The organism is Telluria sp. PB2R4 (assembly GCF_059685695.1).
On sequence record NZ_JCASIC010000003.1, the window covers coordinates 56,163 to 170,219 of the forward strand.

Below are 114,057 nucleotides of genomic sequence, written 5' to 3' on the forward strand. Positions count from 1 at the left end.
ACCGTTTCCGCCTTGATATTGTTTATCGTGTGAAGACTTAAGTTTGGGCTCAGCCATACGTGTATCGGGCATAAAACGGCTGCTTTATAATGAGGCGGTTCAACCAAGCGAAAGCCAGCATGAAAGAGAAACAAGCGTCCAAGGCGGGCGCATCGAAATACAGTCCAAAGCGCCTGATCCTGATGGCGCTCGGCGCCCTCAGCGGCCTGGCGGTCATCGGCGTCCTGGTGCTGGTGTTCGCGCTCGCGATGGCCTATCCGAACCTGCCCGCGCTCGACACCATTACCGACTACCGGCCGAAGATGCCGCTGCGGATCTTCACCGCCGATAACGTCCTGATCGGCGAATTCGGCGAGGAACGCCGCACCCTCGTGCGCTTCAAGGACATCCCGGACGTCATGAAGAAGGCGGTGCTGTCGATCGAGGACGACCGCTTCTATGAGCACAGCGGCATCGACTACTGGGGCATCCTGCGCGCGGCGTTCCGCAACGCCACTACCAGCACGCGCCAGGGCGCCTCGACCATTACCCAGCAGGTGGCGCGCAACTTCTTCCTGTCGTCCGAGCAGACCATGAAGCGCAAGGCCTATGAAGCGCTGCTGGCCTGGAAGATCGAGAAGAACCTGAGCAAGGACCAGATCCTCGAGCTCTACATGAACCAGATCTACCTGGGCCAGCGCGCCTTCGGCTTCCAGTCGGCGGCCCAGATCTACTTCGGCAAGGACCTGCGCGACATCAGCGTGGCCGAAGCCGCGATGCTGGCCGGCCTGCCGAAAGCGCCGTCCGCCTACAACCCGGTGGTCAACCCGACCCGCGCCAGGACCCGCCAGCAATACATCCTGCAGCGCATGCATTCGCTCGGCTACATCACCGACGCCCAGTACGCGCAGGCCAAGGACGAGCCGCTCAAGATCAAGACCGACAGCACCGCCTTCGGCGTGCACGCCGAGTACGTGGCCGAGATGGCGCGCCAGCTGGTCTACGAGCAGTTCAAGGAAGACACCTACACGCGCGGCCTGAACGTGTTCACCACCATCACCAAGGCCGACCAGGACGCGGCCTACCTGGCGGTGCGCCGCGGCGTGATGGACTACGAGCGGCGCCAGGCCTATCGCGGGCCGGAGTCGTATATCGACATACCGAAGAACAAGACCGAAGCGGATGAAGCCATCGAGGCCGAGCTGGCCGAACATCCCGACAGCGACAATCTTATTGCAGCCATTGTGCTGCAGGCCTCGCCGTCGAAGGTGACCGCCACCATCGCCTCGGGCGAGACCATCGAGATCAGCGGTCCGGGCCTGTCCTTCGCCAAGTCCTGGCTGTCCGAGAAGGCGGCGCCGAACCGCCGCCTGCGCCGGGGCGCCGTGATCCGCGCGATGCAGGACGACGAATCGAAATGGGTCATCACCCAGATGCCGGAAGTGGAATCGGCCTTCGTTGCGGCCAGCACCGAGGACGGCGCGATCCGTGCGCTGGTCGGCGGCTTCGACTTCAACCGCAACAAGTTCAACCACGTGACGCAAGCGTGGCGCCAGCCGGGCTCCTCGTTCAAGCCCTTCATCTATTCGGCGTCGCTCGAGCGCGGCCTGTCGCCGGCGACGGTCATCAACGACGCCCCGATCAGTTTTGACGCCGGCCAGACCGGCGGCCAGGCCTGGGAACCGAAGAACTACGACAACAAGTACGAAGGCCCGATGACCATGCGGCGCGGCCTGACGCAGTCGAAGAACATGGTCTCGATCCGCATCCTGAACAAGATCGGCGCCCGCTACGGCCAGGAATTCGCAACCCGCTTCGGCTTCGACGCCGACCGCAACCCTGCCTACCTGACGCTGGCCCTGGGCGCCGGCGCGACCACACCGCTGCAGATGGCCGGCGCCTACGCCGTGTTCGCGAACGGCGGCTACCGCATCAGCCCCTACATCATCTCGAAGGTGACCGACAGCGACGGCAAGGTGCTGTCGGAAGCGCGTCCGGAGCGCGCCGGGATCGAGGCCAACCGCGTGATCGACGCGCGCAACGCCTTCCTGGTCGACAGCATGCTCAAGGACGTGGTGCGCTACGGCACCGCGACCAAGGCGATGTCGCTGAAGCGCACCGACCTCGCTGGCAAGACCGGCACCACCAACGATTCCGTCGACGCCTGGTTTGCCGGCTACCAGCCGAAGCTGGTGGGCATCGCCTGGATCGGCTACGACCAGCCGAAGAACCTCGGCAACCGCGAGACCGGCGGCGGCCTGGCCCTCCCGATCTGGATCGGCTACATGGGCAAGGCGCTCAAGGGCGAAGAAATGGTCGAACGCGAAGTGCCGCCGGGACTGGTGCTGGCTAATGGCGAGTACTACTACGCCGAGACGCCGCCGGGCACCGGAGTGCATTCGCTCGACGTCGGCCCGCCGCCCGCGCCGGCCGAGCAGAAGCAGCGCGACGCGGTGAGGAACGAGTTGTTCTGATTGTTGACCATTTGGTAAAAACCGGATGCCGTTCAGGCTAGCCTGAACGGCATCGTCGTTTGTGGGTCGATGCCGGACGATCTCGATGACCGCGCTGCCTGCCATGACCCGGGATGCAGCACCACCTTAGGAGGCGTGCTCCGCCACGTGTTCGCGCACTGGCATCAGGCACGTGTCCGATATAAACCGGAACTTAGCTCGCCGCCCCCCGTCCTACGGATTACTGACGTCTTCAAACGCACGGGGACACGGCATGGAAGCATGAGTCGCGGGCACAAGCGTCCCGCAATTTGAACTGAAAGAATTGGCTAACTAGGAAGGACACGTCATGAAACGCATGATTGCAGTGTTAACGATGTCGCTTGTTCCCCTCTGGATTGGCGTCGCATCGGCACAGGCGCCGGCGCAGTCGGGCGCGCAGCCCCCCGCCGCTCCGGTCGCCGGCACGACGCCTCTCGGCGTCACCGTGGTGGAGATGGAAGCGGCTGTCGTCGGCTGGAGCGCCAAGCGAGACTTGCTCGGCAAGACCGTGGTCAACGACAAGAACGACAAGATCGGCAAGGTCGACGACCTGATCATTTCTCCAAGCAAGGATGGCAAGTCGCCCGCAGCCTCGTATGCCATTATCGGCGTGGGTGGCTTCCTGGGCATCGGCAAACGGGACGTTGCCATCCCGGCGGCGCAGTTGAAGGTCCAGGATAAAAAACTGAGCTTGCCTGGTGCGACGAAGGATGCACTGAAGGCCTTGCCGCCATTTGAGTACCAGGGCAGGTAAGCCTGCCCTGGGGGGGAAGCATGGCGGAGCTCGGTGTGCTCTTCCCGATCGAGGCGTTCAGCGGCAACCAGCATTTTGTCCTGCGGTTTCTCGAGACGGTACGCTCGATCGGTGTCAACCACGTCGGCCACCCAACCCTGAGCCATACTGGGGTTCCTGCACGATCAAGTACCTTGATAAAACTCAAACTCACGACCGGGTATCGGACTACGGTGGTAAGTTCCTTGCGCCGGCGGTACCGGTGCGAATGAGCAAGATGCAGAGGCAAACATCATGGCTACGACGAAACTCGATAAAGTGGCATGGCAGAAAACCTTCGACCAGATGTCGACATCGCAGCTGGTCGGCAAGGAGGTCGACATCGAAGTGATCGGGCTACAAATCGGCGCCCAGATCGAGCAGGAGTGGATTCAGTTGCTGGGCATTACCTACGACCCCAAGAACGATCTCATCGAAATTCTCGTCGAGGGCCTCGATCACCTGATCCGCAAGCCGCGCGAAGTCTGGGTCGATCATGGCGCCGCCGGACTGGGGAGCATCGAAGTGATCGACGCCGACGACGTGCGTCAGATTATCCGGCTGCGCGAGCCGCTGATGCTACCCTTCTCCGGCACGGCGTGATGCAGCTACGGATCAATCAGGAGCAAGCAGGAGTTCATCATGGCACGCAAATATATCGATTGCCGCGCCGTCCCCAGCACGACCAATTGCAGCGTGACGATCGCGGCCGATAGCGAACAGGAGTTGCTGGATGTGGCGGTCCAGCACGCCGTGGCACAGCACGGCCACCCGGACACGCCGGAACTCCGCAACCAGTTGAAGCAGGCAATGCACGAAGGTATCCCGCCTCCCTAGAAAGGGCAGCCACTCAGAACTGCTCCGCCGTCACCGGTCTCCCGAACAGGAAGCCCTGAAACGCACGACATCCGTGCATGGCGAGAAAGTTCCGCTGGTCCGCCGTTTCCACGCCTTCCGCGATCGCTTCCAGTCCCAGCGTGTGGCTTAGCCCAAGGATCGTGCGCGCGGTCGCGGCGTCGTTCGGGTCGGTGAGCACGTCGCGCTCGGTGGTAAAGGTGGCGAGGCCTTCCTCCGTGGGGAAGATGCGCACGTCCTTCCATGCCTGCAGCGGGGAATAGTATTCCTCGAACGCAGTCGGCTGCCTGCGCTCCATCGCCGACTCGTACTGCGCCCCGAAATCCGTCCCCGCCAGCTCCGGATGCGCATCCCACAGTACCTTGCCGAGCAACTCGTGGCGCGGGCGCCTCAGCAGCCGCTCGGCCGCTTTGTTCAGGTACGTGAACCGCCATTGCCTGTCCAGCGTGTAGAACGCATCGGCCATGGCTTCCAGCGTCCCCAGGAGCGTGCGCGACATCGCCTGCAACGTTTCGATCGATTGCCGTATCTCCGTGATGTCCTGTAGTGTCTCTGCGAGGCTCAGCTTGCCGGTATCGTCGCGGCACGGCACCCCATGGAAGCGCACATGGCGTACCGTACCGTCTGGCTGGCTAGTGTCGGCTCGCCGGCACGCTACGCGAAGGAGCTGGTGATTTGTTATGCTGTCCTCAGTTTCAGGCACCAGAAAGTCCCTCCCGCGCGTCACGACCATCCGCGCAACAAGGCTATCGCAGGAGAGCAGCCATGAGCGGCACAGTGAGATGGACGTGGGACCTGCAGCAGCTGTGGAGGCTCAAACATGACAGGAACAATCATGCGCAACACGCAACTTCCTTCCGGAGAGCAGGTGCCGGTGCTCGGCCTGGGGACCTGGCACATGGGCGAGCATCCCGAACGCCGCCAGGACGAACTCGATGCGATACGGTTCGCCATCGACAACGGGATGAAACTCATCGACACCGCGGAAATGTACGGCGACGGCGCCGCCGAGGAACTGGTCGGCGAGGCGCTCGGCGGCCGCAGGGCCGATGCCTTCATCGTCAGCAAGGTGCTGCCCCACCATGCGTCGCGGCGTGGAACGGTCGCCGCCTGCGAGAACAGCCTGCGCCGGCTGGCCACCGATTACCTTGACATGTACCTGCTGCACTGGCCTGGCGCGATTCCGCTCGAAGAGACGCTGGAGGCCTTCGATGCACTGCTGCGCACGGGGAAAATCCGTTACTGGGGCGTCAGCAATTTCGACACGCCGGACATGGAGGAACTGGCCGCCCTGCCTGGAGGGAATGGGGTGGCGACCAACCAGGTGCTGTATAACCTGATGCGGCGCGGCGTCGAGTTCGACCTGATGCCCTGGTGCGGGCAGCGGAGACTTCCCATCATGGCGTATTCTCCGCTCGAGCAGGGACGCCTGCTCGGCAATCCCGAGCTGCTGCGTCTTGCGCAAGACTATTCCGCCACGCCCGCACAGATCGCTTTGCGATGGGTATTGCGCAACGACTCGACGATCGCGGTGCCGAAGGCCGGCACACCTCGGCACGTCAGGCAGCTTCGCAGCGCGCTCGACATACCGCTGTCGCCGCAGGACATCGCGGCACTGGATCGTGCCTTCCCGCCCCCAAGACGGAAAATGCCGCTGGAAATGATCTGACGCTTAGCGCGACGGCGCGAACACCGCGCGCACGCAGCCGTCTTTCGTATGCCTGAACATGTCGTAGGCAGCCTGCAGGCTGCCATGTCGAGAGCTCCGGCTCAGCCCAGCGCCACCGGCGCCCCGCCCTGCTCCGTCACATACTGCGACAGCGAGGCGAACAGTTCGGTATCGTCACGCGTGTTGCGCCACTGGTCGCCCACGCGCTTGTAGTGGAAGCCGCCCGAGCGCGCCGCCACCCACATTTCCTGCAGCGGGGCCTGGCTGTTGATGATGATCTTCGACGCGTTGTCGAGGAATTCGACTTCCAGAACATTGCCGCTGCGCTTGCACTCGACGTCGATCACGTCATCGTCATTGAGCTTGTCGAGGCAGGCCTCGATGCGGTCGAGGGTGCTTTCGGCCAGCGCCAAAAATTCGGATTCGGTCATGCTACACTCCAAAGTCTGCTAATCAAACCACCATTCTAATCGTGAAGTCCACCATCGCACTTCTTTCCAGCGCGGCCGTGTTTGCCGCCCTGGCCGGCTGTGGCCAGACGGGGCCGCTCTACATGCCGAATCCGCCCGCCAAGCCGGATCCCGCTGCCACTGCCGCCGCCAATCCACTGCCTGCCCAGCCAGTTCCATCCAACAACGCCTCCGTCCCGGCCCCGACCAAATAAAGCTCGTCTCCATGTCGCATTTCCAGTACCAGAACGGCGTCCTGCACGCCGACAGCGTTTCCCTGTCCGCCATCGCCGACGAGTTCGGCACGCCGACCTACGTCTATTCGAAAACCGCGCTGCTGGAAAACTTCGGCGCCTATGCCGATGCCTGCCGCGGCCGCGATGCGCTCGTGTGCTATGCGATGAAGGCCAATTCGAACCTGGCCATCCTCGACCTGCTGGCGCGTGCCGGCGCCGGCTTCGACATCGTCTCGGGCGGCGAACTGCTGCGCGTGATCGCGGCCGGCGGCGACCCGGGCAAGACCATCTTCTCGGGCGTCGGCAAGACCGTCGACGAGATGCGGCTGGCGCTGGAAAAAGGCATCCTGTGCTTCAACGTCGAATCGATCCCCGAGCTGCATCGCCTCAACGACGTGGCCGGCAGCATGGGCAAGCGCGCACCGGTCTCGCTGCGCGTGAATCCGAACGTGGACGCCAAGACCCACCCCTACATCGCCACCGGCCTGAAGGCCAACAAGTTCGGCGTGGCCTTCGACGACGCGCTGGAGACCTACCGCGCAGCAAGCGCGCTGCCGAACCTGGACGTGGTCGGCATCGACTGCCATATCGGCTCGCAGCTGCTGGACGATGCGCCGCTGCTGGAAGCGCTGGACAAGCTGATCGAGCTGATCGACACCCTGGCGGGCGAAGGCATTGTGCTGCACCACTTGGACATCGGCGGCGGCCTGGGCGTGAACTACGGCGCCGAAGGCGACAAGCCGCCAGTGCCGGTGGGCGACTACCTGGGCCGCCTGTTCGCCCGCATCGACGCCTGGCGCGCCGAAAAACATGAGGGCAGGCCGATCAAGGTGATCTTCGAACCGGGCCGCTCGATCGTGGCCGATACCGGCGTGCTGCTCACCAGGATCGAATTCCTGAAGCCGGGCGTGGAAAAGAACTTCGCCATCGTCGACGCGGCCATGAACGACCTGATGCGCCCGACCCTGTACCAGGCCTGGATGGGCGTGCAGCCGGTCAGCCCGCGCGAAGGCGACAAGCTGAGCTACGACGTGGTGGGCCCGGTGTGCGAATCGGGCGACTGGCTGGCGCGCGAGCGCGCGCTGAACGTCGAGCCGGGCGACCTGCTGGCGATCATGACCGCCGGCGCCTACGGCATGACCATGGCCTCGAACTACAACACCCGCGGCCGCGCGGCCGAGGTGATCGTCGATGGCGACACGGTGCATGTGATTCGCCAGCGCGAGAATCCGGCGGATTTGTTTGCCCTCGAGTCCATGTTGAAGTAACCCGTAGGGTGGGCGGGTTTCCCGCCCACGCGTTCAAATCTCGGCAGCACTGTGGTAACGCGTTCTTTAGTTGAACGCGTGGGCGGCATAGCCGCCCACCCTACGCGATCGCGGTCTTCTTTGCGTACTTCCAATACACGCGCATCCCCAGCAGCACCGCCACGATCACCCCAAAAATGATCGGCTCCTGGAAATCGTTCTTCCCCGCCTTCATCCACCAGAAATGCAGGATGCCCAGCGGCGCGATCAGGTAGATCAGCCGGTGCAGCCATTGCCAGCGCTTGCCGCCCAGGCGCCTGACCATGGCATTGGTGCTGGTCGCCGCCAGCGGAATCAGCAAGACAAACGCGATGAAGCCCACCGTGATGAAGGGCCGCTTGAGCACATCCTTCAGCATCCCTGCGATGTCGAAGAAATGGTCGAACCAGAAGAAGCAGGTGAAGTGCAGCAGCGCGTAGAAGAAGGCGAACAGCCCCAGCATGCGGCGCAGCTTGATGATCCAGTTCCAGCCGCTCAGGCGCCGCAGCGGCGTCACCGCCAGGCCGATGCACAGGAAGTACAGGGTCCAGTCGCCGGTACCGCGCGTGAGGTATTCGAGCGGCTCGACCGGCACCTGCCGCACCACCAGCCAGGCCATGCGCAGGAACGGCAGCAAGGCCAGCGCGAACACGGCCACCTTGATCGCCGTGAGCTGTTTCGGCGAGGGCGTGAAGGCCATCAGAAGAACTTCTTCAGGTCCATGCCGCCGTACAGCGACGCGACCTGGTCATAGCCGTTGAACATCAGGGTCTTGCGCTTGGCCTTGAAGAAGCCATCCTCGCCGATGCGGCGTTCGCTGGCCTGCGACCAGCGCGGGTGGTCGACATTCGGGTTCACGTTCGAATAGAAGCCGTATTCGTTCGGCGCCGAGTCGTTCCAGGCGGTGCGCGGCTGGCGGCTCACCAGGCGAATCCTGACGATCGACTTGGCCGACTTGAAACCGTACTTCCACGGCACGACCAGGCGCACCGGCGCGCCGTTCTGGTTGGGCAGCACCTGGCCGTACATGCCGACCGTGAGCAAGGTGAGCGGGTGCATGGCCTCGTCCATGCGCAGGCCTTCGACATACGGCCAGTCGAGCACCGGGCTGCGCAGCCCCGGCATTTGGCGGCGATCGGCCAGGGTGGTGAATTCGACGAACTTCGCATTGCCCGTCGGCTCGACCTGCTTCAGGATGGTCGAGAGCGAATAGCCGACCCAGGGAATCACCATCGACCAGCCCTCGACGCAGCGCAGGCGGTAGATGCGCTCCTCCAGCGGCGCGAGTTTCAGGATGCGGTCGATGTCGAGCGTAACGGGCTTCTTCACCTCGCCCTCGATCGTCACCGTCCATGGACGGGTGCGCAGCGTGTGCGCGTTCTCGGCCGGGTCGCCCTTGTCCAGGCCAAACTCGTAGAAGTTGTTGTACGAGCTGGCGTCCTTGAAGGAAGTCTGCTGTTCCTGGGTGGACAGGGCCGCGTTGCGCGCGGCGGGGAGTTTCACGCCTTGCGCGAAGGCTTCGCGGTTGGCCATCTCCCACATGCCGCTGCCCACCGCGGCGGTGGCGGCGATGCGGGCGATGAACTGCCGGCGGCCTTCATAGACCTCGCGCGGCGTGATCTCGGACGGATACGGGAGGTCGATCCCGTTCGGACTGCGTTTGAAAAGCATGGTGGACTCCGCTGCAGTAGAGACATCAGATTACACCAGGTGGCTTAAGTGCACGTTAGCACCCCAACCAGCCCGGCAAGGAGGCGGCCCGGCGCCTGGACAAAAGTGCGTCAGGCCGCCTGCTCGCCTACCCGCAAGGAAAGGCAAGCGTGAAACGGGTTTCGGGACCATCGGCGCCTACACTTGCCTTACCGCCGTGCAGGGTCATGATGGCGTTGACGATGGATAGACCCAGGCCGGTCGAGCCCTCGGCGTCGCTGCGCGCGCTGTCGACCCGGTAGAAGCGTTCGAACAGGTGTACCAAGTGTGCGCGCGGGATGGGTGCGCCGCGGTTGGTCACGCTCAGCTCCATCATGCCGCCACGCTCCTGCGCCTGCAGCGTGATCACGCTGCCCTCGTCGGCATGGCGCACCGCATTCGACACCAGGTTGGCCAGCGCCCTGCGCACCAGCGCGGGGTCCGCCGGGAAACTACCTTCTCCGGCACAGTGCAGGCGCAGGCCCCGCTCCTCGGCCATGCCCTCGTAAAAATTCGCCACCCGCTGCAGTTCGTCCAGCGCCACCAGCGGCCTGCGCACCAGGATGACTTCGTCCTGGCCCGCGCGCGCCAGGAACAGCATGCTGTCGATCATGCGGGCAAGCCGCTCCAGTTCCTCGATGTTCGATCCGACCAGGGCTTCGTATTCCGCCGTACTGCGCGCCTGCGCCAGCATCACCTGGCTCTGGCCGATCATGTTGGCGACCGGCGTGCGGAATTCGTGCGCCAGGTCGGCGGAAAAACCCGACAGCCTTGCATACCCCTCCTCCAGCCTGCCCAGCATGGCATTGAAGGCGTCGATCAGCGGACGCAGTTCCGCCGGCGCCGCGGCGATGTCGAGCCGCTGCGCCAGCTTGCCGGGTGCGACCTGCGCGGCATGCTCGGCCACCTTGCGCAGGGGACGCAGGCCGCGGTGCAGCATCAGGGCCGCCAGCACGGCGGCGGCCAAGGCGCCGACGGCGCCTGCGGCGACGATCCGTTCGCGGTAGCGGGCAAACATGGCCGTGCGCTCGCCGTAGACGCGCGCCACCACCACGGTCACCGGCAGTGCACCCAGGCGCGCCTTGCCCGCCACGACGCTGCCGGGAATACTGCCGCGCGCCGTCCATCGGCTCAGCACTGTGGGTTCCGGAGAAGGCAAGGGGAAGCGTTCTCCGGACGGGTTGATGTCGGCCAGTACCGCATTGCCGGGCGCAAGGATGCGCACCAGGGAGTTTTCCTGGCCGCTCATGGTGTCGCGGAAGAAGTCGGGCTGCGAGCGCACCAGCTCGGCCGCGCCCGGCCTGCCCAGCAGGATCTGGATCTGGCGCAGCTTGCCCAGCAGCTGGAGATCGTCGCGCCGCGTGATCTCGGCCACGAAAGCGTGGTACAGGTAGGCGCCCAGGCCGGCCGTGGTCAGCGCTACGAGCAGCACGAACATGGCAGTGACCTGCAGGGTGAGCGAGTGCCGCAGGGCGCCTGTCATGGCTGGGCCTGCGCTTCGCAGACATAGCCCATGCCACGCCGCGTGTGGATCAGCTTTTGCGGGAAGGGATCGTCGATCTTGCGCCGCAGGCGGCGCACGGCGGCATCGATGACGTTGGTATCGCTGTCGAAGTTCATGTCCCATACCTGGGAAGCGATCAGCGCGCGCGACAAGACCTGCCCCTGGCGCCGCGCCAGCAGGTGCAGCAGGGCGAATTCCTGGGCGGTCAGGGCAATGGTGTCGCTTCCACGGCGCACCCGGCGCCGCAGCACGTCGATCTCGAGGTCGGCGATCCGGATCAGTTCCTCCTCGCGTACCGGACCGCGCCGCAGCAGCGTACGGATGCGCGCCACCAGTTCGACGAAGGCGAAGGGCTTCACCAGGTAGTCGTCGGCTCCGAGCTCGAGCCCGCGCACGCGGTCCTGCACTTCGTCGCGCGCCGTCAGGAACAATACCGGCACTTGCTCGGTTGCCGGATCGGCCCGCAGGGCCTCCAGCACTTGCCAACCGTCCATGCGCGGCAGCATGACGTCCAGCACCACCAGCTCCAGCTCCTCTTCGCGCGCAATCGCCAGGCCATCGCGGCCGTTGCGCGCCAGCCGGACGCCAAAGCCCGACTCGGCCAGGCCGCGCAGCAGGTAGTCGCCGGTTTTCGGCTCGTCTTCGATCACGAGGATGGTCATGGCGCTGGATGGAAACAAAACCCCATTCTAGGCCGATCCCGCCTGGCCAAACATGACAACTTTGTCATCCGGCAGTCATGCGGGCGTCGGGGCCGCCCTGCGACCATGTGCTTCGTTTCCACATCGACAGACCACCATGCCCAAGAACACCTTCCTCCTACTCGCCCTGCTGGCCACCTTGCCGGCCCACGCCGGGCTGGACCAGCATCCGGACCTGGACCTGAAAGCGGCCAGGCGCCTGGCCGACGGCGCCCAACAAGCCTGCCGCAGCCAGGGACGGGCAATTGCCGTCGCGGTGCTCGACCGTGGCGCGCACGTGCTGGTGCTGCAGCGCGAGAGCAGCGTCGGTCCGCACAATGCCGAAGCGAGCCGGCGCAAGGCCTATACGGCCCTGTCGACCCGCAAGCCTACCCTGGCGCTGGCGCGCGATGCCCAGTCCACACCGGATGCGCGCAACCTGGCCAACCTGCCCGAATTGCTGCTGCTCGGCGGCGGCGTCCCCCTGCTGGTGCAGGGCAAGCCGGTCGGCGCGATCGGCGTCGCCGGCGGCGGCGGGGCTGTGAACGACCATGCCTGCGCGCTCGCCGCCCTCAAGGCCGTGCCCGAACTCGATCAAGTCCAATGATGCATTTATCCAAGGAGAACACCATGCGCACCATCCAGCACCTCGCCCTCGCCGCCACCCTCGCCTGCTCTGCCCTGACGGCGAGCGCCGCCGCGCAGAATCCGCTGAGCGTCCACGTCCTCGATCTGCAAAGCGGAAAACCGACCGCCGGCATCGCGGTCACGCTGGAGCGGCAGGTGGATGGAAAATGGCGCGAACTGGCCAGCGGCGTCACCAATGCGCAGGGCCGGGTTGCCGCCCTCTATCCGGAAGGCCAGGCGATGCCGGCCGCGCAGTACCGGATCGTGTTCAAGACCGGCGAGCACTACGCCCGCCAGGGGCAGCCGACCTTCTTCCCGCGCATCCCGGTCGAATTCACCGTGGATGCGCCGGCGCAGCACTATCACATCCCCTTGTTGCTAAGCCCCTTCGGCTACTCGACCTACCGAGGCAACTGAGGCGTTTACAGTTCGCCGTAGGAGTGCAGCCCCGACAGGAACATGTTCACGCCCAGGAAGGCGAAGGTCGTCACCAGCAGGCCCACCACCGACCACCACGCCGCCACGCGGCCGCGCAGGCCCGACATGAGGCGCATGTGCAGCCAGGCCGCGTAGTTGAGCCAGACGATCAGGGCCCAGGTTTCTTTCGGGTCCCAGGACCAGTAGCCGCCCCAGGCTTCGGCTGCCCACAGCGCGCCCAGGATGGTGGCGACGGTGAAGAACGCGAAGCCGACCGAGATCGACTTGTACATGACGTCGTCCAGCACCTCCAGGCTTGGCAGGCGGTCGGCCAGGATGCCGTGCGATTTCAGCAGGTAGGCGGTGCCGACCATGGCGGCCAGCGCGAAGGTGCCGTAGCCGATGAAGTTGGCCGGCACGTGGATCTTCATCCACCAGCTCTGCAGCGCCGGCACCAGCGGCTGGATCTGGGCGGCGTCGCGCGACACCGTGTACCACAGCAGGAAGCCCACCGCGGCCGCGATGATCAGGAGCACGAAGGCGCCCAGCTGGCGGGTGGCGTAGCGCTGCTCGTAGTACAGGTAGAACATCGCGGTGATGATGGCGAACAGGATGAACACTTCGTACAGGTTCGACACCGGAATGTGGCCGACGTCGGGGCCCATCAGGTAGGACTCGTACCAGCGCACCATCATGCCGACCGAGCCCAGCACCACGCCCGCCCAGCACAGCTTGCTGCCGATCGCGCCGCCGAATTCCGAGCGGCTGAGCAGGCCCAGCCAGTAGAACACGGTCGAGAACACGAACAGCGCGCTCATCCACAGGATGGCGGACTGGCTCGACAGCATGTATTTCAGGAAGAATTTCTGGTTGGCGGCATCGATGGCGCCGCCGTACAACGAGATCGCCCACAGCGACAGCACGGCCACCAGCGGCATCAGCCAGCGCATCGGCTTCCAGTGCCAGCCCAGCAGCGCGAAGGTGGGCGCGCTGAGCACCAGGATCACCTGCTCATAGATGTCCATGTGGTGCGCGTAGCGGTTCAGCGCGAACAGCGCAGCAGCCAACAGGCCGGCGCCGTACAGCCAGTCGATCGCGTTCAGGCCGCGGAAGAAACCCGGCTGCTGGACATAGGCTTGCGTCTGGCCCGCTTGATTTTGCGACAGTTCCATCATGGTCTCCAATACCGCGGCATCAGGCCCGCTGCGGCAGTTTGTCTTTCAAATCGTCGAATTCGCGCTCGAAATCGAGCGTCTTGCGCTGGGTGCTCATGGCCATCAGCGCATGTGCGCCCTGTTCGGTATCACGGACCCACACCCAGATGCGCCGTTCACGAATATAAAACATTGCGAACACGCCGGCTACCAGCAATATGCAGCCGAGGTAGACGATGTTCTTGCCCGGCGAACGGGTCAACTGCAGCACCGACGCCTTCACCTCGACAAATTCGTCCAGCTGCAGGTAGACCGGGGCGCCGTAGAACACGCTGTCCGACAGCGCATTGGTGGCCAGCTGCAGGAAGCGGCCATTGGCTTCGGTCGCCTCGACCGGCGCCAGGCCGGCGCGTGCATTGGCGGCCTGCCACAGCTCCCACAGGGCGCCGTTGAGCATCTTCATGAAGATGGCGGCGGCCTTTTCCTGTTCCGCCGGCGGGATCTTCTCGAGGAATTGCGACACGCCGATGAAACCACCGCGGCCGCCCTCGCCCGAAAAGATCGCCAGGGTCCGGGCGGCGGATTCTTCCAGCTGGCTGCTCAAGCCGCCTTGCGCCCGCTGCTCCGGCGCCAGCGCGCGCGCCGCATAACGCCTGGCCGCTTCAACCCGCAGTTCGGGATCGGCCAGCGCGGCGCGCAGGCGCATCCAGCTGCGCACGCTGTACTCGGCGTCGGCCGGAATACGCAGGAAGCTGAAGTTCTCCGACGGGCTTGAACGCACGCCGGCCAGGTAGACCTGGGCGCCGTCGAGCGTCAGGGGCTGCATGTAGTTCATGAACTCGCGCGCCTGGCCGGTCTTGTCGCGCAGCTTGTACTGCACGCTGGGGCCCACGTTCTTCATGTCCTTCGCGTTATCGTTGCGGGCCGCCGAGCCCGAAGCCTTGCCGAGGGTCGACGTCAGCTGCTCGTTGAACGTGGTGTTCTTCGCCACCGCGCGCGCATCCTGGCTGGCGGCGATGTTCTCGACGTTGAACGGACGGAAGCCGGACCACTCCACCGACCAGGTCTCGTTCCCCTGCTTCAGTTCGGTGGCCGAGCCGACCGTGCCCTCGATCTGGAAGGCTTTGTCGGCGGTGCCGCTCATCGGGAAGCCGGTGAGCTTGAGCTTGCTGCCGCCGTCGTCGAAGCTCGACTGGTAGACGGCGATGCCCTTGTAGATCAGCGGATGGTTCACCTTGATCGTGGCCGGGAAGGTCTTGCCGGTGTCGGGGTCATGCACCACGACATCGCTGGCGAACAGCTTGGGCATGCCGGTCGAGTAGAAATCGATGTGGAATTTTTGCAGCTTGATCGAGAACGGCAGTTCCTGCACCAGCACGCCCGAGGCTTGCGGCAGCAAGGCGGTGTTCGAGGTCTGGCCTTCGGCGATCAGGGTGTTGCCGCGAAAGCTCGGGTTGTTCAGGCCGAGGCGGTGCTGGGCCGGAATGTCGGCGATCACGCCGCTGCCGCCGAACGGCGTCTTCCCGAGGAACCACTGCTGGAACTTGACCGGCAGTTCCGAGTCAAGCATGCCGCCCAGCAGGATCACGATGATGGACGTATGCGCGAAGATGTAGCCGAACTTGTTGCCGGCGCCCTTCTTGGCCGCCACCAGCATGCCACCCTCTTTCTCGACCAGCTTGACCGCGTAGCCGGCATGGCGCAGGCGTTCGGCGGTCTGGGTTGCAAGTTCGGTGCGGGCCAGCGGCGCGGTCCATTCGAGCTTGTGGTGGAAATTGCGCAGCGATTCTTCGCGCACTCCCTCGCGCCAGCTGCGCATGTCGCGCACCATCTTCGGTGCATTGCGCACCACGCACAGGCCGGTGGAGACGATCAGGAAGACCAGGATCAGCAGGAACCACCAGCTCGAGTACACGCTGTACAGGCCGACCTTGTTGAATACCTCGAACCAGAAGGGCCCAAACTGGTTGACGTAGTTCGGCATCGGCTCGTTCTGCTTGAGCACGGTGCCGATCACCGAGGCGATGGAGACGATGCTCAAGAGGCTGATGGCGAAGCGCATCGACGACACCAGCTCGACCGCTTCGGCGAACCCGCGGCGGCGGGTGTTCAGTTCAATTCCGGTGGTACTCATTTTTACGTCCCTACAGCCTCGTGAAGCTCAGCAAATCTGGCAGAGCATACCGCAGTTGTAGGGTGGGCGGGTCCCCCGCCCACGCGGTGATCGTTACAAGGGGAAACGTCGCGAATGTGCCGAGGGTGGTTGGACGCGTGGGCGTTCGTAATTTCGGGCATTGCCCGAAGTTACCCCGCCCACCCTACGAGAAACGCAGCGCCGGTTATTTCAGGCCCGCGATATAGTCCGACACCGCCTTCATTTCTTCCGGCGACATGCGCTGCGCGAGCGTGCTCATCTGCACACTGTTCTTGCGGGTGCCGTTCTTGAATGCGTCCAGCTGGGCGTAGGTGTAGTCCTGGTGCTGGCCCGACAGGCGCGGATACTGGACCGGGATGCCGTTGCCGGTGGCGCCGTGGCAGCTGGCGCAGGCGGCGACGCCCTTCTCGGCGATGCCGCCCCGGTAGATCTTGCGGCCCAGCTCGACGGTGTCCTTGTTCTTGGCGGCGCCCGGCTTGACTTTCTGGGTGGCGAGGTAGGCGGCGATGTGGCGCTTCTCGTCCTCGGTCAGCATCTTGGCGTAGGTCGTCATGACCGGGTTCTGGCGGTTCGGGGTGGTGAAGTCGACCAGCTGCTTGTGGGTGTAGGCTTCGAACTGGCCCGACAGCTTCGGGTTGGCGACGATGGTCGAGTTGCCGGCGGCGCCGTGGCAGGACATGCAGGCCGGCAGGCCGCGCGCGGCATCGCCCGCGTCGTACAGGGTTCCGCCCTTGGCCGGGTCGGCCTTGGCGACAGCGGCAGGTGCTGCAGGTGCGGCGGCTGCGGCGCTACCTGCGCCCAGGGCCAGGGATGCAACCAATAAGGACTTCAAAAGCGGAAACGTCAAACGATTCATTCAAGCACCCTGAAAAAGTCAAAAACAAATTTTGGATTTACAGTGGAACAGTGCAACGGCCTTACTGGTTCAACCCCTTATTGTACAATAGCTTTGTTTCCCCATCGCCATTTCGTTGTCATTCAAACCTTTCCCTATGTCCAAACTTTGGCAAGCCCGGTTCTTCACGACCGTTAATCAGCTGCGCGATCTCCCGGGCACCACCGTGCCGGAAATCGCCTTCGCCGGGCGCTCGAACGCGGGCAAATCCACGGCGATCAATATTCTGACGAACCAGAAGGGCCTGGCGTTCGCCTCCAAGACCCCTGGCCGCACGCAGCACATCAATTACTTCTCGATCGGCGGCGCCCATGTGGGCCAGCACCGCAAGGACCCGACCATCGTCGACGAGATCCGCGCCCTGCTGGTCGACCTGCCGGGCTACGGCTATGCCGAGGTGTCGGGCACGGCCAAGCTGCACTGGCAGAAGCTGCTGGGCGACTACGTCCAGCGCCGCGACCAGCTGGCCGCCCTGGTCCTCATCATGGATTCGCGCCGTCCGTTCACCGACCTCGACGTGCAGATGCTCGAATGGTTCGCCCCGACCGGCAAGCCGATCCACTGCATCCTGACCAAGGCGGACAAGCTCAACCAGAACGAGAAGGCCAACGTGCTGCGCCAGGCACGCCAGATCCTCGACAGCTATGTCGACGAAGACGGCGAAGGCTTCCCGTTCACGGTGCAGCTGTTCTCGGCGCTCAAGCGCATCGGCATCGAAGAGGCGGACGCCAAGATCCAGGAGCTGCTGGGGCTGGACGTCGAGGACGAAGTCGGCGAGGACGTGGCCGACTCCGCACCGGAAGCCGGCGACGCGCAATAATCCATTATCAGGGCAAAGCTCATGACCATCATCGTTCCCGCCACCTACCCCGCCGCCCGCATGCGCCGCATGCGCCGCGACCCGTTCTCGCGCGCCCTGATGCGCGAGAACGTGGTCACCAGCGCGGACCTGATCTACCCGGTCTTCATCCTCGACGGCGAGAACCAGCGCCAGCAGGTGGCCTCGATGCCGGGGGTGGAACGGGTGTCGGTCGACCTGCTGCTGAAGGTGGCCGAGGAAGCCGTGGCGCTGGGCATCCCGATGCTGGCGCTGTTCCCGGTGGTCGATGCCTCCCTGAAAACCTACGACGGTGTCGAGGCGACCAATCCGGAAGGCCTGGTGCCGCGCGCCGTGCGCGAACTGAAGAAGAACTTCCCGCAACTGGGCATCATGACCGACGTGGCGCTCGACCCTTACACGACCCACGGCCAGGACGGCCTGCCGGACGAGAACGGCTATATCGTCAACGACAAGACCATCGAGATGCTGATTCGCCAGTCGCTGGCGCAGGCGGAAGCCGGCGTCGACGTGGTGGCGCCGTCGGACATGATGGACGGCCGGATCGGCGCCATTCGCAATGCGCTCGAAGCGAACGGCCACATCCATACCCGCATCATGGCCTACTCGGCCAAGTATGCCTCCAGCTTCTACGGCCCCTTCCGCGACGCGGTCGGATCAAGCGCCAACCTGGGCAAGGCGGATAAAAACACCTACCAGATGGACCCGGCCAACAGCGACGAAGCCCTGCGCGAAGTGGCGCTCGACCTGGCCGAAGGCGCCGACATGGTGATGGTCAAGCCGGGCATGCCCTACCTGGACGTGGTGCGCCGGGTAAAAGACGAGTTCAAGGTGCCGACCTTCGCCTACCAGGTCAGCGGCGAGTACGCGATGCTGAAGGCGGCGGCGCAGAACGGCTGGCTCGATCACGACAAGGTCATGATGGAGTCGATGATGGCCTTCAAGCGGGCTGGTGCCGACGGCGTGCTGACCTATTTTGCGCTGGAGATTGGGCGCAAGCTGAAAGCGCTGGGCTGACTCACCTGTTGTACGTATGAAAAACGGTGCTTGAAGCACCGTTTTTTGTTTGCCCTGTTAAAGCCATGTGTCCTCAACGCCACTGCGGTGGCGGCTTATATTCCGGGAACATTTCCTTGAACAGGAAAGTCATGAGCTGGTCGGTATCCTGCGGCCGCGCGCTCAGCTTGACGATGCGCCCCAGGCGGTGCGAATCCCACTCGAAGTCGCCGGTCTTCTCGCGACGGATCAGCTCGATCATCTTCTTGACCACGGCGATCTCGATGTCCGGCTCGCTGCCCTGCTCCACCGTCACCTGCGTCAGCCAGCGGCGCTGGAAGTTCGGGTTCCAGCCGCGGAACTTCAGGTCCATGCTGTGGAAGGTCTTGTTCGATACCGAGAACACGCCGCCGGACTCGTTGCGGTCTTCGCGGCCACGGCCGTTGATGGCGGCGATGTTGGCCAGCGCATTGCGCATTCCCTTGGCCGATTCGCTCTCTTCGGCCGCCGGCTGCTCGCTGCCGCTGGCGGCGCCGCGCTGGCGGCGGCGTGCCTCGATGAAGGCCTGCATGTCGACCGGTTGTTCCTGGTCGAACTTTTGCTGCGGCTTGGTTTCCTTGACCGGCTCTTCCGGCGGGGTGGTGATGGTGTCCGGCAGGCGCGCGATCTCGATGCGTTCCTGGCGCGGCACCGGAACCGGTTTGCTCGGCTTCGGCACCGGCTTGGGTGCTTCCTCGCGCGGCGCCGCCTTGGGCTTCTGTTGCAGCGGCGCGACGTAGACCACCTGGCCCTCGTCGCCCGAGGCGGGTTTCGCCTGCTTCGCATCCTTGTCGTTGTCGGGCTGGAACAGCCAGACCAGCACCAGCAGCAGGTGCAGCAGGATGGTGCCGACCAGCGCCGGCCGGTTCAGTCCCTCGCGGCCATACGTAGGCGCGGCACGTCCCGGCAACGGCTGGCCGCAGTGCGCGCACACGTCGCTGTGCTCGTCGTAGATGTGGGAGTGGTCACGCAAGGTCGAACGGATTCCTGGGTCGGCGTCTATCAATACTGCACGAGAGCCGCAGTCTAACCCTTTTACGGGAGCGGCGCACCGTCGGGAAACTTAAACGGTCCGCCGCCTGACGGCTCAGTGTGCTGCCTCGAGCTTGGCCAGTTGCCGGTCGGTCATCGGGCCGGTGCCGCTGTACTTGTCGAGGTACAGGTAGATCACCGGGGTAATGTACAGGGTGATCACCTGCGAGAAGATCAGGCCGCCCACCACCGCCAGGCCGAGCGGCTGGCGCAGTTCGGCGCCGGCGCCGATACCCAGCGCGATCGGCAGCGCGCCCATCATCGCCGCCAGCGTGGTCATCAGGATCGGGCGGAAGCGCAGGATACAGGCCTCGCGGATCGCGTCTTGCGGGCTCATGCCCTGGGTACGCTGGGCGTCGAGCGCGAAGTCGATCATCATGATCGCGTTCTTCTTCACGATACCGATCAGCATCAGGATGCCGATCATCGCGATCAGGGTCAGGTCCATGTCGAAGATCCACAGCGTCAGCAGCGCCCCCACCGCCGCCGACGGCAGGCCGGCCAGGATAGTGAGCGGGTGGATATAGCTCTCGTACAACACGCCCAGCAGCACGTAGATCACGCCGATCGCGGCGATGATCAGGATGAGCTGGCTCGACTGGGTGTCCTTGAACACCGCCGCGTCGCCGCCGTAGTTGGTGATGATCGAGGCCGGCAGCTTCATCTCGGTGCCCATCTGTTCGATCGCGGCGGTGGCGTCGCCTAGCGGCACGCCGGGCGCCAGGTTGAAGGACAGGGTGATTGCCTGCAGCTGGCCCTGGTGGTTCACCGCCAGCGGGCCGACCGTACGCCGCACGGTGGCAAAGCTCGACAGCTTGACCAGGTCGCCGTTCTTGCTGCGCACCGAGACCCGCGAAAGCGCTTCGTCGTAGTAGCGGTCGACGGCCGCCGCTTCCAGGATCACGTAGTAGCTGGCCGCGGTCGAGTAGATGGTCGAGACCTGGCGCTCGCCGAACGAGGCATACAGCACGGTGCGGATGTCGGCCATCTCGACGCCCAGCAGCGCGGCCTTGTCGCGGTCGATGTCGATGGTGGCCTGCAGCGCCTTGTTCTGCGAGTCGCTGGTGACGTCGCGGAAGCGCTGGTCGGCGCGCATGCGCTCGAGGAACTGGTCGGCCCAACCGCCGATCTCGCCGCCCGACACGCTCTGCAGCGTGTACTGGTAGCGGCTCTTGCTCGGGCGGCCGCCCAGCTGCAGGTTCTGCACCGGCGACAGGAACACCTGCACGCCGGCAACACTGCGCGTCGCCTTGCGCAGCTCGTCCACCACCTGCGCCATCGGCGGGCGCTCGCTGCGGGGTTTGAGCACCAGGAACATGCGGCCGGTGTTGCCGCCGCCGCTGAAGGACGTGGTGTCCTGCACATATGGGTTGGCGCGCACGATGTCGACCACCTTCGATTGCAGCTCCATCAGCTTCAGGGACGAGGTGTCTTCCGCGGCTTCGACCGTCACGCGGAGCTGGCCGATGTCTTCTTCTGGGAAGAAACCCTTCGGCATGGTTGTGTACAGCACGGCGGTCAGCACCACGGTGCCAAGCGCCAGCATCAGGACCAGGAAGCGGTGGCGCAGCGCGATGTCCAGGGTGCGGGCGTAGCCGTCGCGCACGTTGGTGAACATCGCTTCGAACCGGCGGCCGACCCAGGACATTTCTTTCGCATCGACGTGGCCGCCGTGCTTGATCAGGCGCGAGCACATCATCGGCACCAGGGTCAGCGAGACCACGGCCGACACCAGCACCGCCAGGCCGACGATCACGGCGAATTCGCGGAACAGCAGGCCGATCACGCCCGGCATGAAGAAGATCGGGATGAACACCGCCACCAGCGAAATCGAGATCGAGATGATGGTGAAGCCCATCTCGCGCGAACCGACCAGCGCGGCCTGCATCGGCTTCTTGCCCATTTCCATGTGGCGCACGATGTTTTCCAGCACCACGATGGCGTCGTCGACCACCAGGCCGACCGCCAGCGTGATACCGAGCAGCGAGATGTTGTCGAGGCTGTAGCCAAAGGCATACAGCAGCGACAGCGCACCCAGCAGCGAGATCGGCACGGTGACGGCCGGGATCAGGGTAGCGGTCAGGCGGTGCAGGAACAGGAAGATCACCAGGATGACCAGGATCACGGTGCCGGCCAGGGTCAGGTTGACGTCGTGGATCGCCTCGCGGATCGAGGTCGAGCGATCATTGACCAGGTGCAGCGTGATCGACTTCGGCAGTTGATCTTCAAAGCGCGGCATCAGATCGCGCACTGCGTCGACCACCTCCACCGTATTGGCGTCCGGCTGGCGCTGGACCATCAGCGAAATCGAGCGTTCACCGTTCAGGCTGCCGACCGCCTTGACCGACTGGTAGCTGTCCTCGACCTGGGCGATGTCGCGCAGGCGCACCGGCAGGCCGTCGCGGGTGGCGACGATCAGGCCGGCGAAGTCGGCGGCGCGCATCAGCTGGCCGCCGCCCTGGATGGTCAGGGTCTGGGTCGGGCCGTCCAGGATGCCGAGCGGGGTGATCGAATTGGCCGAGCGCAGGGCCGTGGCCAGCTCCGACATCGAGATGTTGCGCGCGTTCATCAGGTCATGCTGGGCACGCACCCGCACCGCGAAGCGCTTGCCGCCGTTGACCGTCACCTGGGCGATGCCCGGCAGGGTCGAGATTGCCGGCGAAACCAGGTTCTCCGCGTAATCATTCAGCTCGGCCATGTCCATCGATGGCGAGGTCATGTGCATGAACAGGATCGGGGAGTCGGCCGGATTGATCTTGCGGTACGACGGCATCTCCGTCATTTCTTGCGGCAGGCGACGCTGCGCCAGGAGAAGTGCCGCCTGGACATCGATGGCGGCCTGGTTGACGTCGATCGATTCGTCGAACTCCAGGGTGATGTTGGTGTCGCCCTGGGTGTTGGTCGAGCTGATCATCTTGATGCCGGGGATGGTCGCGAACTGCTTTTCCAGCGGCAACGCAACCGACGACGCCATGGTTTCCGGACTGGCGCCCGGCAGGTCGGCCCGGACGTTGATGACCGGCGTGTCATAGCTCGGCAATGCCGCGACCGGGATGTGCATGTAGGCCAGGACACCGACCAGCACCAGGCTGATCGACATCAGGACCACCATCACCGGGCGGCGGATACACAGTTCGGACAGGTTCATGCCTTGTCATCCTTCTTCGCGACAACCGTCGCCGCCGGATCGCCGGACCGCGGGCCCTGCGCCTTGGCGCCGGCCAGACGGATCTTGCCACCCGGGCGCAGGTTCTGCTTGCCTTCGGTGATGACCTTCTCGGTGCCTGCCAGGCCGGTCACGGCAGCATACTCGCCGAAGCCGTGCAGGCGCGCCACCTTGACCTGGCGCGCTTCATTGCCCTCGCCCACCACGTAGACGAAGGTGCCCTGGGTGCCGGTGATGATCGCATTCTGCGGGATCACGACGGCGTCGCGGATGGTCTGCACCGTGACCTTGGTGGTCACGTACTGGCCCGGCCACAGGCTTGACTGGGAGTTGGCGAACTGGGCTTTCACGCGGATGGTGCCGGCGGCCGGGTCGACGGCGTTGTCGACGAACTTCAGCTCGCCGGTGACCGGCTTGCCTTCCGCGCCGGCGACAGCTTGCACTTCCACCTTGCCGGCGCGCTGGGCGGCCAGTACCGAGGCGAGCGCCGATTCCGGCAGGTTGAAGGAGACGTCGATCGGATCGAGCTGGGTGATGGTGGTCAGCGAGGTGGCCGGCTGCACCAGCGCGCCCGGGTGGATGTCGATGGCGCCCACGCGGCCCGACATCGGCGCGCGGATGGTGGTGTAGCTGGCGCTGACCTGGCTGGCGCGCGTGGCCGCAACATTGCTCTGTACCAGGGCCTTGGCCGCATCGACCTGGCTCTTGAGGGAGTCGACGGCGCTCTGGGACAGGAAATTCTGCGAAGCCAGTTCCTGGCTACGCTTGTACTGGCGCTCGAGGTCGGCCAGGGTCGCGCGGTTCTGCGCCACCTGGGCTTCGGCGCGGGCGACATTGGCGCGGTCGGCGCGGTCGTCCAGCGAGAACATGACCTGGCCTTCCTTGACGAACTGGCCTTCGCGGATGTGCACCTGGCGGATGGTGGCGGTGGTCTGGGGGCGCAGGTCGACGGTGCGCACCGGGGTGACGGTGCCGTTCGCGGAAAGTTCCACGCCGACGTCCTGGCGCTGCGGCGCCACCGCGTTCACCGTGGTCGGCGGCATGCCGCCGCCGGCGCCCGGGCCCTTGCCCTGGCCGTTTTCAGCGTGGGCGCCATCGCCCTTGTTCATGTACCAGGCGCCGGCCACGGCCAGCGCCACGACACCTGCGATCCATCCCGCGTTCTTCTTTTTCATGTTCGTCCCTTGCCGCCAGGTCCTGCGGCTCTTTCTCTTGTGTTGTCCGGTCCGCGCCACCAGCGCAGACAAGGCGGCGCTGCATTCTCGCACGGCCGTGTTTCAGGATGATGTCTTCGCTATGATCGATTACTTGTTCGGGTAGTACTCCGGGAGCACGAGCGTCACTTCCAGGCCGCCTTCCGGGTGGTTGGCCAGCGCAATGCTGCCGCCATGCTGTTCGGCGATGTTGCGGGCGATGGTAAGGCCCAGGCCGGTGCCACCCGACTCGCGCGAGCGCGAAGTCTCGACCCGGTAGAACGGGTCGAACACCCGCGCCAGCTCGCTCGCGGGAATGCCGGGGCCGCTGTCGCGGATGCGTATCCGCGCCGCGCCGTTGATGCGCTCGACGCAGACGCGCGCATCGCGGCCGTACTTCACCGCGTTGTCGATCAGGTTGCCGAGGCAGCGGCGCAGGTCGAGCGGCCGGCCCAGCAACGCAATGCCGGCCTGCCCCTTCAGTTTCACTTGCTGGCCGGCATCGACGGCGTCGGCGCATACGGCCTCGAGCAGCGAATCGAGGTCCAGCGCCGTCATGTTTTCGGTCGTGTCCATGCTGCGCGCCAGCACCAGGCCTTCGCGCACCATGGCCTGCATGGCCGACAGGTCGCCGATCAGGCGCTCCTGCAGCTCTGCGTCCGACACCTTCTCCAGGCGCAGGCGCATGCGGGTCAGCGGCGTCTGCAGGTCGTGCGTGATCGCCGCCAGCATCTGGGTACGCTGGAAGATGTACTGGCGGATCCGTGCCTGCATCGCATTGAACGCGGCGCTGGCCTGCCGGATCTCGCTGGCGCCGGTCAGTTCGAGCGGCGCGCGGTTGATGTCGTGGCCCAGGTCCTGGGCGGCCCGCGCCAGCACTTTCAGCGGGCGGGTGGTCATGCGCGCCACCACGTAAGCGAGCGCGGCGATGCTGAGCAGGAACAGGCCGATGGTGGTGCGGTAATCGGTTTCGGGGCCGGTAAAGGCGGTTCGCGGCGGCAGTACCGACAGGCGCAGTTCCTCGCCGTCGCGCAGGCGCACGTTGAGCATCTCGCAGGCGCCGCGCCACTGTACGCTCGCCAGGCCGTACAGCACCGGCAGCTGGTGCGGCATGTCGCACGACGCCGGGCGGCTGGCCGCCGAGCTGATGCCGTAGCCGTCGCCCAGGCGCGCCGCCAGCGAGCGCGCAAAGCCGGTCGGCGCGCCGGCCAGCGGCTGGAGGGCGCCGACTTCCAGCCGCAGGCCCGGACGGTTGGCCACCGACAGGTAGACCGAGCGCGCCGAGGTCGGCACGATTTCGGTCGCCATCACCAGTTGTTCGGCCCGCTCGAGCAGGTGCTGGTCGCGCTGTTGCTGAATGACGCGCTGGCGTTCGAGGTCGGCCGCCAGCTGGGTCAGCGTGGCGGAGATCAGGGTACCGAGCAGCAGCGTGATGAACACGCGCCCGGTCATCGAGCCGAAGAAGGCTTTCACGCCGGCGGCTCCACCGTGACCTGGCCGGCCAGCACGTAGCCGCCGTTGCGCACCGTCTTGATGATCTGGGGCATGCGCGCATCCTCGCCCAGCTTCTGGCGCAGGCGGCTAATCTGGATGTCGATCGAGCGGTCGAACGGATCGGCGTCGCGGCCCTGGGTCAGGTTGAGCAGCTGGTCGCGGTTCAGCACGCGGTTCGGGTGTTCCAGGAACACGCGCAGCAGGCGGAATTCTGCGCCCGACAACATGATCACCACGCCCTGCGGGTTGACCAGGTGGCGCGCGGTCAGGTCCAGGGTCCAGCCGGAGAAGCGCATCTGCTGCACGTTCTCGGACGGGACGTTGGATGGCATCGCGTGCGAACGCCGGAGTACACTGCGGATGCGGGCCAGCAGTTCGCGCGGCTCGAAGGGTTTCGGCAGGTAGTCGTCGGCGCCCATCTCGAGGCCGAGGATGCGGTCGAGCGGCTCGTTGCGGGCGGTCAGCATGATGACCGGCAGGCTCGAGGTGGCGCGCAGCTTGCGGCACAGGGTCAGGCCGTCGTCGCCGGGCATGTTCAGGTCGAGCACGATCAGGTCGGGACGCGCGTCGTCGAGCGCCTTCCACATGCCGGTGCCGTCGGCGGCCGAAATCGTCCGGTAGCCGTTCGATTCCAGGTAGTCGGCGAGCAGGGTGCGGATGTCGCGGTCGTCGTCGACGATCAAAATCGTAGAGGGATTGTCCATAAACTCAATTATCCGCATTCAAGGCCAGCATGGACACCGTTTTTGTATCGGCTTGTATATGCTCTCAGGCGCGAAACATATTGATACAAAGTATCGGACAGGGGAAATCCCTCGGTTACACTTGTCCACCATGATGGGAACCGTGCAGCGAGCAGTCCGGATGCAAAGTGCACACCAAACTGACTCTCACCAAAGGAATACACAATGAACACCGTCCGCAAAAACGTCGTGAAGAATATTGTGACTGCGCTCGCCGCATTCGGTATCGCCGGCGCCTCGCTCGGCGTGCAGGCCCAGACGGGCGCTCCTGCCGAAGGCCGCCACGGCCACGCCATGAGCAAGGAAGAGCGCCAGGCCAAGCGCGCCGAGTTCCAGGCCCTGAGCCCGGAGCAGCGTCAGGCGAAAATGGCCGAGTTCCGTACCAAGCGCGCCGAAATGCGCGCCGAACGCCGCGCCGCCCGCCAGGCCAGGCTGGCCGACTCGCTGAAGCTGACCCCGGCGCAGCAGCCGGTGTGGCAGGCCTTCGTCGCCAGCATGACCCCGCCGCAAAAGGGCGAAGGTGCCGGCCAGCGCCTGAGCAAGGAACAGCGCGCCGCCCTCACCGCGCCGCAGCGCCTGGAACGCCGCATCGCCATGCAAAAAGCACGCACCGCGCGCATGGAAGCCCGCCTGTCGGCCCTGAACAGCCTGTACGCGGCCCTCACGCCGGAACAGCGCAAGGTGTTCGACGAGCAGAAGCAGGGTCGCCGCGGTGGCCGTCACCATGGCGGTCACGGCAAGATGATGCGCGGCTGATCATCTGCCTCGATGAAAAAAACGCCCGGAAGGGCGTTTTTTGTAGGGTGGTCGGCTCTGCCGACCACGCGTTCAACTCAAGGCAGCTTCGCCAGCGAATTCAAGAACTTCCCCGAATCCTGGTAGCCGATCACCCGGCTGTCCTCGATTTCCTTCCCATCCGCCCCGAACAGGATGATCCCCGGCGGCCCGAACAGTTTAAAGCGCTTGAGCATCGCCTTGTCCTCCGCATCGTTGGCGGTCACGTCCACCTGCAGCAGGATGGTGTTCGCCAGCTTCGCCTGTACTGCCGGATCGATGAAGGTCAGCTTCTCCATCTCCTTGCACGACACGCACCAGTCGGCATAAAAATCCAGCATCACGGTCTTGCCGCCGGCGTTTGCCAGTTCGCGGTCGAGGTCGCCCACGGTCTTGATGCGCTTGAACACCAGGCCCTGGTGCACCCCACCCGTCAGGTGCGCCAGCGGCGCCAGCGCATCGCGTCCGCCCGTAGCGGCCCCCACCAGCTGCACCGCGCCCAGGACGGCGAATGCGGCGCCGCCCGCCATTGCAGCCCAGTGGCGGTGGCGGCGCAGCAGGTAGAAGCCATAGCCGAACAGCAGCGCCGCCCAGCCCAGCATCTGCACCACGGGTGGCAGCACCGGCGACACCAGCCACAGGGCCATGGCCAGCATCAGCACACCGAACAGGCGCTTGACCGACTCCATCCAGGCGCCGGCGCGCGGCAGCAGCGAGCCGGCCGAGACGCCCACCAGCAGCAGCGGAATGCTCATGCCGACCGCCATCGCGAACAACGCGGCGCCGCCAATGAACACGTCGCGGGTCTGGCTGATGTAGACCAGGGCGCCCGCCAGCGGCGCGGCCACGCAAGGGCCGACGATCAGCGCCGAGATCGCGCCCATCGCGAACACCCCGAGCAGCTTGCCGCCGGACTGGCGGCTTGACGCGCCCGCGAGCCTGCTCTGCAGCGCGCTCGGCAGCTGCAATTCATAAAAGCCGAACATCGACATCGCCATCGCCACGATCAGCAGCGCAAACGCGCCCAGTACCCAAGGGTTCTGCAGCGCCGCGGCCAGGCCCTCCCCGGCCAGGCCGGCGGCTACGCCGAGTGCCGTGTACACGATCGCCATACCAAGCGAATAGGTCGCGGATAGGATGAAGCCGCGCGAGCGACGCACCTGCCCGCCCTCGCCGACGATGATCGAAGACAGGATCGGCACCATCGGCAGCACGCAGGGCGTGAAAGCCAGGCCCAGGCCAAGCAGGACGAAAGCGGGGACGATCGCGAGCAGGCGGCCGCCTTCGAGGAGGCCGGCAATGCCGGCCATCTCGGACGGTTGCGCAGCTGCAGCGGTTACCGGCGCCTGCACCGGCGTCGTCGGAGCCATATCCACTGCCGGAGGGGTCGACATCGCGGCTGCGCTGGCGCCGATCGGAAGCGCAGGCGCCGCAGCGCCGCTGCCTGCAGCGAGCTGCGCGCTGTGTTCCTGCGGCGGGTAGCACAGGCCGGCATCGGCGCAGCCCTGGCTTTGCGCCGTCAAGGTGAACGGTCCGCTGCCCTCGACCGGAATACGGATGACGAGTTCTCCCTTGTAGGTTTCGACATCCTTCTGGAAGGTCTCGTCGTACTTCACCTTCCCCGGCGGGATCTGCGGTGCACCGAGCTTGACGCCGTTCGCGCGGAAGGCGAAGCGCTCGCGGTACATGTAGTAGTCGTCGGCGATCCGGTAGCGCACCTCGGCCGTTTGCGCGTCGAGCATGCGCGCCTCGAAGCGGAAGGCGATCGCCGGGTCGAGGAACTCCTCGGCGGCGCGCACGCTGCCGGCGCCGGTCATCAGGATGGAGAACAGGGCCAGGGGAGCAAGGAGGACAAGCAGAAGCCGGGCAAAGCGGTGGAGCGAAGCGAACATGGTGTCGGAATAGGTTGTTTCAGCGCACCGGCATGGTACACCGGGCGGTCGCGGCCTGCTTGGGTCAAGATTTCACAGGCGAAAAAAAACCAGGCACGGGGCCTGGTTTCTTCGATCGTCGCGGAAAGCGATTACTCAGCGGTCGGTGCTTCATCAGCCGAGGTGACTTCCGGACGGTCCAGCAGTTCGACGTACGCCATTGGCGCGTTGTCGCCCACGCGGAAACCCATTTTCAGGATGCGCAGGTAGCCGCCGTTACGGTTGGCGTAACGTGGGCCGAGTTCAGCGAACAGCTTCTGCACCATTTCGCGGTCGCGCAGGCGAGCGAATGCCAGACGCTTGTTGGCCAGGGTGTCGGTCTTGCCCAGGGTCAGGATCGGTTCGATGACGCGACGCAGTTCCTTGGCTTTCGGGACGGTGGTCTTGATGGCTTCATGACGCAGCAGGGAGACGGTCATGTTGCGCAGCATTGCCAGGCGGTGGGACGAGGTACGGTTCAGCTTACGGAGGCCGTGACGGTGACGCATGGTACTTCCTTTCGAGTGTTTACATTCCAGTTCTTCGATCGTTCATGCCGGAGCATGACCGCGGACCGGTTTTAGTGGTTGAAAACTGCCCGGACAACATTGTCCGGGCAGGTGCTACGAATTACTTCTCCAGACCTGCCGGCGGCCAGTTCTCGAGCTTCATGCCGAGAGTGAGACCGCGGGAAGCCAGGACTTCCTTGATTTCGTTGAGCGACTTGCGGCCCAGGTTCGGCGTCTTGAGCAGTTCGTTTTCCGAACGCTGGATCAGGTCGCCGATGTAGTAGATGTTTTCTGCTTTCAGGCAGTTTGCCGAACGGACCGTCAGTTCCAGGTCGTCGACCGGACGCAGCAGGATCGGATCGACCAGCGGAGCGCGCGACGGTGCTTCGGCGGCGGCTTCGGTGCCTTCCAGGGCGGCGAACACGTTCAGCTGGTCCACCAGGACGCGGGCCGACTGGCGGATCGCTTCTTCCGGGGTGATGACGCCGTTGGTCTCGATGTTGATGATCAGCTTGTCCAGGTCGGTACGCTGTTCGACACGGGCCGATTCAACAGCGTAGGACACGCGGCGCACTGGCGAGAACGATGCGTCCAGGATGATGCGGCCGATGGTCTTGTTGGTGTCTTCCGACAGGCGGCGCACGTTGCCAGGAACGTAGCCACGGCCCTTCTCGACCTTGATCTGCATGTCCAGCTTGCCGCCGGCGGTCAGGTGAGCGATCACGTGATCCGGGTTGATCAGTTCGACGTCATGCGGCAGGTCGATGTCCGATGCCAGGACGGCGCCTTCGCCTTCCTTCTTCAGGGTCAGGGTGACGGAGTCACGGTTGTGGACCTTGAAGACCACGCCCTTCAGGTTCAGCAGCAGGTCGACGACGTCTTCCTGCACGCCATCCAGCGACGAGTATTCGTGCACGACACCGGCGATCGTCACTTCGGTCGGCGCGTAGCCGACCATCGACGACAGCAGCACGCGGCGCAGCGCGTTGCCCAGGGTGTGACCATAGCCACGCTCGAACGGCTCCATCACGACTTTGGCGTGACCGGCACCGAGCGCTTCGACATCGATGATACGTGGCTTCAACAGACTGTTTTGCATGAAATGTCCTTTTCAATACCCTCGGCTCGTTACACCGATAAGGCTGATGGCATTAATAGAAAGCGCCTGCTCGGTGAGCAGGCGGTGATACGAATTTGGATGCGATGGAGGGACAGGAACCGATGATCCGCTGCGGCGCCAAGCCTGGCTTGCTGCGCCCGCACTGCCCCGCCATCACCCCCGCACGAGCGGGGTTTGCGACGAGGGGACGGCATGCCGTCCCCGGTCGTCGATTAACGCGAGTACAGTTCGACGATCAGCGCTTCGTTGACGTCAGCAGCGATCTCGTTACGCTCAGGGAACGAACGGAAGGTGCCTTCCATCTTCTTGCTGTCGACCGACACCCAGGCCGGCATGCCGACTTGTTCAGCCAGCGACAGGGCTTCCTGGATACGCACTTGCTTCTTGGCCTTTTCGCGCACGGCGATGACGTCGCCGGTCTTGACCTGGTACGAAGCGATGTTCACGACGTTGCCGTTGACGGTGAAGGCCTTGTGGCTCACCAGCTGGCGTGCTTCGGCGCGGGTCGAGCCGAAGCCCATGCGGTAAGCGACGTTGTCGAGACGGGCTTCCAGCAGCTTCAGCAGGGTTTCGCCGGTATTGCCCTTCTTGCGCGATGCTTCAGCGAAGTAGCGGCGGAACTGGCGCTCGAGCACGCCGTACATGCGCTTGACCTTCTGCTTTTCACGCAGCTGGTTACCATAGTCCGAGGTGCGGGCACCCGACTTGACGCCGTGCTGGCCTGGCTTGATGTCCAGTTTGCACTTCGAATCGAGCGAGCGGCGTGCGCTCTTCAGGAACAGGTCAGTGCCTTCACGGCGCGACAGTTTTGCTTTTGGTCCGATATAACGTGCCACGTTAGAGTCCTTTTATGAATGAATCACGCCCCAGAGGCATCGCAAGCGATGCGGCAGGCGCTAGTCCACCGCTGCATTACGATGGACGTGGCTTAAAAAATCGCCGGCCGTACGAACGGCAGACGACAAGAGCCGGGCAGTATAACCCATTTCGGGCTGCTGCACCGGCCAATCTCGTAATACACAACGGGGCGCAAGGCCCCGTTGTTGGCTTTTCGCGACGCAAAGCGGTTCGAAAAAACCGCCCTACCCCGGCGTTAGCGGAGTCGTATTAGATACGACGACGCTTCGGCGGACGGCAGCCGTTGTGCGGAACTGGAGTGACGTCCTGGATCTCGGTGATCTTGATGCCCAGGTTGTTCAGTGCACGCACAGCCGATTCACGGCCTGGGCCTGGGCCCTTGATGCGCACTTCCAGGTTCTTCACGCCCGATTCCTGAGCGACTTTGCCTGCGGCTTCGGCAGCAACCTGCGCTGCGAACGGGGTCGATTTGCGCGAACCCTTGAAGCCGGCGCCGCCGGAGGTTGCCCACGACAGGGCGTTGCCCTGGCGGTCGGTGATCGTGATGATCGTGTTGTTGAAGGAAGCGTGGACGTGGGCGATGCCCTCGGCGACGTTCTTCTTGACTTTCTTGCGCACGCGGGCTGCTGCTGCGCTGCTCTGTTGCTTGGCCATGGTCGGTTCCTAGATTATTTCTTCAGCGATTGTGCGGCCTTGCGCGGGCCCTTGCGGGTACGTGCATTGGTACGGGTACGCTGGCCGCGCACTGGCAGGCCCTTACGGTGACGCATGCCGCGGTAGCAGCCCAGGTCCATCAGACGCTTGATGTTCATGGACAGTTCACGGCGCAGGTCGCCTTCCACGACAAACTTCGCGACTTCGTCACGCAGCTTCTCGAGTTCGTTGTCGTCCAGGTCCTTGACCTTCTTGTTGGTCGCGATACCGGTTGCGTCGCAGATCTTCTGCGAACGTGGACGGCCAACACCGTAGATCGCCGTCAGGCCGATAACAGTGTGCTGATGATTTGGGATGTTAACCCCTGCAATACGTGCCATTCGTTATTCCTCTTAACCTTGACGCTGCTTGTGACGCGGCTCGACGCAGATCACACGGACCACGCCCTTGCGCTTGATGATCTTGCAGTTGCGGCAGATCCGCTTGACTGAAGCGTTAACTTTCATTTTGCACTCTCTTCGGTTCGTTTACTTTAATGATTTTTACTTGGTGCGGAACACAATGCGAGCCCGGGACAGGTCGTACGGAGTCAACTCCACCGTCACCTTGTCACCCGGGAGAATGCGGATGTAATTCATGCGCATTTTACCCGAGATGTGCCCCAGAACCACGTGCCCGTTTTCCAGCTTCACGCGAAATGTTGCGTTTGGGAGATTCTCGAGAATCTCCCCTTGCATTTGGATGACGTCGTCTTTTGCCATTCGCTCTATGCCTTCCCGCTTAACGCGACGGAATACCGCCCTTGAAGTTCGCCTTGCGCAGCAAAGAATCGTACTGCTGCGACATGACGTAATTCTGCACTTGTGCCATGAAGTCCATCGTCACGACGACGACGATCAGGAGTGATGTGCCACCAAAGTAGAAAGGAACTTTCCACTGTGAGGTCATGAACTCCGGCACCAAGCACACCAGGGTGATGTAGACCGCACCGGCCAGGGTCAGGCGCATCAGGATCTTGTCGATGTAGCGTGCAGTCTGCTCGCCCGGACGGATGCCCGGAACGAAAGCGCCGCTCTTCTTCAAGTTGTCCGCCGTTTCCTTGCTGTTGAATACCAGCGCCGTGTAGAAGAAGCAGAAGAAGATGATCGCCACCGCATACAGCAACGCGTGGATCGGCTCACCGGTGGTCATCGAGGCGGCCAGGTCTTTCAGGAACCCGATGAACGGGCCGCTGGAGTCCTTGCCCCGCGTGTACCAGTCGACGATCGTCGCCGGGAACAGGATGATCGACGAGGCGAAGATCGGCGGGATCACGCCGGCCATGTTCAGCTTCAAGGGCAGGTGGCTGGTTTGGCCACCGTAGATCTTGTTGCCGACCTGGCGTTTGGCGTAATTGACCAGAATCTTGCGCTGCCCGCGTTCCACGAACACGACGGCATACGTCACCGCCGCCACCAATACGACGATGATGATCGCTGCGATACTGCTGATCGAACCGTTCGAGACCAGGGTGAACAGGCCACCCAGGGCCGACGGCAGACCTGCTGCGATACCGGCAAAAATGATGATCGAAATACCGTTGCCAATGCCGCGCTCGGTAATCTGCTCGCCCAGCCACATAAGGAACATGGTGCCGGTCAGGAGCGTCGTCACCGTGACGAAGCGGAAGCCCATGCCCGGATCGAGCACGAGGCCAGGCTGCGCTTCGAGCGCAACCGCGATACCGAACGCCTGGAACAGCGCCAGTGCCACCGTGAAGTAACGGGTGTACTGGGTGATCTTGCGGCGGCCGGCTTCGCCCTCTTTCTTCAGCGCCTCGAGTTGCGGCGAGACGATCGATGCAAGCTGCATGATGATCGAAGCCGAAATGTAAGGCATGATGCCGAGGGCGAACACGGTAAAGCGGGACAGGGCGCCACCCGAGAACATGTTGAACATGCCCAGGATGCCGCCTTCGTTCTGCTTGAACAGCGCTGCCAGCTGCACCGGGTCAATCCCGGGGACCGGGATATGAGCACCGATGCGGTACACGACCAATGCGCCAAGCAAAAACCACAGCCGACCCCAGGGGAAGCCGGAAGCGGCACTTTTACCAAGTTGTGAATTAGTCGCCAATTTTTGCTCCGATCAGGCAGGGCCGCAATTAAGCGACCGAACCGCCCGCTGCTTCGATCGCGGCGCGTGCGCCGGCAGTTGCCTTCAGGCCCTTGAGGTTCACCGCTTTGGTGATCTCGCCCGACAGGATGACGCGCACATCGCGTGCCACCACCGGCAGGACGCCTGCTGCCTTGAGCACCAGGATGTCGATATCGCCGACAGCCAGGTTGTTCAGGTCCGACAGGCGCACTTCCGCCTTGAAGGTTGCGTTCAGCGACTTGAAGCCACGCTTCGGCAGACGACGCTGCAGAGGCATCTGACCGCCTTCGAAGCCGACTTTGTGGAAGCCGCCCGAACGCGATTTCTGACCCTTGTGACCACGGCCGGCAGTCTTGCCCAGGCCGGAGCCGATACCGCGACCGACGCGGCGCTTGTAGTGCTTGGCGCCGTCAGCTGGTTGAATGGTATTGAGTTCCATTGATTTCTCCGTACGTAAGCCCGAAGGCTTACGAGACTACTTTAACGAGGTACGCGACTTTGTTGATCATGCCACGCACGGATGGGGTGTCCTGCAGCTCGGAGACCGAGTTGACACGACGCAGGCCCAGACCGCGGACGGTAGCACGGTGATCCTGACGGGTACCGATCAAGCCCTTGACGAGCTGAACTTTGACAGTGTTTGCCATGTGTGTTTCCCTTAACCCAGGATGTCTTCAACCGACTTGCCGCGCTTGGCAGCGATATCGGAAGCAGTGCTCATTTTCGACAGGCCGTCGAGGGTAGCGCGAACCAGGTTGTACGGGTTCGACGAACCGGTCGACTTGGCGACCACGTCGGTCACGCCCATCACCTCGAAGATAGCGCGCATTGCGCCACCAGCGATCACGCCGGTACCCGGCTTGGCCGGCATCATCATGACGCGCGAGGCGCCGTGACGACCGGAAACGGTGTGGTGCAGCGTACCGTTCTTGAGGGGCACCTTGATCAGGTTGCGGCGGGCTTCTTCCATCGCTTTTTGCACGCCGACTGGAACTTCCTTCGACTTGCCTTTACCCATGCCGATGCGGCCATCGCCGTCACCAACCACGGTCAGCGCTGCAAAACCCATGATACGACCACCCTTGACCACTTTGGTCACGCGGTTGATCGCGATCATTTTTTCGCGCATGCCATCATCCGGCTTGTCGCTTTGCATTTTCGCTTGCATTTTTGCCATGACGATTCTTCCTTAGAACTTCAGACCGGCTTCACGCGCGGCTTCCGCCAGCGCCTTCACACGGCCGTGGTAACGGAAACCCGAGCGATCGAACGCGACTTCGGTGATTCCTGCTTTCAGTGCTTTTTCAGCGACGCGCTTGCCAACCAGGGCAGCTGCTGCAGCGTTGCCGCCGCCACCAGTTTTGCCGGCCAGTTCAGCGCGCACTTCTGCTTCCAGCGTCGAAGCCGACGCCAGCACCTTTGCGTCCGGGCTGATCAGGTTCGCATAGATGTGCAGGTTGGTGCGGTGAACCGACAGACGGTTCACGCCCAACTGGGCAATCTTGATGCGGGTTTGACGTCCGCGACGCAGACGCGATTGTTTCTTGTCCATGTCAGCTCCGATTATTTCTTCTTGGTTTCTTTAAGCTTCACCACTTCGTCCGAATAACGGACACCCTTGCCCTTGTAAGGCTCAGGCGAGCGGTAAGCGCGCACTTCTGCAGCCGTCTGGCCGACTTTCTGGCGATCGATACCCTTGATCACGATTTCGGTCGGGGTCGGGGTGGTTGCAGTGACGCCTTCCGGCATCGCGTGCAGCACCGGGTGCGAGAAGCCCAGGGACAGGTTCAGCGCGTTGCCCTGCACTGCTGCCTTGTAGCCCACGCCCACCAGGTTCAGCTTGCGCTCGAAACCTTTGGTGACGCCGGTAACCATGTTGTTGACCAGGGCGCGCAGGGTACCCGACATGGCGTTCGATTCACGGGAATCGTCCACCACGTCGAAGGTCAGCGTGCCGTTGTTGTTTTCCACTTTGACCAGGCCGTTCAGGGACTGGGTCAGGGTGCCGAGCGGGCCCTTGACGGTGATCGACGACGCGTTGATCGCGACATCGGTACCTGCCGGGACGGCGATTGGCATCTTAGCTACTCGAGACATGTCTACTCCTTAAGCCACGTAGCACAGCACTTCGCCACCGACGCCGGTAGCACGTGCTTTACGGTCGGTCATCACGCCTTGCGGGGTCGAGACGATCGCCACGCCCAGGCCGTTCATGACCGACGGGATTTCGCTCTTGCCCTTGTAGACGCGCAGGCCAGGACGGGACACGCGCTCGATGCGCTCGATGACCGGACGGCCGGTGTAATACTTCAAACCGATTTTCAGTTCAGCCTTGCCACCTTCGGTGGTCACGGCGAAATCTTCGATGTAACCCTCGTCCTTCAGGACGTTGGCGATCGCAACTTTGACTTTCGACGACGGCATTGCGACCGTGGTTTTCTGGACAGTTTGTGCGTTGCGAATGCGGGTCAGCATATCGGCGATAGGATCGCTCATACTCATTGCTTATTCTCCTATTACCAGCTAGCTTTGGTCATACCCGGGATTTCGCCTTTCATGGCGAATTCGCGGACTTTGGTACGGGCCAGACCGAATTTACGGAAGGTGCCACGTGGACGGCCGGTGATGGCGCAGCGGTTACGCTGGCGAGTCGGCGCCGAGTTACGCGGCAGTGCCTGCAGCTTCAGGCGCGCTTCGTAACGTTCTTCTTCCGACTTCGACTGGTCGTCGATGATTGCTTTCAGAGCGGCACGCTTCGGGGCGAATTTCGCCACCAGGTCTGCACGCTTCTGTTCGCGGTTAATCAGTGCAAGTTTTGCCATGCTCTTAGTTCCTGAACGGGAATTTGAAGGCGGCGAGCAGCGCTTTGGCTTCTTCGTCGGTCTTAGCGGTGGTGGTGATCGAGATGTTCATGCCACGCAGCGCATCGATCTTGTCGTAGTCGATTTCAGGGAAGATGATCTGTTCCTTGACACCGATGTTGTAGTTGCCACGACCATCGAACGATTTGCCATTCACACCGCGGAAGTCACGCACGCGCGGCAGGGCCACGGTGATGAAGCGGTCCAGGAATTCGTACATGCGGTTGCCGCGCAGGGTCACCATCGCACCGATCGGGTAGCCTTCGCGGATCTTGAAACCTGCGATTGCCTTGCGAGCTTTGGTCACGACCGGCTTCTGGCCGGCGATCTTGGTCAGGTCGCCAGTTGCGTGCTCGATGATCTTCTTGTCGGCGACTGCTTCCGACAGACCCATGTTCAGGGTGATCTTGGTCAGGCGCGGGACTTCCATGATCGACTTGTAACCGAATTTCTCGGTCAGTTCGGCGACGACTTTTTCTTTGTAAATTGCTTGGAGACGGGTCATTTATCTTACCCCTTCACTACTTCGCCGCTCGACTTGAAGACGCGGACTTTTTTGCCGTCCTGGTCTTTGAAGCCAACGCGATCTGCCTTGCCGGTCGCAGCATTGAACAGCGCGACGTTCGACACGTGAATCGGCATAGTCTTGTCGACGATACCACCAGTAACACCGGTCATCGGGTTCGGCTTGGTCGCTTTCTTAGCGACGTTGACGCCTTCAACGATGACGTGTTCAGCGTCTACACGCTTCTGAACGACGCCACGCTTGCCCTTGTCCTTACCGGCCAGAACGATGACTTCGTCGTTTTTACGAATTTTATCCATGTCGATTCCTTACAGAACTTCAGGTGCCAGCGACACGATCTTCATGAACTTCTCGGTACGCAGTTCGCGCGTGACCGGTCCGAAGATACGGGTGCCGATCGGCTCCAGCTTGGCGTTCAGCAGGACGGCGGCGTTGCCGTCGAACTTGACCAGGGAACCGTCCTGGCGGCGCACACCTTTAGCGGTACGCACAACCACGGCGTTGTAAATTTCGCCCTTCTTGACGCGACCACGCGGCGCAGCCACCTTGACGGTGACCTTGATGATGTCGCCAATGCTCGCATAACGGCGCTTCGAGCCGCCCAACACCTTGATGCACAGAACTTCCTTGGCACCGGTGTTGTCGGCTACTTCGAGCCGGCTTTCGGTTTGAATCATAGTATTTTCTTTCCCAACTTAAGCCGTAGAAAACCCCACGGTAACCGTGGGCCTGCGGTCAGTCTTGGTCCCGCCGTGCCGCCCCTGCTGGAGCGATACGTTTGGGTGATGGACTTTCCATTCGTTACAGGCCGCAGAACCGCGGAGGAATACTGCGGCGACACATGAACGAAGCCCGCTAGTATCACAGATACCAGCGGGCCACGCAAGACAAATTTTCAGGCTTTAGATGACCTGTGCTTGCTGCACAACACGGGTCACGGTCCAGGCCTTCGTCTTCGAGATCGGGCGACCTTCCGTGATCTCGACCGTGTCACCGGCTTTGACTTGGTTGGTCTCGTCGTGCGCGTGATACTTGTTCGAACGCACGATGATCTTGCCGTACAGCGGGTGCTTCACGTGACGCTCGATCAGGACGGTAACCGTCTTGTCCATTTTGTCGGACACGACCTTGCCGACCAGCGTACGCTTCAGCGCCGTTTTAGTGGTGTCGTTCATTTGGCTTCCTTCGAGTTCATCACAGTCTTCACACGCGCGATGTCGCGACGTACTTTCTTGAGCTGCGCGGTGTTGCCCAGCTGCTGGGTAGCGATTTGCATGCGCAGGCCGAACTGGGCCTTCAGCAGCTCATTCAGCTCCTTTTGCAGCGCTTCCTGGTCCTTGCCGCGGAGTTCCGATGCTTTCATATTCAACTCCTGTTATTGGCCGACTTGACGGACCACGAACGTGGTCGCCAGCGGCAGTTTGGCAGCGGCCAGGCGGAACGCTTCGCGCGCCAGTTCTTCTGCGACGCCGTCCATCTCGTACAGGACTTTGCCTGGCTGGATTTCAGCGACGTAGTACTCCGGGTTACCCTTACCGTTACCCATACGGACTTCGGCCGGCTTGTTCGAAATCGGCTTATCCGGGAAGATACGGATCCAGATACGGCCGCCACGCTTGATGTGACGGGTCATGGCACGACGTGCCGCTTCGATCTGGCGTGCGGTGATACGGCCGCGGGCAACTGCCTTCAGGCCGAACTCGCCGAACGAGACCGCGGTGCCGCGGGTGTGCGAAATGCCGGTGTTACGGCCTTTCTGCTCTTTACGATACTTCCTGCGCGATGGTTGCAGCATGCTTATTCTCCTGCTTTCTCAGCTGGCGCAGCGGCGGCCGGTGCAGCAGGCTTCACAGCCGGACGTGCACGGACGGTTGGTGCTGCAGTACCAGGACGGGCGCCGCCAGCCGGACGTGGGCCGCGCGACGGCTTGCCGTCGTCGCGACGCGGGCCGCGTGGCTTCTTCTCATCCGGCGGGGTGTCGATGACTGGGGCTTCGCCGGTGACCGAACGGTCGCCCTTGTAGACCCAGACCTTGACGCCGATGATGCCGTAGGTGGTCGATGCTTCGCTGGTGCCGTAGTCGATATCGGCGCGCAGGGTGTGCAGAGGCACACGGCCTTCGCGGTACCATTCGGTACGTGCGATTTCGATGCCGTTCAGGCGGCCCGACGACATGATCTTGATGCCGACAGCGCCCAGGCGCATGGCGTTCTGCATCGCACGCTTCATGGCGCGACGGAACATGATGCGCTTTTCGAGCTGCTGCGAGATCGAGTCGGCGATCAGCTGCGAATCGATTTCCGGCTTGCGGATTTCTTCGATATTGACGTGCACAGGCACGCCCATGATCTTCGCCAGCGAAGTCTTCAGGACTTCGATGTCTTCGCCTTTTTTACCGATCACGACACCAGGACGCGACGAGTAGATGGTGAAGCGCGCGTTCTTGGCAGGACGCTCGATGACGATGCGGCCGACCGAAGCGTTCTTCAGCTTCTTCTTCAGGAAAGCGCGTGCTTCCAGGTCTTCCTTCAGCATGTCGGCGAAGTTGCCGTTGCCAGCGTACCAGCGCGATGCCCAGTTACGGGTGACCGCCAGGCGGAAGCCGGTTGGGTGGATTTTCTGACCCATTCTGTGACCCCTTAGTTACCGACAGTCACGTAAATGTGACAGGATTGTTTCGAAATGCGATCACCGCGGCCTTTGGCGCGAGCCGTAAAGCGCTTCAGGATCGGGCCCTTTTCAACGTAGATCTGAACGACCTTCAGCTCGTCGATGTCCGCGCCATCGTTGTGTTCCGCGTTGGCGATTGCCGACTCGAGAACCTTCTTGATGATGGTCGCGCCCTTCTTCGGGCTGAATTGCAGGATGTTCAGCGCAGCGTCGACTTTCTTGCCGCGGATCAGGTCGGCAACGAGGCGACCTTTTTGTTCCGACAGGCGCACGCCTTTGAGGATTGCTTTAGTTTCCATTATTTTTTCGCCTTCTTGTCAGCGGCGTGGCCCTTGAACGTACGGGTCAGCGCGAATTCGCCGAGCTTGTGGCCGACCATGTTCTCCGAGACATACACCGGCACGTGCAGCTTGCCGTTGTGGACAGCGATCGTCAGACCGATGAAGTCAGGAGAGATCGTCGAGCGGCGCGACCAGGTTTTGACTGGCTTCTTGTCTTTGGTCGCTTGCGCGGTCTCGACTTTTTTCACCAGGTGGGCGTCAATGAACGGCCCTTTTTTCAATGAACGAGTCATTTCTTATCCCTTATTTCTTGCCGCGGCGCGAGACGATCATCGAAGAAGTACGCTTGTTCGAACGCGTCTTCTTGCCCTTCGTCTGTTGGCCCCAAGGCGACACTGGATGACGACCAGCTGCAGTCTTGCCCTCACCACCACCGTGCGGGTGATCGACCGGGTTCATGACCACACCGCGGACGGTCGGGCGGACACCGCGCCAACGCATCGCACCGGCTTTACCGATCTTGCGCAGGCTGTGCTCGGCATTGCCGACTTCGCCAACGGTTGCACGGCACTCGATGTGCACGCGACGGACTTCACCCGAGCGCAGGCGAACCTGGGCGTAGGTGCCTTCGCGGGCCATCAGCACGACGCCGGCGCCGGCGGTACGGGCCATCTGGGCACCCTTACCTGGCAGCATTTCGACGCAGTGCATCACGGTACCAACCGGGATGTTGCGGATCGGCAGGCAGTTACCGGCCTTGATCGGCGCTTCCGAACCGTTCATCAGGGTATCGCCGACAGCGACGCCCTTCGGAGCGATGATGTACGCACGTGCGCCGTCCGCGTAGCACAGCAGTGCGATGTGCGCGGTACGGTTCGGGTCGTATTCGATACGCTCGACCTTGGCAGGAATGCCGTCCTTCTGGCGCTTGAAGTCGACCAGACGGTAGTGCTGCTTGTGGCCACCGCCGATGTGGCGGGTGGTGATGTGACCGTTGTTGTTACGGCCAGCAGTCTTCGATTTCTTCTCAACCAGGGCTGCGAGCGGACGGCCTTTGTACAGGCCTTCGGTCACAACTTTCACCATGCCGCGACGGCCTGGGGAGGTTGGCTTCATCTTAACGAGTGCCATTATTTAGCCTCCTCGACAAAATTGATTTCCTGGCCCGGCTTCAGGGCCACGAAAGCGCGCTTGGTGTGGTTGCGACGACCGGTGAAACGGCCCGAACGCTTGACCTTGCCTTCGCGGTTGACGGTTTGCACCGATTCCACTTCGACCTTGAACAGCAGTTCAACGGCCGCCTTGATTTCTGGCTTGGTTGCATCCGGCAGAACCTTGAACACGATCTGTTCGTTCTTTTCAGCGACGAAGGTCGCCTTTTCGGAAATGACCGGAGCCAGCAGCACCTTCATCAGGCGCTCTTCGCTGAATTTGATTGCGGCGCTCATGCGTACATCTCCTCGATCTTGGCCAGTGCAGCTTTGGTGACCAGGACTTTTTTGTAGAACACCAGCGACATCGGGTCGGCTGCTTTCGGCTCGACGACGAGCACGTGCGGCAGGTTGCGCGATGCCAGTTCCAGGTTCTCTTCGATGGTGTCGGTGATCACCAGGACCGATTCCAGGCCCATGCCTTGCAGTTTTTGCTGCAGCAGCTTGGTCTTTGGAGCGTCGATCGACAGGTTTTCGATCACGACCAGACGGCCTTCACGGGCCAGCTGCGAGAAGATCGAGCAGATACCTGCACGGAACATCTTCTTGTTGACCTTGTGGGTGAAGTTCTCGTCAGGCGAGTTCGGGAAGATGCGACCACCGCCGCGCCACAGTGGCGACGACGACATACCAGCACGAGCGCGGCCGGTGCCTTTTTGGCGCCATGGCTTCTTGGTGGTGTGGCTGACTTCTTCACGGTCCTTCTGCTTGCGGTTACCGCTGCGCGCGTTGGCGGCATAGGCGACCACGACCTGGTGGATCAGGGCTTCGTTGTATTCACGGCCGAACACGGTGTCGGCAGCTGCAACGCCGGCGCCAGCTTGACCTTGCTCATTCAGGAGCTGGAGTTCCATACTTAGGCTCCTTTCTTGGCTTTGGTTTTGACAGCCGGCTTGACGATCACCTGGCCGTTTTTGGCGCCAGGAACGGCACCCTTCACGAGCAGCAGTTGACGGTCAGCGTCGATGCGGGCGATTTCCAGGTTCTGGGTGGTGACGGTAACGTCGCCCATGTGACCGGTCATGCGCTTGCCTGGGAACACGCGGCCCGGATCCTGCGCCATACCGATGGAGCCAGGAACGTTGTGCGAACGCGAGTTACCGTGGGTCTGACGACCCGAGGCGAAGTTGTGACGCTTGATGGTGCCGGCGTAGCCCTTACCGATCGAGGTGCCTTGCACGTCGATTTTCTGGCCCACTTCGAACATCGAAGCATTGATGGTGTCGCCGGCTTTGAGTTCAGCGGCTTTAGCGGAATCGATGAGGAATTCACGCAGCATCGTGCCAGCTTCCACGCCAGCTTTGGCGTAGTGGCCGGCAGCGGCCTTGTTCACGCGCGAGGCGCGACGTTGACCGAAGACGACCTGAACTGCAGTGTAACCGTCAGTTTCAGGGGTTTTGACTTGCGCAACACGGTTGTTGGACACGTCCAGCACAGTGACAGGGATCGAATCGCCGTCATCCGTGAAGATACGCATCATGCCAACCTTGCGACCGAGGAGGCCCAGGCTCATTTTTTCTCCATTCCCACCTACGATTGGGCGGGGCTAATTAAACTACTAGGAAAAGGTACGGGCAGAAAAAGAGATACCCATACCGAAGCCGGCTAGTATAGCGTGCAAAAAGGCTTGACGCAACAAGAGAATCGGGGGTATGTCGACCCTGTTGCGTATTCCGCAGTAGATGGAGAAAGAGAGAAATCTGGCCTGGCTGGCCAGCACAGAAAAGATGAAATTGCGCATCTTTTCTCTGCAGGCCGGAGCGGCCTGCGATCTGGAACTTCTGGAATTTGGTGGGCGGTGCAGGATTCGAACCTGCGACCCCTTGGATGTCGACCAAGTATTCTAACCAGCTGAACTAACCGCCCGGGGAGCCGCATTATACGTAGCGGCACAGCAGTTTTGCAATAGCTTTTTTTTCAGGCCCGTTCCGCCCTGCCGCCGGGCCTGGCGGATCGCCGGTTGTCGAAGGCGCCACAAAATGCTATTGTACAAATGCACTTTCCAGTTTCCCGCATGTCCCTTCGCCGCACATGCCGGTGCGTCCCGCGCACCGTGCCTGCACGCTCCTCGCATGTCTGCCTCCCGGCGACTCCCGCATGCCCGAACCCGGTCCGCCGCCCCTGCGCGCGGACGCCTCATAGAAAAGGATGATTCATGACCGTCATCGACTCGCAACGCTGGTCCCGCCCCCTCGATCCTGCCCGCCTGGTGCTCGCCACCGACCTCGACGGCACGCTGCTGGCAGGCACCCATGAGGCGCGGCGCCGCGTGCGCGACCTGTTTTCCGGCCTGGCAAGGATCCCGGCCAACTCCCGCCCTACCCTGGTCTTCGTCACCGGACGCGGCCTCGAGACCGTGATGCCGCTGCTGAGCGACCCGACCATCCCGCAGCCGGACTTCATCATCGCCGACGTCGGCGCCACCGTGGTCGACAGCGAGCTGCGCCCCGTCGAGCAGATCCAGCGCGAGCTCACCGCCCACTGGCCCGGCAGCCAGGCCGTGTTGCGGGCCCTGGCCGGCTTCCCTTTGCTGGTACGCCAGAGCGTGCCGCAGGAACGGCGCTGTTCCTTCCTGGCGCCGGAAGAGGCAGTGACGGAGGCGCTGCACGCGGCGGTGGCGGCGCTCGACTGCGAACTGCTGTTCTCGGCCGGGCGTTATCTCGACGTGCTGCCGCGCGGCGTCGGCAAGGGCGCGGCGCTGCGCCGCCTGGTCGACGTGGCCGGCTTCGATCCTGCCAGCGTGGTCGTGGCCGGCGATACCCTGAACGACCTGTCGATGTTCGAGACCGGTTTTCGCGGCGTGGTGGTCGGCGGCGCCGAGCCGGCCCTGGTCGAGCGCGTCCGCAAGAACGGGCGGGTCTACGTCGCAACGCAGGAAGGCTGCGGCGGCATCCTGGAAGCCCTGGCGCATTACGGCATGCCGCTCGACGGCGAATCCGGCACGCACCCGGCGCCGGCCTGCGGCGACGCCGAGCTGATAATGGTGTACCACCGCCTGCCGTATGACGAAATCGTCGTCGACGGCATCACGCTGCAGCGCCGCCCGAAGAGTCCGAACGGCATCATGCCGACGCTGCTGAGTTTTTTCGCGGGCGGTCGCAAGGGCGCGTGGGTAGCCTGGTCGCAGCAGGACAGCCGCGCACCGGAGGGGTTCGAACCGCACGTGGCGGTCGACGCGGCCCGCTATCCGCACCTGAAGGCGGCGCGCATCCCCTTGACGCCGGAAGACATCGACCTGTTCTACAAGAAATTTTCCAAGGAAGCCTTCTGGCCGATCATCTTCTCTTTCCCGGACAAGGCCGAATTCCACCAGGCCCACTGGGAGCGCTTCCTGGAAGTCAACCGCCTGTTCGCCGAACAGACCGCGCGCGAGGCCGCCCATGGCGCCACCGCCTGGATCCACGACTACAACCTGTGGATGGTACCGGCCTTCCTGCGTCCGCTGCGTCCCGACCTGACCATCGCTTTCTTCCATCACACGGCCTTCCCTTCGAGCGATGTGTTCAATATCCTGCCGTGGCGCCGCGACATCATCGGCAGCCTGCTGCAATGCGACTACGTGGGCTTCCACATCCCGCGCTATGTCGAAAACTTCGTCGATGCGGTGCGTTCGTTCGCACCGGTGGAAATCGCCGATGCCCAGCCGTGCGCGCCGCGCTTCCTGACCTACGGCTGCGCGTTGGGCGTGGACCGCATGACGACCGCGATCGAGGTCGGCGATCGCCGGGTGGCGCTGGGCGCCCATCCGGTCGGCACCGACGTCAAGCTGATCGCGCGCCTGGCTGCCGGCGATGAGGTGCAGCGCCAGCTGGCCGAGCTCGACGGCTACCTGGCCGGAAATGCCGACAAGCACCGCACCGGCATCGTATCGATCGAACGCCTCGACTACGTCAAGGGCTCGCTCGAGAAGCTGGAAGCGTACGAGCGCATGCTGGACCTGCATCCCGAGATGCTGGGCAAGGTGACCCTGCTGAACATCGTCACCCCGGCGGCCAGCGGCATGGAGATCTACGACAGCCTGCGCGAGGAACTCGACCGCACGGTGGGGCGCATCAACGGCCGCTTCTCGACGCTCGACTGGGTGCCGGTGCGCTATTTTTACCGCTCGCTGCCCTTCGAGGACGTGCTGGCCCATTATGCGGCGGCCGGCATCGCCTGGATCACGCCGCTACGTGACGGGCTGAACCTGGTCGCCAAGGAATACATCGCCACCCGGCACGCCCTGGGCCGGCCCGGCCTGCTGATCCTGTCCGAGTTCGCCGGCGCCGCCGTGGAGCTGCACGGCGCCCTGCTGGTCAATCCCTACGATGCCAACGACATGACCGAGACGCTGTACCAGGCCCTGACCATGGGCGCCGACGAAATCGCCTACCGCTCGGAGCGGCTGGCGATGATCGTGGAAGACCACGATGTGACGCGCTGGGGCGACGGCTTCCTGGCGGCCGCCCGGGCCGAGTCGCCCCAAGGCAGCCTCGAACAGCGTTCGGCCGCCTGACGGGATGCGCATGGATGCCATCCTGTTGGGGAACACGCTGGCCGACTGGCTGCTGGCCTTGATGGCTGCCGTGGTGGTGGTGGCCGGGCTGGATGCCGTCCGGGCCATCGCGCTGCGCCGCCTGCGCTCGGTGGTCGCGGTCAATCCCGGCGGCGCGCGCATGGCCGGCGCCGCCGTGGCCGCGCTGGCGGCGACGCGCCTGGCGCTGCTGGCCGTGATCGGCCTGTACGCCGGCGCCAGCCTGCTGGTGTTGCCGGAGCGGGTCCAGACCCTCATGGGCCGCGCCGTCATCGCGGCGGTGCTGCTGCAGTGCGCGCTGTGGGGCGACCATGCGGTCAAGTCCTGGCTGGCCGGCGCCCGCGCCCGGCAAGTGGCCGACCCCGACCGCGTGACTTCGTCGGTCGTGATCGCTTTCCTGCTGCGGGTGCTGCTGTGGGGCGTGGTTGCCCTGATGGTGCTCGATAACCTGGGCATCAACGTCACCACCCTGGTGGCCAGCCTGGGCATCGGCGGCATCGCCCTGGCACTGGCCGTGCAGAGCATCCTGGGCGACCTGTTCGCGTCCTTGTCCATCGTGCTCGACAAGCCGTTCGTGGTGGGCGACTTCATCATCGTCGACGGGGTGCTGGGCACCGTGGAGCACATCGGCCTGAAGACCATCCGCCTGCGCAGCCTGGACGGCGAACAGATCGTGTTCTCGAACGCCAGCCTGCTCAAGAGCCGCATCCACAACCTGCGCCGCATGGAAGCGCGGCGCGTGGCGTTCCGGCTCGCCGTCGCCTACGAGACCCAGGAACCGGCGCTGCGCGCCTTGCCGGGCCTGCTCGAAGAGATCGTCACGGCCCAGCCGCAAGTGCGCTTTGACCGTGCCCACCTGGCATCGCTGGCGGCGCCCGCCTATACCTTCGAGGTCGTGTTCTTCGTGGACAGCGCCGATTACCTGGTGTACATGAACGTGCAACAGGAAATTTACCTGCAAGTCGTGGCCATGCTCGATCGGCAAGGCATCCGCCTCGCGTTGCCGGCCCAGATCGTCCACCTGGACGGCGCCGCCACCCTGCCGGCCGCCGATGCCGCCTTCGTGGAGGCACGCGCCGCGGCCTGATGGGACAGCGCCGGCCCGGCGCGCAGCATGCCCGCGCGGCCGCACCATGACCCGAATGTCACGATGCGGCCGCTTCCGTATGGACAGCGCAATGGACAGCAATGTGAAATCCGGACCGTGTACAATCGATAATTAACCCTTCCACCCGACCACAAAAAGGAGCAAGTATGGCAATCAGTCTGCAGAAAGGCGGCAACGTCAACCTGAGCAAGGAAGCGCCCGGATTGACCAAGGTGATCATCGGCCTGGGATGGGATCCGCGCTCGACCGACGGCGCCGCGTTCGACCTCGACGGCAGCGCTTTCATGCTCAAGACGGATGCCAAGGTCCGCGGCGACTCGGACTTCATCTTCTACAACAACCTGAAATCCACCGACGGCTCGGTGGAGCACGCCGGCGACAACACCACCGGCCAGGGCGAGGGCGACGACGAAAAGATCGCCGTCGATCTGTCGCGGGTGCCGCCGGAAGTCGAGAAGGTGTCGTTCTGCGTCACCATCCACGACGCCGACGCGCGCCGCCAGAACTTCGGCATGGTCGCCAAGGCCTACATCCGCTGCCTGAACGCCGCTGGCGAAGCCGAGATCGCGCGCTACGACCTGTCCGAGGACAGCTCGACCGAGACCGCGATGATCTTCGGCGAACTGTACCGCCACGGCGGCGAATGGAAGTTCCGCGCCGTCGGCCAGGGCTTCAAGGGCGGCCTGGGACCGCTGGCGCGCTCGTTCGGCGTCAACGTGTAAGGGCTTTACATCGAGTGCGGCCCGAGCGCCGCCGGTTTCTGCGCGCCCGCCCTCCACGGCGGGCGCGCGCGTCTACCCTGTCTTGAAAGACTTCATGCGCGTTTGGTTCAACAGGACGTTTTCGTCCGTCTACACCGCTATCAAGCTGATCCGTGAAGCCGATACCGCCGGCCGTTTCACCCTCATCTACAGTAATCCCAGCCGCCGCACGCCTGCCGCCGGGCTGGCGCACGAATTCCATTACGAGCCGACCAAGATGGCGCCGGAAGCCTACGTGGAATGGTGTCTGGCATTCTGCCGCGAACAGCGCATCGACATTTTCATCCCGGGCCGCGAAGCGACCACGCTGGCGGCGCACGGGGAACGCTTCCTCGCGGCCGGCACGCGCGTGCTGAACACGGCCTCGCCCTCGCAGCTGCAACTCATCCACGACAAGGCCGGCTTCTACGCCGAGACCCACCTGCCGCAGGCGCCGGTGGCCGAGTTCCGCCGCTTCGAGAGCCTGGAGGGCTTCGATGCCGCCTGGGCCGAACTGCGCCCGCGCCACGCGCGGCTGTGTCTGAAGCCCGCGAACTCGATCTACGGCCTGGGCTTTGCCCTGATCGACGAAGCGCGCAGCGCCGCCGCGCTGCTGCTGGCAGGTATCCAGTACAGCATCGGCTACGACGACCTGCGCCGCGGCTTGGGCGAACTGGGCAGCTTCCGCACCATGCTGCTGATGGAATTCCTGCCTGGCGACGAGTTCAGCGTCGACTGCGTCGGCGACGCGGGCCGCCTGGTGACCGCGGTGGTGCGGCGCAAGCTGCCGGGGGCCGGCAGCGGCCAGCTGATCGACATGCAGCCCGATATCCTGGCGGCGACCGCCAAGCTGGCGGCCGACTACGGCCTGAACGGCATGTTCAACGTGCAGTTCCGCGAAGCGGATGGCAAGCCTCGCTTACTGGAAATCAACCCGCGCATGTCGGGCGGCATCGGCATGGCCTGCGCGGCCGGCCCCAACCTGCCCTGGATCGCGCTCAAGGGCTTCGCCGACGGCTTCGACACGGTCGAGGTGCCGGCAGTACGCAACGGCATGCGCGTGGCCGAGGTATCCGAAGCGCTGGAGCTGGAATGAACGCCAGCTCAAGTCCGAACGTCCTGCTGCGGCGCAGCGTGGCGCTGCCGACCGGCAGCCTGGAAGTGGCGCTGGCGGACGGCGCCGACGAGCTCGACGCGCTGCTCGGCTTCGCGGCGCGCGCCAACGCCAAGCGCGGCTTCCTGTTCCTGAGCAAGGTGCTGGGCAAGCACTGGCCGGTGCGGGCATCGAGCATGCTCGCCATCCACGACCGCCTGGCCGCCACGGTGCCCGCATCGGATGGGCCGGCGGCGGGCGCTCCCGTGGTGTTCATCGCCATGGCCGAAACCGCGATCGGCCTGGGCCAGGGCGTGTTCGAAGCCTGGCTGCGCGCCCATCCTGGCCGGCCCGCGCTGTTCATCCACACCACCCGCTACCGCGTGGGCAGCGGCGAACTGATCGAATTCGAGGAAGCGCACAGCCACGCGCCGCGCCAGTTCCTGCACCTGCCGGAGGACCCGGCGCTGCGCGCGCTGCTCTTGGGGGCTTCCACCCTGGTGCTGGTAGACGACGAAGCCAGCACCGGCAACACCTTCCTGAACCTGACCGATGCCTGCCGCCGCCTCAATCCGGGCATCGCACGCGTGCACCTGGCGACGATCACGAATTTCATGGGTGAGGCGGCGACAGGCGCCCTGTCGGCGCGTTTCGGCCTGCCGGTGAGCATGGGGGCGCTGCTCGGCGGCGAATACCGCTTCACGCCCGGCGACTACGTGGCCCCGAGCACGCCGGCGCAACGCTTCGACCCGGACGCGGACCGCGGCGCCAGCCCGCGCTTCGGCCGCCTGGGCCTGGACCGCGCCATGCGCGCGCCCGCCGCGCTGGCGGCCCGCCTGGCGGGCGAGTTCGCCCCGGGTGCGACAGTGGCGGTGCTGGGTACCGGCGAATTCATGCACGCCGCCATGCTGCTGGGCAGGGAGCTGGAGGCGCGCGGCGTCGATGCCATCGTGCAGTCGACCACCCGCTCGCCGATCCTGACCTGGGGCGCCGTGGGCCATGCCTTGGGCTTCCCCGACAACTACGGCGAAGGCATCGCCAATTTCGTCTATAACATCGCGCCCGGCCAGTACGACCACGTGCTGGTGTGCCACGAAACCGCGCCAAGCGCCGCGCTGCGCGAGCTCGCCGGCAAGCTGGACGCGCGCCTGTTCCACTTCCTGTCCGAGGCTGAAGTTGAAGAAATTCCTGTTCGCTGACCTGGACGACACGCTGTTCCAGACCTTCGAGAAGTGCGGCCCGCTCGCCGGCGCCGACGCGCTCGAGCCGGCCGCCTATTACAAGGATGGCAGCATCTGCTCGTACACCACGCGTGCCCAGCGTGCTTTCTTCAGCTTCGTGCAGGACGGCACCACCGTGATCCCCACCACGGCGCGCGACCATGACGGCCTGCGCCGGGTGCAGCTGCCGTTCGACAGCTACGCCATCATCAACTACGGCGGCGTGGTGCTGTGCCCCGACGGCAGCGCCGATAAGCCCTGGCTGGAAGCGGTGCGCCAGGCCATGCATGCGGCCCTGCCCGGCCTGCAGGAGCTGGCCCGGCACATCGACGCCTACGCCGCACGGACCGGCTTCGGCGGCCGCGCGCGCACCATCGAGGATTTCGCCACGCCCTTCTTCCTGGTCGTGAAAGACCCGGACAAGCGCCACGAGCGCCTGGCGCCAATCGAGGCGGAGGTGGTGCGCCCCTGGATCGCGGACGGCAACCCGGACTATGTCGTGCACCGCAACGGCAACAACCTGGCGATCCTGCCGAAGGTGCTCGACAAGGCCAATGCGGTCGCCCACGTGACGGCGCTGCTGCGCGCCGAGCACGGCGACATCGTCACCCTGGGCATGGGCGACAGCCGTTCGGACGCGCGCTTCATGGCGGCCTGCGACTACGCGATCGTCCCGCGCGCCACCCAGCTGGCGCGCCTGACCGTGGAGACCCTGTGAGCTTCGCGGGCAGCTACCGCGAAGGCGAGGTGCGCTTCCTGCTCACGCGCCTGCCGGCCCAGGAATTCACGGCCGTCGCCGAAAAAGAGCGCCTGATCCAGTCGGGCCGGCGCCACTACAGCCAGATGCTGTCGCCGGAATCGGTGCCGTCGGCGCGCTACATGGCCGTGTTCGAAGATGCCTGCCGCGCCAACAACGCGCGCATGGCGGCCGATTGCCTGCGGCTGGCGCGCCTGATCGCCGACCGGCGCGCAGGCGTCGCCGAGATCGCCGTGGTGTCGCTGGCGCGCGCCGGCACGCCGGTGGGCGTGGTCGTTGCGCGCCTGCTGCGCGAGGTGTTCGGGCGCCAGGCAGTGCACTATTCGGTGTCGATCGTGCGCGACCGAGGCATCGACGCGGCCGCCCTGCGCCACATCCTGGCCAATGGCGACCCGCCCGCGGCGATCGCGTTCGTCGACGGCTGGACCGGCAAGGGCGTGATCGCGCGCGAGCTGGCGCTGTCGGTGTCGGCCTTCAATGCGGCGCAGGGCACGGACATCGACAACGGCCTGTACGTGCTGTCGGACCTGGCCGGTGCGGCCGCCTGCGCGGCCTCCGAAGACGACTACCTGATCCCGTCGAGCATCCTGAACGCCACGGTGTCGGGGCTGGTCAGCCGCACGGTGCTGGACGAGCGCATCGGACCGGACGATTTCCACGGCTGCGTCTATTACGGCCAATTCGCCGAGCACGACCAGTCGCAGCGCTTCGCCGACGCGCTGGTGGCGCTGGCCCTCGGCCAGGCCGGCGACACCGGTTTGCCATCCCGGCCGCAAGCGGCGCCGCTCGACGCGCAATCTGCGGCTGAACGCTCGCGCGCCTACCTGGCCGGCGCCATGGCGCGCTACGGCATCCAGGATGTCAATCTCATCAAGCCCGGCATCGGCGAAGCCACGCGCGTGCTGCTGCGCCGCGTGCCGCGCCTGCTGGTGCTGCGCCAGCCAGGCAACCCGGATGTGGCCCACCTCGAAGTGCTGGCCGAAGAAAAACAGGTGCCGGTCGCGATCGACCCGGACCTGCCTTATCATGCAGTTTCCCTGATCAGGAGTGCATCAGATGGTTAAGTCAATTGGCGCCTCGCTGTACGTGCCCGCCAATCACAAGGACCTGGCGGACATCGCCGACGGCGACAAGCTGCCGGGGGCGCGCTCGCTGATCTTCTGCCTCGAAGACGCCATCGCCGACCGCGAGCTGAGCTGGTCGCTGTTCAACCTTTCGGTGGTGCTGGCGAACATGCGCGACGGGGTCGCGGCCGAGCGCTTCGTCCGGGTGCGCAACCCGGAGGTGATGGCGCGCGTGTTGGCCATGCCTGGCGCCGAGAAGCTGACCGGCTTCGTGCTGCCCAAGATCACGCGCCACAATTTCGAGACCTATTTCCGCCTGGTGCGCGATACCACGCACGTGCTGATGCCTACGCTGGAGACGGCGGAAGTGTTCAGCGACAGCGAAATGCTGCAGCTGCGCGCCGTGTTCGAAGCGCCGGGCGTGCGCCACCGCATCCTGGCCTTGCGCATCGGCGGCAACGACCTGCTCGCCCTGCTGGGCCTGCGCCGTCCGCGCAGCATGACCATCTACCGCACGCCGCTGGGCCCCGTCATCGCGCGCCTGGTGACCACCTTCCGCCCCTGGGGCTTCGCCCTGACGGCGCCGGTGTTCGAATATCTCGACCTGCCGGAACTGCTCGACCAGGAAGTTCTGGAAGACCTGGCTCACGGCATGGTGGGCAAGACCGCGATCCACCCGACCCAGATCGGCCCGATCGAACAACATTACCAGGTGCGCCCGCAAGACCTCGCGGTGGCGCGCGCCATCCTCGACGATGCCAGCCCCGCCGTGTTCCGCATGGACGATGCGATGTGCGAAGTCGCCACTCACCGCGCCTGGGCCGAACGCCTGGTGGAGCAGTCGCACCGCTTCGGCTCGCGCTCGATGGAAGGAGAACCCTCATGAACCTGTTTTCGCGTGGCCAGAAAGGCAAGCTGGCAGACCTCGGCGCCGGCAGCGCCTTCACCGTCGAGCTGGACATCCAGGCGCCCGGCATGTCGGTCGATGTGTCCTGCTTCGGCCTGGATGCGGCCGACCGCATGTCGGACGACCGCTACATGGTGTTCTATAACCAGCTGGCCAGCCCGGAAGGCGCGGTGCGGCTGGAGCTGGCAGGGTCCCTGGCCCGTTTTGCCGTCAATCTCGACGCGCTGCCGGCATCGATTGCAAAGCTGGTATTCGTGGCCGCGATCGACGGCGCGCAGACCATGCGCGCACTCGGCGCCTGCGCCCTGAATCTCGGCGGCGTGCTGCGCTTCCCGTGGTCGGGCGCGGATTTTGGTGACGAGAAGGCGGTCATCGTGGCGGAGCTGTACCGGCGCGACGGTTCGTGGCGCTTCGGCGCCGTCGGCCAGGGTTTCAACGGCGGGCTGGCGGCGCTGCTGGCGCATTTCGGCGGCACCGAGGCGACGCCTGCGGCTGCCCCTGTCTCCACGCCTGCTCCTGCCGCTCCTGCTGCCCCGGCGGCGCCCAAGGTATCGCTGTCGAAGGTCACGCTGGAAAAGCGCGGCGACAAGGTCTCGCTCGACAAGCGTGCCGGCCGCGGCTTTGGCCGCATCCACGTGAACCTGAACTGGAACCAGTCGGCGACAGCAAAGGAGGCGCCACCGCCGCCTGCCAAGACGGGCTTCTTCGACAAGCTGATCGGCGGCGCGGCTGCTGCCGGCCGCAAGGGACGCGGCGGCATCGACCTCGACCTCGGCTGCATGTACGAACTGGCCGATGGCCGGCGCGGCCTGGTGCAGGCGCTCGGCAACGCCTGGGGCGACTTGGAGCGCGAGCCCTTCATCCGCCTCGATGCCGACGACCGCACCGGTTCCGTGGCCGGCGGCGAGAACCTGTACATCAACGGCGAGCGCTTCGACGGGATCCGCCGGGCGCTGATCTTTTCCTTCATCTACGAGGGCGTGCCCAACTGGGCCGCGACCGACGCGGTGGTGACCATCGCCGCGCCCGAGCAGGCCCCGATCGAGGTGCGCCTGGACGGCGGCGGCAACCAGATGATGTGCGCCATCGCGCTGATCGAGAACCGGGGCGGCAGTCTGCAGGTGACCAAGCTGGCGGAGTACTTCCAGCAGCAGGGCGGCACCAGCGCGCACGAGCTGATGGACCGCCATTTCGGCTTCGGCATGCGCTGGAAGACCGGGTCGAAGGGCTGACGAAAGCTCGCCCTTCGACGCCTTGACGAGTACTTAACCGCAGGTCTCGACGTAGCCCACCGCCGGCTGGAGCCCGGCGCGCATTTTGCTCACCTTGCCGCCCGACGCTTCCATGATGATGGCGGTTCGTCCGTCCGCGCCGGGGAAGCTGAGGTAATGGCCGTTCGTATCGTATTTGTGCGGGCTGATCTCGGCTTCGGGATGCGCGGCGCGGACCTGCTCCAGCGGTTCGCCGATCGCGCCCACGACACTGGCGATGCCCGCTTCGGCATCGGCGCGCGTGACGACGCCGTTCTCGACCATGAAACGCACCCCCGGCAAGGCGGAGAAGCGCACCATGCTGCAGGCCGGGTCGAAAGGCGTGGGCAGCTCCGCCTTGCCGCCGAGCGCCTCTTCCGCTTGCGCCAGCGTCATACCGAATCGGAGCGCGCCGATGCCGTCGGCGCGCAGCATGCCTGGTGCTGCCGCGGTGCTGGCGGGGGCGCTCGAGGCAGGAGCGCTTGCCGGTGCGGCAGCAGGTTTATCCTGTGCCGCAGGCGGCGCCGCCTTGTCCGAACAGGCGCTGACGAGCGCGATCATCGCAAGCAATAGGTGTTTTCTCAGCATCGATCTTCCTCGCGTGTTTTCCAGGCGCGACTATACGGGGAAGCGCGGGTGCGCGACGCACGCTGCTCATCGCTGCAGGCAAGTGCATGCAGGCAGTATGCGACAGCACAAAGTGCGCGATAAAAGCGCGCTCGACAATGGACTTTTGCCCGGAGGTCCCATGTCGAACTTCGATCATCTTCCCGACGATGCCACGCGCTTGAGCGCCGCCAGCCTGCGGGTGCATTTCACAGGCCATCCGACGCTGGTCGGCTGGATCGGCCGCTGTGCGCTGCTGGTGGTGCTGCTCGGCGCCGGGACCGTCATCGGCGGCCTGGCGGCCCCGGTCGTCTACGCCCTGTTGAACTAGGCGCCAAAATAACAAGGGCCGGGAACCCTGTCGGATTCCCGGCCCTGCTACCGCGGCGCATGCTTGCGCCCCGGTGGATGCGATTACTGCAGCTTGATTTCGACGTCGACGCCAGCTGGCAGGTCGAGCTTCATCAGTGCGTCAACGGTCTTGTCGGTCGGATCCACGATGTCCATCAGACGCTGGTGCGTACGGATTTCGAACTGGTCGCGCGAGGTCTTGTTGACGTGCGGGGAACGCAGGATGTCGAAGCGCTGGATGCGGGTCGGCAGCGGGACCGGGCCCTTGACGACTGCGCCGGTGCGCTTGGCGGTGTCGACGATTTCCAGGGCCGACTGGTCGATCAGCTTGTAGTCGAACGCTTTCAGGCGGATACGGATCTTTTGATTGGACATGGCTATTCCTTAAAGAGCGAACCACACACGGGGTGTGGCAATAAAAAACGCATACGGAAATCCGGATGCGCAACAGGGTCGGTATCTTAACACACTCGCCTACCGGCGTATACGGTGGAAGAGAAGTGTTGCGTGTCAGCGGATGGCTGGCACGGATAAACAAATGTCGGCCTAGGCCGACATTTGTTTAGTCTACAGGCGGCTTGCGCCGCCCTTCGAACAGATCTCGCTATTAGGCGATGATCTTGGCAACCACGCCGGCGCCGACGGTACGGCCGCCTTCGCGGATTGCGAAGCGCAGGCCTTCTTCCATCGCGATCGGGTTGATCAGCTTGACGGTGATCGACACGTTGTCGCCTGGCATGACCATTTCTTTGTCCGCTGGCAGCTCGATCGAACCGGTCACGTCAGTCGTACGGAAGTAGAACTGAGGACGGTAGTTGTTGAAGAACGGGGTGTGACGGCCGCCTTCGTCTTTCGACAGGACGTAGATCTCACCGGTGAAGTGGTTGTGCGGCTTGATCGAGCCCGGCTTGGCCAGAACCTGGCCACGCTGGACGTCTTCACGCTTGGTACCGCGCAGCAGCAGGCCGACGTTGTCGCCAGCTTGACCCTGGTCCAGCAGCTTGCGGAACATTTCCACGCCGGTGCAGGTGGTCTTCACGGTGTCGATGATACCGACGATTTCGATCTCTTCGCCGACCTTGATGATGCCGCGCTCGACACGACCGGTCACCACGGTACCGCGACCCGAGATCGAGAACACGTCTTCAACCGGCATCAGGAAGGCGCCGTCGACGGCACGTTCCGGGGTCGGGATGTAGGTGTCCAGGGCTTCAGCCAGCTTGACGATGCACTCTTCGCCCATTTCGCCTGGCTGGCCTTCCAGCGCCATACGTGCCGAACCCTTGATGATTGGCAGGTCGTCGCCTGGGAACTCGTACTTCGAGAGGAGCTCGCGGACTTCCATTTCGACCAGTTCCAGCAGTTCTGCGTCGTCGACCAGGTCGCACTTGTTCAGGAACACGATGATGTACGGAACGCCAACCTGACGCGCCAGCAGGATGTGCTCGCGGGTCTGTGGCATTGGGCCGTCAGCGGCCGAGCACACCAGGATCGCGCCGTCCATCTGCGCAGCACCGGTAATCATGTTCTTGATGTAGTCGGCGTGGCCTGGGCAGTCGACGTGCGCGTAGTGACGGTTCGCGGTTTCGTATTCGACGTGCGCGGTGTTGATGGTGATGCCGCGTGCTTTTTCTTCCGGAGCCGCGTCGATCTGGTCGTATGCCTTGGCTTCGCCGCCGAACTTCTTCGACAGGACGGTTGCGATTGCTGCCGTCAGGGTGGTTTTGCCGTGGTCAACGTGACCGATGGTGCCGACGTTGACGTGCGGCTTGGTCCGTTCGAATTTACCTTTTGCCATTTCGATCTTCCTTTAAATGAACTGTTTCGCTATTTTTTTGGAGGGGCAGGCCTTGCGTCCTGCCCCTGTATTGCTGAATTACTTGGACTTCGCGGTCACGATTGCGTCGATCACGTGCTTCGGCGCTTCCGAATAGTGCTTGAACTCCATCGTGTAGGTCGCGCGGCCCTGGGTCGCCGAACGCAGCGAGGTCGAGTAACCGAACATTTCCGACAGCGGGACTTCGGCCTTGATGATCTTGCCGCCGCCGCCCGGGATTTCGTCCATGCCCTGGACCATGCCGCGGCGGGACGACAGGTCGCCCATCACCGAACCAGCGTAGTCTTCCGGCGTTTCCACTTCCACGGCCATCATCGGCTCGAGGATGACCGGCGATGCTTTACGGCAGCCGTCCTTGAATGCCATCGAACCTGCCATACGGAACGCGTTCTCGTTCGAGTCGACGTCGTGGTACGAACCGAAGGTCAGGGTGACTTTCACGTCAACGACCGGGTAACCAGCCAGCACGCCGGCGGTCAGGGTTTCGCGAACACCCTTCTCGACTGCAGGGATGTATTCGCGTGGAACCACACCGCCCTTGATGGCGTCGACGAACTCGAAGCCCTTGCCCGGCTCTTGCGGCTCGATCGACAGGACAGCGTGACCGTACTGGCCGCGACCGCCCGACTGCTTGACGAACTTGCCTTCGACGTCGGTGACTGCCTTGCGGATGGTCTCGCGGTAGGCAACCTGTGGCTTGCCGACGGTTGCTTCCACGTTGAATTCGCGCTTCATGCGGTCAACGATAATTTCCAGGTGCAGCTCGCCCATACCACCGATGATGGTCTGGCCCGATTCTTCGTCGGTACGCACGCGGAACGACGGATCTTCTTGTGCCAGACGGTTCAGCGCCAGGCCCATCTTTTCCTGGTCGGCCTTGGTCTTCGGCTCGACTGCCTGCTGAATGACCGGCTCCGGGAACACCATCTTTTCCAGGGTGATGACGGCCGAAGGATCGCACAGGGTTTCGCCCGTGGTCGCTTCTTTCAGGCCGACTGCGGCGGCGATATCGCCGGCGCGGACTTCCTTGATTTCTTCGCGCTGGTTTGCGTGCATCTGCAGAATACGACCCAGGCGTTCCTTCTTGCCCTTGACCGGGTTGTAGACGGTATCGCCCGAATTGACCATGCCCGAGTAGACGCGGAAGAAGATCAGCTGGCCGACGAACGGGTCGGTCATGATCTTGAATGCCAGCGCAGCGAACTTCTCGTTGTCGTCGGCCTTACGGGTGACCGGCTGGTCGTCCTCGTCGGTACCGGCGACTGGTGGAATGTCGATCGGCGACGGCAGGTATTCGACGACGGCGTCGAGCATTGCCTGCACGCCCTTGTTCTTGAACGCGGTACCGCACATCATCGGGACGATTTCCGACGCGATGGTGCGCTGGCGCAGGGCGGCCTTGATCTCTTCTTCAGAGAGTTCGCCTTCTTCCAGGTACTTGTTCATCAGCTCTTCCGACGCTTCAGCGGCGGTTTCGACCAGCTTCTCGCGCCATTCGTTGGCTTGATCAACCAGTTCGGCCGGGATGTCGCGGTAGTCGAACTTCATGCCTTGCGAGGCTTCGTCCCAGATGATTGCTTTCATCTTGACCAGGTCGACCACGCCCAGGAAGTTCTCTTCCGCGCCGATCGGGATCTGCAGAGGGATCGGGTTCGCCTTCAGGCGAGCGCGCATCTGCTCGTAGACCTTGAAGAAGTTCGCACCGGTACGGTCCATCTTGTTGACGAAGGCCAGACGCGGGACTTTGTACTTGTTAGCCTGACGCCACACGGTTTCCGACTGTGGCTGCACGCCGCCGACTGCGCAGTAAACCATGCAGGCGCCGTCCAGGACGCGCATCGAGCGCTCGACTTCAATGGTGAAGTCGACGTGGCCCGGGGTGTCGATGATGTTGATGTGGTGCGGCTCGAAGTTGCCGGCCATACCCTTCCAGAAGCAGGTCGTCGCTGCCGAGGTAATGGTAATGCCGCGTTCCTGCTCCTGCTCCATCCAGTCCATGGTCGCGGCGCCGTCGTGCACTTCGCCGATCTTGTGGTTCACGCCGGTGTAGAACAGGACGCGTTCGGTGGTGGTGGTTTTACCAGCATCGATGTGAGCGGAAATACCGATATTGCGGTAGCGCTCAATGGGGGTCTTGCGTGCCATAATTTTTCCTAAATCTTTGAATGGACAAAACCGGGCGGCATCTTGGAGTCAAAATGTGCCCGGCCTGAACAACAGATACTGCTAGGCCGCGCCCCCGAGAGGGTCTGGCCACGTGCTTAGAAGCGGAAGTGCGAGAACGCCTTGTTCGCTTCAGCCATGCGGTGAACTTCGTCACGACGCTTCATCGCGCCGCCGCGCATTTCCGCGGCTTCCATCAGTTCACCACCCAGGCGTTGTGGCATGGATTTTTCGCTGCGCTTGTTTGCGGCTTCGCGCAACCAACGCATGGACAGCGCCATACGACGAACCGGACGAACTTCAACTGGCACCTGGTAGTTGGCGCCGCCGACACGGCGGGACTTGACTTCCACCATTGGCTTGGCGTTGTTGATCGCGGCGACGAAGACTTCCAGCGGGTCCTTGCCCGATTTCGACTGGATGTATTCGAACGCACCGTAGATGATGTTTTCTGCGACCGACTTTTTACCGGACAGCATCAGAACGTTGACGAACTTGGCGACATCGGTGTTGCCGAATTTTGGATCCGGCAGGATTTCGCGCTTGGGTACTTCACGACGACGTGGCATTTCAATTCCTTCCTATCTTCAGTTGAGTGCGGAATCCGCACTCGCGAAAGACCCTCATGATCTTTCACTTACTCGGCCTGACGGCCGGCTCAACTTAACTTTTCAATGTGACCTGTCGATGACAGGGCCGCAGGATTACTTCTTGGCGCCGGCCTTGGCACGCTTCGCACCGTACTTCGAGCGAGCTTGCTTACGGTCTTTCACGCCCTGGGTATCCAGTGCGCCGCGGACCATGTGGTAACGCACACCCGGCAAGTCTTTCACACGGCCGCCGCGAATCAGGACGACGCTGTGCTCTTGCAGGTTGTGGCCTTCACCGCCGATGTACGAAATGACTTCGAAACCGTTGGTCAGGCGAACCTTGGCGACCTTACGCAGTGCCGAGTTCGGCTTCTTCGGGGTCGTGGTGTAGACACGGGTGCAAACGCCGCGCTTTTGCGGGCAGTTTTCCAGTGCCGGCGACTTGCTCTTCACAACCGCGGCTTCACGCGGCTTGCGAATCAGTTGATTGATGGTTGGCATCGTTCAAAAATCCAACAAAATTACTACGTTGATGACCCAGACAATTGTTGCGCTTGTCCGGGGACTGAAACCTAGTCCCGAGTCGGGCACTGGTAGCAGAGGCGACGAAAGCCACTCACCGAAGGAGCGGCTGCGAATGCGTATACCACGTGCAGAATAAATCGAGAACCTGCGAGTATAGACCCGATATGGAGGTGGGTCAACCGCTTTGGCTGGCGCAAGCGCCTGCGGCGCGGGTAAACGCCGGTTTACCGTGATGGATGTGGCAAGCCAGCGACAAAGCCCTTCTGAAGCTTGTTAGCTGGAAAGAGCCTGGGGCTCGGCCAAGCGATTACTCAACCAGTCCGCAACCTCGGCCGCCCTGCCCTCGATCCGCGCGCCGAAGCCCTGCGTCGCCAGCAGCGCGATCCCGTTCGGCTTGCGCAGCACGCCAGGCGTCAAGACCGGACGCCCGCCCGTGGTATCGATGCGCAAGGGTGCGAGCTTGCCGTCCAGGATGCGCGCCAGCACCAGGTTGTGCGAGGACACCAGCACCATGTCGCCTTCGCACAGGCTTTCCAGCACCGCGCATGCTGCCGACACCGATTCCAGGTGGTTGGTGCCGCGGAAGACCTCGTCGATCAGGCAGATGCCGGCCGGTAGGCCGCTGGCATCGAGCAGTGCGCGCGCCCGGCGCAGCTCCGACATATACAGGCTCTCGCCGCCCAGCAGCGAGTCCTCGTTCTGCATGCTGGCGCGCACCGGCACGGCCGGCAGGCGCGCCGCCTGCGCGTAGCAGAAGCCGAAGGCGCGCGCCGCCACCAGGTTCAGGCCCACCATGCGGAGAAAAGTGCTTTTTCCCGAAGCGTTCTGGCCCGAGATGAAGGCGCCCTGCCCGTGCAGGCTGACCGACAGCGGGGCCGGCGCCTCCATCAGCGGATGCACGCCGCCGTGCAGCTCGAGCGTGCGCGCACCGCTGCGTTCGGCCCAGCACCAGGCTTCCTGCCGGCGCAGGTGGCGGGCCAGCGCCACGTCGGCTTCCAGTTCGGCGCTGCGCAGGTAGCAGGCGCGCAGGAAGGCGCGTGCGCCCGCCACGGCGCGGACGGTTTTCCAGTAGCGGCCGACGTTATAGGCGCCAAACCATGTGGCGTAAGCCTCGCCGCCCGGGATCATCCGCAGCGCCAATGAGCGCCCAAGCCGCTTGTGCAGGCGCGCCGCTTCGGCACGCGTTTCGACAAACGCGTCCAGCAGCGGGCCGCCCAGTTCGGCCAGCGCATGGCTGCCGGCCAGCAGCGCGTTGAGGCTGGCCAGCGTGTTTTTCCACAGTTCGAGGCGGCGGTGGTAGTGGATCTGCAGCGCCATCAAGGGCGCCACGGCGGCCAGGGTGGCCATCCAGCCCAGCGGCTGGGTGATCAACAGGCCCAGCGACAGCAGCAGGCAGAGCGGCAGCGCCCAGAGGAAGCGGCTCCAGGCCGGCGCCTGCGGCAATGCGTCGGTAAACAGCAGGCCGGCGATCTCGGTCTCGGCGTAGCGCAGCGGACGCAGCGCCGTGGTCAACGCGTCGATGCGGACAGGTTGGTCCAGCAGGCCGCGCAGGCGTTCCCCCAAACCGGCGCAGTCGGCGTCGCCCAGCCCGGCGCGCAGGCGGCGGTGCAGCAGTTGTCGGCCGAAGATGCTGCTGTCCTGCGCCAGCCGCTCCTCCCAGGATTCCAGCAGCAGGTCGTGCCAGGTCTGGTCGTCGAGCGCGCTGCGCGGGTCCGCGTCGGCCCGGTGCAGGCGGCCGATTTCCTCGGGCATGAAGAAGGTCGACGGCGGCGTGCGGTCGGCGGCGGGTGTGAACAGGTCGAGGACGGGGCGAAGCAGCTGCCTGAATGCGTTCTGGCTCATGCGGGCATGCTAGCAGCTGGTCAGCCCCCAATCCTCACGCTTTGTCACCGGTCCGCGCAAGCGGTGTCCGGGCGGCCGTCCTTGTCCGCACACTGTCCGTCCGTGTCTTTACGGACACCCCGGACACCGGACACGGCATTAACATTTCGCGCAAAATCAAGCACTTGCCTGATTGGCACGGATCGTGCATTGACAAGGCCATCCAACGTTGTCAATGAAAAAAACATGATCCGCGATACCTCATCACAAGACGCCGTCCTCGCCCCCGCCCCGGTCCACAAGCTCAAGCGCCGCGCGCTGTGGGTGGGCGGCGCCGTCGCCGTCCTCGCCGTCAGCGCCGCCGTGCTGGGCGCCTGGAGCAGTAGCGAGCACTCGGTCAGCGAAGCGCGCCTGCGCATCGCCGAAGTCACACGCGGCACCCTGGTGCGCGACGCCTCGGTCAATGGCCGCATCGTGGCCGCCGTCAGCCCCACCCTGTACTCGACCTCCCCGGCCACCGTCAACCTGAAGGTCGCGGCCGGCGACACCGTCAAGAAGGGCGACGTGCTGGCCGTGCTCGAGTCGCCCGACCTGAGCGATGAACTCAAGCGCGAGACGTCGAGCTACGAGCAGCTCAAGGCCGAAGTGGCGCGCCAGCAGATCCTGGCGCGCAAGCAGAAGCTGCTGGCCAAGCGCGAGGCCGACACCGCCGAGATCGAACGCCTGTCGGCCCAGCGCACCTTGGAGCGCTACGAGAGCGTGGCCCAGGTCGGCGTCATCGCCAAGATCGATTACCAGAAAGCCAAGGACGCACTGAACTCGGCCGAGATCCGCGCCCGCCACGCCTCGCAGGCCGCCGCCCTCGAAGGCGACGACGTGCAGTTGGCGCTGCAGACCAAGACCAGCGAGCTGGAACGCCAGCGCCTGTCGCAAGCCAACGCCCAGCGCCGCGTCGACGAGCTGACCGTGCGCGCGCCGGTGGACGGCTTCATCGGCACGCTCAACGTGCAGAACCGCATGGTGGTGGCGGCAAACGCGCCCCTGATGACCCTGGTCGACCTGTCCAAGCTCGAGGTCGAGCTCGAAGTGCCGGAATCCTATATGGCCGACATCGGCTTGGGGCTCAACGCCGAGATCACCCTGCCGGGCGGAAAAGCCACCGGCAAGCTGTCGGCGCTGTCGCCCGAGGTCGTGAAGAACCAGGTGCTGGCGCGCGTGCGCTTCGACGGCGAGCAGCCCAGGGGCCTGCGCCAGAGCCAGCGCGTCACCGCCCGCCTGCTGATCGAAGAAAAACCGAACGTGGTGATGCTGCCGCGCGGTCCCTTCGTCGAAAGCGAAGGCGGCCGCCATGCCTATGTGGTGCGGGACGGGATCGCCGTGCGCACCCCGGTCCAGCTGGGCGCCACCAGCATTTCCGCCGTCGAGATCCTGTCGGGCCTGAAGCCCGGCGACAAGGTGGTCATCGCCGGCACCGATACCTTCAATAACGCCGCCCGCGTTTCGATCAACCGCTGAACAAGATAAACAAAAGGAGAATTCCATGCTGCGCATGACCAACCTGAGCAAGGTGTACCGCACCCACATGATCGAAACCCACGCGCTGCGCGGCTTCGAGATCGACGTCAAGCAGGGCGAGTTCGTCACCGTTACCGGTCCGTCCGGTTCCGGCAAGACCAGCTTCCTGAACATCGCCGGCCTGCTGGAAGAATTCACCTCGGGCGAGTACATCCTCGACGGCGTCAACGTGAAAGGCCTGGACGATTCGTCCCGCTCGCGCCTGCGCAACGAGAAGCTGGGCTTCATCTTCCAGGGCTTCAACCTGATCCCCGACCTGAACCTGTTCGACAACGTCGACGTCCCGCTGCGCTACCGCGGCTTCAACAAGACCGAGCGCAAGGAGCGCATCGAGGACGCCTTGGCCAAGGTCGGCCTGGCTTCGCGCATGAAGCACTACCCGGCCGAGCTGTCCGGCGGCCAGCAGCAGCGCGTGGCGATCGCGCGCGCGCTGGCCGGTTCGCCGAAGCTGCTGCTGGCCGACGAACCGACCGGTAACCTCGATACGCAGATGGCGCGCGGCGTGATGGAACTGCTGGAAGAGATCAACGCGGCCGGCACTACCATCCTGATGGTGACCCACGACCCGGAACTGGCGGTGCGCACCCACCGCAACGTGCACATCATCGACGGCCAGGTCTCGGACCTGGTACGCAAGGGCCCGACCCTGGTCGACAAGACCGCTGCCAGCGCTTAAGGACGACACGACCATGTTCTCCTATTACCTCAAGCTCGGCGTGCGCAGCCTGCGCCGCAACCCGGCCCTGACCGCCCTGATGGTGCTGACCCTGGCCGTCGGCGTGGCCGCCAGCGTCTCGACGCTGACCATCCTGCACATGATGTCGGGCGACCCGATCCCCGAGAAGAGCGAGCGCCTGTTCGTGCCGCACGTGGACAATGGCCCGGTCGAAGGCTGGGCCCCGAGCGACGGACCGAACGACGACCAGCTGAGCTACATCGATGCGGCCAACTTCCTCAAGAGCGGCCAGGGCGAGCGCCGTTCCGCCATGTACGGCGTCCAGCGTCCGATCGAGCCGCCGCGCACCGACATCCCGGCCTTCAGTGCCTATGGCCTGGCGCCCAGCCGCGACTTCTTCGCCATGTTCAAGGTGCCCTTCCTGCATGGCCAGGCCTGGAGCGAAGGCGACGACACCCGCGGCGCCGATGTCATCGTGCTGGGCCGCGCCACCGCCGAGAAGCTGTTCGGCGAAGCCAGCCCGGTCGGCAAGCAGCTGCGCATGGGCGGCTTCCCCTACACCGTGGTCGGCGTGATCGACACCTGGAACCCGCTGCCGCGCTACTACAAGCTGATCGGCGGCAGCCGCTTCGGCGACGGCGAGGAATTCTTCATTCCCTTCTCGAACGCGATCCGCCACGAAATGAACCACAGCGGCAGCATGAACTGCAGCGCCAACCGCGACCCGGGTTTCGCCAACCTCCTGACCTCGGAGTGCACCTGGATCCAGTTCTGGTTCGAGACCCGCACGGCGGGCGAGCGCGCCGAGCTCCAGTCCTGGCTCGACAACTATGCAAGCGACCAGCGCAAGCTGGGCCGCCTGAAGCGCAATGCGCCCAACAAGCTGTACAACGTGATGGAATGGATGGAGCAGATGGAAGTCGTCGGCAAGGACAGCAAGCTGTCGGCCTGGCTGGCCTTCGGTTTCCTGGTCCTGTGCCTGGTGAACACCATCGGCCTCCTGCTGGCGAAATTCTCGGTGCGCGCCTCCGAGATCGGCGTGCGCCGCGCCCTGGGCGCCTCGCGCCGCGACGTCTTCAACCAGTTCCTGATCGAGACCGGCGTGGTCGGCCTGGTCGGCGGCGTGCTGGGCCTGGTGCTGGCCTTCGGCGCCCTGGCCCTGATCGGCATGCAAAGCAAGGGCATGGCGGCGGTCGCGCGCATGGACTGGCAGATGCTGGGCCTGACCTTCGTGATGTCGGTGCTGGCCGCCCTCATCGCCGGCCTGCTGCCGACCTGGCGCGCCTGCCAGGTGACGCCGGCCATCCAACTGAAATCGCAATAAGAAGACCGGAGAACACATCATGGAAATCCGTCCCATCCTGTCCGCCCTGCTGCGGAACAAAACCGGCCCGGTCCTGGTGGCGCTGCAGGTGGCGCTGAGCCTCGGCATCCTGGCCAACGCCCTGCACATCGTCGACGAACGGCGCGAAGTGGCGGCCCGCCCTTCCGGCCTGGCCGACGAAGCGTCCACCTTCTACTTCCAGGTCCGCAACCTGAACACGGACGGCCCCGAGCAGCAGCTGGCCACCATCAAGCGCGAGACCGACGTGCTGCGCGCCGTCCCGGGCGTGCTGTCGGTGGCGCAGGTGACCCAGATGCCGCTGTCGGGCAGCGGCAGCACCAACAGCGTGGCGCTCGACCGGCGCCAGGCGCGCGAGAGCGCCAACAGCTCGGTGTACATCTCGGGCGATTCGCTGGCCAAGACCTTCGGCCTGAACATGGTCGAGGGCCGCGACTTCCTGCCGAACGAGCTGGTCGACGTCAACCAGGAGACCGCGCGCGAGCTGCCGGGCAACATCATCATCACCAAGCCCCTGGCCGAGAAGCTGTGGCCGGGCGCATCGGCGGTCGGCAAGACCCTGTATTTCGGTACCGGCGACCAGGCGCCGCAGCTGCGGGTGGTGGGCGTGGTCGAGCGCCTGCAATCGGCGCACGCACAGACGGGCGAGGACGGCGAGTTCTCGAGCCTGGTGCCGGCGCGCCTGTACGGCAGCCCCGGCGCGCTGTATGCGCTGCGCGCCGAGCCCGGCCAGCGCGATCGCGTCATGAAAGAAGCCGAGGAAGCGCTGCGCAAGTCCTCGGCCACGCCGATGATCGTACGCGCCAAGACCACGGAAGAAGACCGCAAGAACCGTTACCGCGCCGACGTCGCCCTGTCGTGGATGCTGATTACCGTCAGCGCGCTGCTGCTCCTGATTACCAGTTCCGGCATCGTCGGCATGGCCAGCCTGTGGGTCACCCAGCGCCGCAAGCAGATCGGCGTGCGCCGCGCCCTGGGCGCCCGCAAGATCGACATCCTGCGCTACTTCATCACCGAGAACTTCATGATCACCAGCGCCGGCGTGTTCGGCGGCGTGCTGTTCGGGCTGAGCCTGAACCACCTCCTGGTGACGGAGCTCGAGATGGCGCGCCTGCCGGCGCACTACCTGGTGGGCGGCGCGGTGGTGTTCTGGGCGCTCGGCATCATGGCGGCCTATGGCCCGGCGTGGCGTGCGGCGAGCATTTCGCCGGCCACGGCCACCCGCAGTGCCTGATGCTAAACTTGCCGCCATGCCCACTGTACTGATCATCGACGACAACGCCGCGGTCGCCATCGCGCTCGAGGTCCTGTTCTCCCTCCACGACATCGCCGCGCTGCGCGCGGCCTCGCCGGAGGAAGGACTGGCCATCCTCGGGCGCGAGGCGGTGGACCTGGTCATCCAGGACATGAACTTCACCGCCGACACAACCTCCGGCGAAGAGGGCGTGGCGCTGTTCCGCGAGATCCGCAGGCGCCACCCCGACCTGCCGGTGATCCTGCTCACCGCCTGGACCCACCTCGATGCCGCGGTGGAGCTGATCAAGGCCGGCGCCGCCGACTATTTGTCCAAGCCCTGGAACGACGAGCGCCTGGTCACCACCGTGACCAACCTGATCGAGCTGGGCCAGGCCAACCGCGCCCTGAATCAGCGCCTGCAGCGCGAGCGCAAGGCCAAGCGCGAGCTGGAACAGAACTTCGACCTGCGCGGCCTGGTGTGGCAAGACCCGGCCACCGAACGCGTGCTGAGCCTGGCCTGCCAGGTGGCGCGCGCCGACGTGCCGGTGCTCATCACCGGCCCGAACGGCACCGGCAAGGAACGCATCGCCGAGATCATCCAGGCCAACTCGCAGGTGGCAAGCGGCCCCTTCGTGGTGCTCAACTGCGGCGCCCTGCCCTCGGAGCTGATCGAGGCCGAGCTGTTCGGGGCCGAGGCCGGCGCCTACACCGGCGCCTCCAAGGCGCGCGAAGGCAAGTTCGAGGCGGCCGACGGCGGCACCCTGTTCCTCGACGAGATCGGCAACCTGCCGCTGGCAGGCCAGATGAAACTGCTGCGCGTGCTGGAAACCGGGCGCTTCGAACGCCTCGGCTCCAACCGCGAGCGCCAGGTGAAGGTGCGCGTGATCAGCGCCACCAACGCGGATCTCGGGGCGATGATCCGCGCCGGGAGCTTCCGCGAAGACCTGTTCTACCGCCTGAACGTGATCGAGCTGCGCCTGCCGCCGCTCGCGGCGCGCCCGGGCGACATCCTGCCGCTGGCGCTCTCTTTCCTGCGCGGGAAGACCCTGCACCCTTCCGCCGAGAGCGCGCTGCAGGCCCACGCCTGGCCCGGCAACGTGCGCGAACTGAAGAACGTGATGGCGCGCGCCAGCCTGCTGGCCCAGGGCGATGTGATCAAGGCGCTTGATCTCGGGCTGCCGCTGGCGCCGTCCCTGGCGCAGCCATCCGATACCGAACCCGACCGCGACGCCATCGTGCAGGCGCTGGCGCGCGCCGGCGGCGTGGTGGCGCAAGCGTCCGCCGAACTGGGCCTGTCGCGCCAGGCCCTGTACCGGCGCATGGAGCGGCTCGGCATCGCCCGGCCCGCATGAGCAAAGGTGAAACCCGCAAGGGGCTGCGCCTTTCGCTGGTCACGCGCTGGTCGGCGCTGGTCGGCACCCTGCTGGCACTCGGCATCCTGCTCGCGCTCGGGCTGGACCACTTCTTCCCCGACCACCCCGTCCTGGTCTTCCTCGCATGCCTGGCGGCGATCGTCCCGATCGCCATCATCACCATCCGCTCCCAGATCCAGCCGATCCTGTCGCTGTTCCGCGCGCTGGAAGGCACGGTGGCGAGCTACCGCGACGGCGATTTTTCCTTCAGCCTGCACTGGCCGCAGAACGACGAACTGGCCGACCTGATCGCCGCCCACAACGACCTCGGACACGTGCTGCGCGAACAGCGCCTCGGCCTGGTCCAGCGCGAGCTGCTGCTCGACACCATGGTGCAGAACACGCCGGTGGCGATGCTGCTGGTGACCGACTTTGCCGCGCCTACGGGAACCTCGGCCGGCACCATCGTGTACGCCAACCTGGCGGCACGCCAGTTGCTGTCCGAAGGCCGCAAGCTCGAAGGCCACGGACTGGGCGACATCCTGGAAGGCGCTGCCCCGGCCCTGAAGGAAGCGCTGGCGCGCGGCGGCGACGGCCTGTTTACCGCCGGCGAGTCGGAACACGAAGAGGTCTACCACCTGGCGCGCAGCAGCTTCACGCTCAACGGCCGCCGCCACGAACTGCTGCTGCTGCGCCACTTGACCACGGAACTGCGGCGCCAGGAGGTGCAGACCTGGAAGAAGGTGATCCGCGTGATCAGCCATGAGCTGAACAATTCGCTGGCCCCACTCACCTCGCTCGCGCACTCGGGCGCGGAGCTGGTGCGGCGCGGCCAGACCGAACGCCTGCCGCAGATCCTGCAAACCATCGGCGAGCGCACCCGCCACCTCGAGACCTTCATCCTCGGCTACGCGCGCTTCGCCAAGCTGCCCACGCCGCGCCTGGAAGCATACCCATGGGACGTGTTCGTGGACCGGCTGGCCGACCAGGTGCAATTTCGCCTGGTGGGCGCCCTGCCCTCGGCGCCGGCATGGATCGACGCCGCCCAGATGGAACAGGCATTGCTCAACCTGCTCAAGAACGCCCACGAATCCGGTGCGCGCCCCGACAGCGTCGAGCTGCACGTGCGCCGCGTGCAGGATGCCGTGCGCATCGAGGTGCTGGACCGCGGCAGCGGCATGAGCGAAGCCGTGCTGACCAATGCGCTGGTGCCCTTCTATTCCACCAAGCGCAGCGGCACCGGCCTGGGGCTGGCGCTGGCGCGCGAAATCGCCGAAGCTCATGGCGGGCGCATCCTGCTCTCCAACCGCGACGGCGGCGGCCTGGCCGTCACCCTGATCCTGCCGGCGCTGCCGGGCACACAAACCCCATGACCATCCAGGGACGCCCATGTTGAAGATCATCGGCAAGAACAGCTCGATTAACGTCCGCAAAGTGCTGTGGACCTGCCGCGAACTCGGGCTGCCCTTCGCGCGCGAGGACTGGAACGCGGAACACGCGGGACTCAACCCGAACGCGCAGGTACCCGTGCTGGTGGACGATGGCTTCGTGCTGTGGGAATCGAACACGATCTGCCGCTATCTCTGCAACAGCTACGGCGCCCAGGCTGAAAGCGCGCTGCTGCCTGCCGGCGCCCGCGAGCGCGCCCGCGTCGAGCAATGGATGGACTGGCAGGCTACCGACCTGAACACGGCCTGGCGCTACGCCTTCATGGCATTGGTGCGCAACAGCCCTGCTTACCGGGACCAGGCCCAGGTCGCGGCCAGCATCGCGGCGTGGAACCGCCACATCGGCATCCTCGACGCCCGGCTGCGCGCCACCGGCGCCTACGCGGCGGGCAGCGCCTTCACACTGGCCGATGTCGTGCTGGGACTGTCGGTGAACCGCTGGATGATGACGCCGATGGACAAGCCGGACTTGCGCCACGTGGCGGCCTATGTCGACCGCCTGAGCGAGCGGCCGGGCTTCCGGGAATTCGGGCGCAACGGTATCGCCTGAAATGGAATGGTAAGATCGGCGTTCACCGCCGTTCTACTGCCATGCCACCTTCCTACGCCCGCATCGATCCCCGTTTCGCCCAACCGGGCCACCCGCCCGCCACCATCGACGAATTCGACGGCGTACGCTTCCTGCACCTGGGCACCTCCTGGGTGCAGGGCGCGATGCGGCTGTCCAAGCCGGACGCGATCGAGCTCGAATACGTCCAGATGATGATGATGTGGACGCTGTTTAACGCGGCCCCGCGCCGCATCGTGCAGCTGGGCCTGGGCAGCGCGGCGCTCACCAAGTTCTGCTACCGCCGCTTTCCCGGCGCGCGGGTCACCGCGGCCGAGCTCAATCCGAACGTCATCGCCATCTGCCGCGCGCTGTTCGGCCTGCCCGAGAACGACGCGCGGCTCGACGTCCGTGAAATGAACGCGCTCGACTTCGTGCTCGATGCCGACCATCACGGCCAGGTCGACGTGCTGCAGGTCGACCTGTACGACCACGATGCGCGCGGACCGGTGCTCGATTCGCCCGATTTCTACCAGGGCTGCTACGACTGTCTGTCGAGCGACGGCATCATGACCGCCAACGTGTTCGGCGACTTGAACAGCTACGACAGGAACCTGCTCACCATGCAGCAGGTGTTCGACGCCGTGGTCTGGCTGCCCGAGGTGCACGATGCGAACATCGTGGTCCTGGCCTTCAAGAACGCGCCGGAGCTCGATTTTTCGGTATTGTACGACCGCGCCAACGAGATCCGGCGGCACCTCAATTTGCCGGCGAAGAAGTGGGTGGATGGGCTGAAGGAGTGGATGCGCGACCACGCCTGAGGCGGATCAGCGCGCCAGCGACCCGTCGGCCTTGGCCAGGTTGGCCCGATACCCCGCCAGCACCTTGTCGCCCTTGCCCTGGGCTTCGGCCAGCGTGATCGCCCGCATGAACTGCAGCTTCGCCTCCAGCGGCTTGCCCGCAGCCAGCAGCACCTCGCCATAACTGTCATGCACATTGTCCGATGTGACGTATTTGCCGCCGCTCGCCTCCAGCGCCTGGGCCATCTCGGCATCGGAGCCGCCGCCCTCCAGCCGGCGCAGCAGTTCGGCGTGCGCCGCAACGCGTACCCGCTTCACGCGCGCGCCTTCGGCCGCGGCGATCACCCCCTCGACCGCCGCCACGACCAGCTGCGGCTGTTCCTGGTGGATGTTGTGGCCGCTCTCGGCGGTCACGATGTGGCTGCCGTTGCTGAAACCGCGGAAGAAGCGCTCATGCAGCGTGCGCCAGACCTGCACCGCCGCCGGTGTCTCGAGGAAGAGCTGCGGCTGCTCGCGCTTCTGCACCGAGGTCAGGACCGCCACCGGCACGTCCGGCAGCGCGCCCGTGAACGGCAGCTTGCCGGCATCCAGCACCGCCTGCACGCTGCGCAGCTCGGCATGGAATTTCGGCGGCATGAAGCCCTCGGTGAGTTTCGTGTCCTTGTCCACCGCGGCGGCGTCGAGCTTGCGCAGCTCGACGTGGAATTGCTCGTCGCTCGGGTCGACGAACACCATGCCGGCCACCTGCTCCGGATGGCGCGCGGCGAAGCTGCGGATCAGGAAGCCTCCGTAGGAATGACCGACCAGCACATAGGGCGGCTTCAGGCCGGCCGCGGCGATCAGCTGTTCGAGTTCATTGGTACGCGCCGCGATGGTGGGCGCTTCCGGACGGGCATCCGACTTGCCGTGTCCCGCACGTGAATAGGCCATCACCTTCGCGGATTTCGCCAGGCTTGGCGCGACGTTGCGCCACACGCCCAGGTCACGCCCAAAGCCCGACTCCAGGATGACGGTGGTGTTCCCGGAGCCGAGCGTGGCCATCTGCACTTGGTAGTTGCCGACCTTGATCGTATCCGGAGCCGGCGTCCCTGCGTGGACGGTAGAGGACAGTGCGAGCGCCAGGATGGCGGCAGCGAAACGGCTACGGTAAGCATTGGGATGCGTCATTCGGATCTCCGAAAAGTGGACGGCCATTGTAGGCAGGGCTGGACGCTGTCGGAAGTTAAACCTGCTATGCATGAAGCAATTACCCAATGCGGATAAGCATGCATTCCGTGAATAGAGCGAATCATCTAAAAGTGTTGCGTCCGGCACAGTTCACACTTGTAATTACAGAAATGTTTGCTCAGAATCAAGTCGCGCTAGTTATGGCAGACCTAGTTTTTGTGATGGCGTAATTTCAATCTCTACAAGGGGACAAGATGGTGAATCAACCGAAGAAACGAGTACTGCTGGCAACTGCATTGATATCGGCCATGGCATCGGCGTTCGCGCAGGAAGCAGCGGACAGCCAGGGCCAGGCACAGAAGGACCCGGCAACGGTGGTTGTGCTGGGTTCGCGGACCCAGGCCAAGAGCGCACTCGACACCGCCGTGCCGGTGGGCCTGATCAGCGCGAAGGACCTGCAGTCGGCCGGCTCGCTCGAACTCGGCAAGGTGCTGCAAGACCTCGACCCGTCGTTCAACTTCACGACCACCTTCATCAGCGACGGCACCGACATCATCCGCCCGGCCACGCTGCGCGGCCTGGGCCCTGACCAGCTGCTGGTGCTGGTGAACGGCAAGCGCCGGCACCAGCAGGCGTTGGTCAACGTGCAGCAAACCATCGGCCGCGGCTCGGCCGGCACCGACATCAATGCGATCCCCTTGTCCGCCATCCAGTCGATCGAGGTGCTGCGCGACGGCGCGGCCGCGCAGTACGGATCGGATGCGATCGCCGGCGTGATCAACATCGTGCTCAAGAAAGGCGCCACCGACACCCAGTTCAGCGCCAGCGCCGGCACCACCAGCGAAGGCGACGGCGACACCTACACCGCCAGCGCGCACAAGGGCATCTCGCTCGGCGCCGATGGCGGCTACCTGAACCTGTCGCTCGAAGGCCGCCGCCGCAACGAGACCAACCGCGCCGGCGTGGACAGCCTGCGCGTCGACCCGCCGCGCGTGACCCAGCGCATCGGCGACAGCCTGGCCAAGGACGGCTACCTGTGGATGAACGCGTCGCTGCCGGTGGGCGGCGGCGAACTGTACGCCTTCGGCGGCGCGTCCAAGCGCACGGGCGACGCGGCCGGGTTCTTCCGCTCGGCGGGCGATGCGCGCAACGTGCCGGCCGTGTATCCGAACGGCTTCCTGCCCAACATCAACACCACCGTCAAGGATGCCTCGCTCGGCGTCGGCTACAAGCATGACCTGTCGGGCGACTGGAGCATGGACCTGAGCGTCAACCACGGCCGCAGCGAGCTCGGTTTCCACGAGAGCAATTCGATCAACGTCAGCTACTACTACGAGAACGGCAGCTCGCCGCTCGAAGCCGATACCGGCAAGCTGAAATTCAACCAGACCACGCTCAACCTCGATTTCAAGGGCTCGGTGGATGTCGCCGGCGCGCCGCTATACATCGGCACCGGCTTCGAATGGCGCCGCGATAACTACCAGATCGTGGCGGGCGACCCGGTGTCCTACCAATATGGCCGCACCAACGATCCGCGCAAGATCATTCGCGACCAGACGGGTGGCATCGCGGCCTCCGGCATCCAGGGCTTCCCCGGCTATACCCCAGGCACCGAAGTGGACGACGGCCGCCACAACACCGCCTATTACGTCGACCTCGAACGCAAGCTGGGCGATGCGCTCTCGCTCGGCGCCGCCCTGCGCCACGAACGCTACTCTGACTTCGGCAACACCACCATCGGTAAACTCAGCGTTCGCTACGACCCGTCGCGCCTGGTGGGCCTGCGCGCCAGCGGCTCGACCGGCTTCCGCGCACCGGGCGTGCAGCAGAAGTTCTACAGCTCGGTGTCGACCAACCTGAACGCCGCCGGCGTGCTGACCGAAACCCTGACCGCGCGCGAGAACAGCGCCGTGACCCGCGCATTCGGCATCGCGCCGCTGCAGGAAGAAACGTCGAAGAGCGCCAGCGTCGGCATGATCCTGCGCCCGACCAACAACTTCTCGGTGACGGCCGACCTGTACCGCACCAACATCGACGACCGCATCGTGTTCTCGTCGAACATCGCGCCGGAATCGGGCGCCTGCGCCACCGCGGCCGCCTGCCCGATCAAGGCCATCCTCGATCCGCTGCGCGTGGGCCAGGCCCAGTTCTTCACCAATGCGATCGACACCACGACCACCGGCTTCGACCTGGTGGCCCAGCACACCACGCGCGGGCAAGGTTCGACCCTGGTGCTGTCCGGGCAGCTCGGCTTCAACCGCACGGAAGTGAAGGACCGCCATTCGCAATCCTCGGTGCTCAGCGGCACCCAGCTGTTCGACGACACGCAGGTGACGCTGATCGAAAAGGGCCAGCCGCGCCAGCACCACGTGGTGGCAGCGGACTACACGGTGGGCCAGTGGAACGCGACGGCGCGTGCCAACTACTTCGGCGAAGTGGAAGGCCAGGGCTTTACGCCCGGGTTTATCCAGACCTGGTCGGCCAAGTGGATCCTCGACCTGACCGCCCGCTACAGCTTCACCAGGAAGCTGAGCCTGAGTGCGGGTGTGAACAACGTGTTCGACACCTATCCGACCAAGTGGGACCCGGTGAAGGCGGCGCCGTTCCCGCAGCTGGGCTTTACGTATTGCTGGGAGACCTGCCCGTTCGGGATTAACGGACGGTCGATGTATGCGAAGGTGGATTACGCGTTTTAAACCGGCATGATCCGCGGCCCGCGCCTGGCGCGGGTTGCGGCTGTCTTTATCGAATGGCGGGCGGGGCCGGGCCAGGAAGCTATCGTCAAGCGCTCAGGCTGACGGGAATCGCGACCGCCTCGGCGACCACCACCTTGTTGCGCCCGCTCTTCTTTGCCGCATACAAGGCACGATCCGCCGCCTGCAACAGCTCCTGCTCACCATGACCATGGCCGGGCCACTGGGCCACGCCGAACGAGGCCGAGAGGCCGGCGATGGTCTGGCCGACGTGCTGGATGACGATCCCCGTCAGGGAGACCCGGATCGCCTCCGCGCACTTGGCTGCCTCGTCTGCGGTGCAATCCGGCAGCATCAGCACCAGCTCTTCGCCGCCATAGCGGCATACCACGTCGCTGGCGCGCACCCGCTGCAGGATGGCGCGGCTGGCCGCCTGCAGCACCAGGTCGCCGCCGTCGTGACCATAGGTGTCGTTGACGCGCTTGAAGTGATCGAGATCCACCATCACCACGGAGCAGGCACTGTGGCTACGCTGGGCGCGCGCCATTTCGCGCTTGAGCGACTCGTCGAAGAAGCGGCGGTTATACAAGCCGGTCAGCGGGTCGACCGTCGACTGGTGGCGCAGGGTGTCGCGCAGCGACACGTTGCTGATGGCCAGGCTGAGCTGCTCGGCCAGGGTGGCAATGTCCGCACCATCGAGCTGGCTGTCCTCGCGCCGCCCGCCGGCGATGACCAGCACGCCGATCACGTCGCCCTGCGAAATCATGGGCACGCAGGTCTGGGTAGCGTGCTTGTCCTGCCAGATCCCGCCGTGATCGCAGCACAGGTCGTGTGCAGGCGTGGCGACATGGACTTTGCCGAGCCGCAGGGCCCAGCACTCACCCGGCGCCACCGTCGGCGGCGCCTCGGCCTCCGCGCCCCAGACCGCCTTGAGCTCCAGCACGTCACGTGAATTGCGATACAGATACATTGCGCCCGACGTATCCGGCAGCAGCTTGCGCAGGAATACGGGCAGCACGCGCTCAAGCTCGGCCGGCGTCTTCACGCTGTCCAGTGCTTGCAACATATTGGCTGTGAGCGCCAGGCGCTCGGCTCGCACCGCCGATTGATGCGCCAGCTGCGCATTGCTCTCGGCCAGGGAGCGCGACTGGCGCGCCGACTCCGCGCGTTCATTCAGACTCCTGGTGACGACGTAGACCAGGGAGACGATCAGTACCAGGCTGGCAAGGCTGGCGCCGAGGCCCAGCGCCGAGTTGTAGCGCAGGGTAGCGGTGATCTCTTCGCGCAACAGGTTGCGGTGCTGCGCCAGCACGCGCAACTGCTGGCCCAGCAAGGTGCGCAGCTCGTCCATGATGACCCTGCCGCGCTGGCTGGCCACGATATCCAGGGCGCCCTGGGAATTGCCGGCCTTCTTGATACGGATGGAGCGGTCCATCTCGCGCACCTTGTCCCGGCTCAGCGCGGCAATGCGCGCTACCAGGGCACGTTCCCGCTCTGTCGTCGCAAAGCGCCGCAAGTCCTCGAGCGCGGCGGGGATACCGGCGACACCCTCGTTGTAAGGTTCCAGGAAGCTGTCGTCGCTGCCGATCAGGAAACCGCGCTGGCCGGTCTCGGCATCTTTCAGCAGGCTCAGCACGAGATTATAGGCGCGCTCCTTGCCCGCCTCTTCCTTGAGGGCGTCGAAGGTGGTGTTGGCCTGGTGGCTGCTGAGGATCGGCAGCGTGGCCAGGCAGGCCAGGATGACGATGATCAGAATGCCGAACAGCTTGATACTGGGGTCGAGTCGCGAAAACATGCTTATGGGAAATGGATATTTTGACGAATCATAGCCTATGGAGGCGCCGGCGATTGGCGAAACAGACGGCGACTTTTCTGCATGCTCGAGTGATGCGCGCCGTTTGGCGTGGCTGCCGCCAAGCGTGCGCACCTGTCGCGCGCAGGCGCTTCATACTGCTTTCCTCCGACTACTTGCACAGGATTAGCCATGCCAACAGTCAATCTGGATGAACTCGAAGGGGCAGCCATGATGGTGGAAGATGGCGGCGGCACGGTCACCGCGATGGTGTCGCGCGAAACCGGCATGATCCACCTCCTGAACGACGAGTACATGGACGAGGAGGCGCCGATGCCTTCGGCGTCCGGCGACAACGATGGGTATGTGCCGGTGCCGCCTGCGGGTACGCTCGGCATCGGAGACGGGCTCGTGCTTCGCTTCGCCGCCAGCCACCTGGCCGAGGACCAGGACACCGTGCGCGACATGTTTCGCGACCGCAACACCGAAGGATTCGCCCGCCTGCTGGAACAGCGCGGTGCGGGCGCAGCCTGGGAACGGTTTCACGAGGATGCAACCCGGAACGCGCTGCGGGGCTGGTGCGAAGAGAACGGCCTGCAACTGGCCGATTAAGGATGTCGGCTAGCGGCGCTCGCGCCACCAGAGCAGCAGCATTGCCAAGGTAAACGCAAGTGCAAACGGCCAGGCCGGGTATGCGCGCGCTGCACCTTCCAGTGCCTTGACCGGCGTCCGGGCCGCATAGCGCGCAGTCGCATCGCGCCGCTGCGCCGCCTGCCATTGGGGCCAATCGCCGGGTGCGTAGACGTAGACCGCGTGCGCGCCTGCTTTCGCATCCCGGAGCTGCAGCCAGCCCGACTTCTCCGGCCATACCGCCACGCAGGCACTGTCGGTGCGCGGCGACCAGGTGCGCGTCAGCTTCAGATCGGGAAAACTCACCTCCCCTTTCACGCCGCGCGCGCACAGCTCCATGCGCTGGCCCGGCAGCGGCAGCTCTTCCGGCTCCAGCCACTCGACGTCCCTGGGAAGCTCTACGCCAACGCGGTCCAGCACGCCCTGCCACCACTGCGCCAGCGCCTGCGGTTCGGCGATCGCATGGCGGTGCCATTCGCCGGCGCCCAGCCAGGCGATGCGGCCTTTTTGCCAGCTGCGCGTCCAGACCAGGTTGTCCGCACCAAGCCACTCGCCCGCTTCCTTCGACGCCGGGTTGAGGGGAGCCACCGGCAGTTCGAAAGGCGTGTCGATCTTCTTGTCCGCCGGCTGCGGCAGCAAGCGCAAGCCCAGCGTGCGCGACCAGATACCCGGATCGCTGGCATTCGCGCCCAGCACCAGCAGCGGCAGGCCGCCGGCCACGCGGCCCAGCAGCGCCGAGCGTTCGGCGGCGCCCAGGCGCTCGAACCAGGCGGCATCGATCACCAGCAGGTTGGGCGCCTTCATCTCGGCCAAAGGCAGTTCGGTGCGCGTGATGGCGCGGCCCAGCGCCACCTGCCAGTCCAGCAGCGCGCCGCTGCCGGCCAGCAGTTCGTTCAGGGTGCGCAGATCAAACGATGGCGCGCCGAAGCGGCCCTGCACTTGCAGGATGTTGGGTTCGACAATGGTCAGCGGCACCGGGCCTTCCGCGATCGTCTTGCCGGCGGCATCGAGCAGGCGCGCCTTCAGCACCAGGCGCTCGGCCAGCGGCGGCATCCAGTTCACCAGCAGGTCGCCCGTGCCACGCGCATCCGCGATGACCTGGCCGTTTTCGGCCAGCAGTTGCATGCGCGCATCCGTTTTATCCTCGCGCTGTACGCGCAGGGTGAAAGGACGGCCGAGCGCCAGCTGGCGCGGGAAGTAGACGCGCAGGGCGCCGCCTTCCGGACGCTTCCACTGCAGGGGCAGCGCAGGCAGGTCGTTCCACTGCGCGGCGCGCATGCCGTCACCCTTCACCGCAAAGGCACGCACGCCGTCCAGCGCCGGCGCTGGTGCGGCCGGGTCGAGCGTGAGGGTGCGGCCAGCGTCGCCTGGCATGGTGATGCCGGCGGCGAACAGGCCGAGTGCCGCCGCGGCAACCAGCACCAGCAGGGCATCGATGAAGCTGCGGCGCCAGGCGTACAGTCCGGCACTGGCCACGCCCGCGGCGCCGATCAAGGCCAGCATCACGCTTGTGCTCATCAATGTGTTCATTTCATTCCTTCACGCCACGCGCGCACGAACGGCGTCTCGACCGTCGGCTTCGCCTGCAGCAGCACCTGCCCCTGCCCGGCTCCCTGGCGCAGCCAGGCGCGCAGCACCGGGCGGCAGGCGACGCAGCCGTCGAGCACGTCCTGGATCGCCTTCTGGGCCGACAGGCGCTGGTCGTCGTCCTGCAGGCGGCTGCGCACCCAGTCGTGGGCGCTGCGCGTCCACAGGGCCGGCAGCGGGCCGTCGCCGGACAGCGCCTGCACCAGCAGGCCGAGGTCTTCCGGGACGCGCTTGTCGGCGCCGCCCTGTTCGCGCCGATAGCTGGCCGCACCAATCATGTCGCCCGTCATGCGCTTCTCTTCCTTGATCGGCGGCGGCACGAAGGCGGTCTTGTGCAGGTAGACGCGTTCGGCCTGCTGCAATTCCTTGATCGCCTCCAGCGCCTTGTGCTCGGGCGGCAGCGCGACCTTCGGCGTGATGGCGCGCAGCGCTTTCTCGGCGTCCCACATCGCCATCAGCGCACGGCGCAGCACCTTCTTGGTGTCTTCGTCGTACAGCGTGGCGTTCTCGGCTTCGTCGTGGGCGTGGCCGTACTGGTGCAGGATGTCCTGGTTGCTGCCGCCCTCTTCCGCGCCATGGTCGTCGTGGTCGTCCTCGCCGTCGGAGAACAGCGACGACTCCTCGCCCAGGAACTGGCCGTAGCGGCGGCGCAGCGCGCCCTGGTCGGCGGCGATCTTCTGGCTGCGTTCGAGCACCGCGTCCTTGCTCATCCTGGTGGTACGCATGTCGGCCACCAGCTGTTCGGTGTCGATGATGATCTGGCGCTGGCTGCGCAGGCTCTGCGGCTTGACCAGCATCGGCATCGCGGCGCTTTCCTCTTCCGCTTCCTCCGGCGGGGCCGGCAGGCGCAGCGTATAGGTCGGCGACTGCACGGTGTGTGGACGCGCGGCGTTGTCGCTCGCGCGTACAAAGAAATACAGCTCGTCGCCCGGTTCCATGCCCAGCTCGGCCAGCGACCAGTTCTTCGACCAGTTGCGCTGCTTCGGGTCCGGCGAGCCTGGTATCGGCATCTCGCGGTCGGTGAAGCGGATGTTCTCGCCGCTGCCGCGCGCCAGGGTCATGTGCAGGGTGGCGCGGGTGACAGCGTAATCGTCGCGCACCTTCACGCCCATGGCGGCGCTGGTGGCGGTATCGAGCAGCTCCTGCACCATCTGCGTCGGCGACGTGACCGTGATTTCCGGCGGCTGGTCGGGAATGACCTTGATCGTGTAGCGGTTGCCGCGCCAGCGCCAGAACACGGATTCGGTGGCGGTCCAGCGCGCGCACTCCTTGCCCGGTTTCAAAGTCTGGCCGTTGCTGAGCTCGATTGGTTCTTCCGCGCTTGAGGCGTCCTTCAGACACCAGGTGATCAGGGTCTGTTCGGGCACCTGCAAGTCCTTCGGTGCCGACTCGATCGGGGCGACCCTGGTGTAGGCCGGCGGCGCGCTGCGCACCACCAGTTGGGACAGGACCGGGGCGGCAATCGCCACGGGCGCCTTGCCGGGAACTACGGCGGCCCCTTGCGGCGTCGCCGATGTGGCGAACCAGACGGCGGCTGCCGCGGCAATGCTGCCCAACAGCCAGGGCAGGCCAGGCTTGATGCGGCCGCGTGCGATCCCGCGCAGCTGCCGGGCACTCACGCTGGCGTCGAGGCGTTCGAGGATGCGCCGGCGCTGCAACTGGGCCACAGGTGTCGGTGCGTGCTCGATCAGCGCGCTGCTGTCTTCCATCTCGGGCACGGCGCCGTCGAGCCAGGACGTCCATTCGACGCCGACGCGGCGGCGCAGGACGGCCCAGTCCCAGGCGCACAACATGGCCCAGGCAATCAGGCCCGGTGCCGAGCGGATGAGCAGCCACGGCAAGGCGCCGGCGATCCACATGGGCAGCCGGCGCAGCTGGGCGGCGCGCCAGACGCGCCGGACGATCTCAGCGCCGTCTTGCATGCGTCAGTATCCTTTCGAGTACGAATAGTGCGGCAAGCAGCGCCATCAGCATGTCGCGCAGCGCGCCGCTCGGCTCGGGCGCACGGGCGCTGCTCGATGCAGCAAATACCTGCGAAGGCGCGGTGTAGCTTGGTGGGCCCGCATGCAGGCGCTGCCAGTTCTCCAGCAGCGTGCGCGCGGCACCAGGCGTTTGCGGCGGCCAGGTGTCGGAATGCCACAGCCGGCCACGCGCGCTGTCGGCGTAACGCAAGCCGTCCACCTGCGGCGCCTTGGCCAGCTCGGGGAAAGCGGCGATCTCGGTGACCAGCCACAGCGGCGCGCGCAGCGACGGCGGCGGCGCCTCCTGGCGGTCCCAGACGATGAGCGAGGTGTTCGGGCCCGGCGCCTCGTCGATGGCGACGCCTTCCAGGGCGAACACGCGGCGCCACTGCGCGGGGCGCTCGCTGGCGATATGAACCCGGCGTTCATCCTTTGCCGGTGGCCGCGCCACGGTCCGCAACTCAATCGCGCGTCCGAACTGGGGAACGAGCGCCGGCATCGGCACGTCGCCCAGCACCAGCAGGCGCGCCTCCGGACGCCATTCGCGCTGATGGGCACGCAGCCAGCTCATGGTGTGCGCAGCAGGCATGACGAGGCGGTCGGCCTTTGCCAGCCCGGCCTGCGCCGCCTGCGTGTCGGCCCATTTAGGGTCGGTGCCGGCGGCAACGATCACCGTATCGCCGCGCCAGGGCATGACCGGGTCGGCCAGCCAGGCGATGACAGCCACCAGCATCAGGCAGCGCACCAGCAGCAGGATCACATCGCGCCAGGACCACGCGCGCGTCTGGCGCGGCTCGGCGCGCGGCAGGAAGCGGGCGGTGGCGAGCAGCTCGGCCTTGTGCTGCTCGCGCTTGCGGCGGTGCCACCAGATCGGCAGCAGAAGAATGGGTAGTGCGAACCACCAGAGCTGGTTCATGGCCGCCTCCCTGGACGCCGCAGCCATAGGCGCAGAACTTCGCCCGGCGGCTGTTCGATGCGAGCGGCCACCAGCGGGATGTCACTCTTGCGGCAAGCCGCAGTGACGCTTGCAAAATGCGCTTCGCGGTTCTGGCGATAGACTTCCTTAAGGTCGCTGCCGAAGCGGTAGACGCCGGCCCCCTGCTCCGGATCGCGGTATGCAAGCATTGAGGAAAAACTGGCATCGACTTCCGCCTGCGTTTGCAGGCACAGCACGCGCACGTCGTGGCGCATGCCGCGCAGGCGCATCAAGGCCTGCGACAGCGGCGAGGGCCAGTCGAGCAGGTCGCTGGCCGCGAAGATGACGCTGGGGGACTGGGCGAAGTGCAGGCTGGCACGCAGCGTGTCGGCGTCCGGGAGTTCGCCTTCCGCCTGCACACGGCTCAGTTGCAGCAGCACACGCTGCAGCTGACGTGGCCCGCGCAGGGCCGGGGTGAACTGGACCTTGCCATCGCTCAGCACCACCAGCCCGAAGGCGTCGCCCTGGCGCTGGGCGATCGCCGCCACGCAGCCGAGCAGCGTGCGCGCATAGGCCAGTTTATCGACGCCTGCCACCTCGCGGCTGGGTTCGAGCATCGAGGCGCTGGCGTCCAGCACCAGCCAGACCGCCACATGGCTGTCGCGCTCCGCTTCGCGCACAAAATAACGGTCGGCGCGCGCCAGCAGTTTCCAGTCGACGCGGCGCCACTCGTCCCCGGGCGCATAGGCCCGGTATTCCGAGAATTCGACGCCCGCCCCGCGCTCGCGCCCGGCATGGATGCCGTGGCCGAGCCCCGCCAGCACATGGCGGATCACGAGGTCGAGCTTCTGCGTGTGCGCGATCAGCGCGGTCTTCGCCAGCGACAAGATTAATCGACCCGGATCTCGTTGCGCAGTGCCTGCAGGATGTCGGCGATGGCGATGCCGTCGGCCTCGGCCTCGAAGTTGCGCAGCACGCGGTGGGCCAGCACCGGCAGCAGCATGGCCTGGATATCGTCGCGCGTGACCGCCAGGCGGCCCTGCATCAGGGCGCGCGCCTTGGAGGCCAGCACCAGCGCCTGGCCGGCGCGCGGACCGGCGCCCCAGCCGACGTGCTGCCTGACCGCCGCCACGGAGCTGAGGGCCGGACGGGTATTGCGCACCAGGCGCGTCGCGTAGCGCAGCAGGTGCTCGCCGATCTCGATGTCGCGCACCAGAGCCTGCAGGCGCAACAGGGTTTCCACCGTCATCGCCGGCTCGGCGTCGTCCAGGCCGGCGTGGGTGGTGCGCGAGACCATCAGCACTTCTTCGTCTTCGGTCGGGTAGACCACGTCGATGCGCAGCAGGAAGCGATCCAGCTGTGCTTCCGGCAGCGGATAGGTGCCGGCCTGCTCGATCGGGTTTTGCGTCGCCAGCACGAAGAAGGGACGCGGCAGCTTGTGCGTGGTGCCGGCAAAGGTGACCGCGCGCTCCTGCATCGCTTCCAGCAATGCCGACTGGGTCTTGGGCGGCGCGCGGTTGATCTCGTCCGCCAGCAGCACCTGGGTGAACACGGGGCCCTGCTGGAAGCGAAACACGCGCTGGCGCGTCGTGGTGTCTTCTTCCAGGATCTCGGTGCCGACGATATCCGAGGGCATCAGGTCGGGCGTGAACTGCACGCGGCGGAATTGCATGTCGGTGGCCTGCGCCAGCGACTTCACCAGGAGGGTCTTGCCCAGCCCCGGCACGCCTTCGACCAGCGCGTGGCCACCCGCCAGCAGGCAGGTCACGAGCAGGTCGACCACGTCTTCCTGGCCGATGATGACGCGCGCCATGCTGGCCTTCAGCGCGCCGATCCTTGCCACCAGATCGGCGATTTCCTGTTCACTCCACGCTACCGCATCACGTTCCGACACTCTTCAAGCTCCCAACGCATATTGAATGATATTGACCGCGAAGCGGGTGTTGTCGACCGCGAGGAACCGCTTGTTGCGGAAGTCGTAGTCCCACTCGCATCCATAGTCCTTGTTCGAGTACAGCAGGCGGATGCGCCCGCCGAACTCGATCGCCTTCAGGTACTCGTGCACCAGGTCGTCGCCCCAGCCATTGAGTTCCCCGCCGGTGGTCGGCGGCCCGTCGAACTTGAAGAAGCACGAATACAGCGGGTGCGTATTCGGGATCTTCTTCAGTGCGGAGGCGCCGAAGATCTTGCTCATCTCGGCCTCGAAGGATTTCGCGAACAGGCCGTCGATGTCGTGGTTGCAGTCGTCGACAAAGACGAAGCCGCCGCCACGCAGGTATTTTTCCAGGTTACGCCGCTCACTAGGTGTGAACTGCACCAGCTTGTGCCCCGCCAGGTAGCAGAACGGCGCCTGCAGCATCTTCGGATCCGACAGCGCGACGATGCGCTCCGCCGGATCCACCCGCAGCGTGGTGTACTCGACGAGCGAGTTCAGCACGTTGCTGGGCATACGGATATCCACGTCCCAGTCGCCCGATTCGTAGCTCAGGCGGGTGAAGTAGAAATCGAAGTTCGCCATTAGATGCGGGCCATCCGTAAACCTTAGACCGCGTCGGACAGCGAGGTGAAGTTGAAGTCGCGCACCTTCATCGGCGGCAGCACCATCTGGAACGGCACCTCGTCGCCGCCGATGATCTCTGGCTTGCCCAGTTCGTCGATGTTGTTGAGGATGGTGACCGGGCTTTCGTTGAAGCGGAAGTTCTTCACCGGATGCTTGATCTTGCCGTTCTCGACGTAGAAGGTGCCGTCGCGGGTCAGGCCCGTGATCAGGAGCGACTGCGGGTCGACCATGCGGATGTACCAGGTGCGGGTGACCACGATGCCCTTCTTGGTACCGGCAATCAGCTCTTCCAGCGACTTGGTGCCGCCCGCCATGATCATGTTGCCGTGGCCGGCGGTGGCCTGGTTGCCGGTCTTCTGTGCCCAGAACGGCGAATAGCCGAGCGAGGCGATGCGGCCGTTCTTGACGATGTCGGTGCGCTTGCGGGCGATCATGGTCTGGTTGTCCCACGGGGCCACCGGCACGTCCGGGTTCCACGGGTCGGCCCAGATGTTCACCTGCTCGTCGAACAGCTTCTCGCCCAGGCGGTTGCCGCCGCCCTTCTTGGCGAGGAAGCTGCGGCCCTCGTCGGCTGCGCGTGCGCCGAGGGAGCTGAACATGTTACCCAGGATTTCCGAAGTCGCCGCCGGTTCCAGGATCACGGTGTAGCGGCCCGGCTCCAGCGCTTTCGCATCGACCGAGCGCAGCGCCTTGTCGATCGCGATCTCGGCGGCTTCCGCCGCGTTGAAGCGGCGCGCATCGACCGCCGAGCGGGTCACCCAGCCCGACCCGCGGCCGTCTTCGGTGCGCGCGGTGCAGGTAAAGGACAGGTCGGTGAATTCCTGGAAGCCGAAAACGCCCTTCGAGTTGGCGATGCAGGCGAAGCGGGTGCTGTCGGTGAAGAAGCCGGCAGTCACCAGCTTCTTGGCGCGTGCCTGGCCGATCGAGGCGGCCGCCACGTCGGCGCGGTAGGCCGGGTCGATCGCGGCGCTGGCCGGCACGAAGGTCTGGGTGCCGCGGTATTCCTGCTTGCCGACGCTGGGGACGAATTCCGGATTCTCCGGCGCCAGGCGCGCCAGTTCCTCGGCGCGGCGCACGGCCTTTTCCAGCGACTTGTCGTCGAACTCGTTGACGACGGCGGTGCCCACGCGCTTGCCGAAGGCGACACGCACGGCCAGCTGGGTGTCTTCGGTCAGGCCGGCGGTCGACACGCTGTTGCGTGCGAAACGGATGTTACCGGTGCGGTTGCCTTCGATCGACACACTGCATTCGTCGGCTTTCGAGAAACCGATCACGCGATCGGCGATGCGTTTTGCTTCTTCCTGGTTCAGCTGTTTCATGTGTTCTCCCCTCAACCGATCTTGCGTGCGGTGTTGATGACGTTGATGCCATTGAAGCGGCTGGTAGCCGAGCCGTGCGAGACTGCGCTGACCTGGCTCGGCTGGCCTTTGCCGTCGAAGAACGAGCCGCCCATGCGCCAGTCGCGCTCGTCGCAGATGGCCGAGCAGGCGTTCCAGAATTCCTGGGTATTGGTCTGGTAGGCCACGTCTTCCAGCTGGCCCGTGATCTTGCCGTTCTTGATCTCGTAGAACAGCGTGCCGCCGAACTGCGAGTTGTAGCGCTGCTGGTCGATCGAGTAGGAGCCGCGGCCGAGGATGTAGATGCCCTTCTTGACGTCCTTGATCATTTCATCTGGTGTGAGCCGCGCCTTGCCGGCTTCGAGCGAGACGTTCGGCATGCGCTGGAACTGGATGGTGCTCCAGCTGTCAGCGTAGGAGCAGCCATGCGATTCCTTTTCGCCGATGATGTGGGCCTGGTCGCGCGTGGCCTGGTAATTCACCAGGATGCCGTTGCGGATGATGTCCCACTTCTTGGCGCGCACGCCCTCGTCGTCGTAGCCGATCAGGCCGAGCGAACCCGGGGTAGTGCGGTCGGCAACGAAGTTCACGCGCTCGGAACCGTACTTGAATTTCTTCGATTCCCACTTGTCCAGGCCCACGAAACTGGTACCGGCGTAGTTGGCTTCGTAGCCGAGCACGCGGTCCAGTTCCGTCGGGTGGCCGACGTTCTCGTGGATGGTCAGGAACAGGTGTTCGGGGCTCAGGACCAGGTCGTACTTGCCCGGCTCGACCGATTTGGCGCTGAGCTTGTCGCGTGCCTGCTTGCCGGCCAGACGTGCGTCTTCGACGATGTCGTAGGAACCCGTATACAGGGTGGTCACGCCGCCGGCGGCCTGCACCTTGTCGCTGGCCTTGGCGTCGAAGTATTCGTAGCCCATGCTCACAGGCGAGGACAGGCCCGCGCGCGAACGGAACTTGCCGCTGGCCTTGTCGACCGCGGTCGCATTGATCGGCGCCCACAGGCGGTGGATGTCCTGGTCGATGTAGGAACCGTCGGTGGAGGCGAAATACTTCTGCTGGTTGATCTGGAACAGCGACGCGGTCATGAAACTGGCGCCGGCGACCATGCCCGCCTTGTTGGCGGCGATCAGCATGTCGGCCTTTTCCTTGACTGGAATGCTGCGCCAGTCCTTCTTCACCGGGGTGGCCCAGGCCACCTCTCCAACGCCTTTGACAGGCGCCAGACGCACCGGCTCGGTCTGCAGCTTGGCATTGGCCTTGGCGATCGCCACCGCCTGGCGCGCCGCGTTGGCGATGCCGTCCGGGCTCATGTCGTTGGTCGAGGCGAAGCCGTAGGCGCCATTGGCGATGACGCGCACGCCCACGCCGCTGGATTCGGTATTGCTGATGTTCTCGACGTTCAGGTCGCGCGTGATGATGAACTGGTTCAGGTAGCGGCCGATGCGTACGTCGCAGTAGGACGCGCCGGCCTTGGTGGCGGCGTTCAGCGCGGTGTCGGCCAAGGCCTTCTTGGCGCTGGCGGGCATGACGCTCATGAGCTCATCGGCGGCGATGGCATTGCCGAAGACCGGGATGAGCATGGCGCCGGCAGTGCCGGCGCCGATCTGGAGGAATTTACGACGTTCCATGTGGGTTTCCGTATGGGTGCGCGGGGCGGCCGGCAACACCGGCCGCCCCGTATGGGCGGATTGCTTAAACTGCGTCCGACAGCGACGTGAAGTTGAAATCGCGAATCTTCATCGACGGAATCAGCATCGCGTAGTTCGCCTCGTCGCCGCCGATCACCAGCGGCTTGCCGATTTCCTCGATGTTGTTCAGCATGCTCACCGGGCTCTCGTTGAAGCGGAAGTTCTTGATCGGATGCTTGACCTTGCCGTTCTCGATGTAGAAGGTGCCGTCGCGGGTCAGGCCGGTGACGAGCACCGACTGCGGGTCCACCATGCGGATGTACCAGGTGCGGGTCACCAGCACGCCCTTCTTGGTGTTGGCGATCAGCTCGGCCGTGCTCTTGTCGGTGCCGGCCATGATGATGTTGCCGGCGGTGCCGGTGGCGCGCTGGTTCTTCTGCTTGGCCCAGTAGCGCGAGTAGTTCAGCGCGTTGATGCGGCCGTCCTTCACCAGGTGGGTGCGCTCGCGCGGCATCATGTTGCCGTCCCACGGCAGCACCGGCACGTCCTTGTCCCACGGGTCGGTCCAGATGTTGACCTGCTCGTCGAACAGCTTGTCGCCCAGGCGGTTGGCGCCGCCCTTCTTCGACAGGAAGCTGCGGCCTTCGTCGGCCATGCGGGCGTTAAAGCCGCCGATCATGAAGGTCAAGAGGTCGCTGGTGGCGGAAGGTTCCATCACCACGGTATAGCGGCCCGGCTCGAGCGCCTTGGCGTCCACCGAGCGCAGCGCCTTTTCGATCGCCACGTCGGCCGCTTCGCGCGGATCGAAACGGGCGACGTCGCGCGCCGAGCGCTTGACCCAGCCCGAACCGCGGCCGTCTTCGGTGCGCACGGTGCAGGTGAAGTCGAGCGAGGTGGCGACCTGGTGGCCGAACACGCCGTTGGAATTGGCCACGGTTTCGAAGGTCGAGCGGTCGGTGAAGAAGCCGGCCGCGACCAGGCCCTTCTTGCGGCAGGCTTCCATCGCATAGGCGGCGGCCTGGGCGCGGAATTCCGGATCGATCTCCGAGGTCTTCTGGACAAAGGTCTCGGAGGACTTGTAGCCGGTCTTGGCGATCGCCGGCATGAACTCCGGGTTCTCCGGCGCCAGGCGCGCCAGGTCCTCGGCGCGGCGCACGGCTTTTTCGAGCGACTTGTCGTCGAACTCGTTGATGGTGGCGGTGCCCTGGCGCTTGCCGAAGGCGACCTGCACCTGGATCTGGGTGTCGTCGGCCAGGCCGGCGGTGGACACGGCGTTGCGCGCAAAGCGGATATTGCCGATGCGGCTGCCTTCGATGCTGACGATGCACTCGTCAGCCTTGGAGAGCGACAGCACGCGGTCGGTGATGCGCTTGGTCTGGTCTTGGGTCAGGATGCTCATGGTTTTCCTCTCCCTTAGCCGATCTTGCGGGCGGTGTTGATCACGTTGATGCCGTTGAAGCGCGCGGTCGACGAGCCGTGCGACACGATGCTGATCTGCGGCGGCTGGCCCTTGCCGTCGAAGAAGGAGCCGCCCATGCGCCAGTCGCGCTCGTCGCAGATGGCGCTGCAGGCGCTCCAGAATTCCTGGGTATTGGCCTGGTAGGCCACGTCTTCCAGCATCGGGCCGATCTTGCCGTCCTTGATCTCGTAGAACAGCTGGCCGCCGAACTGGGCGTTGTAGCGCTGCTGGTCGATCGAGAACGAGCCGTCGCCGACGATGTAGATGCCCTTCTTGATGTCCTTGACCATCTCGTCCGGCGTCAGGCGCTTCTGGCCGGCCGCCAGCGAGACGTTCGGCATGCGCTGGAACTGCACCGAGTTCCAGCTGTCGGCGTACGAGCAGCCGTGCGATTCCTTTTCGCCGATGATGTGGGCCTGGTCGCGGGTGGCCTGGTAGTTGACCAGGATGCCGTCCTTGATGATGTCCCACTTCTTGGTCTTGACGCCTTCGTCGTCGTAGCCGACGCAGCCCAGGGATCCCGGGGTGGTCTTGTCGGCGAACAGGTTGACGATCGGGTTACCGTACTTGAACTTCTTCGATTCCCATTTATCCAGCGTGGCGAAGCTGGTGCCGGCGTAGTTGGCTTCGTAGCCGAGCACGCGGTCCAGTTCCGTCGGGTGGCCGACATTTTCGTGGATCGTCAGCCACAGGTGTTCCGGCGACAGCATCAGGTCGTACTTCCCTGGGAGGACGGATTTGGCGGTCAGCTTGGCCTTGGCATCGCGGCCGGCGGCCCGCGCGTCCTCGATGATGTCGTAAGTATCGGTGTACAAGGTGGCGACGCCGCCCGCAGCCTTGATCTTGTGCTCCTTGAGGCCATCGAGGTATTCATAGCCCTTGCCGACCGGAGCGCCCAGGCCGGAACGCGAACGGAACTTGCCGGTAGTCTTGTCGACCGCCGTGGCCTGGAACGGCGCCCACAGGCGATGCACGTCCTGCTCGATGTAGGAGCCGTCGGTGGAAGCGAAGTACTTCTGCTGGTTCACCTGGAACAGCATCGAGTTCATGAAGGTCGCGCCGCCGTCCATGCCGGCCTTGTTCGCGGCAATCAGGAGGTCTGCTTTCTCCTTGATCGGTACCGAGCGCCAGTCCTTCTTGATCGGCGTGGCCCAGGATACCTCACCGACGCCCTTTACTGGTGCGAGGCGCACCGGTTCGGACTGCAGCTTGGCGTTGGCCCTGGCGATGGCGACGGCCTGGCGCGCCGCGTTGGCGATGCCGTCCGCGCTCATGTCCGAAGTGGCGGCGAAGCCGTAGGCGCCGTTGGCGATCACGCGCACGCCGACGCCGGCCGATTCGGTATTGGCCACGTTCTCGACGTTCAGGTCGCGGGTGGTGATGAACTGGTTCAGGTAGCGGCCGATGCGCACGTCGGCGTAGCTGGCGCCGGCCTTGGTGGCGGCGTTCAGCGCGATGTCGGCCAGCGCCTTCTTGGCGGCCGTGGGCATGGAGCTGAGCAGTTCTTCAGCGGCGATCGCGCGGCTGAACGGGACGAGCGTCGTGGCGAGTGCCAGGCCGCTGAAATTGAGAAAGCTACGGCGTTCCATAATGTCTCCTGAAATCAACCTACTTCTGGGCAGCGGTCCCGCCTTGTGGTGCGGCCCGCTCTTGTATGTACTGCGGAGGGATAGGTTGGCCAGGGCAGAGGCCCTCGGCAAACTTGCCAACCTTAGCAGCAACTCGACGTTTTGAATAGGCAATTGTTGTGCCAGATCACAGCACGCTTCAGACGCACGGTTCAATGGACGTTCACTGTCCGCCGAGGGTGTCCGCAGGCCTGTCCGGGTGTCCGCGGCGGACACCCGCGCGGACATGTTTACGAGCGACGTATGCATGTTCGAACAACGCTTGACTGTCCGCCAACTGTGGCCGATCATCAGCGCGGCGGCGGCGTTCCGTCCGGCCGCGCACAATCACTTGGAGACTTCGAACCGATGAAACGACTGATCCTGGCCGCGATGCTGGCCACCGGCCTGGCCGGCGCCACCGGCACCGCACTGGCAGACGACGCCCTGAAAGCCGCCATCGCGGGCGAACACCGCAGCGCCGCCAACAAGGCGCGCGACGCGGCGCGCCATCCCTACGAAACCCTGAGCTTCTTCGGCATCAAGCCAAACATGACGGTGGTCGAGCTGGTCCCTTCGGGCGGCTGGTACACCGAGATCCTGGCGCCCTACCTGCGCGACAAGGGCAAGCTGATCGGCGCGGGCCAGGCCATCGCACCCGACAACCGCTACGGGATGGCCTTCAAGAAGAAGCTCGATTCGAATCCGGCGCTCTACGACAAGGTGGTCCCGTCCGTGTTCGAACCGCCGGCCACCTACCAGATCGCGGCGCCGAACAGCGTCGACATGGTGCTCACCTTCCGCAACCTGCACAACTGGGTCGGCAACGGCGAAGAAGCGCTGAAGACCACCTTCAAGGAGATCCACAAGGTCCTGAAGCCGGGCGGCGTGCTGGGCATCGTCGACCACCGCCTGCCGGCTTCGATGACGCAGGATGCGAAGGCGTCGAGCGGCTATGTGCACGAAGCCTGGGTGATCAAGACGGTGGAAAGCGCGGGCTTCAAACTGGCCGCCAAGTCCGAAGTCAACGCCAACCCGAAGGACACCGCCAACCACGAAAAAGGCGTGTGGACCCTGCCGCCGGTGCTGGCCAACAAGGACAAGGACCGCGAGAAGTACATGGCGATCGGCGAGAGCGACCGTATGACGCTCAAGTTCGTGAAGCAGTAAGTGCTTTGCACCGGGAGGCCACGCCTCCCGTGAAGATTGGTGTATTTCCTTCGGCGGCGAGCGTGTATATTCTTGCGATTCGTAGCGCATCGCAGCGTTTCGCACAGTTTGTACCGTTTGAGCCACCGAAGGAGCCCATGAAAACCGCACGCCTCGCCGCCGCCGTGGCATTCGCCCTGGCCGGCCTCGTCCACGCACAGGACACCGTTCCTCCTCCAGCACCAACCCCTGCGACCCCACCGTCGCCGGCCGTCTCCACCCCGTCGGCCACCACGGCCCCTGCCCTGCCGGCAGTCGAGAACTCGGTGGTCAAGATCTTCGCCACCGTGCGCCGCCCTGATCCGTACAAGCCATGGGCCAAGGCGTCCCCTGTCGATGTGACCGGCTCGGGCGTCATCATCGAAGGCAAGCGCATCCTGACCAATGCCCACGTGGTCGGCTACGCCAGCCAGGTCGAGGTGCAGGCCAGCCAGTCGGGCGACAAGGTGTCGGCCAAGGTGATCGCGCTGGCGCGCGGCCTGGACCTGGCGGTGCTGGAACTGGACGACCCGTCCTTCTTCGACAAGCGTCCGCCGGTGCGCCGCGCCGCGGTGCTGCCGGACGTGCGCGAAGCGGTGTTCGCCTACGGCTATCCGGTCGGCGGCAACTCGCTGTCGACTACCCGCGGCATCGTCTCGCGTGTGGAGTTCGTCGGCTACGGCTCGTTCAGCTCGGGCCTGCGCATCCAGATCGACGCGCCGATCAACCCGGGCAACAGCGGTGGCCCGGTGATCGCGGGCGACAAGATGATCGGCCTGGCCTTCTCGATGGCGGCCGGTGCGCAGAACATTGGCTACGTGATCCCGAACGAAGAGATCGAGCTGTTCCTGAAGGACGTGGCAGACGGCCGCTACGACGGCAAGCCGCTGCTGCACGACAGCGTCCAGACGCTCGAGAACGCGGCGCTGCGCCAGTACCTGAAGATCGACACCTCGGTCGAAGGCGCGCTGGTGCACCGTCCGTACAAGACGGACGCCAGCTGGCCGCTGAAGGAAGGCGACATCATCACCCACATCGGCGAATACCCGATCGACAACCAGGGCATGGTGAAGCTGGGTTCGAACCTGCGCGTGCGCTTCCAGTACCGCATCCAGCAGGTGGCCAGGAATGGCAAGGTGCCGATGACGATCATCCGCGCCGGCAAATCGATGAAGGTCGAGGTGCCGGCCAGCGGCCCGCGTCCGCTCCTGATCCCGGACCTGAACGGCGGCTATCCGTCTTACTTCGTGTACGGCCCGGTGGTATTTACCCGTGCGACCAACGAATTCCTGTCCTTCCTGGCGGCGAATGCGGCGGCGGCAAACGGGGCGGCGTTCAACGACAGCCCCTTGATGACGCAGCGCGGCGATTCGCCGGACGCGGCGCGCGAGGAACTGGTGGTGATCAGCGGCCCCTTCTTCCCGCACAAGCTGGTGCGCGGCTACAGCAACCGTTTCGGCTCGGTGATCGATACGGTCAACGGCGTCAAGATCCGCAGCCTGGCCCATCTGGTGTCGACCTTGCGCGACCTGAAGGACGAGCATGTCGTGTTCAAGTTCGACCAGCGCTACGGCGAGACCATGGTGTTGCCGCGCAAGGCGATGCTGGAGGCGACCGAAGGGATCCTGTCGGATAACGGGATTCGGACGCAGGGGTCGGAGGATATGATGAAGGTGTGGGGCGGGAAATAAGACTTTTCGACATCGCTACGTTTCGTTGAACGCGTGGGCGTTCGTAATTAAGGCCACTGGCCTGAATTACCCCGCCCACCCTACAGGAACCACATCGTAGGGTGGGCAGGTCTCCTGCCCACGCGTTCAACCAGCCTCAAATCAAGCCTTCTTTTCCTTCTTTACAGGCACAAACAGCAGATCCTGGAAGTCATAGCTGAAGTCCGTCTCCGTCGACACCGGCTTCATGCGCACCCGCTCGATGCTGCCGTCATGGTCCAGCGAGAACGTCACATACGCATCCGCATTGAAGTTCCTTTCCTTCCAGCGCACGATGAAGGTGTCGTGCTGGAAGTGCTCCATCTCTCCCGTCAGGTCCGGCGTCTTCGCGAACGACAGCACCAGCTTGTTCCCGTTGCGCTTGATGTTCGCCTTGCCATACCAGGCATCTTCATACTCGCCCTCGTACGAAGCCAGCGGCAGCGACGGCTTCGACGTGGCGGCGCGCGATGCCGCTTCGCCCTTCACGCGGGCCGCTTCCTTGGCCTGGTTCTCGCGGTCGACGTCGGCGATGCGGCCGATCCAGTCGGTCGGCGCCGCGCCCAGGTGCTGGTCCAGCAGGCGGTACTGCAGCGCGTTCAGCGACGGGCCGCTTTCGGCATTGGTGAAGATCGCGATGCCCAGCTTCGATTCCGGCACCAGGAGCACGCGGCTGTAGAAGCCCTGCAGGGCGCCGCCGTGCATCGCCACCAGCTTGCCCTGGTAGTCGCGCAGCTGGAAGCCCAGGCCATAGGCGTAGAAGTTCGGCTTGGTCGCCGCCAGCGGCGGACGCGGCGTATTGATCGTCATCGGGGTCTGCGCGGTCCACATCTCGCGTGCCTGCTTGTCCGACCACAGGCGCTTGCCCTCGGCCACCTTGCCGTTATCGAGCAGCACCTGCATCCAGCGCGCGATGTCTTCGGCGCTGGTGTTGATGCCCACCGCGCCGTCCGCGTTCGGCACCGGCATCGGTTTCACCGGCACCGCCTTGCCGTTGATCTTGCTGTGCGGCGCAGAGACGTTGGCGAACTTCGCGTTCTCCTGCAGGCTGGTGGTGGTGCCCGTCATGCCCACCGGCTCGAGGATCCACTCGTGCATGGTCTCGCCCCAGGTCTTGCCCGACTTGGCGGCGACGATCTTGCCGGCCACGATGTACAGCAGGTTGTCGTAGGCGTAGGCGCTGCGGAAGCTGGTGGCCGGCTTGATGTAGCGAAGGTTGTGGATGATCTCGTCGGTGGTGAAGCTGGTGGTCGGCCACCACATCAGGTCACCGGCGCCCAGCCCCAGCCCGCTGCGGTGCACCAGCAGGTCGCGGATGGTCATCTCGGCGGTGACGTAGGCGTCGTACATCCGGAAGTCCGGCAGGTGCTTGATGACCGGATCGTCCCAGCCCAGCTTGCCCTGGTCGACCAGCATGGCCAGCGCCGCGGCGGTAAACGCCTTGGAGTTCGAGGCGATCTCGAAGATGGTCTTGCCGTCGACCCTGGCCGGCTCGCCGCGCTTGCGCACGCCGAAGCCTTCGGCGGCGATCACCTTGCCGTCCTTGACCACGGCAATGGCGATGCCCGGCACGTCGAATTCCTTCATGACGCGCTCGACGTCGGCTTTCAGGTTGTAGGCGGGCCCGTTCGCGGCTGCGACTTGAATTGCGGCGACGGGCGCCGTTTCTTGTGCAAACGCCGCGCCAGTGGCGGAAAACGCGATCAGGATCGCGGCTGCAAGTCGGTTCATGGAAAGCACGCTGTTCATCCTCTTATTGTTTGGTCATCTGCTTGTCGACGCTGCCCTGCGTCTCCGGGTGGTAGCGCTCGCGCGCCGCCTTGTAGACGCGCTCGGCCCAGGCCCGGTCGTCCGCGTTGGCGCGCAGCGCGCCGTACAGCGGCACCACGAACTTCTGGCGGCCCACGCTCATCAGGAAGGCTTCCAGATTCGGGCGGATGCCGCGGTAGCCGGCGTGCACCGAGGCGCGGTAGAAGCGGAACGCCACTTCGTTATTGCCGGTCTTGGCCAGGCCGAAGGCCTGGTCCAGCTCCTGCAGTTGCGCGGCGGTGGCCTTGTTGTCGATGTCGTTCAAGAACTTCATCCACTCGGCGGCGTTCCAGCCCTTGGTGGGCAGCTGCGCGGTCTTGATGTCGCCCTTGAGCCAGCGCGCGGTGGTGTCGTTCAGCTTGGCCAGGCGGGTCGAGACCGCCTTTTTTGCGCTGGCCGGGATGCCCGGGCCGTACAGCCACTCCTCCAACTCCGCGTCGCTCATGATCTTCGGGTTCCTGGCGAGCAGGTTCGCACGCAGGTATTCCACGAACTGGTCGGTGGTCACACTCTGGAAGGCGTGCTGGTCGAACCAGCCGCGCAGGAAGGGATCGAACGCGGCGCGGCCGGCGCGCTGTTCGAGGGTGCGCAGGAACCAGGCGCCCTTCGGGTAGGCCAGGCCTTCGTCCGTATAGTGCTTGCTCGAGGTGTCCGGATCGCGGGTGACCAGGGCCTGCTTGGCCTTCGGGATGTCTTTCAGCGAATCGAGCGCTTCTTCCTGCTCCAGCTGCAGGTTCATGGTCGCCACTTCCACGCCGTACATCTTCTCGAGGATGCGGGTGGTGACGTAGGTGGTAAAGCCTTCGTTGAGCCACCAGTGCTTCCACGAGGCGTTGGTCACCAGGTTGCCCGACCAGCTGTGCGCCAGCTCGTGCGAGACCAGGTCGACCAGGCTGCGGTCGCCTGCGATCATGGTCGGGGTCAGGAAGGTGAGGCGCGGGTTTTCCATGCCGCCGATCGGGAAGGACGGCGGCAGCACCAGCATGTCGTAACGTCCCCAGCGGTACGGGCCGTACAGCGATTCGGCCGCGGCCACCATCTTCTCGGTGTCGGCCAGCTCGTATTCGGCGGCCTTGATGCGCATCGGCTCGGCGTAGACGCCGGTGCGCCCGCCCAGGGTGCGCGCTTCCAGCTCGCCGATGCCGATCGCGATCAGGTAGGACGGCACCGGCTGCGGCATGGTGAACTTCCAGCCGCCCTTGCCGGTGGCCTTGGGGTCGTTATCGGCGCTCATCACGACGCGCATGCCTTCCGGGGCCTGGATGCGTGCGGTGTAGGTGAAGCGCACCGCCGGGGTGTCCTGGATCGGCACGAAGGAGCGCGCGGCGATCGGCTGCGACTGGCTGAACATGAACGGGTACTTGCCCGACATGGTTTGCTTGGGCGTGAGCCACTGCAGCGCGGGCGCGGTCGGCGCGGTCTGGTAGTGGATGCGCACCTTGGCCGGCTGGCCCGGCAGCGCGATGTGCAGCGCCTGGCCTTTTTCGGCGTCCAGCTTGTCGAGGGTGTACTTGACGGGCTGCCATGCCCCTTTCGCGTCCTGCGCCTCGATCCTGGAGATAGTCAGCTCGCGGGTGTCGAGGTCCAGGCTGGTGGCCTTCTTGTCGATCCAGTTCAGCGTCAGGTCGGCGTAGCCGGCCAGGGTCTTGCGGGTGAAATCGGCCTTCAGGTCCAGGTGCAGGGCCGTGGTCTTGACCTGGTCGTACTTGGCGTAGCTGAGGGGATCGAGTGCGAACGCGTAAGCGCTCCATTGGCAGATAAAGGCGCAGGCCGAGGCGCGCAGCAGGGTGCTAGTCTTCATGGTCTCTCGCATGGAAGGAATGAAGCCCTGGACAGCCTGGGTAAGGCCGGGGGCGCTGGCAGGATAGCATCTTCGATCGTGGCCGGAAAGCACCCGCATGGCCCTGGTGCGCGCTGTAAGGACAGCCTGGTCTTTGCTGTGCCGGGCGTGGCTACCTGCTCGGGAAGGGTGAGTCACTCGGGGTTTTGTAGGGTGGGCGGGGTGATTTCGGGCAATGCCCGGAATTACAAAAGCCCACCCGGCGATCGTTATCGGCGCCGTTCTCGTGCGCGATAATCTTGCTGCTGGTTGAACGCGTGGGCGGGAGACCCGCCCACCCTACGATGTGCGGCTACTCCTGCGTCACCCACACCGGCGCCGACCACAACACCTTGCCATCCTCCTGCGTCACCTTCGCATAATAAAAATGCTTGCCCGGCGGCGGCGTGAACGAGGTCGTGGCAAGGTTCGAGACCTCCGTCACCGTGCCATTGCGCCCCGGGACGCCCGCCATGATCGACACCGCCGCCACCTTCTTGCCCGCGCTGGAGGCGAAGTTGGCGTTGAGCGTGAGCGGCCCGCGGTTGGAGAAGCGCTCGCCCATCAGCTTGCCGTTCGCGGTGAGCACCAGCTGCGAGCCCTTGTCCATGGTGGCGAACACGCGCCGCGCCTTGAGCGCCTCCACGAAAGCGTCGCGCGTGAGCGCCGTCCCGTTGGGCAGCAGGATGCCGGTGCGGTTGGTGTAGGACGCGCCCCAGTTGGCGCAATGGTTGTCCTGGTTGGTGCTGAAGGCCACGTGGTAGCCGGCTTCCAGCAGCCGGTTGCAGGCCTGCTCGAAGTTGCTGCGCCGGGTTTCGGTTTCAAGGTCGTTGGTCGAGAACGCGGTGCTGTTCATCACCTCGCACAGCGCCATCGCCTCGTCGCCGTCCGCCGTGTACGCGAGCGACACGCCGTTCACCTTGAACTGCCCGCTGTGCGAGGGATGGTTGAACTGCCCCACCCAGCCGCGCTGGCGCATCAGGGCGTAGAGCGCGCCGTAGTCGTTGCGCGGGGTCGGCGTGTCGGCCAGCAGTTCGCCCAGGGCGTTGGTCTCCCAGCCCAGCAGCTCGTCGCTGTTGAAGATGTTGATGTGGCCGCCGTTGTTGATGACGCCCCACTCCATGCCGTACAGCGCCAGGAAGCCGGGCTTGGTGGCATTGAAGGCGGCCGCGCTGGCCAGGCCAGCCTTGTACAGGTCCTTGGCCCTGGCCGGGTCGGCGTTGGGGTCGGTGCCGTCAGAGCCGTCGTACATGTGGTTGTGCTCCGACACGGCCAGGATGTCGAGGCCCCGGCCCCGGGCGTAGGCAAAGGCCGCTTCCGGGCCGTACCTGGCCTTGAGCGGGTCTTGTGCGCCCTTGCACGCGTCGAGCGCGGCGCCGCCGTCGCTGTGGTTGCTCTGGCTGTGCAGGTTGGCGAGATACACCGTGTAGGGCAGCGATGCAGTGGCCGGGGCCATCGCCGTTCCTGCGGCAGCGTCGCGCACGCCCGGCAGCGGCGCGAAACGCGGGAGGCGCGCCGGCGCTATGTCGCCGACCGCGATCTGCCAGTCCTGTTCGACGGCGTCGTGTTCGTCATGCGGCACCCCGCGCAGGACGGCGCGCATGCGCACCCGGTACAGGCCGCTTGGTGCGGGCTTGCCCTGGATGCGGCCGTCCCATGCGACCCGCGCGGAAGCGGAATCGCCCGAGATGGCGCTATTGCCGCGCCACAGCCGGACGATGCGGCCGCGTCGGTCGACCAGTTCCAGCTTCCAGTAGACCGTTCCGGGCTGTTCCAGGCCGGGGTAGCTGAAGTTCAGGCTGAAGGTCCGGCGCGCATCCGCCGCGCCCTGGAAAGGCGCGTGCAAGGTGGCTTCGAATTCCTTGTGCTCGGCCGGGGCCGCGATCGCGCTGCTGCAGCACAGGGCCAGCAGCAGCGCTCCAATGGTGGGGGAAACGGTTGTGGTTTTCATAATGCAATTTTTGCAATTTCATGGAAATCCACCTTGTTCCGAAGTAGCGCTTAAATTGCAAATTTATCTACGATATGTGAGCAAGTTCAAGTGTCTTGCGGACACTAGCCAGGGAAGCGCGAATGTTACGATTCTGTGAGACGGTCAGCCGATTCGCTACGCGGGAGTTAACGCTTGCCCAAATTTCCTAGCCGTGTTGCAGCAGATGGCACGGCTGCGCTCCACCACACCGAAAATTAACGTGTCGCAATGTTAGTAACGTACAATCCCCTCCTCACACGCGCCCCATTTCAGTGCAAACTGCCACCAGCCGCATTCACCATGGTTCCACTGACAACTCCGATGTGTTCTCCCGCCCGCAGCAAGCCCCGCCTCCGTCCGCTCGTCGGCGCCCTCGTCCTGATGCTGGCCGCCATGGAAACCCATGCGGCCGCCTTTGCTCCCGAACCGCAGGACATCGGCGACATGAGCCTCGAAGAGCTTGCCACCATCCAGGTCACCTCGGTGTCCCGGCGCCCGGAATCGCTGTCCACGGCCGCGTCGTCGATCTTCGTCATCACCGGCAAGGAGATCCACCGCGCCGGCGCCACCACCCTGCCGGAGGCCCTGCGCCTGGCGCCCAACCTGCAGGTGGCCCGCGTCGATGCGCGCAACTACGCCGTCACGGCGCGCGGCTTCAACAACGCTTTTGAGAACAAGCTGCTGGTCCTGATCGACGGCCGCACCGTCTATTCGCCGCTGTTCTCCGGCGTCTTCTGGGACGTGCAGGACGTGGTGCTGGAGGATGTCGAGCGCATCGAGGTCATCAGCGGCCCGGGCGCCACGCTGTGGGGCGCGAATGCGGTCAACGGCGTCATCAACATCATCACCAGGTCGGCTCAAACGACCCAGGGCACGCTGGTCAGCGTCACGGCCGGCAAGGACGAGCGCAACGGCGCGGTCCGCTACGGCGGCGCCCTGGCCAATGGCGGACATTACCGGGCCTATGCCAAGTACGCCGCCCATGACGATACCCGTACCGCGGCCGGCCGCCCCGTGCTCACCGGCTGGGATCGCCAGCAGGCGGGTTTCCGCGCCGACTGGGGCGACACGGCCCGCAACATCACGCTGCAGGGCGACGTGGTCGACGGCAAATTGCACCAGCAGGGGACGGCGGACATCCGGGTGCGCGGCGCCAACCTGCTCGGGCGCGTGAACCAGACCTTCGCCGGCGGATCGACGGCCACCGTGCAGATGTACTGGGACCATACCGAACGCGACCAGCCAAACGCCTTCTTCGAGCGTCTCGATACCCTCGACCTGCAACTGCAGCACGCCGTCGACCTGGGCGCCAGGCATCGCCTGGTCTGGGGCGGCGGCTACCGCTGGGGACACGACCGTGTGCAGAACGGCCCCGCGTTCGGCTTCCTGCCCGGGAACAAAAACCTGACCTGGGCCAACCTGTTCGCACAGAACGAGTTCGCGCTGCGCGACGACCTGCGCCTGACCGCAGGACTGAAGTTCGAACACAATAACTACACCGGCGTCGAAGTGTTGCCGACCCTGCGCCTGGCGTGGCAACCGCAGGCGTCGACGCTGGTCTGGGGCTCGCTGTCGCGCTCGGTGCGCGCACCGTCGCGGATCGACCGCGATTTCTACAGCCCGACCACGCCGCGCATCGTGAACGGGGTGCCGCAATACGCCATCGCGGGCGGCAAGGACTTCGAGTCCGAGGTGGCGAACGTGGTCGAACTCGGTTACCGGGCGCAGCCCACGCCGACGCTGTCGTATTCGGCGACGGCCTTCTTCGGCGACTACGACCGGCTGCGCACCATCGAGCCGAACCAGAACGGGACGGGTTCCGTGTTCCGCAACTTCGCGCAAGGCCGCACGCGCGGCATCGAAGCCTGGGCCAGCTGGCAGGCGGGCAAGGCCTGGCGCATGTCCGCGGGCGGCGTCGTACAGCACGTGGGCACGTCAGTGCGTCCACAAAGCAGGGATTTGACCGCCACGACCGGCCTGGCCACCAGCGATCCGAGCCATTACTGGATGCTGCGCTCGTCCCACGACCTCGCGGCCGGCCACGAGCTGGATGTCACGCTGCGCCGCGTCGGCGCGCTGCGCACCCCCGCCGTGCCGTCCTATACGGCGGTCGACCTGCGCTATGGCTGGCGCATTCGCAAGGGGCTCGAATTGTCGCTGATCGGGCAGAACCTGTTCGATCCGAGGCACCCCGAGTTCGGCTCGGCGCCCGGACGCAGCGAATACGAGCGCGCCGCCCTCCTGCGGCTGGTCTGGAACCTGTAACAGGTGCGGGCTTTGCAGATGTTTTCCGACATCCACACGAGCAGCCGGCCTCCGGCTCGCCGCCGGCGCATCGGCGCGGCTTTGCTGGCCCTGTGCCTCGCCGGCGCCGGCCTACCCCTGGCCGCGCCCATGGCGGCGGCCACGACCCTCGTCGCCAGCACCGAGCTGGTACAGGCCGCCTATTTGCACCGCTTCCTCAATTATGTGGAGTGGCCCCAGGCCACGCTGGCGCAGGCCGACACACCGTATGTCATCGGCGTTACCGGCGACGATACGGTGGCCGATGAACTGGCGCGCATTGCGGCCGGACGCAGCGTGAACAAGCGCGGCGTCATCGTCAAGCGCGTGCTGCCGGGCGACTCGCTGAGCGGTCTCCATATGCTGTTCCTCGGCGGCGCCGATCGTGCACGCCAGACCCAGTGGCTGCGCATGGCCCAAGGACGGCCGATCCTGACCGTGACCGATACCGAGGGTGGGTTGGACCAGGGCAGCGTCATCAATTTCCAGACTATCGACGGCCGGGTACGGTTTGAAGTGTCCCTCGACGCGGCCGAACAGGGCGGACTTCGCCTGAACTCGCGTCTATTCAGTGTTGCCACGCGTGTGGTGAAAGGAAGTCGTTGACCATGTTGGGCGCCGTAAAACAATCGATCTCACGCAAGCTGATACTGGGCGTCCTCGTCACCACGCTGACCGCCCTGCTGGTGGCATGCACCACCATGCTCGTGCTCGACATCCGCAACTACCAGAGTGGCTGGGCCAACGATCTCCAGGCCCAGGGCGATCTGCTGGCCGAGGTGACCAAGCCGGCACTGGAATTCAATGACGCCCAGGTCGCCCGCGACAACCTGTTGCAGCTGCGCGCGCGACCGTCCATCGTCAGCGCCGCCATCTTCCGTCCCGACGGTTCGGTCTTCGCCTCGTACGCCAAGTCGGCGCCGGAAGCCCAGAGGCTGCCGAAGCAGCTGCCACGGGCAGGCCGTGTGATCGATGGCGGACGGATTGCGGTGGCCACGCCGATGCTGCGCAACGGCGAACTGGTCGGTACGGTGTATGTCGCGGCCGAGTATCCCTTGATGGCCCAGGTCAGGCGCTATCTCGCCATTCTTGGCGCCGTCCTGCTCGGCAGCATGCTGGTCGCCATGCTGATGTCGAGCTGGCTGCAGGCGGCCATCATCAAGCCGGTGCTGGCCCTGACCGCCGCCGTGGACCAGGTCATCCGCCGCCGCGATTTTTCGATGCGCGTGGAAAAGACCACCGAAGACGAAGTCGGCGTGCTGGTCGACGCTTTCAACGGCATGCTCGGCGAAGTCGGCGAGCGCGCCAAGGAACTGGAAGCGTCGAACGTCAAACTGCAGCACGAGGTGGGCGTGCGTATCGAAGCCGAAGACGCGGTGCGGCAATTGAACAATTCCCTGGAACAACGCATCCGCGAGCGCACGGCCGAGCTGGAAAAGACCCATGCCCAACTGCGCCAATCCCAGAAGCTGGAAGCGATCGGCCAGCTGACCGGCGGCGTCGCACACGACTTTAATAACGTGCTGCAAGTTATTGCCGGTAACCTGCAACTGCTGCAGATGACCCTGGCAGGCAATCCCGAGGCACAACGGCGCCTCGAAACCGCCGCCTTCGCGGCCGACCGTGGCGCCAAGCTGTCGTCGCAACTGCTGGCGTTCGCCCGCCGCCACCCGCTGCAACCGGTGGCGACCAATATCGGCCGCGTCCTGCGCGGCATGGATGACCTGCTGCGCCGCGCCCTGGGCGAATCGGTGCAGATCGAAACCGTGGTCGCCGGCGGCTTATGGACCACCCTGGCCGACCCGCACCAGCTCGAGAACGTGATCCTCAACCTGGCCATCAATGCCCGGGACGCCATGAAGGGCGACGGCAGGCTCACGCTCGAGCTGAACAATGCGATGCTGGACGACAATTACGTCCTGCACGAGCCGGAAGTGTCGCCGGGCCAGTACGTCATGCTGGCCATTTCCGACACCGGATGCGGGATGCCGCCCGAGATCGTCGCGCGCGCCTTCGAGCCCTTCTTCACCACCAAGCGCGAAGGCGAAGGCACGGGCCTGGGCCTGTCGATGGCCTACGGCTTCGTCAAGCAGAGTAACGGCCACATCCGCATCTACAGCGAGGTCGGCAGCGGCACCACGATCAAGATCTACCTGCCGCGCTCGATGCAGCCCGAAGTCGAGCTGCCGAACCTGCGCAACGCGCCGGTCGTGGGCGGTACCGAAACCATCCTGGTGGTCGAAGACGACCTGGCGGTCCAGGCGACCGTGGTCGACATGCTGCAAGGCCTGGGCTACCGGGTGCTGAAGGCCAACGATGGCCAGGGCGCGCTCACGATCCTGCAAAGCGGCGTCCCGGTCGACATGCTGTTCACCGACGTCGTGATGCCCGGCCCGGTGCGCAGCATCGAGGTGGCGCGCCAGGCCAAGCAGATGCTGCCGGCGATCGAAGTGCTGTTCACCTCGGGCTACACGCAGAACGCGATCGTCCACGGCGGACGCCTCGACCCGGGCGTCGAGCTGATCAGCAAGCCTTACCGCCGCGACGAGCTGGCCCGCAAGATCCGTCAGTTGTTTGCGTCGCCCAGGGACGGCGCGCCCGCGCCCGCTGCGCCACTGCCGGCGCCGGCACCGCAGGCGGCCGAAGCGGCGCCGCCGGCCGCGTCGAAGCCGATGTCGATCCTGGTCGTCGAGGACAACACGGACGCCCGCACGATGCTGTCCGAACTGCTGCTCATCCTGGGCCACTCGGTCGAAGGCGCCGGCAGCGCCGAGCAGGGCCTCGAGCTGCTGGCGGACAAGCAGTTCGATGTCCTGCTGACCGACCATTCGCTGCCGGGCATGTCCGGACTCGAACTCGCACGCCGGGTGCAGGTCGACGCCCAGGGCATGAAGATCATTTTCTCGTCCGGCTTCGGCGCCGCGGTGGCGGATGACCTCGACGTCAAGCCCGCGTTCCTGCCCAAGCCCTTCACCCTGGCCGCGCTGCAGGCGGCACTGGACGACGTGAGCCGCGAAGACGCTGCCCGCGGCACGCCGCAGGCCGACTGCCAGGAGTGATCAGGAGAAGTCCGGTTTTGCCGGCGCCTGAAAGTGCGCGACGAGGAAGTCGATGAAGGCCCGGGCGCGGACCTGTTCTCGATGCAGGACGCGCGCAACCTGATCCGCTATGGCGGCATGCGCGCCGACCGCGACTGGCTGCAGTTCGACTGCGCCCTGTCGTACGGCCTGGTGGAATACCTGCGCACCCTCGACATGCTGCGCGAGCACGGCTGGTCGCCAAGCCGCTGCATTCCGCACGGCGGCCACCAGATGTCGCTGAACATCGCCGCCGGCCTGGGCCTGGGCGGCAACGAGTCCTACCCGGACCTGTTCCAGCCTTACGGCGGCTTCCCGGATGGGGTCACGGTCGACAACGGCTACATCAGCATGCCGGACCTGCCCGGCATCGGCTTCGAAGGCAAGGCCGACCTGTACGCCGAGATGCGCAAGCTGTCGGCCTGATCTGCCCGGCGGCGTCAGAAATGGAAGTCCGCCCGCACCATTGGCGTGCTGGCCCGCTGCCCCGCCCCGCCGGTGGTCCGGCGCGCATTGCCGAACTTGTTGTTCCAGAACTGGTAGCCGACCCCGACCCGGATCTTCTTCTTGGCGTAGCCCAGGCGCGGCCCGATGTCGACCATCAGCGCCATGTCGAGGTTGGTCTCGGCGCTGGTCGGGTTGCCGGTTTCGTCCAGCCCCTTCTCGGCGATGAAGTTCAGGTAGCCTTCGAAGGACCAACCCTCCGCCACCGGGATGCCCCAGCTGGCGCTGAACATCGGATGGGTGTCGTAGGTGTAGCGCCCGCGCACGTTGGCGATCGGTGGGAAGGGGCCGCTCGGCGCGTTCGATTCGCGCAGCCACAGGATGCTGGTGTTCAGGAAGCCCGGCACGTCCCAGACGGGCACGTCCCAAAACAGGGTCGGCCCCAGCACCAGCATGCGCTTGCGCGAGTTGTAGCCGACGTCGTCCTTGTGGTTGACGTCGAAGCCGAGCGTCAGGCCCAGGCCCTTGACCTTGCCGTAGCGGATCTCCTGGCCGCGCAGCGCGCCGATGTCGAGCGTGTGGCGATACAGCAGGTAGGCTTCGCGTGCGCCGCTGTCGCTGCCGAGCGAGCGCGGGTCCGTGCTGTCGGACTTCAACACATCCAGGTTGAGGTAGTTGCTGCCGTATTTGTAGCCGCTGGCGTGCGTGAAGGCGACAATGTGCTTCTTGATGTGTTCGGGGTTGAAGGGCTCGGCGAAGCGGGTGCCGTAGCGGTAGCTGATGGAATTGTCGGTCCAGTCCATCGCCCCCGCCGGCGCGGCGCAGCACAGCAGGGCGGCGCAGGCGGCGCCGGTCCATCGCGTCATTCTTTCATTCATGTCTTCGTTCCTGGCTGGTTGTCGTGATGGCCCGCGAGCGCGTCGCCTGGCCTGCGTTCCACATACAGTTCCACCTTGTGCTCGCGGCCGTCGTCGACGAGCTCGATCGTGTTGTCCTGCTGCGGTTCGCCGTCGAGCACGAGCAGCTCACCCAGCGTGGCCGGCAGCACCGTCACATGATAATCCGTCCGCCCGCTGCGGTAACGGAAGCGCAGGCTCTCCCAGCCCGCCGGCAGCAGCGGCGCCAGCGCCAGGCGGTCGACGCCGCGCTGCAGGCCGAGCAGCGCATCGGTCAGCGCCAGGTAAGTCCAACCGGCTGCGGGTCCCGCGTGTACGCCATCCATCATGAAGCAAGGGCCGCCGGCGCAGCGCACGCGTGCCCCCTCCCCGCCAAGCGAAACCAGGCTGCGGACCATGTCCCAGGCGCGCGTGGCGGCGCCTTCGCCGGCCAGGGCCAGCGCCGTCCAGGCCACGGTGCGCCCGTCTCGCGCGGCGGCGGGGTCGACGGCGCCGAGCACCGCCTTGATGCGGCCTGGCTCGGCACCGGCCATGGCGGCCCAGGCCTGGGTGGACGGATCGTTTTCTCCATTGCCGTAGGCTGCGCCATCCCAGCCGTACTCCTCGGCCTGCGCCTTGAGCGCCAGCGCGGCGCCGCGGCAGGTGGTGGCGAAGCCGAAGTCGGCGCGGCGGTCGGCCACTTCAGCGAAGCGCTGCAACACCGCGGCCAGCTGGAAGGCCAGCCGCACGCTCTCGGCGCGGGCATCCAGCTCGGCTTCGTCCTCATGCATGCGCGCCTCGTGCAGGGGCATGCCGTGGATGCCGAAGCGCAGGCAGCCGCGCAGGCCGTGCACGCAGTACTGGTACAAATCGTCGTGCGCCAACCGGGTGCCGCTGGACGGGTCGCCGCCGGCCGGCTCGCGCAGGATGCCGTAGTCGCCCGTCACGCTCACATAGCGGTGCAGCGCATGGGGCAGCCACAAAAAGTCCTCGACCGGCGCGCCGGCGGCGCCGATGTCGGCGCGCGCGGCCCGCAGCAGCGCATCGCGCAGGACACCCGGACTGCCGTGCAGCGCCGCCATTGCTCCCTGCAGCTGCTCCGCCGGCGTGCCACCCATGGCGCCCGCCACCGCCCCGTAGGGCAGCCAGCCATTGGCGAACAGGTCGAAGCGCGCGTCAAGCGTGGATACGCGCACGCTGCCAAGCAGTTCGTCCCAGAACGCATGCACCTGGCGCAGCGCCCTTGCCGCGGCCTGGGCGCCGCCGTGCTGCTGCACCGTGCGGCTCGCCGCCAGGCTGCTAGGTGCGGCGACGCCGAGCAGGAACACCAGCTCGGCGTCCGCGCCGGGCGCCAGCTCGACCGGCGCCTGCAGGGCCGCGCAGGGATCGATCCCGGCGCCGAGCGTGCCGGCCAGTCCGTTGCGTTCCAGCGCCGCCGGCCGCGCCAGGCTGCGGTGGCGGCCGATGAATTCTTGCCGGTCGCAGGTCGACGCCACCTGGGGCGCGTCCAGGTGGAAGAAGCCGACCATGTCGGCGAAGCCGTCGCCGAAGGCATTGCGCGCCACCAGCGCGCCGCTGGCGACGTCGACGCCGGTGACCACCTGCAGCCCGGGGGGCGTGCCGGCAGCATCCATCCACCACTGCACATAGCCGGTCACCGACAGGCGGCGCGGCGCGCTGGACGCGTTGTGCAGCCTGAGCACCGCATATTTCAATGACGCGCCGGGCGCCACGAAGCAGCGCAGCTCGGAGCGGATGCCGTGCGCCACGTGTTCGAACAGGGTCGTGCCGAAGCCGTGACGCGTTATATAAGGCTCGCCGGAAGGCATCGGCCACGGCGTCGGCGACCATGCCGCGCCGCTGTCGTCGTCGCGCAGGTAGAAGGCTTCGCCCTGCGGCGCCGTGAGCAGGGATTCGCGCCGGCCGCACCAGGTGCTGCCTGCACCGGATTCCGGCAGCACGGCGCCGAACACACCATTGGCCAGCGGGTTTACCCATGGCGCGGGCAGGGCCTGGATGCTGCGGACCACCGCTTCGCGGCCGTCCTGCGCCAGGCCGCGGATGCCGTCGCCGTGCAGCAGCGCCTCGGCTTCCGGCAGCCGCGCATCACTGGTCCAGGGCGCCGCCTGTTCCTGGGGCGCGAACGGCGCCGGCAGCGCGGGCAGCGCCGGGGCCGCGCGGCGCAGCTGGTCGGCCAGGCTGCCGCGCTCCTCGAGCAGGAGCACCTGCGCCGCCGCGCGCAGCAGGATGCGGTCTTCCTGCGGCACGTCGGGCAGCAGGTGCAGATGTACGCCGTCCTGTGATTCCGGCGCCAGCGCCGTGATCTGTGCCAGGATGTCGCGGCCGTCGCACAGCACCAGCAGGTCGGCCTCGAAGCCGCGCGCGCGCCAGTAGGCATGCGCCTGCAGTATCTCGCGCGCCAGGCTGCTATCGGGACCGGGCTGCAGCACCAGGAGCGGACGGCTGCCGTCCAGGCCATATGGCCGCAGCGCTGCGCGGGGGCGCACGTTGCGTTCGATGACGCCGGCGTCCGCCCGCAGGCCGGGAACCGGGTCGAGCAGGCAGCCGGCCAGGCGGTTGTAGAGCCGGCCCTGGGCCTCGCCGATGCCGGCCGCGCGCAGGAAAGCCTGGCCGTGGGTCCAGGCCGCCTCCAGCGCCTGCCCGACCGCCTGCGTGCCCGCATACCGCGCCGCCAGTTCGCGCGCCGTGGCGGGCGTCGGGGCCACACCCAACACCAGGTCGATGCCGATCTCCTGGCCAGGGGCCAGCGTGATAGTGCGGCGGATCGCCAGGGCCGGCGCGGACGCCTGCGGCCCGTGTGACACCTCTCCAGGCGGCGCCAGCGGACCGGCGGGGTCGAGGCAGGTGCTGCTGTACAGCGGCGCACCGGCCTCGCCACGAACCGCCATCAGGTGCAGGACGGCTGGTGCGCCGGGGCCGGGGACCCACAGCATGGCCTGGGTCGGCGCGTCGATGCGCACCGGCCCGTCCGGGCCCACCGTCATGCCGGCGGGCGCCGCCAGGACCACGTGGCTCGTCACCTCCAGCGTGCGCGGCAGCGTGCTGTCGTTGCGGATGCGGACGTGGCGCAGCTCGATGTCGTCGTCGGGCGCCACCACGGCCTCGCTCAAGATGGCCAGTCCGCGCTCTTCGCGAAGAAAGCTGGCGCGGCCCTCGGCGAATACGGCCTCGTAGCGTTCCGGCGCGCCGTCGCCGCGCGCCAGCGTGGACGACCACAGTTCGCCGGAAGCGGTATCGCGCAGCACGCAGGCGAGGCCGCCGCGTGCACCGAGCGGATCCGGCTGCCAGTGCGTCAGCACCAGCTCGCCCCAGCGGCTGACGCCCATGCCGTCACGATCCACGATCACATGGTAGCTGCCGTTCGACAGCAGCTGCACGTCCGGCATCGCGGCGTCGGCCCGGTCGACGAGGCGCCCATGGGCGGGGCCGGAGCGCTGCAGTGCGGTGTCGTAAGGCGCCGGGGCCGTTGCGCCGCAGGCCGGCAGCGGCTCCTGCAGCAGCGGCATGGCCGCGCGCAGCTCCGGGTCGCGGGCGAAGCGGCGCTGCATCGGCGCGTCGTGCAGCAACTGCAGCAGCGCGAGCAGGCCCATGCCCTGGTGGCGGGTGGCGACCGTGCGCACTACGTGGCGGCGCTCGCCGTGCGGCAGTCTGCCTGGGGTATGGTCGACCGCATCGAAGAAACCGTAGTCACCGGCCAGGCCTTCCTGCGCCATGCGTTCGAGGTTGGCCAGCGCCAGGCTTGGCGCTACCTGCAGTGCCAGCATGACTGCATATGGTGCGGCGACCAGGCCCGGGTCGGCACTGCGCTCCAGGCTCGCCGCCGGAATGCCGAAGCGGCCGAACTGGAAGCGCAGCTGCGCGTCGACCGCGTTGCAGCTTGACTCCGAAAAGCCCCAGGGCATGTCGTGGCGCGCGCCATGCGCCGCCTGCGCACGCACCGCGGCCCGTCCGGCATGATCGAGCAGCGTTTCGGACCACGCCGGCATCAGGAGCTGCGGCGCCAGGTAGTCCGACAGCGCACCGGTGCGCGACAGCAGCAGCTGTTCCGCACCGGCGATGCGCAGTGGCCGTCCTAGCGCCCACCAGTGGCGCTGCCCCAGCTGGCCCTGGGCCACCGCCAGGAAGCTGGCCATGCGGCTCTCCGAGGCCAGCAGGTCGCAGCTGTCGGTATCCAGGCGCCCATCGCGTCCGTCGCGCACATGGCAACCGGCCGCCAGCAGGCCGGTTTCGCGGTCGAGCAAGGCGGCGAAATCCATGGCGCCGAAGCTGCGCGCCTGCGCCGCCAGCCGCGCGCACTCGGCCAGCAGTTTCTGCGCGTGCTGACGCCCTTCGCGCACCAGCCGCGCCAGACCGTGGTGACTGCCGGCGGGGGCGTCCAGCGCCGCCAGCTCGCGCAGGGTCGGGATGCGCGTCAGGCTGGCGTCGAGTACGTATTCCTGCTCGGCGCGCATCCATGGCGCCAGCGCCAGCAGCTCGTCCCGCGCCGCACGGGCTTGCACGGCCAGGCACAGCGCCCAGTCGCGCAGGGCGGCGGACCCGCTGCCCGACGTCTCGGGCAGGCTGACAGCCAGCGTGTCGGCGGCATCGACCACGTGGTGCAGGCATGCGGACAGGCCGGGCAGCGTACCGGCCGCGCGGCCGCGCTGCGGATCGAGCGCGCCCCAGACGGCGGCCACCAGCGTGCGCACGCCGTGGGCCTGGTGCTGCGCCAGTTCGTCCACCACATGCAGGGCCGCGCGGATCCCGTCCAGTGTCCGCGGCCCGGCAACGGGCGCGTCGGGCAGCTCGTCCAGCCCGCCGGACAACACGCGCAGGCCGATCCCCAGCCAGCCGCTGTCGCGTGTGGAAACGAAGGCCGGCTCGCTGGGCGCCAGCGTGGCATTGTCGTAGTCGGCCAGGAAGTGGCCGTTCCAGCGCTCGAGCAGCGCCATCGAGGCCAGCGAGTCGTCCAGGCGCCGCAGCAGTTCGCCCGGCGCGATGTAACCGAAATCGTGCGCCGCCAGCGTCGACAGCAGATAGATGGACATGCCGGCCGGCGTGGTACGGGCATCCAGCAAGGGATGCGGATGCTCCTGCACGCTTTCCGGCGGCAACCAGTTGCCGGCCGGGCCGGCATGGTCTTCAAAAAAGCGCCAGCTGCGACGCGCCAGGCGCTGCAGGGCGGCATGGCGCGCCGCGGACAGGCGCGGCGGCTGTGCACGCAGCGGCAGGCTGGTCCACCAGGCCAGCAGCGGCGACAGGAACCACACCAGCAGCACCGGTGCGGCGGGGAACAGCGAATACGGGTTGGCGAAGGTCAGCAGCAGCGCCGTGGCAATCGCCAGCGCCGGCGCGAACCACATCGCCAGCCAGTTGTTGGCCACCACGCGTGCCGGACGCGCCAGCGCCGCCGGCCGCCACTCCAGCTGGCGCCGGCGCGACACATGGCGGCGCCATACCGCACGCGCCACCGCGTCGAGCTGGCACCAGGCCGCATGCGGGAGGAAGCTGGCAGCCAGCGCCGCGCGCACCAGCGGCACGCGCGCGCCGCGCGACCAGCTGTCGAGGTGCTGGCGCCAGGGCGCATCGTGCGGCCGGTCCAGCAAGGCCACCAGGCTGCCCGGCAGGGCCGGCAGGAAGAACACCGACAGCACCACGGCAATCCAGAACGCGGGCGCCGCCAGCGTGCTCAAGCACAGCACCAGCAGCGCCGTCAGTGCCGGCGCCACCAGGCTGTCGCGCAGGCTGTCGAACAGCTGCCAGCGGGCGGCGGCGGTCATCGGATTGGCCGCGCGCAGGTCCTTGCCGTGTTTGACGTGCTTGCGGATCCAGCCGGCTCCCTGCCAGGCCGCGCGCTGCGCGCGATGGCGCCGCACCGCATGTTCGCCATAGCTGCCGGGCAGCGCTTCCTCGAGCCGCACCGCGCAGTCGCGCGCCGCGTGCAGGCAGCCCTCGTCCACCAGGCCCGGCGCGGGCAACGCGTCGTCCGGCAGGCGCCCGCGCAGCACCCGTTCGTAGGCATCGACGTCGTAGATGGCGGACCAGCCGAGCATGCCATGCGCTTCGCACTCGCGCGCCGCCAGGCCGGCGGCCCAGGTGCCGCGTCCCTCCAGCCACATGCGCTGGTAGCGGCCGGCCTGCGGGCGGGGCAGCGCGGCGCCGACGGCCGGGCGCAGCATGGCATGTCCTTCGGCTATCCTGGCGGCGCCGTCGCCGTCCACCACAAGCGGCTGGTTGAGCGGGTGCGCCATGGCGCCGGCCAGGCGCCGCGCCGCGTCGCGCGGCAGGTCGGTGGCGGCATCGATGGTAATCACGTAGCGTATTTCCGCCAGCCCGGCGGTATTCCCGGCAACGCCGGCGAAGCGCTCGCGCCCGGTTCCGGCCAGGAAGGCATTCAGGTCGGCCAGCTGGCCGCGCCGCCGCGCGCGCCCGATCCAGGCGTGTTCGCCGCTGTTCCAGGTGCGCGGACGCTGCAGCAGCAGGAAGGGTTCGATGCGCAACCTGGCGGTAGCCGGCTGCCCTTCCTCGTCGAGCGTGGCGTAGGAATGGTCGTGCGCATGCTTGCGGTTGAGGGCCTCGATGGCGGCGGCGGCATGCGCGACCAGCGCATCGTCGTCGGGCATGCTCTCGTGCGGCGCGTCGTACAGGTCGCCCAGCAGGCAGAAGCGCAGGTGCGGATCGCGGTTGGCGAGATAGCGCACTTCGAGGTCGCGGCACAAGGCGTCGACCTGGGCGCTGTTGAGCAGGCGCGCCGACACCGCCACCAGGGTCTGCGCCTGCGGCGTGATGCCGCCGTCGAAGTCCATGCGCGGCAGCGGCGCCGGCGGCGCAATCCAGGCCGCCATCATGTCCACCAGCGAACGCGCCAGGCCGCTGGCGCCCAGCAGGGCGAGCACGCCGATGACGGCCTGCAGCCACAGGGCCGCGCCCTGCTGGCGCGCGCACGCCACGACCGCCGCCGCGAACAGCAACGTGAACAGCGCCATGGCGCCGATGTGTACCGCCAGCGGATCCTGCCGCAGGCGCCGGGCCAGGCGGCGCCTCAACTCCGGCTTCGGCTGCAGCCTGGCTTCCAGCGCCGCCAGGCCGGGACCAAGCAGGTAGTAGCCGATATGGCGGTGGCGCGCATCGAGCCCGCCTTCGCTCGGGGCGCGGTGCCTGCCTGCCAGCGCCAACGCCTCCTGGGCGACGTCGGCTTCCGGCCGGCTGCTGCGACGCGCCAGCCGTTCGATGGCGAGCCGGTACAGGTCGCGGGTCGGACCGTCCATGCTCGGATAACTGCCGTCCGGGTCGGCGCGCAGCAGGGTTTCGACCGCGCTGGAACTTTCCGCCAGCAGGCGCCAGTCGATGCCGCCCAGCAGGCGCAGGCTGGCCAGGCTGTTGGCCGCCAGGCTGCCGTCGGCTGCCATGGCATCGCGCTCAAGCTGCACCTGGTCGGCGATGTTGGAACCCTGGTCGGCCAGGCGCGCATCGATCCAGGCCAGCGCCTGCGCCACGGCGGTCCCCTGCCCCTGCAGGCGGCGCGCCAGTTCCGCCACGAAGCTGCAGCCCATCGGCTCCACCTGCCGCGCCATGTCGGCCACCAGCAGGACCAGGTCGCCGGATCGTTGGTCGGCGGTGTCCAGCATCCGGCCTGCCCAGTCAGCGGCGAGGATGCGCTCTTCGCAGGCGCGGGCGCAGCGCTGGGCGATCCGGCGCAGGCCATCGAGCAGCGCCATGCGCAGGGCAGCAGGGAACAGGCGCAGCTCGGCCAATCGCAGTGGCGCGTCCGGCTCGGCGGCGACGAGGAAGCGCGCCAGGCCGTCGCGATCGATGCGCCCGTCGTCACGCGCCGCCGCTTCGCGCGCCAGCACGAGGATGCGAACGTCGCCACCGGGTGCCTGCGGCGGCAGCACGCCGCGGTCGTGCAGGCCGAAGGCGGCCCGTGCCTGCCGCAACTGGACGTCGATCAGGGGAATGCTGTCGAGGATGACGCCGGCGGCGGGGGGAAGATCGCTGCCGCGGCGGCGGGCGCCGTCGAGCGCGTCGCAGGCAGCCTCGAGCGCGCCGGCCAGCTCGGCCAACTGCACGCGCAGGCCAGGTGCGCCGTCATCCGCCGCATCCCTCGGGGCTGCGGCAGGGGCGGCGGATCCAGCCTTCGGATTCTT

Annotated in this window: 103 protein-coding genes, 1 tRNA gene and 3 pseudogenes (1 of these 107 cut by a window edge); 38 read left to right on the forward strand and 69 right to left on the reverse strand. The window is 65.5% G+C overall.

Translation table 11 applies throughout. The annotated features are described in order from the left end of the window. Positions 1–119: 119 nt before the first annotated feature. From AC56LU_RS06370 to AC56LU_RS06385, 4 genes are all read left to right on the forward strand, one after another. A complete protein-coding gene (locus AC56LU_RS06370) occupies positions 120–2,453 on the forward strand; it encodes a penicillin-binding protein 1A (RefSeq protein WP_497174770.1) in 2,334 nt (777 codons plus the stop codon). Positions 2,454–2,781: 328 nt separating this feature from the next. Further along, positions 2,782–3,228, forward strand: a complete 447-nt coding sequence (locus tag AC56LU_RS06375) for a PRC-barrel domain-containing protein (RefSeq protein WP_497174771.1) — start codon at positions 2,782–2,784, stop codon at positions 3,226–3,228. Positions 3,229–3,501: 273 nt separating this feature from the next. Further along, entirely contained in the window at positions 3,502–3,849 is a 348-nt protein-coding gene (locus AC56LU_RS06380) for a DUF5335 family protein (RefSeq protein ID WP_497174772.1), read from the forward strand. A 39-nt stretch (positions 3,850–3,888) separates the two neighbouring features. Beyond that, positions 3,889–4,083 carry a DUF1059 domain-containing protein gene (locus AC56LU_RS06385; RefSeq protein ID WP_497174773.1) on the forward strand — a complete coding sequence of 65 codons (195 nt, stop codon included), beginning with the start codon at positions 3,889–3,891 and terminating at the stop codon, positions 4,081–4,083. Positions 4,084–4,096: 13 nt separating this feature from the next. On the opposite strand, the pseudogene AC56LU_RS06390 reads toward AC56LU_RS06385, so the two are convergent. Both AC56LU_RS06390 and AC56LU_RS06395 read right to left on the reverse strand, forming a co-directional pair. Continuing rightward, positions 4,097–4,288: pseudogene (locus AC56LU_RS06390) on the reverse strand (EAL domain-containing protein); the annotation flags it as partial. 45 nt (positions 4,289–4,333) lie between these two features. Beyond that, positions 4,334–4,834, reverse strand: a pseudogene (locus tag AC56LU_RS06395) (PAS domain-containing protein); the annotation flags it as partial. Between the two features lie 102 nt (positions 4,835–4,936). Here AC56LU_RS06395 and AC56LU_RS06400 point away from each other — a divergent pair. Beyond that, positions 4,937–5,770 (forward strand): aldo/keto reductase, encoded by an 834-nt coding sequence (locus tag AC56LU_RS06400; RefSeq protein ID WP_497174774.1) that lies wholly within the window; start codon positions 4,937–4,939, stop codon positions 5,768–5,770. Between the two features lie 101 nt (positions 5,771–5,871). Here AC56LU_RS06400 and cyaY read toward each other — a convergent pair whose 3' ends face one another. Then, entirely contained in the window at positions 5,872–6,201 is a 330-nt protein-coding gene (cyaY, locus tag AC56LU_RS06405) for an iron donor protein CyaY (protein WP_497174775.1), read from the reverse strand. A gap of 41 nt (positions 6,202–6,242) precedes the next feature. Between cyaY and lptM the strand changes: the two genes are divergently transcribed. Further along, positions 6,243–6,434 carry an LPS translocon maturation chaperone LptM gene (gene lptM, locus AC56LU_RS06410; RefSeq protein WP_497174776.1) on the forward strand — a complete coding sequence of 64 codons (192 nt, stop codon included), beginning with the start codon at positions 6,243–6,245 and terminating at the stop codon, positions 6,432–6,434. 11 nt (positions 6,435–6,445) lie between these two features. Next, a complete protein-coding gene (gene lysA / locus AC56LU_RS06415) occupies positions 6,446–7,723 on the forward strand; it encodes a diaminopimelate decarboxylase (protein WP_497174777.1) in 1,278 nt (425 codons plus the stop codon). 100 nt (positions 7,724–7,823) lie between these two features. Here the strand turns inward: lysA and msrQ are convergent, their stop codons facing one another. The 4 genes from msrQ to AC56LU_RS06435 all read right to left on the reverse strand — a co-directional run bounded on the left by msrQ (position 7,824) and on the right by AC56LU_RS06435 (position 11,596). Further along, complete coding sequence (gene msrQ, locus AC56LU_RS06420) at positions 7,824–8,441, reverse strand: protein-methionine-sulfoxide reductase heme-binding subunit MsrQ (RefSeq protein ID WP_497174778.1); 618 nt, start codon at positions 8,439–8,441, stop codon at positions 7,824–7,826. Continuing rightward, positions 8,441–9,412, reverse strand: a complete 972-nt coding sequence (msrP, locus tag AC56LU_RS06425) for a protein-methionine-sulfoxide reductase catalytic subunit MsrP (RefSeq protein WP_497174779.1) — start codon at positions 9,410–9,412, stop codon at positions 8,441–8,443. Before msrP ends, msrQ begins: the two co-directional genes overlap by 1 nt. Positions 9,413–9,539: 127 nt before the next feature. After that, the gene (locus tag AC56LU_RS06430; RefSeq protein WP_497174780.1) at positions 9,540–10,913 is read right to left on the reverse strand and encodes a heavy metal sensor histidine kinase; all 1,374 of its coding nucleotides are present in this window, start codon (positions 10,911–10,913) and stop codon (positions 9,540–9,542) included. Beyond that, positions 10,910–11,596: a heavy metal response regulator transcription factor gene (locus AC56LU_RS06435; RefSeq protein ID WP_497174781.1), complete on the reverse strand. Its 687-nt coding sequence runs from the start codon at positions 11,594–11,596 to the stop codon at positions 10,910–10,912. Before AC56LU_RS06435 ends, AC56LU_RS06430 begins: the two co-directional genes overlap by 4 nt. Before the next feature lie 136 nt (positions 11,597–11,732). Between AC56LU_RS06435 and AC56LU_RS06440 the strand changes: the two genes are divergently transcribed. Together AC56LU_RS06440 and uraH are read left to right on the forward strand one after the other, a co-directional pair. Then, positions 11,733–12,221, forward strand: coding sequence for a GlcG/HbpS family heme-binding protein (locus tag AC56LU_RS06440; RefSeq protein WP_497174782.1), 489 nt, complete (start codon positions 11,733–11,735; stop codon positions 12,219–12,221). A 23-nt stretch (positions 12,222–12,244) separates the two neighbouring features. Continuing rightward, positions 12,245–12,658, forward strand: a complete 414-nt coding sequence (gene uraH / locus AC56LU_RS06445) for a hydroxyisourate hydrolase (RefSeq protein ID WP_497174783.1) — start codon at positions 12,245–12,247, stop codon at positions 12,656–12,658. Positions 12,659–12,663: 5 nt separating this feature from the next. Here the strand turns inward: uraH and ccsB are convergent, their stop codons facing one another. The 3 genes from ccsB to AC56LU_RS06460 form a co-directional block, all read right to left on the reverse strand. Beyond that, entirely contained in the window at positions 12,664–13,830 is a 1,167-nt protein-coding gene (gene ccsB, locus AC56LU_RS06450) for a c-type cytochrome biogenesis protein CcsB (protein WP_497174784.1), read from the reverse strand. Between the two features lie 22 nt (positions 13,831–13,852). Then, positions 13,853–15,946, reverse strand: coding sequence for a cytochrome c biogenesis protein ResB (locus tag AC56LU_RS06455; RefSeq protein ID WP_497174785.1), 2,094 nt, complete (start codon positions 15,944–15,946; stop codon positions 13,853–13,855). A gap of 205 nt (positions 15,947–16,151) precedes the next feature. After that, entirely contained in the window at positions 16,152–16,823 is a 672-nt protein-coding gene (locus AC56LU_RS06460; protein ID WP_497174786.1) for a c-type cytochrome, read from the reverse strand. Positions 16,824–16,959: 136 nt separating this feature from the next. On the opposite strand from AC56LU_RS06460, the gene yihA reads away from it, so the two are divergent. Both yihA and hemB read left to right on the forward strand, forming a co-directional pair. Beyond that, a complete protein-coding gene (yihA, locus tag AC56LU_RS06465) occupies positions 16,960–17,682 on the forward strand; it encodes a ribosome biogenesis GTP-binding protein YihA/YsxC (protein WP_497174787.1) in 723 nt (240 codons plus the stop codon). A 21-nt stretch (positions 17,683–17,703) separates the two neighbouring features. After that, complete coding sequence (hemB, locus tag AC56LU_RS06470; protein ID WP_497174788.1) at positions 17,704–18,717, forward strand: porphobilinogen synthase; 1,014 nt, start codon at positions 17,704–17,706, stop codon at positions 18,715–18,717. 73 nt (positions 18,718–18,790) lie between these two features. Here the strand turns inward: hemB and AC56LU_RS06475 are convergent, their stop codons facing one another. The 5 genes from AC56LU_RS06475 to AC56LU_RS06495 form a co-directional block, all read right to left on the reverse strand. Next, positions 18,791–19,708, reverse strand: coding sequence for a hypothetical protein (locus AC56LU_RS06475; protein ID WP_497174789.1), 918 nt, complete (start codon positions 19,706–19,708; stop codon positions 18,791–18,793). Positions 19,709–19,822: 114 nt separating this feature from the next. Then, a complete protein-coding gene (locus AC56LU_RS06480; RefSeq protein ID WP_497174790.1) occupies positions 19,823–22,915 on the reverse strand; it encodes an efflux RND transporter permease subunit in 3,093 nt (1,030 codons plus the stop codon). Further along, positions 22,912–24,108, reverse strand: a complete 1,197-nt coding sequence (locus tag AC56LU_RS06485) for an efflux RND transporter periplasmic adaptor subunit (RefSeq protein ID WP_497174791.1) — start codon at positions 24,106–24,108, stop codon at positions 22,912–22,914. The genes AC56LU_RS06480 and AC56LU_RS06485 overlap by 4 nt, the downstream gene beginning before the upstream one ends. Positions 24,109–24,237: 129 nt before the next feature. Continuing rightward, a complete protein-coding gene (locus tag AC56LU_RS06490) occupies positions 24,238–25,599 on the reverse strand; it encodes an ATP-binding protein (RefSeq protein WP_497174792.1) in 1,362 nt (453 codons plus the stop codon). Beyond that, positions 25,596–26,324 carry a response regulator gene (locus tag AC56LU_RS06495; protein ID WP_497174793.1) on the reverse strand — a complete coding sequence of 243 codons (729 nt, stop codon included), beginning with the start codon at positions 26,322–26,324 and terminating at the stop codon, positions 25,596–25,598. Before AC56LU_RS06495 ends, AC56LU_RS06490 begins: the two co-directional genes overlap by 4 nt. Before the next feature lie 204 nt (positions 26,325–26,528). On the opposite strand from AC56LU_RS06495, the gene AC56LU_RS06500 reads away from it, so the two are divergent. Continuing rightward, positions 26,529–27,119 carry a Spy/CpxP family protein refolding chaperone gene (locus AC56LU_RS06500; protein ID WP_497174794.1) on the forward strand — a complete coding sequence of 197 codons (591 nt, stop codon included), beginning with the start codon at positions 26,529–26,531 and terminating at the stop codon, positions 27,117–27,119. A gap of 77 nt (positions 27,120–27,196) precedes the next feature. Here AC56LU_RS06500 and dsbD read toward each other — a convergent pair whose 3' ends face one another. The 30 genes from dsbD to AC56LU_RS06650 form a co-directional block, all read right to left on the reverse strand. Next, on the reverse strand, positions 27,197–29,029 hold the full coding sequence (dsbD, locus tag AC56LU_RS06505) for a protein-disulfide reductase DsbD (RefSeq protein WP_497174795.1): 1,833 nt from the start codon (positions 29,027–29,029) through the stop codon (positions 27,197–27,199). A gap of 131 nt (positions 29,030–29,160) precedes the next feature. After that, a complete protein-coding gene (rplQ, locus tag AC56LU_RS06510) occupies positions 29,161–29,556 on the reverse strand; it encodes a 50S ribosomal protein L17 (protein ID WP_159698303.1) in 396 nt (131 codons plus the stop codon). Between the two features lie 121 nt (positions 29,557–29,677). Next, a complete protein-coding gene (locus AC56LU_RS06515; RefSeq protein WP_005663401.1) occupies positions 29,678–30,655 on the reverse strand; it encodes a DNA-directed RNA polymerase subunit alpha in 978 nt (325 codons plus the stop codon). Between the two features lie 233 nt (positions 30,656–30,888). Beyond that, positions 30,889–31,512, reverse strand: coding sequence for a 30S ribosomal protein S4 (gene rpsD, locus AC56LU_RS06520; protein WP_497174796.1), 624 nt, complete (start codon positions 31,510–31,512; stop codon positions 30,889–30,891). 271 nt (positions 31,513–31,783) lie between these two features. After that, positions 31,784–32,188 (reverse strand): 30S ribosomal protein S11, encoded by a 405-nt coding sequence (gene rpsK / locus AC56LU_RS06525; RefSeq protein WP_005663404.1) that lies wholly within the window; start codon positions 32,186–32,188, stop codon positions 31,784–31,786. Between the two features lie 14 nt (positions 32,189–32,202). Then, positions 32,203–32,568, reverse strand: a complete 366-nt coding sequence (gene rpsM, locus AC56LU_RS06530) for a 30S ribosomal protein S13 (RefSeq protein WP_056337616.1) — start codon at positions 32,566–32,568, stop codon at positions 32,203–32,205. 12 nt (positions 32,569–32,580) lie between these two features. Further along, on the reverse strand, positions 32,581–32,694 hold the full coding sequence (gene rpmJ, locus AC56LU_RS06535) for a 50S ribosomal protein L36 (protein ID WP_005663407.1): 114 nt from the start codon (positions 32,692–32,694) through the stop codon (positions 32,581–32,583). 36 nt (positions 32,695–32,730) lie between these two features. Further along, a complete protein-coding gene (infA, locus tag AC56LU_RS06540; protein WP_005663428.1) occupies positions 32,731–32,949 on the reverse strand; it encodes a translation initiation factor IF-1 in 219 nt (72 codons plus the stop codon). Positions 32,950–32,968: 19 nt separating this feature from the next. Then, entirely contained in the window at positions 32,969–34,303 is a 1,335-nt protein-coding gene (secY, locus tag AC56LU_RS06545; RefSeq protein WP_497174797.1) for a preprotein translocase subunit SecY, read from the reverse strand. Between the two features lie 28 nt (positions 34,304–34,331). Then, positions 34,332–34,763 carry a 50S ribosomal protein L15 gene (gene rplO / locus AC56LU_RS06550; RefSeq protein ID WP_497174798.1) on the reverse strand — a complete coding sequence of 144 codons (432 nt, stop codon included), beginning with the start codon at positions 34,761–34,763 and terminating at the stop codon, positions 34,332–34,334. Positions 34,764–34,791: 28 nt separating this feature from the next. Further along, the gene (gene rpmD, locus AC56LU_RS06555) at positions 34,792–34,971 is read right to left on the reverse strand and encodes a 50S ribosomal protein L30 (RefSeq protein ID WP_020655693.1); all 180 of its coding nucleotides are present in this window, start codon (positions 34,969–34,971) and stop codon (positions 34,792–34,794) included. An 11-nt stretch (positions 34,972–34,982) separates the two neighbouring features. Beyond that, the gene (gene rpsE, locus AC56LU_RS06560) at positions 34,983–35,501 is read right to left on the reverse strand and encodes a 30S ribosomal protein S5 (RefSeq protein WP_036215360.1); all 519 of its coding nucleotides are present in this window, start codon (positions 35,499–35,501) and stop codon (positions 34,983–34,985) included. 12 nt (positions 35,502–35,513) lie between these two features. Then, complete coding sequence (gene rplR, locus AC56LU_RS06565; protein ID WP_497174799.1) at positions 35,514–35,876, reverse strand: 50S ribosomal protein L18; 363 nt, start codon at positions 35,874–35,876, stop codon at positions 35,514–35,516. Between the two features lie 11 nt (positions 35,877–35,887). After that, complete coding sequence (gene rplF, locus AC56LU_RS06570; RefSeq protein ID WP_497174800.1) at positions 35,888–36,421, reverse strand: 50S ribosomal protein L6; 534 nt, start codon at positions 36,419–36,421, stop codon at positions 35,888–35,890. 9 nt (positions 36,422–36,430) lie between these two features. Next, entirely contained in the window at positions 36,431–36,826 is a 396-nt protein-coding gene (gene rpsH, locus AC56LU_RS06575) for a 30S ribosomal protein S8 (RefSeq protein WP_497174801.1), read from the reverse strand. Between the two features lie 14 nt (positions 36,827–36,840). Continuing rightward, positions 36,841–37,146 carry a 30S ribosomal protein S14 gene (rpsN, locus tag AC56LU_RS06580; RefSeq protein ID WP_497174802.1) on the reverse strand — a complete coding sequence of 102 codons (306 nt, stop codon included), beginning with the start codon at positions 37,144–37,146 and terminating at the stop codon, positions 36,841–36,843. A 4-nt stretch (positions 37,147–37,150) separates the two neighbouring features. Continuing rightward, positions 37,151–37,690: a 50S ribosomal protein L5 gene (gene rplE / locus AC56LU_RS06585; protein WP_497174803.1), complete on the reverse strand. Its 540-nt coding sequence runs from the start codon at positions 37,688–37,690 to the stop codon at positions 37,151–37,153. A 5-nt stretch (positions 37,691–37,695) separates the two neighbouring features. Continuing rightward, a complete protein-coding gene (rplX, locus tag AC56LU_RS06590; RefSeq protein ID WP_091877211.1) occupies positions 37,696–38,010 on the reverse strand; it encodes a 50S ribosomal protein L24 in 315 nt (104 codons plus the stop codon). 9 nt (positions 38,011–38,019) lie between these two features. Further along, positions 38,020–38,388: a 50S ribosomal protein L14 gene (gene rplN / locus AC56LU_RS06595; RefSeq protein WP_005663451.1), complete on the reverse strand. Its 369-nt coding sequence runs from the start codon at positions 38,386–38,388 to the stop codon at positions 38,020–38,022. A 225-nt stretch (positions 38,389–38,613) separates the two neighbouring features. Next, positions 38,614–38,886, reverse strand: coding sequence for a 30S ribosomal protein S17 (gene rpsQ / locus AC56LU_RS06600; protein WP_036246286.1), 273 nt, complete (start codon positions 38,884–38,886; stop codon positions 38,614–38,616). Continuing rightward, on the reverse strand, positions 38,883–39,074 hold the full coding sequence (gene rpmC, locus AC56LU_RS06605; RefSeq protein ID WP_027867254.1) for a 50S ribosomal protein L29: 192 nt from the start codon (positions 39,072–39,074) through the stop codon (positions 38,883–38,885). Before rpmC ends, rpsQ begins: the two co-directional genes overlap by 4 nt. A gap of 12 nt (positions 39,075–39,086) precedes the next feature. Further along, the gene (gene rplP / locus AC56LU_RS06610) at positions 39,087–39,506 is read right to left on the reverse strand and encodes a 50S ribosomal protein L16 (protein ID WP_005663456.1); all 420 of its coding nucleotides are present in this window, start codon (positions 39,504–39,506) and stop codon (positions 39,087–39,089) included. Between the two features lie 2 nt (positions 39,507–39,508). After that, positions 39,509–40,339 carry a 30S ribosomal protein S3 gene (gene rpsC, locus AC56LU_RS06615; RefSeq protein WP_436107909.1) on the reverse strand — a complete coding sequence of 277 codons (831 nt, stop codon included), beginning with the start codon at positions 40,337–40,339 and terminating at the stop codon, positions 39,509–39,511. A gap of 11 nt (positions 40,340–40,350) precedes the next feature. Then, positions 40,351–40,683 carry a 50S ribosomal protein L22 gene (gene rplV, locus AC56LU_RS06620; protein ID WP_171085678.1) on the reverse strand — a complete coding sequence of 111 codons (333 nt, stop codon included), beginning with the start codon at positions 40,681–40,683 and terminating at the stop codon, positions 40,351–40,353. Next, complete coding sequence (gene rpsS, locus AC56LU_RS06625) at positions 40,680–40,955, reverse strand: 30S ribosomal protein S19 (RefSeq protein ID WP_497174804.1); 276 nt, start codon at positions 40,953–40,955, stop codon at positions 40,680–40,682. The genes rplV and rpsS overlap by 4 nt, the downstream gene beginning before the upstream one ends. A 10-nt stretch (positions 40,956–40,965) precedes the next feature. Next, positions 40,966–41,793: a 50S ribosomal protein L2 gene (gene rplB / locus AC56LU_RS06630; RefSeq protein ID WP_497174805.1), complete on the reverse strand. Its 828-nt coding sequence runs from the start codon at positions 41,791–41,793 to the stop codon at positions 40,966–40,968. Continuing rightward, positions 41,793–42,110, reverse strand: a complete 318-nt coding sequence (rplW, locus tag AC56LU_RS06635) for a 50S ribosomal protein L23 (RefSeq protein ID WP_296315993.1) — start codon at positions 42,108–42,110, stop codon at positions 41,793–41,795. The genes rplB and rplW overlap by 1 nt, the downstream gene beginning before the upstream one ends. After that, positions 42,107–42,727 carry a 50S ribosomal protein L4 gene (rplD, locus tag AC56LU_RS06640; protein ID WP_497174806.1) on the reverse strand — a complete coding sequence of 207 codons (621 nt, stop codon included), beginning with the start codon at positions 42,725–42,727 and terminating at the stop codon, positions 42,107–42,109. Before rplD ends, rplW begins: the two co-directional genes overlap by 4 nt. A gap of 2 nt (positions 42,728–42,729) precedes the next feature. Beyond that, on the reverse strand, positions 42,730–43,386 hold the full coding sequence (gene rplC / locus AC56LU_RS06645; RefSeq protein ID WP_224946778.1) for a 50S ribosomal protein L3: 657 nt from the start codon (positions 43,384–43,386) through the stop codon (positions 42,730–42,732). A 276-nt stretch (positions 43,387–43,662) separates the two neighbouring features. Further along, a tRNA-Val gene (locus AC56LU_RS06650) sits at positions 43,663–43,739 on the reverse strand. Positions 43,740–44,028: 289 nt separating this feature from the next. On the opposite strand from AC56LU_RS06650, the gene ggpS reads away from it, so the two are divergent. The 9 genes from ggpS (at position 44,029) to AC56LU_RS06695 (ending at position 54,507) form a co-directional block, all read left to right on the forward strand. After that, positions 44,029–46,368 carry a glucosylglycerol-phosphate synthase gene (gene ggpS, locus AC56LU_RS06655; RefSeq protein ID WP_497174807.1) on the forward strand — a complete coding sequence of 780 codons (2,340 nt, stop codon included), beginning with the start codon at positions 44,029–44,031 and terminating at the stop codon, positions 46,366–46,368. Between the two features lie 10 nt (positions 46,369–46,378). Beyond that, on the forward strand, positions 46,379–47,473 hold the full coding sequence (locus AC56LU_RS06660; RefSeq protein ID WP_497174808.1) for a mechanosensitive ion channel family protein: 1,095 nt from the start codon (positions 46,379–46,381) through the stop codon (positions 47,471–47,473). A gap of 167 nt (positions 47,474–47,640) precedes the next feature. Further along, entirely contained in the window at positions 47,641–48,216 is a 576-nt protein-coding gene (locus tag AC56LU_RS06665; RefSeq protein WP_497174809.1) for a TerD family protein, read from the forward strand. Between the two features lie 94 nt (positions 48,217–48,310). Further along, complete coding sequence (locus AC56LU_RS06670; protein WP_497174810.1) at positions 48,311–49,330, forward strand: ATP-grasp domain-containing protein; 1,020 nt, start codon at positions 48,311–48,313, stop codon at positions 49,328–49,330. After that, positions 49,327–50,526 carry a phosphoribosyltransferase domain-containing protein gene (locus AC56LU_RS06675; RefSeq protein WP_497174811.1) on the forward strand — a complete coding sequence of 400 codons (1,200 nt, stop codon included), beginning with the start codon at positions 49,327–49,329 and terminating at the stop codon, positions 50,524–50,526. The genes AC56LU_RS06670 and AC56LU_RS06675 overlap by 4 nt, the downstream gene beginning before the upstream one ends. Next, positions 50,504–51,265 carry a hypothetical protein gene (locus AC56LU_RS06680; RefSeq protein WP_497174812.1) on the forward strand — a complete coding sequence of 254 codons (762 nt, stop codon included), beginning with the start codon at positions 50,504–50,506 and terminating at the stop codon, positions 51,263–51,265. The genes AC56LU_RS06675 and AC56LU_RS06680 overlap by 23 nt, the downstream gene beginning before the upstream one ends. Then, positions 51,262–52,368, forward strand: a complete 1,107-nt coding sequence (locus AC56LU_RS06685; protein WP_497174813.1) for a cysteine protease StiP family protein — start codon at positions 51,262–51,264, stop codon at positions 52,366–52,368. The genes AC56LU_RS06680 and AC56LU_RS06685 overlap by 4 nt, the downstream gene beginning before the upstream one ends. Further along, positions 52,361–53,254, forward strand: a complete 894-nt coding sequence (locus AC56LU_RS06690; protein WP_497174814.1) for an HpcH/HpaI aldolase/citrate lyase family protein — start codon at positions 52,361–52,363, stop codon at positions 53,252–53,254. Before AC56LU_RS06685 ends, AC56LU_RS06690 begins: the two co-directional genes overlap by 8 nt. Further along, positions 53,251–54,507 carry a TerD family protein gene (locus tag AC56LU_RS06695; protein ID WP_497174815.1) on the forward strand — a complete coding sequence of 419 codons (1,257 nt, stop codon included), beginning with the start codon at positions 53,251–53,253 and terminating at the stop codon, positions 54,505–54,507. The genes AC56LU_RS06690 and AC56LU_RS06695 overlap by 4 nt, the downstream gene beginning before the upstream one ends. 33 nt (positions 54,508–54,540) lie before the next feature. Here the strand turns inward: AC56LU_RS06695 and AC56LU_RS06700 are convergent, their stop codons facing one another. Beyond that, positions 54,541–55,113, reverse strand: coding sequence for a hypothetical protein (locus AC56LU_RS06700; protein WP_497174816.1), 573 nt, complete (start codon positions 55,111–55,113; stop codon positions 54,541–54,543). A 160-nt stretch (positions 55,114–55,273) separates the two neighbouring features. Here AC56LU_RS06700 and AC56LU_RS06705 point away from each other — a divergent pair, with 160 nt between their 5' ends. Further along, complete coding sequence (locus tag AC56LU_RS06705; RefSeq protein WP_497174817.1) at positions 55,274–55,462, forward strand: hypothetical protein; 189 nt, start codon at positions 55,274–55,276, stop codon at positions 55,460–55,462. Between the two features lie 83 nt (positions 55,463–55,545). On the opposite strand, the gene rpsJ is transcribed toward AC56LU_RS06705, so the two are convergent. The 6 genes from rpsJ to AC56LU_RS06735 all read right to left on the reverse strand — a co-directional run bounded on the left by rpsJ (position 55,546) and on the right by AC56LU_RS06735 (position 62,439). Beyond that, positions 55,546–55,857: a 30S ribosomal protein S10 gene (gene rpsJ, locus AC56LU_RS06710; RefSeq protein ID WP_197065334.1), complete on the reverse strand. Its 312-nt coding sequence runs from the start codon at positions 55,855–55,857 to the stop codon at positions 55,546–55,548. A gap of 232 nt (positions 55,858–56,089) precedes the next feature. Further along, positions 56,090–57,280 (reverse strand): elongation factor Tu, encoded by a 1,191-nt coding sequence (gene tuf, locus AC56LU_RS06715; RefSeq protein WP_497174818.1) that lies wholly within the window; start codon positions 57,278–57,280, stop codon positions 56,090–56,092. Between the two features lie 78 nt (positions 57,281–57,358). After that, positions 57,359–59,464, reverse strand: a complete 2,106-nt coding sequence (gene fusA, locus AC56LU_RS06720; protein ID WP_497174819.1) for an elongation factor G — start codon at positions 59,462–59,464, stop codon at positions 57,359–57,361. Between the two features lie 116 nt (positions 59,465–59,580). Beyond that, positions 59,581–60,051: a 30S ribosomal protein S7 gene (rpsG, locus tag AC56LU_RS06725; protein WP_497174820.1), complete on the reverse strand. Its 471-nt coding sequence runs from the start codon at positions 60,049–60,051 to the stop codon at positions 59,581–59,583. A gap of 135 nt (positions 60,052–60,186) precedes the next feature. Next, the gene (gene rpsL / locus AC56LU_RS06730) at positions 60,187–60,573 is read right to left on the reverse strand and encodes a 30S ribosomal protein S12 (RefSeq protein ID WP_027867278.1); all 387 of its coding nucleotides are present in this window, start codon (positions 60,571–60,573) and stop codon (positions 60,187–60,189) included. Positions 60,574–60,870: 297 nt separating this feature from the next. Then, a complete protein-coding gene (locus AC56LU_RS06735) occupies positions 60,871–62,439 on the reverse strand; it encodes a MutS-related protein (RefSeq protein ID WP_497174821.1) in 1,569 nt (522 codons plus the stop codon). 225 nt (positions 62,440–62,664) lie between these two features. On the opposite strand from AC56LU_RS06735, the gene AC56LU_RS06740 reads away from it, so the two are divergent. Genes AC56LU_RS06740 through AC56LU_RS06775 form a run of 8 tightly spaced genes read left to right on the forward strand, consistent with a single transcriptional unit; the run spans position 62,665 to position 71,415 of the window. Continuing rightward, positions 62,665–63,933 carry an efflux RND transporter periplasmic adaptor subunit gene (locus AC56LU_RS06740; RefSeq protein WP_497174822.1) on the forward strand — a complete coding sequence of 423 codons (1,269 nt, stop codon included), beginning with the start codon at positions 62,665–62,667 and terminating at the stop codon, positions 63,931–63,933. A 25-nt stretch (positions 63,934–63,958) separates the two neighbouring features. Continuing rightward, a complete protein-coding gene (locus AC56LU_RS06745) occupies positions 63,959–64,669 on the forward strand; it encodes an ABC transporter ATP-binding protein (RefSeq protein ID WP_497174823.1) in 711 nt (236 codons plus the stop codon). A 13-nt stretch (positions 64,670–64,682) separates the two neighbouring features. Next, the gene (locus AC56LU_RS06750) at positions 64,683–65,993 is read left to right on the forward strand and encodes an ABC transporter permease (RefSeq protein WP_497174824.1); all 1,311 of its coding nucleotides are present in this window, start codon (positions 64,683–64,685) and stop codon (positions 65,991–65,993) included. Positions 65,994–66,012: 19 nt separating this feature from the next. Continuing rightward, the gene (locus AC56LU_RS06755) at positions 66,013–67,245 is read left to right on the forward strand and encodes an ABC transporter permease (protein ID WP_497174825.1); all 1,233 of its coding nucleotides are present in this window, start codon (positions 66,013–66,015) and stop codon (positions 67,243–67,245) included. Positions 67,246–67,261: 16 nt separating this feature from the next. Next, positions 67,262–68,599 (forward strand): sigma-54-dependent transcriptional regulator, encoded by a 1,338-nt coding sequence (locus AC56LU_RS06760; protein ID WP_497174826.1) that lies wholly within the window; start codon positions 67,262–67,264, stop codon positions 68,597–68,599. After that, complete coding sequence (locus AC56LU_RS06765; RefSeq protein WP_497174827.1) at positions 68,596–69,972, forward strand: sensor histidine kinase; 1,377 nt, start codon at positions 68,596–68,598, stop codon at positions 69,970–69,972. The genes AC56LU_RS06760 and AC56LU_RS06765 overlap by 4 nt, the downstream gene beginning before the upstream one ends. A gap of 16 nt (positions 69,973–69,988) precedes the next feature. Next, entirely contained in the window at positions 69,989–70,597 is a 609-nt protein-coding gene (locus AC56LU_RS06770) for a glutathione S-transferase family protein (RefSeq protein ID WP_497174828.1), read from the forward strand. 41 nt (positions 70,598–70,638) lie between these two features. Continuing rightward, on the forward strand, positions 70,639–71,415 hold the full coding sequence (locus AC56LU_RS06775; protein ID WP_497174829.1) for a spermine/spermidine synthase domain-containing protein: 777 nt from the start codon (positions 70,639–70,641) through the stop codon (positions 71,413–71,415). 6 nt (positions 71,416–71,421) lie between these two features. Here AC56LU_RS06775 and AC56LU_RS06780 read toward each other — a convergent pair whose 3' ends face one another. Continuing rightward, positions 71,422–72,561: an alpha/beta fold hydrolase gene (locus AC56LU_RS06780; RefSeq protein WP_497174830.1), complete on the reverse strand. Its 1,140-nt coding sequence runs from the start codon at positions 72,559–72,561 to the stop codon at positions 71,422–71,424. Between the two features lie 308 nt (positions 72,562–72,869). Here AC56LU_RS06780 and AC56LU_RS06785 point away from each other — a divergent pair, with 308 nt between their 5' ends. Next, positions 72,870–75,257 (forward strand): TonB-dependent receptor plug domain-containing protein, encoded by a 2,388-nt coding sequence (locus tag AC56LU_RS06785; protein WP_497174831.1) that lies wholly within the window; start codon positions 72,870–72,872, stop codon positions 75,255–75,257. A gap of 85 nt (positions 75,258–75,342) precedes the next feature. Here the strand turns inward: AC56LU_RS06785 and AC56LU_RS06790 are convergent, their stop codons facing one another. Continuing rightward, entirely contained in the window at positions 75,343–77,049 is a 1,707-nt protein-coding gene (locus AC56LU_RS06790) for a diguanylate cyclase (RefSeq protein WP_497174832.1), read from the reverse strand. Between the two features lie 189 nt (positions 77,050–77,238). On the opposite strand from AC56LU_RS06790, the gene AC56LU_RS06795 reads away from it, so the two are divergent. Next, complete coding sequence (locus tag AC56LU_RS06795) at positions 77,239–77,658, forward strand: hypothetical protein (protein ID WP_497174833.1); 420 nt, start codon at positions 77,239–77,241, stop codon at positions 77,656–77,658. A gap of 9 nt (positions 77,659–77,667) precedes the next feature. Here the strand turns inward: AC56LU_RS06795 and AC56LU_RS06800 are convergent, their stop codons facing one another. The 10 genes from AC56LU_RS06800 to AC56LU_RS06845 form a co-directional block, all read right to left on the reverse strand. Further along, on the reverse strand, positions 77,668–79,206 hold the full coding sequence (locus AC56LU_RS06800) for a hypothetical protein (protein WP_497174834.1): 1,539 nt from the start codon (positions 79,204–79,206) through the stop codon (positions 77,668–77,670). Further along, positions 79,203–81,185 (reverse strand): DUF4175 family protein, encoded by a 1,983-nt coding sequence (locus AC56LU_RS06805; RefSeq protein ID WP_497174835.1) that lies wholly within the window; start codon positions 81,183–81,185, stop codon positions 79,203–79,205. The genes AC56LU_RS06800 and AC56LU_RS06805 overlap by 4 nt, the downstream gene beginning before the upstream one ends. Next, entirely contained in the window at positions 81,169–82,140 is a 972-nt protein-coding gene (locus AC56LU_RS06810) for a BatA domain-containing protein (RefSeq protein WP_497174836.1), read from the reverse strand. Before AC56LU_RS06810 ends, AC56LU_RS06805 begins: the two co-directional genes overlap by 17 nt. After that, the gene (locus AC56LU_RS06815) at positions 82,137–83,027 is read right to left on the reverse strand and encodes a DUF58 domain-containing protein (protein ID WP_497174837.1); all 891 of its coding nucleotides are present in this window, start codon (positions 83,025–83,027) and stop codon (positions 82,137–82,139) included. Before AC56LU_RS06815 ends, AC56LU_RS06810 begins: the two co-directional genes overlap by 4 nt. A 2-nt stretch (positions 83,028–83,029) precedes the next feature. Next, complete coding sequence (locus AC56LU_RS06820) at positions 83,030–84,034, reverse strand: AAA family ATPase (protein WP_497174838.1); 1,005 nt, start codon at positions 84,032–84,034, stop codon at positions 83,030–83,032. 3 nt (positions 84,035–84,037) lie between these two features. Beyond that, entirely contained in the window at positions 84,038–84,658 is a 621-nt protein-coding gene (locus tag AC56LU_RS06825) for a DUF4159 domain-containing protein (RefSeq protein WP_497174839.1), read from the reverse strand. A gap of 23 nt (positions 84,659–84,681) precedes the next feature. Further along, entirely contained in the window at positions 84,682–86,019 is a 1,338-nt protein-coding gene (locus tag AC56LU_RS06830; protein ID WP_497174840.1) for a TldD/PmbA family protein, read from the reverse strand. A gap of 11 nt (positions 86,020–86,030) precedes the next feature. Next, complete coding sequence (locus AC56LU_RS06835; protein WP_497174841.1) at positions 86,031–87,668, reverse strand: TldD/PmbA family protein; 1,638 nt, start codon at positions 87,666–87,668, stop codon at positions 86,031–86,033. A 64-nt stretch (positions 87,669–87,732) separates the two neighbouring features. Beyond that, positions 87,733–89,067, reverse strand: coding sequence for a TldD/PmbA family protein (locus AC56LU_RS06840; RefSeq protein WP_497174842.1), 1,335 nt, complete (start codon positions 89,065–89,067; stop codon positions 87,733–87,735). Between the two features lie 14 nt (positions 89,068–89,081). Further along, entirely contained in the window at positions 89,082–90,716 is a 1,635-nt protein-coding gene (locus AC56LU_RS06845; RefSeq protein ID WP_497174843.1) for a TldD/PmbA family protein, read from the reverse strand. Positions 90,717–91,103: 387 nt separating this feature from the next. Here AC56LU_RS06845 and AC56LU_RS06850 point away from each other — a divergent pair, with 387 nt between their 5' ends. Together AC56LU_RS06850 and AC56LU_RS06855 are read left to right on the forward strand one after the other, a co-directional pair. Further along, positions 91,104–91,904 (forward strand): class I SAM-dependent methyltransferase, encoded by an 801-nt coding sequence (locus AC56LU_RS06850; protein WP_497174844.1) that lies wholly within the window; start codon positions 91,104–91,106, stop codon positions 91,902–91,904. 137 nt (positions 91,905–92,041) lie between these two features. Beyond that, positions 92,042–93,613 carry a S1C family serine protease gene (locus AC56LU_RS06855; RefSeq protein WP_497174845.1) on the forward strand — a complete coding sequence of 524 codons (1,572 nt, stop codon included), beginning with the start codon at positions 92,042–92,044 and terminating at the stop codon, positions 93,611–93,613. A gap of 141 nt (positions 93,614–93,754) precedes the next feature. Here the strand turns inward: AC56LU_RS06855 and AC56LU_RS06860 are convergent, their stop codons facing one another. The 3 genes from AC56LU_RS06860 to AC56LU_RS06870 all read right to left on the reverse strand — a co-directional run bounded on the left by AC56LU_RS06860 (position 93,755) and on the right by AC56LU_RS06870 (position 99,210). Continuing rightward, the gene (locus tag AC56LU_RS06860) at positions 93,755–95,362 is read right to left on the reverse strand and encodes a serine hydrolase (protein WP_497174846.1); all 1,608 of its coding nucleotides are present in this window, start codon (positions 95,360–95,362) and stop codon (positions 93,755–93,757) included. Between the two features lie 22 nt (positions 95,363–95,384). After that, positions 95,385–97,241 (reverse strand): M1 family metallopeptidase, encoded by a 1,857-nt coding sequence (locus AC56LU_RS06865; protein ID WP_497174847.1) that lies wholly within the window; start codon positions 97,239–97,241, stop codon positions 95,385–95,387. A 331-nt stretch (positions 97,242–97,572) separates the two neighbouring features. After that, positions 97,573–99,210 carry a CehA/McbA family metallohydrolase gene (locus AC56LU_RS06870; RefSeq protein WP_497174848.1) on the reverse strand — a complete coding sequence of 546 codons (1,638 nt, stop codon included), beginning with the start codon at positions 99,208–99,210 and terminating at the stop codon, positions 97,573–97,575. Positions 99,211–99,552: 342 nt separating this feature from the next. Here AC56LU_RS06870 and AC56LU_RS06875 point away from each other — a divergent pair, with 342 nt between their 5' ends. The 4 genes and pseudogenes from AC56LU_RS06875 to AC56LU_RS06890 form a co-directional block, all read left to right on the forward strand. Beyond that, positions 99,553–101,496 carry a TOL_0244 family TonB-dependent receptor gene (locus AC56LU_RS06875; RefSeq protein ID WP_497174849.1) on the forward strand — a complete coding sequence of 648 codons (1,944 nt, stop codon included), beginning with the start codon at positions 99,553–99,555 and terminating at the stop codon, positions 101,494–101,496. 18 nt (positions 101,497–101,514) lie between these two features. After that, entirely contained in the window at positions 101,515–102,120 is a 606-nt protein-coding gene (locus AC56LU_RS06880; protein ID WP_497174850.1) for a TOL_0243 family YfiR-like periplasmic protein, read from the forward strand. Between the two features lie 2 nt (positions 102,121–102,122). After that, positions 102,123–104,573 carry a sensor histidine kinase, YfiR-like protein-associated gene (locus tag AC56LU_RS06885; protein ID WP_497174851.1) on the forward strand — a complete coding sequence of 817 codons (2,451 nt, stop codon included), beginning with the start codon at positions 102,123–102,125 and terminating at the stop codon, positions 104,571–104,573. Between the two features lie 63 nt (positions 104,574–104,636). Beyond that, a pseudogene (locus AC56LU_RS06890) lies at positions 104,637–105,017 on the forward strand (enolase C-terminal domain-like protein); the annotation flags it as partial. 14 nt (positions 105,018–105,031) lie between these two features. Here the strand turns inward: AC56LU_RS06890 and AC56LU_RS06895 are convergent. Together AC56LU_RS06895 and AC56LU_RS06900 are read right to left on the reverse strand one after the other, a co-directional pair. After that, positions 105,032–105,901: an outer envelope protein gene (locus AC56LU_RS06895; RefSeq protein WP_497174852.1), complete on the reverse strand. Its 870-nt coding sequence runs from the start codon at positions 105,899–105,901 to the stop codon at positions 105,032–105,034. A gap of 8 nt (positions 105,902–105,909) precedes the next feature. Then, positions 105,910–114,057, reverse strand: the 3' portion of a protein-coding gene (locus tag AC56LU_RS06900; RefSeq protein WP_497174853.1) for a GH36-type glycosyl hydrolase domain-containing protein. Its footprint extends 12 nt past the window's final position; the window shows 8,148 of its 8,160 coding nt (coding positions 13–8,160); its start codon lies beyond the right edge, outside the window; it ends in the stop codon at positions 105,910–105,912.

Coding starts and splice junctions, on each gene's coding strand:
- AC56LU_RS06775 (WP_497174829.1), top strand. CDS start 70,639: ATGCCACCTTCCTACGCCCGCATCGATCCCCGTTTCGCCCAACCGGGC.
- AC56LU_RS06790 (WP_497174832.1), bottom strand. CDS start 77,049: ATGTTTTCGCGACTCGACCCCAGTATCAAGCTGTTCGGCATTCTGATC.
- rplE (WP_497174803.1), bottom strand. CDS start 37,690: ATGACCCGTCTCCAAGCAATTTACAAAGAAAAAGTCGTCGCCGAACTG.
- rplR (WP_497174799.1), bottom strand. CDS start 35,876: ATGGACAAGAAACAATCGCGTCTGCGTCGCGGACGTCAAACCCGCATC.
- rplB (WP_497174805.1), bottom strand. CDS start 41,793: ATGGCACTCGTTAAGATGAAGCCAACCTCCCCAGGCCGTCGCGGCATG.
- AC56LU_RS06430 (WP_497174780.1), bottom strand. CDS start 10,913: ATGACAGGCGCCCTGCGGCACTCGCTCACCCTGCAGGTCACTGCCATG.
- AC56LU_RS06785 (WP_497174831.1), top strand. CDS start 72,870: ATGGCATCGGCGTTCGCGCAGGAAGCAGCGGACAGCCAGGGCCAGGCA.
- AC56LU_RS06760 (WP_497174826.1), top strand. CDS start 67,262: ATGCCCACTGTACTGATCATCGACGACAACGCCGCGGTCGCCATCGCG.
- rplW (WP_296315993.1), bottom strand. CDS start 42,110: ATGAGCGCCGCAATCAAATTCAGCGAAGAGCGCCTGATGAAGGTGCTG.
- AC56LU_RS06435 (WP_497174781.1), bottom strand. CDS start 11,596: ATGACCATCCTCGTGATCGAAGACGAGCCGAAAACCGGCGACTACCTG.
- AC56LU_RS06750 (WP_497174824.1), top strand. CDS start 64,683: ATGTTCTCCTATTACCTCAAGCTCGGCGTGCGCAGCCTGCGCCGCAAC.
- AC56LU_RS06740 (WP_497174822.1), top strand. CDS start 62,665: ATGATCCGCGATACCTCATCACAAGACGCCGTCCTCGCCCCCGCCCCG.
- AC56LU_RS06705 (WP_497174817.1), top strand. CDS start 55,274: ATGTCGAACTTCGATCATCTTCCCGACGATGCCACGCGCTTGAGCGCC.
- msrQ (WP_497174778.1), bottom strand. CDS start 8,441: ATGGCCTTCACGCCCTCGCCGAAACAGCTCACGGCGATCAAGGTGGCC.
- rplC (WP_224946778.1), bottom strand. CDS start 43,386: ATGAGCCTGGGCCTCCTCGGTCGCAAGGTTGGCATGATGCGTATCTTC.
- AC56LU_RS06515 (WP_005663401.1), bottom strand. CDS start 30,655: ATGCAAAACAGTCTGTTGAAGCCACGTATCATCGATGTCGAAGCGCTC.
- AC56LU_RS06745 (WP_497174823.1), top strand. CDS start 63,959: ATGCTGCGCATGACCAACCTGAGCAAGGTGTACCGCACCCACATGATC.
- AC56LU_RS06805 (WP_497174835.1), bottom strand. CDS start 81,185: ATGCAAGACGGCGCTGAGATCGTCCGGCGCGTCTGGCGCGCCGCCCAG.
- AC56LU_RS06845 (WP_497174843.1), bottom strand. CDS start 90,716: ATGGAACGCCGTAGCTTTCTCAATTTCAGCGGCCTGGCACTCGCCACG.
- AC56LU_RS06370 (WP_497174770.1), top strand. CDS start 120: ATGAAAGAGAAACAAGCGTCCAAGGCGGGCGCATCGAAATACAGTCCA.
- rplQ (WP_159698303.1), bottom strand. CDS start 29,556: ATGCGTCACCGTCACGGCCTCCGTAAGCTGAACCGTACCTCGTCCCAC.
- rplP (WP_005663456.1), bottom strand. CDS start 39,506: ATGCTGCAACCATCGCGCAGGAAGTATCGTAAAGAGCAGAAAGGCCGT.
- rplX (WP_091877211.1), bottom strand. CDS start 38,010: ATGGATAAAATTCGTAAAAACGACGAAGTCATCGTTCTGGCCGGTAAG.
- AC56LU_RS06385 (WP_497174773.1), top strand. CDS start 3,889: ATGGCACGCAAATATATCGATTGCCGCGCCGTCCCCAGCACGACCAAT.
- AC56LU_RS06670 (WP_497174810.1), top strand. CDS start 48,311: ATGCGCGTTTGGTTCAACAGGACGTTTTCGTCCGTCTACACCGCTATC.
- AC56LU_RS06870 (WP_497174848.1), bottom strand. CDS start 99,210: ATGAAAACCACAACCGTTTCCCCCACCATTGGAGCGCTGCTGCTGGCC.
- rpsS (WP_497174804.1), bottom strand. CDS start 40,955: ATGACTCGTTCATTGAAAAAAGGGCCGTTCATTGACGCCCACCTGGTG.
- AC56LU_RS06810 (WP_497174836.1), bottom strand. CDS start 82,140: ATGAACCAGCTCTGGTGGTTCGCACTACCCATTCTTCTGCTGCCGATC.
- rpsQ (WP_036246286.1), bottom strand. CDS start 38,886: ATGAACGACACCACTAAAACGGCGCTGAAGCGTACGCTGGTCGGCAAG.
- AC56LU_RS06495 (WP_497174793.1), bottom strand. CDS start 26,324: ATGGACAATCCCTCTACGATTTTGATCGTCGACGACGACCGCGACATC.
- AC56LU_RS06500 (WP_497174794.1), top strand. CDS start 26,529: ATGAACACCGTCCGCAAAAACGTCGTGAAGAATATTGTGACTGCGCTC.
- AC56LU_RS06865 (WP_497174847.1), bottom strand. CDS start 97,241: ATGAAGACTAGCACCCTGCTGCGCGCCTCGGCCTGCGCCTTTATCTGC.
- tuf (WP_497174818.1), bottom strand. CDS start 57,280: ATGGCAAAAGGTAAATTCGAACGGACCAAGCCGCACGTCAACGTCGGC.
- AC56LU_RS06440 (WP_497174782.1), top strand. CDS start 11,733: ATGCCCAAGAACACCTTCCTCCTACTCGCCCTGCTGGCCACCTTGCCG.
- AC56LU_RS06455 (WP_497174785.1), bottom strand. CDS start 15,946: ATGAGTACCACCGGAATTGAACTGAACACCCGCCGCCGCGGGTTCGCC.
- AC56LU_RS06735 (WP_497174821.1), bottom strand. CDS start 62,439: ATGAGCCAGAACGCATTCAGGCAGCTGCTTCGCCCCGTCCTCGACCTG.
- rplD (WP_497174806.1), bottom strand. CDS start 42,727: ATGGAACTCCAGCTCCTGAATGAGCAAGGTCAAGCTGGCGCCGGCGTT.
- AC56LU_RS06480 (WP_497174790.1), bottom strand. CDS start 22,915: ATGAACCTGTCCGAACTGTGTATCCGCCGCCCGGTGATGGTGGTCCTG.
- AC56LU_RS06875 (WP_497174849.1), top strand. CDS start 99,553: ATGTGTTCTCCCGCCCGCAGCAAGCCCCGCCTCCGTCCGCTCGTCGGC.
- AC56LU_RS06700 (WP_497174816.1), bottom strand. CDS start 55,113: ATGCTGAGAAAACACCTATTGCTTGCGATGATCGCGCTCGTCAGCGCC.
- AC56LU_RS06880 (WP_497174850.1), top strand. CDS start 101,515: ATGTTTTCCGACATCCACACGAGCAGCCGGCCTCCGGCTCGCCGCCGG.
- AC56LU_RS06770 (WP_497174828.1), top strand. CDS start 69,989: ATGTTGAAGATCATCGGCAAGAACAGCTCGATTAACGTCCGCAAAGTG.
- rpsK (WP_005663404.1), bottom strand. CDS start 32,188: ATGGCCAAGCAACAGAGCAGCGCAGCAGCAGCCCGCGTGCGCAAGAAA.
- rpsG (WP_497174820.1), bottom strand. CDS start 60,051: ATGCCACGTCGTCGTGAAGTACCCAAGCGCGAAATCCTGCCGGATCCA.
- fusA (WP_497174819.1), bottom strand. CDS start 59,464: ATGGCACGCAAGACCCCCATTGAGCGCTACCGCAATATCGGTATTTCC.
- rpsN (WP_497174802.1), bottom strand. CDS start 37,146: ATGGCAAAACTTGCACTGATTAACCGCGAACAGAAGCGTGCAGACCTG.
- rpsE (WP_036215360.1), bottom strand. CDS start 35,501: ATGGCAAAAATGCAAGCGAAAATGCAAAGCGACAAGCCGGATGATGGC.
- AC56LU_RS06485 (WP_497174791.1), bottom strand. CDS start 24,108: ATGAAAAAGAAGAACGCGGGATGGATCGCAGGTGTCGTGGCGCTGGCC.
- ggpS (WP_497174807.1), top strand. CDS start 44,029: ATGACCGTCATCGACTCGCAACGCTGGTCCCGCCCCCTCGATCCTGCC.
- uraH (WP_497174783.1), top strand. CDS start 12,245: ATGCGCACCATCCAGCACCTCGCCCTCGCCGCCACCCTCGCCTGCTCT.
- AC56LU_RS06660 (WP_497174808.1), top strand. CDS start 46,379: ATGGATGCCATCCTGTTGGGGAACACGCTGGCCGACTGGCTGCTGGCC.
- AC56LU_RS06795 (WP_497174833.1), top strand. CDS start 77,239: ATGCCAACAGTCAATCTGGATGAACTCGAAGGGGCAGCCATGATGGTG.
- rpmC (WP_027867254.1), bottom strand. CDS start 39,074: ATGAAAGCATCGGAACTCCGCGGCAAGGACCAGGAAGCGCTGCAAAAG.
- AC56LU_RS06780 (WP_497174830.1), bottom strand. CDS start 72,561: ATGACGCATCCCAATGCTTACCGTAGCCGTTTCGCTGCCGCCATCCTG.
- yihA (WP_497174787.1), top strand. CDS start 16,960: ATGTCCAAACTTTGGCAAGCCCGGTTCTTCACGACCGTTAATCAGCTG.
- infA (WP_005663428.1), bottom strand. CDS start 32,949: ATGGCAAAAGACGACGTCATCCAAATGCAAGGGGAGATTCTCGAGAAT.
- AC56LU_RS06400 (WP_497174774.1), top strand. CDS start 4,937: ATGCGCAACACGCAACTTCCTTCCGGAGAGCAGGTGCCGGTGCTCGGC.
- rpsJ (WP_197065334.1), bottom strand. CDS start 55,857: ATGTCCAATCAAAAGATCCGTATCCGCCTGAAAGCGTTCGACTACAAG.
- AC56LU_RS06690 (WP_497174814.1), top strand. CDS start 52,361: ATGGTTAAGTCAATTGGCGCCTCGCTGTACGTGCCCGCCAATCACAAG.
- AC56LU_RS06375 (WP_497174771.1), top strand. CDS start 2,782: ATGAAACGCATGATTGCAGTGTTAACGATGTCGCTTGTTCCCCTCTGG.
- AC56LU_RS06755 (WP_497174825.1), top strand. CDS start 66,013: ATGGAAATCCGTCCCATCCTGTCCGCCCTGCTGCGGAACAAAACCGGC.
- AC56LU_RS06885 (WP_497174851.1), top strand. CDS start 102,123: ATGTTGGGCGCCGTAAAACAATCGATCTCACGCAAGCTGATACTGGGC.
- rpsM (WP_056337616.1), bottom strand. CDS start 32,568: ATGGCACGTATTGCAGGGGTTAACATCCCAAATCATCAGCACACTGTT.
- rpsC (WP_436107909.1), bottom strand. CDS start 40,339: ATGGGTCAGAAAATCCACCCAACCGGCTTCCGCCTGGCGGTCACCCGT.
- dsbD (WP_497174795.1), bottom strand. CDS start 29,029: ATGTTCGCTTCGCTCCACCGCTTTGCCCGGCTTCTGCTTGTCCTCCTT.
- cyaY (WP_497174775.1), bottom strand. CDS start 6,201: ATGACCGAATCCGAATTTTTGGCGCTGGCCGAAAGCACCCTCGACCGC.
- AC56LU_RS06800 (WP_497174834.1), bottom strand. CDS start 79,206: ATGAACACATTGATGAGCACAAGCGTGATGCTGGCCTTGATCGGCGCC.
- AC56LU_RS06840 (WP_497174842.1), bottom strand. CDS start 89,067: ATGAGCATCCTGACCCAAGACCAGACCAAGCGCATCACCGACCGCGTG.
- rplO (WP_497174798.1), bottom strand. CDS start 34,763: ATGGAACTCAATACCATTCAACCAGCTGACGGCGCCAAGCACTACAAG.
- AC56LU_RS06665 (WP_497174809.1), top strand. CDS start 47,641: ATGGCAATCAGTCTGCAGAAAGGCGGCAACGTCAACCTGAGCAAGGAA.
- ccsB (WP_497174784.1), bottom strand. CDS start 13,830: ATGGAACTGTCGCAAAATCAAGCGGGCCAGACGCAAGCCTATGTCCAG.
- AC56LU_RS06830 (WP_497174840.1), bottom strand. CDS start 86,019: ATGAAACAGCTGAACCAGGAAGAAGCAAAACGCATCGCCGATCGCGTG.
- AC56LU_RS06380 (WP_497174772.1), top strand. CDS start 3,502: ATGGCTACGACGAAACTCGATAAAGTGGCATGGCAGAAAACCTTCGAC.
- AC56LU_RS06860 (WP_497174846.1), bottom strand. CDS start 95,362: ATGAACCGACTTGCAGCCGCGATCCTGATCGCGTTTTCCGCCACTGGC.
- rpmD (WP_020655693.1), bottom strand. CDS start 34,971: ATGGCAAACACTGTCAAAGTTCAGCTCGTCAAGGGCTTGATCGGTACC.
- rplN (WP_005663451.1), bottom strand. CDS start 38,388: ATGATTCAAACCGAAAGCCGGCTCGAAGTAGCCGACAACACCGGTGCC.
- AC56LU_RS06895 (WP_497174852.1), bottom strand. CDS start 105,901: ATGACGCGATGGACCGGCGCCGCCTGCGCCGCCCTGCTGTGCTGCGCC.
- AC56LU_RS06675 (WP_497174811.1), top strand. CDS start 49,327: ATGAACGCCAGCTCAAGTCCGAACGTCCTGCTGCGGCGCAGCGTGGCG.
- rpsH (WP_497174801.1), bottom strand. CDS start 36,826: ATGAGTATGAGCGATCCTATCGCCGATATGCTGACCCGCATTCGCAAC.
- lysA (WP_497174777.1), top strand. CDS start 6,446: ATGTCGCATTTCCAGTACCAGAACGGCGTCCTGCACGCCGACAGCGTT.
- AC56LU_RS06825 (WP_497174839.1), bottom strand. CDS start 84,658: ATGGCGAACTTCGATTTCTACTTCACCCGCCTGAGCTACGAATCGGGC.
- AC56LU_RS06835 (WP_497174841.1), bottom strand. CDS start 87,668: ATGGAACGTCGTAAATTCCTCCAGATCGGCGCCGGCACTGCCGGCGCC.
- AC56LU_RS06695 (WP_497174815.1), top strand. CDS start 53,251: ATGAACCTGTTTTCGCGTGGCCAGAAAGGCAAGCTGGCAGACCTCGGC.
- rpmJ (WP_005663407.1), bottom strand. CDS start 32,694: ATGAAAGTTAACGCTTCAGTCAAGCGGATCTGCCGCAACTGCAAGATC.
- AC56LU_RS06850 (WP_497174844.1), top strand. CDS start 91,104: ATGAAACGACTGATCCTGGCCGCGATGCTGGCCACCGGCCTGGCCGGC.
- rpsL (WP_027867278.1), bottom strand. CDS start 60,573: ATGCCAACCATCAATCAACTGATTCGCAAGCCGCGTGAAGCCGCGGTT.
- AC56LU_RS06855 (WP_497174845.1), top strand. CDS start 92,042: ATGAAAACCGCACGCCTCGCCGCCGCCGTGGCATTCGCCCTGGCCGGC.
- AC56LU_RS06765 (WP_497174827.1), top strand. CDS start 68,596: ATGAGCAAAGGTGAAACCCGCAAGGGGCTGCGCCTTTCGCTGGTCACG.
- msrP (WP_497174779.1), bottom strand. CDS start 9,412: ATGCTTTTCAAACGCAGTCCGAACGGGATCGACCTCCCGTATCCGTCC.
- rplF (WP_497174800.1), bottom strand. CDS start 36,421: ATGTCTCGAGTAGCTAAGATGCCAATCGCCGTCCCGGCAGGTACCGAT.
- AC56LU_RS06460 (WP_497174786.1), bottom strand. CDS start 16,823: ATGAATCGTTTGACGTTTCCGCTTTTGAAGTCCTTATTGGTTGCATCC.
- hemB (WP_497174788.1), top strand. CDS start 17,704: ATGACCATCATCGTTCCCGCCACCTACCCCGCCGCCCGCATGCGCCGC.